We start from the raw sequence: 115,343 nt of genomic DNA, 5'->3' as shown, positions 1-115,343 counted from the left end.
GTACCCGCCTGCTGCCAGGCTTTAGCCAGGCGCGTCAGGCGGTAGCGGAAATCGGGGCGCTGGCCAGCGGCATCTCCGGTTCGGGACCGACGCTGTTCGCTTTGTGCGACAAGCCGGATACGGCACAGCGTGTAGCAGACTGGCTGGGTAAAAATTATCTGCAAAATCAGGAAGGCTTTGTTCATATTTGCCGGTTGGACACGGCGGGCGCACGGGTACTGGGATAATCAATGAAACTGTATAATCTGAAAGATCATAACGAACAGGTCAGCTTTGCACAGGCCGTCACGCAAGGGCTTGGCAAGAATCAGGGATTGTTTTTTCCGCACGATTTGCCGGAATTCAATCTGTCAGAAGTCGATGAGATGTTGAACCAGGATTTCGTTAGCCGCAGCGCGAAGATCCTTTCCGCATTTATCGGTGATGAAATCCCACAGGAGATTCTGGAACAGCGCGTGCGTGCGGCGTTTGCCTTCCCGGCGCCGGTTGCTCAGGTTGCCGCGGATATCGGCTGTCTGGAGCTGTTCCACGGCCCAACGCTTGCATTTAAAGACTTTGGCGGGCGCTTTATGGCGCAGATGCTGACGCATATCAGCGGTGACAAACCGGTTACCATTCTGACGGCGACCTCTGGAGACACTGGTGCGGCAGTCGCACATGCCTTTTATGGCCTGAAAAATGTGCGCGTGGTGATCCTTTATCCGAACGGCAAAATTAGCCCATTACAGGAAAAACTGTTCTGTACACTGGGTGGCAATATTGAAACCGTGGCGATTGATGGCGATTTTGATGCCTGTCAGGCGCTGGTGAAACAGGCGTTTGATGACGAAGAGCTGAAGGTCGCTTTGGGGCTGAATTCGGCTAACTCAATCAACATCAGCCGTCTGCTGGCGCAAATCTGTTACTACTTTGAGGCCGTGGCTCAACTGCCGCAAGAGGCGCGTAATCAGCTGGTTATTTCCGTTCCCAGCGGCAACTTTGGCGATCTGACCGCCGGGCTGCTGGCAAAATCACTGGGCTTGCCGGTGAAGCGTTTTATCGCGGCGACCAACGTCAACGATACGGTTCCACGCTTTCTTGCACAAGGTGAGTGGGCGCCGAAAGCGACTCAGGCGACGTTGTCGAATGCGATGGATGTCAGCCAGCCAAATAACTGGCCGCGGGTGGAGGAACTGTTCCGCCGTAAAATCTGGCGTCTGAATGAGCTGGGTTATGCCGCTGTTGATGATGCCACTACTCAGGACACGATGCGTGAGCTGCATGAGATGGGGTACACCTCAGAACCGCATGCGGCGGTGGCTTACCGTGCGCTGCGTGACCAACTGAACCCTGGCGAGTACGGCCTGTTCCTCGGTACTGCGCATCCGGCCAAGTTTAAAGAAAGCGTTGAAGAGATTCTTGACCTGACGCTGGCTCTGCCAAAAGCGCTGGCGGAACGCGCGGACCTGCCGCTGCTTTCTCATCACCTGCCTGCTGATTTTGCTGAACTGCGCAAGCTGATGATGACCCGCGGTTAACGGTTGTGCCCGCTGGCGCTTTGCTTAGCGGGCCTACAAAACCTGTCGGCCGGATCGGGCGTTTGCCGCCATCCGGCCTTTTTACTACTGCTCCTGGCGCTTAAACACCAGTTCGCCATTTCCTGACGCTTCTTCATCAAAGAAATAGCCTTCGCTGTTAAAGGCGGTCAGCTGTTCTGGCTGCGTTAAGCGGTTCTCAATAATGTAGCGACTCATCAGGCCGCGCGCTTTTTTGGCATAGAAGCTGATGACTTTGAACTTGCCGTTCTTCTCGTCGAGGAAGACCGGTTTGATAAGCTCCGCGTTGAGCTTTTTCGGCTTCACGGATTTAAAATACTCATCCGAGGCGAGGTTAATCACTACGCTGTCGCCTTGCGCTTCCAGCGCTTCGTTAAGTTTATCGGTGATGGTATCTCCCCAGAACTGGTAGAGATCTTTACCTTTCGCATTGGCCAGACGAATACCCATCTCCAGACGGTAAGGCTGCATCAAATCCAGCGGACGCAAAACGCCGTACAGCCCGGACAACATCCGTAAGTGTTGCTGAGCGAAGTCGAAATCCGCTTCGCTGAAGGTTTCAGCCTGCAGTCCGGTATACACGTCGCCTTTAAACGCCAGAATGGCCTGGCGCGCGTTTTCCGGCGTGAAGTCAGGCTGCCAGTCATGGAAACGCGTGGCGTTCAGATCCGCCAGCTTGTCGCTAATTCCCATCAGCTTGCCAATTTGCGGAGCAGAGAGTTGGCGCGCCACGTGAATAAGCTGCTGAGAGTGATCCAGCAGTTCGGGCAATGTATGACGTGTCGTTGCCAGCGGACTTTGGTAGTCGAGCGTTTTTGCAGGTGAAATCAGAATCAGCATATCCAGTCCTTGCAGGAAATTTACTGCGACTTTAGCAAAAAAAACGACAGAATTGATCGATGGTTGCGATTGCCGCGCTATCCGCGCGGCGTCTCATCCCAGCTTTCGGGCGCAAGTTGTTGTCTGATATCAGGATAACGGCGCGGATCGAATTCTGGGCGCACCCCGAGTTTGCGTTGGCGTAGATAGTCGCAGGCGATAGTCTGCACAACCGGTGAAAGCAGCAGAATCGCCGTCAGGTTAGTGATGGCCATACACGCCATAATGATGTCCGCCAACTGCCAGATCAGCGGAACGCTGACTAACGTTCCGCCGATAACGGTGCTAACGGTGGCGATCCTTAATAGCCAGATGACGCGGATATTGTCCAGCTTCAGGAAAACGAGGTTATTTTCCGCATAGATGTAGTTAGCTACGATAGAGCTAAAGGCAAACAGAATCACAATTAACGCCACGAATCCGGCACCCCATTCTCCCGTCACTGAAACCATCGCTTTCTGGAGTAACTGGATGCCTTCCATCGGTACATAGCTGGCGTCATTACCCGCCAACAGAACAATCATCGCGCTGGCCGTACAGAGAATTAGCGTATCAACTAATACTCCGATCATTTGCACAATGCCTTGTGCCGCAGGATGCGGAGGCCAGGATGCTGCCGACGCGGCCGCGTTCGGAGTTGATCCCATTCCGGCCTCATTAGAAAACATACCGCGTTGAAAGCCGCTGGCAATGGCCTGGCTTAGTGTATACCCGGCGGCACCGGCTGCGGCTTCCTGCCAGCCAAAGGCACTTTTTATAATGGTCATGATAATGCCGGGGAGCTGCCCGAAATGCCAAAGACAGATGACGATGCTGCAACCGACCCACAACAGCGCCATCATCGGAACGAACCATTGCATCAGGCGGGCAACGCCTTTAATGCCGCCAATGATTGCCAATAATGACACTATTGCCAGTGCGATACCGGTGAAGAGGGGAGGGATATCAAAAGCAAAGGTCAGCGCATGAGAGACCGAATTAGCCTGAACGCTGTTAAAAATCAGACCATAAGCAATGAGTAAAAAGATGGCAAAAAGAACGCCCATCCAGCGCATGCCCAGCCCACGCTCCATATACCACGCAGGACCGCCGCGAAACTGTCCCTTGCTGTCGCGCTCTTTATACAGTTGGGCAAGAGAGCTCTCGGCAAATGACGTCGCCATACCAATGATCGCCGAGACCCACATCCAGAACACGGCTCCCGCGCCGCCAGCGGCAATCGCCAACGCCACGCCCGCCAGATTTCCGCTACCGATACGTGCGGCAAGACTGGTGCATAAAGCCTGAAAGGAAGTTAAACCGCCCGGCTGCGGGCTGATGCTGTTTTTAAGACTTTTGCCAAACTGGCGAATATAGCGAAACTGAATAAACCCTGTACGCCAGGTGAACCAACATCCTGCGCCAAGCAGGAGGTAGATCATCACCGATCCCCAGAGTATTTCATTAATAAATGAGAAAAAATCAGGCATTAACATCCCTCTTGTTGATGCCGGCAAGCGCGAATATTCCCGTGTAAGCGCTACCAATAATCGACCAGTATATACCTTATAAGGTGATTGATTGCGGGAGTTTATCATAACAATCGTTATATCCCTTAATTGCGCATCACAGGCTTGGCGATGCGTAATCAGGGCTGAGCGGCTGGTCGGACAATCCAGGCGGTTGCGCTGAGAGTGCGTCGTGCTATCATCAGGGAAGATCGGTTACATCCCCCTAACAAGCTGTTTAAAGAGAATCGCTATCATGACGGACAAATTGACCTCCCTTCGTCAGTTCACCACAGTAGTGGCCGACACCGGAGACATCGCGGCAATGAAGCTGTATCAGCCTCAGGATGCCACAACTAACCCTTCTCTCATTCTTAACGCAGCGCAGATCCCGGAATACCGCAAGCTGATTGATGACGCTGTAGCCTGGGCTAAGCAGCAGAGCAACGACCGTGCGCAGCAGGTCGTCGACGCGACCGACAAGCTGGCAGTAAATATCGGTCTGGAGATCCTGAAACTGGTCCCAGGTCGTATCTCCACTGAAGTTGACGCTCGTCTGTCCTACGACACCGACGCGTCCATCGCTAAAGCAAAACGCCTGATCAAAATGTACAACGATGCTGGCATCAGCAACGATCGCATCCTGATTAAACTGGCTTCAACCTGGCAGGGCATCCGTGCCGCTGAGCAGCTGGAAAAAGAAGGCATCAACTGTAACCTGACTCTGCTGTTCTCCTTCGCGCAGGCGCGTGCATGTGCAGAAGCTGGCGTATATCTGATTTCTCCGTTCGTTGGCCGTATTCTTGACTGGTACAAAGCCAATACCGACAAGAAAGAGTATGCACCGGCAGAAGATCCGGGTGTGGTTTCCGTAACGGAAATCTACGAGTACTACAAACAGCACGGTTACGAAACCGTAGTTATGGGTGCGAGCTTCCGTAACATCGGCGAAATCATTGAGCTGGCAGGCTGCGATCGTCTGACGATTGCACCGGCACTGCTGAAAGAACTGGCGGAAAGCGAAGGTGCTATCGAACGTAAACTGTCTTTCTCCGGCGAAGTGAAAGCGCGCCCTGCACGCATCACCGAAGCTGAGTTTCTGTGGCAGCATAACCAGGATCCGATGGCTGTAGACAAACTGGCGGACGGTATCCGTAAGTTTGCTGTAGACCAGGGTAAACTGGAAAAAATGATCGGCGATCTGCTGTAATCGTTAGTGCGTGGCCCTGATATGGGTCACGCTACCTCTTCTGAAACCTGTCTGTCCTTCCCTTCGCAGTGTATCATTCTGTTTAACGAGACTGTTTAAACGGAATAATCATGAATACTTTACGCATTGGCTTGGTTTCCATTTCTGACCGTGCTTCCAGCGGCGTTTACCAGGATAAAGGTATCCCGGCCCTTGAAGAGTGGCTGGCGTCTGCCCTTACCACCCCTTTTGAGCTGCAAACGCGGTTGATCCCGGATGAACAGGCGATCATCGAACAGACCTTATGTGAGCTGGTAGATGAAATGAGCTGTCATCTGGTGCTGACTACCGGCGGAACGGGTCCGGCCCGTCGTGACGTAACGCCTGATGCAACGCTTGCCGTAGCCGACCGTCAGATGCCGGGCTTTGGTGAGCAGATGCGCCAGATAAGCCTGCACTTTGTGCCAACGGCGATTCTTTCCCGTCAGGTTGGCGTGATTCGCAAGCAGGCGTTGATCCTGAATCTGCCTGGGCAGCCAAAATCGATCAAAGAGACGCTGGAAGGCGTGAAAGATGCCGACGGTAAGGTTATCGTGCCGGGTATTTTTGCAAGTGTACCGTATTGTATACAGCTATTGGATGGGCCGTATGTGGAAACCGCAGCGACTGTTGTAGCATCTTTTCGTCCTAAAAGCGCAATACGCGAAACAAATACCTGAAAGTAGCCCGATCGTGGCATAAGTACCAATGACAGTGGAGTATTGAATTGTTTACGATATAGTAATTTTTGCTTTACATATATCAACGAACAGATTCAATTACTTCACTGACTCATGGTTTGCTATGTCACAACACACTCGACCGCTGAATCGCCAGGATTATAAAACCCTTACGCTTGCTGCCCTTGGTGGCGCGCTTGAGTTTTATGATTTCATTATCTTTGTCTTCTTTGCCGCTGTTGTTGGCGAGCTTTTCTTCCCCGCAGACATCCCTGAATGGCTACGTCAGGTGCAAACCTTCGGCATTTTTGCCGCCGGCTATCTGGCGCGTCCGCTGGGGGGCATCATCATGGCGCACTTTGGCGATCTGGTCGGGCGCAAGAAAATGTTCACCCTGAGCATTTTGCTGATGGCGATACCGACGCTGGCGATTGGTCTGTTGCCTACCTACGCCTCAATGGGGATCCTCGCGCCGCTGCTGTTACTTCTGATGCGTATTTTGCAAGGCGCTGCCATCGGCGGAGAAGTTCCGGGCGCGTGGGTGTTCGTGGCGGAGCATGTACCGGAGCGTCGCATCGGCATTGCCTGCGGAACGCTGACTGCCGGCCTGACGGTGGGAATTCTGCTGGGGTCGGTGGTTGCGACGCTGGTGAACACCAGCCTGACGCAGCAGGCGGTGCATGATTACGGCTGGCGTATTCCTTTCCTGCTGGGGGGCGTGTTTGGGCTGATGGCGATGTACCTGCGTCGCTGGCTGCAGGAGACACCCATATTTCTCGAAATGCAGCAGCGTAAAGCGTTGGCGCAAGAGCTACCGGTGAAGTCAGTGGTGAGCAAACATAAAAAAGCGGTGGTTATTTCAATGCTGCTGACCTGGCTGCTATCAGCGGGGATTGTGGTGGTGATCCTGATGTCACCAGTCTGGTTGCAGAAGCAGTATGGCTTTGCGCCGGCGCTAACGTTGCAAGCCAACAGTGTCGCTACCATTATGCTGTGCGTCGGTTGTCTGCTGGCCGGGTTTATTGTCGACCGGGTCGGCGCCAGCAAAACCTTTATTGTCGGCAGCCTGCTGCTGGCCTGTTCAAGCTGGTTTTTCTATCACCTGACCGGCAGCCATCCCCAGCATTTGTTCCTGTTATACGGGCTGGTGGGGTTATGCGTTGGCGTGGTGGGGGCTGTGCCTTATGTGATGGTGCGCGCGTTTCCGGCGGAAGTCCGCTTTACCGGAATATCCTTTTCTTACAACGTGTCGTACGCCATTTTTGGTGGTCTGACGCCAATCGCCGTCACGATGTTAATGAGCGTGTCGCCAATGGCTCCGGCCTGGTATGTGCTGGCGTTATCGCTGGTAGGGCTAGGTTTGGGGATTTGGCTGCGACAGGATCTTTATCATCGCGATTCGAGCGTACAGGCAGAGTTACAGCGCTTGTAAGGAATATCCCCCCGTCAGGGGGGATAGCATCAGATTAGTGCGCTTCACCAATCGGCAGGATGGTACGGCCAAACTGTTCGTTCAGCACTTCACCCATCGCCAGGTAAATGGCGCTTGCGCCACACACTAAGCCTACCCAGCCAGCAACGTGAATGATCGCTTCGTTACCCGCAATGTTGCCCACGGCCAGCAGGGCGAACAGCACTGTCAGGCTCAGGAACACGAACTGCAGCATGCGCGCCGCTTTCAGCGTACCGAAGAACATGAACAGAGTGAATACGCCCCACAGACCGAGGTAAGCGCCCAGGAACTGACTATTGGTTGCATCCGCCAGGCCCATTTTCGGCATCAGCAGGATCGCAACCAGCGTCAGCCAGAACGAACCGTAGGAGGTAAAGGCGGTTAAACCGAAGGTGTTGCCTTTTTTATATTCCAGCAGTCCGGCAAAAATTTGCGCGATACCGCCGTAGAAAATGCCCATCGCCAGAATAATAACGTCCAGAGCGAAGAAACCCGCGTTGTGCAGGTTAAGCAGAATGGTGGTCATGCCAAAGCCCATCAGGCCCAGCGGTGCCGGATTAGCCAACTTAGTGTTGCCCATAATTCCTCAAAATCATCATTGATTGAATGGTGAAATAGTTTCCCCGAATAACGATCGCTGTCTTCGGGGCGCGGCATGATAATCAGGGGAGAAGGCACTGTCTATGATCTAACGAAGGGAAAATGAATTATTTTCCCTGTGATGGGCATCACGCTTGCCAGTTACGGCGGTGCTGCTCAGCAGAAGGCCCATAAGCAGGCTGGTGGAAAGAGTTAACACAGATTTCATGGAGTTTCTCTTTGACGGCTGCAACAGTGTGTGACTTCAGACCAGATTACCGTCGTCATAAAAACGATTCATGCTCGTAATCTTTTCTTTTTATTGCAATTTTTATGTGAATAACTTTCCTGATTTAATTGGTTGTATGAATTAATTCTGGTTGGCGACTATTCATTTTTCTCTCTTTTTGCCTTTTTTCTGCGAATTTAATGCCACAAGGCTAAAAAAATTTTTCATGCCCCCCTTGATGACGTGGGTTACGACCCCATCTTGTAGACAACCGCAGTGGTGAGTCTGAAAAAAAACGATTCAGGGTAGTTGAAACCGCACGTTTCGCCCTTATTACAGATTCACAACCACATGATGACCGAATTTTTAGTGGAGACGTTTAGATGGGTAAAATTATTGGTATCGACCTGGGTACTACCAACTCTTGTGTAGCGATTATGGATGGCACTACTGCACGTGTGCTGGAGAACGCCGAGGGCGATCGCACCACGCCTTCTATCATTGCTTATACCCAGGATGGTGAAACTCTGGTTGGTCAGCCGGCTAAACGTCAGGCAGTGACAAACCCGCAAAACACCCTGTTTGCGATTAAACGCCTGATTGGCCGCCGCTTCCAGGACGAAGAAGTGCAGCGTGATGAAGCCATCATGCCGTACAAAATCATCGGTGCTGACAACGGTGATGCATGGATTGACGTAAAAGGTCAGAAAATGGCACCGCCGCAGATTTCTGCTGAAGTGCTGAAAAAAATGAAGAAAACGGCTGAAGATTACCTGGGTGAACCGGTAACTGAAGCAGTTATCACCGTACCTGCATATTTTAACGATGCTCAGCGTCAGGCAACCAAAGACGCCGGCCGTATCGCAGGTCTGGAAGTAAAACGTATCATCAACGAACCAACCGCAGCTGCACTGGCTTACGGTCTGGATAAAGAAGTCGGCAACCGTACTATCGCGGTTTATGACCTGGGTGGTGGTACTTTCGATATCTCTATTATCGAAATCGACGAAGTTGACGGTGAAAAAACCTTCGAAGTTCTGGCAACCAACGGTGATACCCACCTGGGTGGTGAAGACTTCGATAGCCGTATGATCAACTACCTGGTTGACGAATTTAAGAAAGATCAGGGTATCGACCTGCGTAACGACCCGCTGGCGATGCAGCGTCTGAAAGAAGCCGCTGAGAAAGCGAAGATCGAACTGTCTTCCGCTCAGCAGACCGACGTGAACCTGCCGTATATCACTGCAGACGCGACTGGTCCGAAACATATGAACATCAAGGTGACCCGTGCGAAACTGGAAAGCCTGGTTGAAGACCTGGTTAACCGTTCTATCGAGCCGCTGAAAGTTGCTCTGCAGGATGCTGGTCTGTCTGTTTCCGACGTTCAGGACGTTATCCTGGTCGGTGGTCAGACTCGTATGCCGATGGTACAGAAGAAAGTTGCTGAGTTCTTCGGTAAAGAGCCGCGTAAAGACGTTAACCCGGACGAAGCTGTGGCAATCGGTGCTGCCGTTCAGGGTGGTGTATTGACCGGTGATGTGAAAGACGTGCTGCTGCTGGACGTTACCCCGCTGTCTCTGGGTATCGAAACCATGGGTGGCGTGATGACTGCACTGATCGCGAAAAACACCACTATCCCGACCAAGCACAGCCAGGTGTTCTCTACCGCTGAAGACAACCAGTCTGCGGTAACCATCCACGTGCTGCAGGGTGAACGTAAACGTGCCGCTGATAACAAAGATCTGGGTCAATTTAACCTGGATGGCATCAGCCCGGCTCCGCGCGGTATGCCGCAGATCGAAGTTACTTTTGACATCGATGCCGACGGTATCCTGCACGTTTCCGCGAAAGACAAAAATAGCGGTAAAGAGCAGAAGATCACCATCAAGGCTTCTTCTGGTCTGAACGAAGAAGAAATTCAGAAAATGGTTCGTGAAGCAGAAGCGAACGCAGAATCTGACCGTAAGTTTGAAGAGCTGGTTCAGACCCGTAACCAGGGTGACCATCTGCTGCACAGCACTCGCAAGCAGGTTGAAGAAGCAGGCGACAAACTGCCGGCTGATGACAAAACTGCCATCGAGTCTGCACTGACCGCGTTGGAAACTTCTCTGAAAGGCGAAGACAAAGCGGATATCGAAGCGAAAATGCAGGCGCTGGCACAGGTTTCCCAGAAACTGATGGAAATCGCTCAGCAGCAGCACGCACAGCAGCAGGCTGGCGCAGCAGGTGCTGATGCTTCTGCAAACAACGCGAAAGATGACGACGTTGTCGACGCTGAGTTTGAAGAAGTGAAAGACAAAAAATAATCGCCCTTTGAACGGGTAATTACTGGCACGGGCGAAGAGGTTTCCTCTCCGCCCGTGCACGCATGTTAGGGGCAGATAAAAAGAGATGGCTAAGCAAGACTATTACGAGATTTTAGGCGTTTCCAAATCAGCGGAAGAGCGTGAAATCAAAAAGGCCTACAAGCGCCTGGCCATGAAATATCACCCGGACCGCAACCAGGGTGATAAAGAGGCCGAAGCCAAGTTTAAAGAGATCAAAGAAGCGTACGAGATCCTCACCGATGCGCAAAAACGTGCGGCTTATGATCAGTACGGCCATGCAGCGTTTGAGCAAGGCGGTATGGGCGGTGGCGGCGGTTTTGGCGGCGGGGCCGACTTCAGCGATATCTTTGGTGACGTGTTTGGCGATATCTTTGGCGGCGGTCGCGGTCGTCAGCGCGCCTCACGTGGTGCTGATTTACGTTACAACATGGATCTCACTCTGGAAGAAGCCGTGCGTGGCGTCACCAAAGAGATCCGTATTCCGACGCTGGAAGAGTGTGATGTTTGCCACGGCAGCGGTGCGAAGGCGGGCACGCAACCCCAGACCTGTCCAACCTGTCACGGTTCTGGTCAGGTGCAGATGCGTCAGGGCTTTTTTGCCGTACAGCAGACCTGTCCACACTGTCAGGGCCGCGGTACGTTGATTAAAGACCCGTGCAACAAATGCCATGGTCATGGTCGCGTTGAGAAGAGCAAAACGCTGTCCGTTAAGATCCCGGCTGGGGTTGATACTGGCGACCGTATTCGTTTAGCGGGTGAAGGTGAAGCCGGTGAACATGGCGCGCCAGCAGGCGATTTGTACGTTCAGGTGCAGGTAAAACAGCACCCAATTTTCGAACGTGAAGGCAATAACCTGTACTGCGAAGTGCCGATTAACTTTGCGATGGCAGCGCTGGGCGGCGAGATTGAAGTGCCGACGCTGGATGGTCGCGTGAAGTTAAAAATCCCGGGCGAAACGCAAACCGGCAAACTGTTCCGCATGCGTGGTAAAGGCGTTAAGTCAGTACGCGGCGGCGCACAGGGCGATCTGCTGTGCCGTGTTGTGGTTGAAACCCCGGTAGGCCTCAACGACAAGCAGAAGCAGTTGCTGAAAGATCTGCAGGACAGCTTTGGCGGCCCGACCGGCGAGCAAAACAGTCCGCGCTCTAAAAGCTTCTTCGACGGTGTGAAGAAATTTTTTGACGATTTGACGCGCTAATTCTCGACTCAATAATCTTTGATAAAAAGCCTGGGACTGAAAAGTTTCAGGCTTTTTTATTTCTGTTTTCCGTTCGGAAAATCCTGAACGACTTTATTTAAATGGCTCGTTAAAACCGATCTATTCATCATGAATAATCTAATTTTAACGAGCTTTCTGAAGGTGTAAGATAGTATTTACGAAGTATTCACCCAATAGAGAGAATAAAAGTGAAACATCTGCATCGTTTTTTTAGTAGTGACGCCTCAGGGGGCATCATTCTGATCATCGCTGCCGTGGTTGCTATGCTGATGGCAAATATCGGGGTTACCAGTGGATGGTACCACGCCTTTCTGGAAACGCCCGTTCAACTGCGGGTTGGCGCGCTTGAGATCAACAAAAATATGCTGCTGTGGATCAATGACGCGTTGATGGCGGTGTTCTTCCTGTTGATCGGTTTGGAAGTGAAGCGTGAGTTAATGCAAGGTTCGCTGGCCAGTCTGCGCCAGGCGGCGTTTCCGATCATTGCCGCTATCGGGGGCATGATTGTCCCGGCGCTGCTGTATCTGGCATTCAACTATGCTGACCCTATCACCCGTGAGGGTTGGGCGATCCCGGCGGCAACGGATATCGCTTTTGCATTAGGCGTGCTGGCGCTGTTGGGCAGCCGTGTCCCGCTGGCGTTGAAAATCTTCCTGATGGCGCTGGCGATAATCGATGACCTCGGCGCTATTGTGATCATCGCGTTGTTCTACACCAGCGATCTCTCGCTGTTGTCGCTGGGCGTTGCCGCGTGCGCGATCCTTATCCTGGCAGCATTGAATCTGTGCGGTGTAAGACGTACCGGTATTTATATTCTGGTTGGCGTAGTGCTGTGGACGGCCGTACTGAAGTCTGGCGTGCATGCAACCCTAGCGGGCGTGATCGTCGGTTTCTTCATCCCGTTGAAGGAAAAACACGGGCGTTCACCGGCGAAGCGTCTGGAGCATGTTCTGCACCCGTGGGTGGCATACCTGATCCTACCGTTGTTTGCCTTCGCTAACGCGGGTGTTTCACTGCAGGGCGTCACCATTGATGGACTGACTTCGGTGTTACCGCTGGGGATCATTGCTGGCCTGTTAATCGGGAAACCACTGGGTATCAGCCTCTTTTGCTGGCTGGCGTTACGCTTCAGGATGGCGCAATTGCCGGAGGGAACGAATTTCCAGCAAATTATGGCGGTCGGCATTCTGTGCGGCATTGGCTTTACGATGTCGATTTTCATCGCCAGCCTGGCGTTTGGGACCGTCGATCCTGAGCTGATTAACTGGGCGAAACTGGGGATCCTGATCGGTTCTTTGCTGTCGGCGGTAATAGGTTACTGCTGGTTACGCACCCGGTTGAACGCAGCAGCCTGACGGGATAACCCTTTCGTGACAATTTTCAGGGAGAGTGTATGTCTCATATAAACTACAACCACCTGTACTACTTTTGGCATGTATATAAAGAAGGATCGGTGGTTGGTGCAGCAGAGGCGCTTTATCTGACACCGCAAACCATTACCGGGCAGATTAAAGCGCTTGAGGAACGCTTACAGGGAAAGTTGTTCAAGCGGAAGGGGCGTGGACTGGAGCCCACCGAATTAGGCGAATTGGTTTTTCGTTATGCGGATAAGATGTTCACGTTAAGCCAGGAAATGCTGGATATCGTGAACTATCGCAAAGAGTCGAATTTACTGTTCGATGTCGGCGTAGCGGATGCGTTGTCCAAACAGCTGGTCAGCAGCGTGCTGAATGCCGCAGTCGTTGAAGATGAACAAATCCATCTGCGTTGTTTTGAATCAACGCACGAGATGCTGCTTGATCAGCTCAGCCAGCATAAACTGGATATGATTATCTCCGACTGCCCGATCGATTCTACGCAGCAGGAAGGGTTGTTCTCAGTGCGGATTGGCGAATGCAGCGTGAGCTTTTGGTGCACCCAGCCATTGCCTGAGAAACCATTTCCGGCCTGCCTCGAAGAGCGTCGATTGCTGATCCCTGGGCGCCGTTCGATGCTCGGGCGTAAGCTGCTGAACTGGATTAACTCACAAGGGCTGAACGTTGAAATCCTTGGCGAGTTTGATGACGCCGCGCTGATGAAAGCGTTCGGCGCAACGCATAATGCTATTTTTGTTGCGCCTACGCTTTATTCCCACAATTTCTATGCCGATGATTCTATTGTTGAAATTGGACGCGTAGAGAATGTGATGGAGGAGTATCACGCCATATTTGCAGAAAGAATGATACAGCATCCAGCGGTGCAGCGTATTTGCAATGCGGACTACTCGGCATTATTTAAGCTGCAATCAGCCTGATCGTCGTAATGCTTCCGGCTGCGGTGGTTGCCTACAGCCGGAAGGATTCTACAGCTTTAATAAATTCCGGTATTGACCACTTTCGCGGATAAATACCGGAATTCTGTTCAGTGGTGCGGCATAGCGCAGCGTTTGTCCTCCCGCATAACTCTCGCCGGTCACAAGTTCCGTCCATGTTTCCCCTTCTGGTAGCCAGATGTCACGTTCACGCATACCTTCGTGCATGACGGGCGCAATCAGTAGGTCGGGGCCAAAACAGTACTGATCGGTAATTTCCCAACTCCTTGTCTGCTCTGGGAATTCAAAAAACAGGGGGCGCATTACCGGCGCATTGCGTTCGTGCGTTTCCACCATCAGAGCTTTGATGTACGGCTTTAGCTTTTCACGCAACGTCAGACAGCCGGTCAAAACTTCACACACCTCCTCGCCATAGCTCCACACTTCGTTCGCCGCACCGGTCGGGCATTGGGCAATACCATCACGGTAAGCATGTTCCGGTAAAATCTGCGGATCGCGGTTACCGTGCAGACGCATCACCGGGCTAAAGACGCCCCACTGAAACCAGCGAATCAGCAACTCATGAAATTGCGGGTCGTGAATATTACCGCCATGAAAACCACCGATATCCGTCGTCCACCACGGTATCCCCGCGATTCCCATATTGAGTCCGGCGGCAAACTGATTGCGTAGCGATCGAAACGAAGAGTGGATATCTCCGGACCAGACCAGCGCGCCGTATTTCTGGCTCCCGGCCCAGGCGCAACGTAGCAGGTTGATAACCTTGTCTTCGCCATCGGCTTTCATGCCATCAAAAAAGGTTTGGGCGTACATTCGCGGGTAGATATTGCCCACTTCCAGCACTGGCCCGGCGTGATAGCGATAGTTGTCGTAATCGTAAACGCTGAACTCAGGTTCAGCTTCATCTAACCAGAAGAGCTTCACGCCTTTATCGTAATAGTTGCGCTTAGCTTTACCCCAGACGTAGTCACGAGCGCCTGGATGAGTGGCGTCAAAAAAAGTGGTATTGCCGAGGAAATCTATATTGATCGGTATTCCGCGTTCCGTTTGCACCAGCCAGCCGTTTTCATGCATCTCCCGATAGCTCTCGGTGCGGTTATCCACCGTCGGCCAGACAGAGACCATCAGCTCAATGCCCAGTGATTTTAGCTCGGCGATCATGGCGCCGGGATCGGGCCAGTCGCGCTGGTCGAACATCCAGTCACCCTGATTTGGCCAGTGGAAGAAATCGATAACGATAACCGAGATGGGCAAGTTGCGTCGTTTATACTCGCGGGCGACCGCCAGCAGCTCTTCCTGAGTACGATAGCGGAGTTTGCACTGCCAGAAACCCATGGCGTAATCCGGCATCATCGGCGGTGTGCCAGTAGCAAGCGCGTAAGCCTGGCTGATTTCTGCGGGGGTATCGCCAGCGGTGATCCAGTAGTCCAGTTGTTCGCTGACCTGAGCTTCCCATTCAGTGACGTTGTGGGCGAAGGTTACGCGACCAACTGCTGGATTGTTCCATAAAAATCCGTAGCCCAGACTTGAAAGCATAAATGGTACTGAGGCTTGGGAGTTACGCTGTGCCAGCTCCAGAACGCACCCTTTAAGATCCATATTGGCCTGCTGATACTGGCCCATGCCATAGATTTTTTCCCCTTCGGCGGCTTCGAAGCGGGCTTTAATCGAATATTTTCCTCCCGGAATAGGGCGGAATTCGCGCCCTTCAAGGTTTAGGGCGCTGACGTACTGACCGTGTGAAGACTCGTCCTCACCGATTTCGCCCCGCAGACGCCAGAACTCCTGCAACAGGGGCTTATGCGAATGGCGGTAAAAGGTGACTTGCCCTTTTTGATTGACGACAGCGATAATTTTACCGTTAGTCAGCGTCGCCTGGTGGTGCTCATAAACAATATGGCAGAGGCTTTCTGCGACGGGCTCATTCAATGCCCAGTCCTCATTTCTCATTACCGGTAGATGACGGCCGCTGCGCACGCGTAGGCTGTTCTCGCCCCAGGGTTCAATCCACAAATAGCGATCGTTTTGCTGCCAGACCAGGCGACGCGGGTCATGTTGCACAAATGGCATGGTGGTGCCTCCCGTATTTCGAGGGTGAAGGTAAGGTATGTTATTGATTGATAGTTACCAGATCGTGGCGAATCTTCTCTTCCATCGCTTCGTATTTACGGAAGAAAAGCAGCGGGATCGCCGCGAGCGTGAAGAGCAAGGCAGGCGTCCAGATAAAGGCCCAGGTAATTCCTTCCAGACCTGCAGCGTTCTGGGCGTGGTTCGGAACATAGCCAAAACTGTTCATGATCCAGGCGGCGAAAGCGGTACCTAGGCCACTGCCCATCTTGATGCAGAAAGTACTGCCGAAGGCGATAAGAATGCCGGTAGCCTTGATACCCGTTTTCCATGCGCCGAAGTCGACGGCGAAGCCCAGCATGGCAAACGGCATTGAGCAGGCGATTCCGCTGCCGATATTTCCGAGCACCCAGGCAGCGATGAGGAAAGGAATGTTGTCCGCCGCCAGCCACATCAGGACGCCGCCTAAGGTGGCGACCAGTAAGCCGCCTACCCATATCCAGGTTTTAGCCAGGTATTTGCTAAAGAAAGGAATGGCGATGATAAACAGGATCTGAATTGTCGCCAGGCTGTTAATCAGCGGAACCAGATCTTTGCGGTCAAGGTTGTAGGTTAGATAGTAGACAATCGTCGTGGAGCGCTGCTGCAGGGCGATCCAGAAGATCAGGTTTGCCAGCACCATCAGGATCCATGGCCAGTTACCTTTCATCGCCGTGAAACTTTTTTTCATCGGCAATCTTGGTTCTTGCTGTATTTTATCCGCATCCATTTCACGGATATTTTTAAAGGCGAAAAGCGTTAGTGAACAAGATATGACGGCAAACAGAATCGCCGTATAAATAAATCCTGTATGATCGTTTCCGTTACCTAAAAATGCAACAAGGGGCAATGCAGTGGCATTCATTAATAAAACCCCAATTTGCCCGCCGGTCATTCTCCAGGAATTTAATACCAGCCGCTCCTTGGGGGATAGGGTCATCAGGGGTAATATTGCGCTGAGTGGTGTATTAAGTCCGGTAAATAAAATGCTGGCAATCATGTAGGATATTGCTGCATAGATAGCTTTTCCTGTCATACTGATATCGGGAGACCAAAATGACAGCGCGCTGAATACACCAAAAGGCAGCGGTAACCATAAAAACCAAGGGCGGCATTTACCGTAACGCGAACGCGTCTTATCGATGATGATTCCCCAGATGGGGGCGTCTATACCATCTACAATACGCGCCAGTAGCAGGATAACCCCGGCTACGGCGAGGCTGATACCCGCAACGTCCGTGTAGAAATATAAGATGTAGGTTGAACCGAAACAGTACAGTAGATTACCTGCCACATCTAAAGAGCCGTAGCTAATACGCTGTAGTAAAGATAATGATGCTGACCCGCAAGACTGGGTATCCTCAATAACAGAACTCATAATGATAACTCCGATATTGGTGCGATACGCCCAGAAAAACAGCTTTTACTTTCTAAGCAATAGGGTGTTTTTTATTTTTTGTTTCCAGAAAACGTTAGCCTTTGGATTGAAATAGTGGTTAATTGGTTTTATGAAAAATAGTTAACTCTGGCATCGTGATCAATTATCAAATCTTACTTCAGGATTGCGTTTATTCGTTTTTGGATGAGTAATTATTTCATTTGTTATGGTGGTCACAATTTCATCTACAATGAAAATAAAAAAGTTAAAAAGTGAAAGAAAATAACTTTCATGTACCTGGTGAGGTGGCGGGCTGAAAGGAGGAGCGGGCAGGAGGAGTACTGATCAAGATCAGTGAATGACGGTTGCTGTCGAATCAGGCTGTAAACGACAGGCATAAAAAACCCGCTTACGCGCAAGGCCGCGCCGCTTAAGTGAACGGTATTGGGTTGTGAGAGGGGGGTTACTCGGCCAGTCGGTACACTGCGCCCTGCCACCTTGTGGCAGGGTCACTGGCGTGCGTTGAGCAAAGTGGATGTGCCGGAGAAAAAATTTTTAAGATCAAACAGAAAGTAATTTCCTGAGACCCTCCAGCCCGCTTCTTACCCTATCTCATAACCTGTTTTATACAGAAAATGAGATCTCATCAAATCGATATCTCATGGTTTCAAAGCGTTTGTGATTAGCACCCCTCGCATAATGGGAGCATTACATAGGTGTCCCACCGGACGTATGGGACACACTATTTCTTCTATGACTCATTAACGAGGTAAGCATTATGACTAACAGCAAACTGGTACAAAATGATTCGCTCAGTACAAAAGAGTACGAGCAGAACGGATTTGTGGCGGCCACGGAAACCAATGAGTTTAGCTATACATCGGCGCGTGTTGCGAAGGTAGCCTATAACGAGTACAAGCCCAACGAGTTTAAAGTGTCCGGTTACTGGACGGACTGGTCGCAATATGACGGCCGTCTCGATGGTGATTTCGCACCTTCCAGCTGTGGGCGCGGCGTTGACCTGGCGTTATTAGACCCCTTTGCTTACGATAAAATTACGCTGGGTTTCTGCGGGATCGTCGGCGATACCGGCGAGAAAGCGACGACCATCAACAATGCCGCAGTCGACTTCCAGCGTACGCAATGGCAACCCACTTTTGTCGATGCGTGGGGAGATGTTGCCTCCTACCGCAACTGCGGCTTTGCGGGCTGGGTAAGCAATGATTACATGGCGCTTTTCCATCAGTACGATGCACAGGGCGTTCTGGGGGGGTTACGCGATGTACAGAAAAAGAACCCGAATCTCCATCTTTCAATGAGTATCGGCGGCTGGACCATGAGCCAGGCGTTCCACTTTATGGCTAAGGATCCACATAAACGTGCGCTATTCTGCGACGGCCTGACCGATCTGTTCACCCGATTCCCGATGTTTAGCGAAATCGATCTGGATTGGGAATATCCGGGTGCCCCGGGAAATACCGGTAATACCTACGATGATACTGACGCACCAAATTTTGCTGCCTTGATTAAGGATGTGAAAGCCGCGCTGAATAAAATCAATCGCAGTGATGTGAAAATTAGCGTTGCCGCGGCGGGTGATATCGAGAAACTGAAAAAAGCCAATATTCCAGCGCTCATTGATGCGGGGGTCTGGGGCATTAATTTAATGACCTACGACTTCTTTGGTACGCCGTGGGCTACCGAGCTGGCGCATCATACCAATCTCTACCCGAATGGCAGCGCGAATAACTGGAGCGTAGAGACCGCCGTTAATTATCTGGAGTCGATTGGGGTGCCGCTTAAACAGGTCTTTATCGGTTATGCCGGTTATAGCCGTAATGCTCATGATGCGACGATCCAGAGCGTATCTCCGCTGAAAGGAACTTACACGCCAGGATACGGCACGACGGTCGGAACATTTGAATCCGGCTCAACGGAATGGTACGACCATATCGCAAATTATCTTGATCTGGAAAACCAGACCGGCCGCAATAATTTTATTGTTTACACCGATGAAGTGGCGGATGCGGATTTCCTGTATAACCCACAGTCTAAAGTCTTTATGTCGCTGGATACCCCGCGCACCGTGAAGGCCAAAGCCGAGTACGTAAAATCCCGCGGCCTGGGCGGCCTGTTTACCTGGACGGCGGATTTGGATCGCGGCCCGCTGGTGAATGCGGCTCGCGAAGGGCTGGGCTGCGAAATGACGCGGCAAACTGTTGATATGAGACCGTTCTATTTTAAAGGTATTACAAAGTAAGCGCTCATGTCCCCCTGTAATGGGGGACATTTTCGGCTGTCTCATCGTGTAAAAAACATAGATAAGTAAATAAATATTGTGTATCAGGTGAATTATTATTTTGGATTGAATAAGTAAATTTATATTACATTTTATGACATTGCCTTCTTATTTTTAGATTTTTTTATGGTTTTTTACATCAGGTTTGACAATTCTCTCAGTTAGATGATTATTTTTGGTACTAAAATAATGCATCTCAATAGTTAATGGATTTTCAAATGGTTACATCATTCATGATTGGAAATGATTTATTGTTTGATACAAGTGAAATGGTTCTTCATCATCTTAAGGATGGGGAAAGTATTCATTTATCCGGCGTGAAAGGTCGCTGTTTGAAGTGTCTCATCTCACATACCCAACAAGATATAACGACAAAAAAGCAAATTTGCGATGAGGTATGGGGACAATTTGGTTTATTCGCCAGCGATAGTACGTTATTGCAGACGATTTATGCCTTGCGGCGTGATTTGCGGGATATAGAGATGACGGATTTAATCGTGACCCATCCCCGACTGGGCTACCAGATCAATCCGGCCTATAGCGTTACACCGGTTGCTGAATTAGGCGCTGAAAAAAATGAACCTGCTGCCATTGAGGTATTTTCCTGTCCTTCTGACACTGATATTCTCAGTGCTCATTATGAAATTCAGAAAAAAACCGAAGGCAAAAAAACAGACGTTGCCGTTAATCTCTCCCTGCATAAGGCGAGGGTTATTTTAGCGTTCCTGACATTTGTATTGACTACCGTATTAGTACTCCTGACAGTGTTTTTCTACAGGGAAGAGTTACGTCTTCATAATGGCGGGAAAAACCTGTATTTAAATCCTGAAACGGGAAAAGATAGTCATGGACAAAAAGGATTTATCCTGTGCCAGTGCAATAAGTACGATACAAGCGAAAATTGCAAAAATCATGAATATATATGTAAAAAAGTGACTTCATGATATTTTTCGTTACGTAATGCAACTTAAGTTTATTATGCGTTTGGTGGATAAGGCGAGAGCGTCATCTTGCCACCGAAAAGCTCGGTTAACCGTCGTTCGGCAAGATGATGCGTCCAGTGATGAGTCGGTTAGATGAAATAATGCCTCAAGCGGTTCATCACGGAATTTCCAGCAGGTCTGATTAATAAAGTTGGCAGCCAGAGAGCCATCCAGAACAAGCTCGAGTTTTGTCACCGCATCGGTGATGTAGAGATCATAATGAAGCTCATTCCGATAATTAACCAGATAACAAGTTCCGCGGAGAGTTTATGCTTTCTGATACTGGCTTTATCTGTGGAGCGAAGGACCTGAGAGACATTCAGGAGGTATTGAGTGCCGAAAAGAGGAAAGAGATTCGGGTTCAGCCCAAATTGTATCGCATAGCGACAGGTTGAAAGTATGAAAAAGCCCCATCAAAAATGATGGGGCTTATTGTGCTACGCTTGCGTGATTTTTTTCACAAAGCGACAACAAGCAGGCGATTAAGCCAGTTTGTTGATCTGTGCAGTCAGGTTTGCTTTATGACGTGCAGCTTTGTTTTTGTGGATCAGACCTTTAGCAGCCTGACGGTCCACGATCGGTTGCATTTCGTTAAATGCTTTCAGTGCAGTAGCTTTGTCGCCAGCTTCGATAGCTGCGTATACTTTCTTGATGAAAGTACGCATCATAGAGCGACGGCTAGCGTTGTGCTTGCGGGCCTTTTCAGACTGAACGGCGCGCTTCTTAGCTGATTTGATATTAGCCAAGGTCCAACTCCCAAATGTGTTCTATATGGACAATTCAAAGGCCGAGGAATATGCCCTTTTAGCCTTCTTTTGTCAATGGATTTGTGCAAATAAGCGCCGTTTAAATTGCAGCACTCGTTGCGTAGTGATGGCGCAGGATTCTACCAGCTTGCGGGGCGTGAATACAGCCTTTCCACGAGAAAAATTGCATTGGTGTGCCCGTGAAGGGCGTCAATTTGTTTCATAACGATGAAAACCATCCTCTTTCTGTTTCGTAGAAACAATCGCCGGTTAACGTTGAACGCGGTACAGGGTATACTTTCACGATTTTCACTGTTTTGAGCCAGACATGAAGCTGATACGAGGCATACATAATCTCAGTCAGGCCCCGCATGGGTGTGTGCTGACTATTGGTAATTTCGACGGCGTGCACCGTGGCCATCGTGCGTTGCTGCAGGGCTTACGGGAAGAAGGGCGCAAACGCAATTTACCGGTGATGGTGATGATTTTCGAGCCGCAGCCGCTGGAGCTGTTTGCGACGGACAAGTCACCTGCGCGCCTCACCCGCCTGCGGGAAAAACTGCGTTATCTGGCCGAGTGCGGCGTTGATTACGTGCTGTGCGTGCGTTTTGACAGGCGCTTCGCGGCATTAACGGCGCAGACCTTCATCAGCGATCTGTTGGTGAAGCGCCTTGGTGTACAATTTCTTGCCGTTGGTGATGATTTCCGCTTTGGCGCTAGCCGTGCGGGCGATTTCTTGTTATTACAGGAAGCGGGCGCTGAGTATGGTTTTGATATCACCAGCACCCAAACCTTCTGTGAAGGCGGTGTGCGCATCAGCAGCACCGCGGTACGTCAGGCGCTGGCGGAAGATAACCTGCAACTGGCTGAAAGCCTGCTTGGGCATCCTTTTACTATCTCAGGACGCGTAGTTCACGGTGACGAGTTAGGGCGCACTATCGGTTTTCCGACGGCAAACTTACCGCTTCGTCGCCAGGTTTCTCCGGTGAAAGGGGTTTATGCGGTTGAAGTAATGGGGCTGGGTGACAAACCTTTACCCGGCGTCGCCAACATCGGCACACGCCCGACGGTAGCAGGCGTACGCCAACAGTTGGAAGTGCATCTATTGGACGTTGTAATGGACCTGTATGGTCGCCATATAGATGTAGTACTGCGTAAAAAAATACGCAGCGAACAGCGATTTGCCTCGCTGGATGAACTAAAAGCGCAGATTGCGCGTGATGAGTTGACTGCCCGTGAATTTTTTGGGCTAACAAAACCGGCTTAATGCCTATACGAGTTTTAAATACGGAACCGAGAATCTGATGAGTGACTATAAATCAACCCTGAATTTGCCGGAAACAGGGTTCCCGATGCGCGGCGATCTCGCCAAGCGTGAACCGGGAATGCTGGCGCGTTGGACTGATGATGACCTGTACGGCATCATTCGTGCGGCCAAAAAAGGCAAAAAAACCTTCATTCTGCATGATGGCCCTCCTTATGCGAATGGCAGCATTCATATTGGTCACTCGGTTAACAAGATTCTGAAAGACATTATCGTGAAGTCCAAAGGACTCACGGGATTCGACTCGCCTTACGTTCCGGGCTGGGACTGCCACGGTCTGCCAATCGAGCTGAAAGTAGAGCAGGAATACGGCAAGCCGGGCGAGAAGTTCACCGCCGCTGAGTTCCGCGCCAAATGCCGTGAATACGCAGCGACGCAGGTTGACGGTCAGCGTAAAGACTTTATCCGTCTTGGCGTGCTGGGCGACTGGTCGCATCCGTACCTGACCATGGACTTCAAAACTGAAGCCAACATCATTCGTGCGCTGGGTAAAATCATCGGTAACGGTCACCTGCACAAAGGTGCGAAGCCGGTGCACTGGTGCGTTGATTGCCGTTCCGCGCTGGCGGAAGCGGAAGTTGAGTATTATGACAAAACCTCCCCGTCCATCGACGTTGCGTTCCACGCCGTCGATCAGGACGCGGTAAAAGCGAAATTTGGCGTTTCTGACGTCAATGGCCCGATCTCACTGGTTATCTGGACTACCACCCCGTGGACGTTACCTGCGAACCGCGCAATCTCTCTGGCGCCTGATTTTGACTATGCGCTGGTGCAGATTGACGGGCAGGCTGTGATTCTGGCGAAGGATCTGGTTGAAAGCGTCATGCAGCGTATTGGTGCGGCTGAATACACTATTCTGGGCACCGTAAAAGGCGCCGAGCTGGAACTGCTGCGCTTTACCCATCCGTTTATGGGCTTTGACGTGCCGGCTATTCTTGGCGATCACGTTACGCTGGATGCGGGTACCGGTGCGGTCCATACCGCCGGCGGCCACGGTCCGGATGACTACGTCATTAGCCAGAAATACGGTCTGGAAATCGCTAACCCGGTTGGCCCAGACGGCGCATATCTGGCGGGTACCTATCCGGATCTGGACGGTGTGAACGTCTTTAAAGCCAACGACAAAATCGTTGCGCTGCTGAGCGATAAAGGCGCTCTGCTGCACGTTGAGAAGATGCAGCACAGCTACCCGTGCTGCTGGCGCCACAAATCGCCGATCATCTTCCGTGCGACTCCGCAGTGGTTCGTCAGCATGGATCAGAAAGGTCTGCGCGCGCAGTCGCTAAAAGAGATCAAAGGCGTGCAATGGATCCCGGATTGGGGTCAGGCACGTATTGAATCGATGGTTGCCAACCGTCCTGACTGGTGTATCTCCCGTCAGCGTACGTGGGGTGTGCCGATGTCTCTGTTTGTTCACAAAGACACCGAAGAGCTGCATCCGCGTGCTATCGAACTGATGGAAGAAGTGGCCAAACGCGTTGAAGTTGACGGCATCCAGGCGTGGTGGGATCTCGATCCGAAAGATATCCTCGGCGATGAAGCTGACCAGTATGTCAAAGTCCCGGATACGCTGGACGTGTGGTTCGACTCCGGTTCAACCCACTCCTCCGTTGTGGACGTGCGTCCTGAGTTTGCAGGCCATGCGGCAGATATGTATCTGGAAGGTTCTGACCAGCACCGCGGCTGGTTCATGTCTTCTCTGATGATCTCCACTGCAATGAAGGGCAAAGCGCCATACCGTCAGGTACTGACCCACGGTTTCACCGTTGATGGTCAGGGTCGCAAAATGTCCAAGTCTATCGGTAATACCGTAAGCCCGCAGGACGTAATGAACAAACTGGGCGCGGATATTCTGCGTCTGTGGGTCGCTTCTACCGACTATACCGGCGAAATGGCCGTTTCTGACGAAATCCTGAAACGTGCTGCCGACAGCTATCGTCGTATCCGTAACACCGCACGCTTCCTGCTGGCGAACTTGAATGGGTTCGATCCGGTAAAAGATATGGTGAAACCGGAAGAGATGGTGGTGCTGGATCGCTGGGCGGTAGGTTGTGCGCAAGCGGCGCAGGAAGAGATCCTGAAAGCTTATGAAGCCTATGACTTCCACGAAGTAGTACAGCGCCTGATGCGCTTCTGCTCTGTAGAAATGGGGTCGTTCTACCTCGACATCATCAAAGACCGTCAGTACACCGCGAAAGCGGACAGCGTGGCGCGTCGTAGTTGCCAGACTGCGCTGTTCCATATTGCAGAAGCACTGGTACGCTGGATGGCGCCGATCATGTCCTTCACCGCCGATGAAATCTGGGGTTACCTGCCGGGCGATCGTGAGAAGTACGTCTTTACCGGTGAATGGTACGAAGGTCTGTTTGGCTTAGGCGAAACCGAAGCGATGAATGACGCCTACTGGGACGAGTTGCTGAAAGTGCGCGGCGAAGTGAACAAGGTCATCGAGCAGGCGCGTGCGGATAAGAAAGTCGGTGGTTCGCTGGAAGCGGCGGTTACCCTGTACTCTGAACCAGAGCTGGCGGCGAAACTGACCGCGCTGGGCGAAGAGTTGCGCTTTGTTCTGCTGACCTCCGGTGCGACGGTTGCGGATTATGCAGCGGCTCCTGCTGACGCTCAGCAGAGCGAACTGCTTAAAGGTCTGAAAATCGTACTGAGCAAAGCCGAAGGAGAGAAATGTCCGCGCTGCTGGCATTACACTACCGATATCGGCCAGGTGGCGGAACATGCAGATATCTGCGGACGCTGTGTCAGCAACATCGCCGGTGATGGCGAACAACGTAAGTTTGCCTGATGAGTAAGCCTCTCTGTTCAACAGGACTACGCTGGCTGTGGCTGGTGGTAGTCGTGCTGATTATCGATTTAGGCAGCAAATACCTGATCCTCCAGAACTTTGCTCTGGGGGATACGGTGTCGCTGTTCCCGTCGCTTAATCTGCACTATGCGCGTAACTATGGTGCGGCGTTTAGCTTCTTAGCCGACAGCGGTGGCTGGCAACGTTGGTTCTTTGCCGGTATCGCCATTGGTATCTGCGTTATCCTGATGGTGATGATGTATCGCTCGAAGGCGACGCAGAAGCTAAACAACATCGCGTATGCGTTAATCATTGGCGGTGCGCTGGGCAACCTGTTCGACCGCCTGTGGCACGGCTTCGTGGTTGATATGATTGACTTTTACGTCGGTGACTGGCATTTCGCGACATTCAACCTTGCCGATACGGCGATCTGTATCGGTGCGGCATTGATTGTCCTCGAAGGCTTCTTACCGTCGAAAGAGAAAAAAGCCGCATAAAAAAATGCCGGATGGCGCTATGCTAATCCGGCCTACAATATACTGCGATTCTTGTGGGCCCGGTAAGCGTAGCGCTATCGGGCAAACAGGCGGCAGCAATTTTAAAGAGCAACCTGCATGTCTAAATCAGTACAGAGTAACAGTGCGGTGCTGGTGCACTTCACCCTTAAGCTCGACGATGGCTCCACCGCAGAGTCAACCCGCAATAACGGCAAGCCTGCGCTGTTTCGCCTGGGCGACGGTTCTCTGTCTGAAGGACTGGAACAACACCTGCTGGGGTTAAAAGAAGGTGATAAAACCACTTTTGCTCTGGAGCCGGATGCCGCCTTCGGCGTGTCCAGCCCGGACTTAATTCAGTATTTCTCGCGTCGGGAATTTATGGACGCGGGCGAGCCAGAAATTGGCGCTATCATGCTCTTTACCGCAATGGACGGCAGTGAGATGCCTGGTGTGATCCGCGAAATCAACGGTGACTCGATCACGGTTGATTTCAACCATCCGCTGGCCGGGCATACCGTTCATTTTGATATTGAAGTGCTGGAAGTCGAACCGGCACTGGAGGCGTAAAATGCAGATCCTGTTGGCCAACCCGCGCGGTTTTTGCGCTGGCGTAGACCGCGCTATCAGCATTGTGGAAAACGCGCTGGCTATTTACGGCGCACCGATTTATGTCCGTCATGAAGTGGTGCATAACCGCTATGTGGTGGATAGCCTGCGCGAGCGCGGCGCTATTTTTATTGAGCAAATCAGCGAAGTACCGGATGGCGCGATCCTGATTTTCTCCGCTCATGGCGTGTCTCAGGCGGTGCGTAACGAAGCCAAAGGCCGCGACCTCACGGTTTTTGATGCGACCTGCCCGCTGGTAACGAAAGTGCATATGGAAGTCGCCCGCGCCAGCCGTCGCGGTGAAGAGTCAATTTTAATTGGTCACGCCGGGCATCCAGAAGTTGAAGGCACGATGGGCCAGTACAGTAACCCGCAGGGGGGAATGTATCTGGTCGAATCACCTGAAGATGTGCTGAAACTGAATGTAAAAAATGAAGGCAAATTGTCCTTCATGACGCAGACTACTCTCTCCGTTGATGACACCTCTGACGTCATTGACGCGCTGCGAAGCCGTTTCCCGAAAATTGTCGGGCCGCGCAAAGACGATATTTGTTATGCCACGACCAACCGCCAGGAAGCGGTCCGTGCGCTGGCAGAGCAGGCCGATGTTGTGCTGGTGGTCGGCTCGAAAAACTCTTCTAACTCCAACCGTCTGGCTGAACTGGCCCAACGAATGGGGAAAGCGGCGTATCTGATTGACGATGCGACCGATATCCAGGAAGCGTGGGTGAAAGAAGCCAGGTGCGTGGGCGTGACGGCCGGTGCCTCGGCGCCTGATATCCTGGTGCAAAACGTGATTGCTCGCCTGCAGGAGCTTGGCGGTGGGGAAGCTATTCCGCTGGAAGGGCGTGAAGAAAACATCGTTTTCGAAGTACCGAAAGAGCTGCGTGTGGATGTTCGTGAAGTAGAGTAAGTCTTTCCGGTTACGATTATGAGAAGATGCCAGACTTAACGTCTGGCATTTTTTTATGGAGAAACCATGCGCTTACCGATCATTCTTGATACCGATCCCGGCATTGATGATGCTGCCGCTATTGCCGCCGCGCTGTTTGCCCCTGAGCTGGATCTGCAACTGATGACCACGGTAGCAGGTAATGTATCGGTGGAAAAAACCACCCGTAATGCATTGCAACTGCTGCACTTCTGGAATGCGGATATTCCACTGGCGCAGGGGGCATCGATGCCGCTGGTGAGAACGCTGCGAGATGCCGCTTCCGTACACGGTGAATCAGGTATGGAAGGGTATGAATTTGTCGAACACGACCGCCAGGTGATGGCAAAACCTGCCTTCCAGGCCATTCGCGATGCGTTGATGCATGCCCCGCAGCCTGTGACGCTGGTGGCAATTGGCCCCCTGACCAACATTGCGCTGCTGCTGACTCATTATCCTGAATGCATATTCAACATTCACCGTCTGGTGATTATGGGCGGTTCTGCCGGGCGCGGGAACTTCACGCCAAACGCCGAGTTTAATATTGCTATCGATCCCGAGGCCGCCGCAAAAGTCTTCCAGAGCGGGCTGGAGATTGTGATGTGCGGGCTGGATGTCACTAATCAGGCCATGCTCACCCCTGACTATCTGGCGACGTTGCCGCAGCTTAACCAGACGGGAAAAATGCTGCACGCGCTGTTTAGCCATTACCGTAGCGGCAGTATGAATACGGGGCTACGAATGCACGACCTGTGCGCTATTGCCTGGCTGGTGCGCCCGGAACTGTTTACCCTGCAGCCGTGCTTCGTGGCGGTTGAAACCCAGGGTGAATATACCTCGGGTACGACGGTGGTGGACATTGAAGGACGTTTAGGGCATCCGGCAAATGCCCTGGTCGCGCTGGGGCTGGACGTTGAGGGGTTCCAGCAGTGGGTGGCAGAGGTACTGACGCTGGCACCTTGAGGCTGTGATCCGGCCCGCAATATGCAGATAGCGATAGCAGGTTAATCGATTAATCTGCTAATCTGATCCTGTTGTTCTCCTCGGGCCGGAGACACATATGAACCTTTCTTTTATCCAGCCACCGCAGGTGGCGTGGGCAAGCGGCGCTTTAGCTGATGGCCTGTTATTGCGTAAATCCACCCGTATTGAGGATCTTCCAGACGTTTTTGCCGATGAACACGCCCGTCAACAGCTGGCTGGCGAGCAGGTCGTGTATGACGTCGAGATGCTGAATACCTCTCCCGCTGAAGGTGAACTCTACACCGGCGTTACCCATCTTTACCCTGGCCGGGTCGGCTGTGAGTATTTTATGACTCGCGGGCATTTCCATGCGCGCCGCGAACAGGGGGAAGTCTATTTTGGTCTGCGTGGCACCGGTTTGCTGCTGTTGCAAACTGAGCAGGGCGATGCGAGGCTGGAAAAAGTATTCGCGGGATCTGTCCACATTATCCCCGGCTTTACCGCGCATCGGTTAATCAACACCGGGGAAGAGGTTCTGTCGGCGCTCGCCGTATGGCCAGGGATTGCGGGTCATGATTATGCAGCGCTCGCCAGCGGCTTCAGAATAAGGGTCTTTGAGGAAAATAAGACGGTTCAGGCGAAGGAGGTACAGAATGGGTGACTTAGCGCATTCTTACGGCCTGGATATGACGGTCCATCATCATCCGCTTGGTTTTAGCTATGGGGATGAGGTTACCGGGCCGATGCCGGAGATTCGTCAACTTGACCAGATTCGCGCCTCGCTGCGCGATCCGCACTGTGAAGGGCCGCAAGAGGTGTATGCCATAGCGATGGATGTGGCGCGAATGCAGGATCGCGAAGAGTTGAAAAAGCGGATGCTGTTGTTTGGCGTGGTGACCTATGCGGCGGGACGGCTGGGAGAAGAGCCGGTGCGTAGTCAGGGACATATTCATCGTATTAGTCAGCACAGCGGCTGGTCTCCGCCGGAGCTTTATGAAATCTGGCAGGGAAAAGCGATCATTTATATGCAGGAATATGTTGAGGACGACCCAGGCCGCTGTTTTGCTGTAATTGCCGGACCCGGTGAGAAAGTGTTGGTACCACCCGGTTGGGGGCATGCGACTATATCCGCAGACCCGGATGTACCGTTAACCTTTGGCGCGTGGTGCGATCGTGAATATGGTTTTGAGTACGACGCCGTGCGTGCGCATAAAGGACTGGCATGGTATCCGCTGCTGCAGGGCAACAACGTTATCTGGCAGCATAATCCGCGTTACATCCCTGGACGACTGCAGGCCGTTACGCCCAGACAATATACGGAATTCTCGATTACCTCCGCACCTGTTTATCAACAATTCATCGAGGACCCGGCACGTTTCCAATTTATCTCACGCCCGGACAAGCACCCCGAGCTGTGGCAAAACTTTCATCCATAAAAAAACCGGGGCATAGCCCCGGTTGTACCGTTTTCTGTGTGTTATCCCGCAAACAGGCCCGTGGCGACGCCGAGGGCGGCCAGTATCAACAGTAAAATCATCGCTTTCACTGGTGACACACCGCGCTTGGCCATCAGATACCAGGTACCAAGCACCACAATCAGCGGCAGTAACTGCGGGAAGATACCGTCCAGCATCTGTTGAACATGGATATTCACCCCATCTTTGGTAATAAACTCCAGTCCGGTGCCAAGTTTTACGTAGCTGGCCGCTACGCCCCCCATGACAAACACACCCAGCAGCGATAACGCTTCACGCAGACGGGCAGACTTGCTGCTCACCAGCATTTCCACCGAGCCAGAACCCATTTTGTAGCCTTTCAGGAACAAGAACCACGAACCGGGAATGATGATGGCCAGCCAGGCAACGGTATAAAACAGCGGCCCCAGAATGTTACCGCCGGCCGCCAGGGCCATACCGATGCTGAGCAGGATAGGGATCAGCATGCCTGGGATCATTGAATCGCCGATTCCGGCAATAGGGCCCATCAGGCCAACCTTCAGGGTATTGATGGTCTCCCCATCGATCGGCTCACCGTTCGCTTTTTTCTCCTCCAGCCCCAGCACCATGCCGTTTACGATCGCGCCTATCTGGGGTTCCGTATTATAGAATGAGGCATGACGGCGCAGCATTTCAGTACGTTGGGCTGCGTCGGGATAGAGCTTTTTCGCCACCGGAAGCATACTCAGACAAAAGCCAAAAGATTCCAGACGTTCAAAACTCATCGATGATAAGTTGTGCATCATCCATGCGCGCCAGCAGCGGCGAAGATCTTTACGCGTAAGTGTACGTTCTTCCATCAGAATTCATCCTCATCATCATCGGCTACCGACTTTGCATTCGCGGCCTGCGGCGGTTCCGGTTTATAGTTGTAATGGATCAACGCCAACAGCGAACCGACGATCACCAGCGCGACCATGTTGAGTTTTAAAAATACGATGCAGACAAAACCGACGAGGAAGTAGATCAGCATGGTGTAGTTTTTGATGATCTGCTTCAGCAAAATCGCGATCCCGACGGCGGGTAAAATGCCGCCCAGTACGTTCATCGTTGACAGAACTATTTTCGGCAAGCTGTCCATAAAACCGCTGATATATTGCGCGCCGAAGTAAACCGCAATAAAAGTTGGCACAAAACGCAGGACAAAGTTTGTCACCTGTGGCCAGATGGCGCTGTTCAGGTAAATACCGCGTTCGTCGCCCCGTTCCAGCGCCACATCTGCCCGGTGATTCCAGAAAGAGTTCAGTACCATCATCGCGTTAAACAAAATGGTTCCGGCGATACCGATGGTCGCCGCCAGCGCGACCGCGACCTCGGGGCCTTTTCCTGAAAGGATCCCTAAGGCGATTGCGGGGTAAGCAACAAAGTTGAGATCGGCCGGCATCGAACCGCCAGGCGTTACCATCGCGATATACACCGCCTGAACCGCGACGCCAATCATGATCCCGGTTTTAATGTCGCCGAGAATAATCCCGACCAGCATTCCGGAAATCAGCGGGCGGGTGATCAGATACCAGCCGCCGGTCAGCCCCAGAAGCTAGGGACTGCTGAGGGCGCCGAGATAGCAAAGTATGCCAATCAACGTAGCTTCGATAATCATCGTGCGCTCCTTATTTCAGCTTCTGACGTGCGTCCTGCCAGCTGTAGCAACTGGCATCAGGAACCAGGCGAAACTCAACCAGGTGTCCATGTTGCGTCAGCCAGTCAAAGGCGGCAATTTCATCCCCGTTGACCGACTGATTCGGGCCGATGGTGGTGGTATCAGCACGCGCGCTCATCGGACCTACATTAATCTTGCCGTTGGCATTTTTCAGGCTGATACCTGCTTCTTCAATGCGTTTGAGCGTGACGGGGGATTTGCCAATGACGAAATAACGTTTCTCGCTGGCAATGACTTTTGGCAATTTTTCAATCGCGGTGGCGGTATCAAACAACCAAACTTTGGTGTCCTGTACGGCGCCTTTCATCACCGAAGAGAGCAAAGGGTCGGCCGCGACGGCGTCGTCTATAGCGACGATCCCATCACAGGGCAGCTCTTTGGCCCAACGTGTCACGAGCTGCCCATGGATTACGCGGTCATCGATACGTACAAAAGAAATACTCATAGTGGTTTCCTTTAAAAATCGTCGGACTGAACGGATAAAACCGGGGCGGCTTTAATCAGCGTGGGTATCGTCAGCGCCAACAGCTCGACGGCTGCGGCGTGAACATCCGTTAAATGGCAAATCTCCTCGCTTTGTAACAGCATCGGGAAATTGACCCCCGCTACGACGGCAACGGGAGGAACCGTTTGTGAAGAAAAAGCATGATGGCAGGCGACATTCCACGGCGTACCGCTTTGCATGTCACACAGCACCAGTACGCCGTCAGCGTCTTTTCCGGCACTGGTGAGAACCTGAGAGAACGTCTCTTTAAACCCTTCGATACCTGCCTGTTCACTCAGCGTGACGGGGTAAACATGCGGTAATTCTCCATAAACCATACGACCGCTGGCGAGAAGCGCGTCTGCCAGGGGACCATGGGTGGCAACAATTACGTTAATCATGCGCTTATCCTCTAACCCAGGCTTTAATCGTGGCGAGCTGTTGACCGACGCCTTTGCCAAACGGTGAAATACGATATTCTCCGACGGCGGCAGGGATGATAAAGGTCTCTGCATAGTTGACGACAAACGGGGGAAACGCACCGCTCGGGCTTTCAACAACGGCCTGCGCACCTTCGACCAGGTTCAGGACGTTGACGCCGCCATGGGTATGGTGAGTGACCGGTGCCGTAAACCAATGGCGACGCGTTTCGATAAATTCGCGTTCGTGCATTCCGGTTCTTTCTTCCCGCCAACCCTCTCCTTCAGCCAGGGGTTCAATACGGTTGACGAGATTGTCGTGCACCCATTGCGTGTCGCGCTGCCAGTCAATAACCTGCTGACCGTGATCCAGATGCACCGGACGCGGTAAGCCGTCTAACCCTAAGCGGCCCCAATCCCACAGCTTGAAGGTGAAGATATAGGGCGTTGCGCTGATCTCCAGCACCATGGTTCCTGCACCCGAGCAGTGTACGGTTCCGGCGGGGATCAGGAAGTGATCGTGTTTATGTGCAGGGATCTGGTTAACGAATCGTTCATCATCAAAGGTTTTTTCGCCACGACCCGCGGCCCGGAGGTCGTCGAGCATATCCTGTGGTGCGATCCCGGTTTTGGTCCCGAGATACACCACGGCGTCCGGCTCGGCTTCGAGAATGTAATAGCTCTCATCCTGTGTATAGTGCATACCAAACTGCTGTTGAATGTACTCCGTGAGCGGATGAACCTGAAAACTCAAATTCTGGCCGCCAATAGTGTCGAGGAAGTCAAAACGGATCGGGAATTCCGCGCCAAAGCGCGCGTGAACTTTTTCACCCAGCAGGGGGCGGGGACAGGTCAGTACCAGATCCTGAGAGGGGATCTCGATCCGCACGTTGCCAAAACGCAGTAACAGGCTGTTTTCCTCGGGCACGCAATCAAAACACCACGCGTAATTGGGGGCTGAGGGATCGAGATCGAAGCGTTGTTTCATCCATTGCCCGCCCCAGACGCCTGGGTCAAAGAAAGGGGCAACGCGAAACGGTTGTTCGGTGGTTTGTTGCAGACCGGCGCGTAACGCGTCGCCGCTGACCATCGCGGGACTATTTTCTACCGTGGTATCGAGCAAATAATCGGCGCGTTTGAGTAACGGCGTTTTATGTTTGTCGAATACCCGCCATTCAATGAAAAAAGCACGTTTGTAACGACGAAGAATATCTTCATCCTGGTTTTCTGCACCCCAGTTACCCAGCCCGTTATGACGCATACGCTGTTGAATTTCCCAGCGCGGAAGATCGGCATAAACCAGTACGTCACCAGGGTGTGCCAGCGCAGCGCCTGAGCCGTACACGACAACCAGCCCTGAGGTAACGGCATCAATCTGTTGGCGGAGTTGGCTGAGTTTGTCGCTATCAAAAAATTCATCCAGGTGATGACAGGAGAGAACGCCGAATACGCGATCGTCGGTAAGGTTACGCGCCAGTAAATCATGCAGGGCCTGCTCATCGCGGCGGGCGGATTCAATATTCAGCACCAGTGCGGTATCTAATGTCGTAACAAGCTGTTGCTCCAGCTCGTCAAGCCGCACGCCCGGATAGCAATCCACGATCAATACGGTTTTGGCGGCGGTAGAAACCCTGGTGTTAAGCACTGAATGAATTGACGACCAACCCTGCCAGGCGTGGTTGTCATAGCCCTGAACGTTAACCTCAGGGAATTTATTATAGGTTGTACGCATATTCTGTCTCCGTGTTGGCTTATTTAAGATTAATCGATTAACCTTATTTTCATAGTGTGGTTAACGCGATTAACCCGCCATAATCAGAATCCAGTGCGGTGAAATGCACGTTAGCGTGATGTGAATCACACGTAAAAAGGCAATGTTTCGGTTATTCGATTAACCTTCGAAATAAACAGGAGAGGTCATGACTACAGTCACGCTGGCGCAGGTTGCTGAACGCGCGGGAGTCTCCACGGCAACCGTTTCAATGGTGTTGCGTAACCGGGGGCGCATTTCTCAGGCCACACGTGACAGGGTGCTCAAAGCGCTGGACGATGCCGGCTACGTTTATAATCAAACCGCCGCCAACCTGCGTAACCGGAGCAGTAATCAGGTCGGATTGTTGTTACACGATATCACTAACCCTTTTTACGGTGAGATGACTGCAGGGCTAAGCCATGAGATGGAGCGGCATGACCTGCTTCTGTTTCTGGCAAACAGTGAAGAGTCAGGAGAAAGGCAGCAAAAATTTGTCGACTCGTTGATGCGCAATAATGCCTGCGGCATGGTGCTCTGCGCGGCGCGCGAAACACCGACCTCCTTCTTCGAGGCGCTGAAAAGGCGCAATATTCCCGCCATCATGGTGGTTCGCCCTCTTAGCGATCCTGATTTTGATTTTGTGGGAACCGATAACTTTCTCGGTACGCAAATGGCCACCACCCATTTAGTCAAAATGGGGCATAAGAATATTGCGTTTATCGGTGGTAGCCCAAGTTCCGGGAGCCGGGCACAGCGTATCGGTGGATTCACCAGCACGTTGCTGGAGCAGGGAATATCGCCGAATCCGCAATGGATAGTGGCGACGCAGGCCAGCCAGATTGACGGCGCAAAAGTGGCAGAGTCGCTTCTTATGCGGTTCCCGGAAATTACCGCCGCCGTTTGTTATCAGGATATTGTGGCGCTTGGGGTTATGCAGGCATTACGCAAAATGGGGCGTGAACCAGGGCGCGATTTTGCGCTGGTGGGGTTCGATGACATCACCGAAGCGGCGCTGGTACAACCTGCGCTCACCACCGTGTCGGTGGCCGCAAAAGAGATAGGTCGCAAGGCTGGGGAGCTACTTTATAGTCGCATTCAGGGAAATGACGAACCTCCGAAACGCATTATTCTGCCACCTGCGCTGGTGGTCAGAGAATCATGTGGTTTTCGCTGATCGTCATGCCTTTTACTGATATCTCTGCCTGTTTATCATTAAATTCTAATTATCGACGTTTTCGGCTGGCGGCGCAGCGATGTGCTGGTTAATCTGAAAACGATTTACGTAAAATTAACAAAAGAGAATAGCTATGCATGATGCACAAATCCGCGTTGCCATCGCGGGAGCCGGAGGGCGCATGGGGCGTCAGTTGATTCAGGCCACTCTTGGCATGGATGGCGTACAGCTCGGCGCGGCGCTGGAGCGCGAAGGTTCTTCTTTGCTGGGAAGCGATGCCGGAGAATTAGCGGGAGCCGGTAAAACGGGCGTTACCGTGCAAAGTAGTCTTGAGGCGGTGAAAGATGATTTTGATGTTTTCATCGATTTTACTCGCCCGGAAGGCACGCTGGCGCATCTGGCGTTTTGCCGCCAGCACGGTAAAGGGATGGTGATTGGCACCACTGGCTTTGATGACGCGGGCAAACAGGCTATTCGTGATGCTGCGCAGGACATTGCTATCGTTTTCGCCGCGAACTTTAGCGTTGGCGTTAACCTCATGCTTAAGCTGCTGGAGAAGGCGGCGAAAGTGATGGGTGATTACACCGATATTGAGATTATTGAAGCCCATCACCGTCATAAAGTGGATGCGCCGTCAGGCACTGCGCTGGCGATGGGGGAGGCGATTGCCGGGGCGCTGGATAAAGATTTAAAAGAGTGTGCCGTCTATTCGCGTGAAGGTTACACCGGTGAGCGCGTACCCGGTACGATCGGTTTTGCCACGGTGCGGGCGGGAGATATCGTTGGTGAGCATACCGCGATGTTTGCCGATATTGGCGAGCGCATTGAGATCACGCATAAAGCCTCCAGCCGCATGACCTTTGCCAATGGCGCAGTACGATCGGCAATTTGGCTGAAATCAAAGTCAAACGGTCTTTTTGATATGAAAGATGTGCTTGATTTACGCAGTTTATAACTTTTATTACCCTTCGTGATGTGGTTATTGTAATCATAACTATTTGATTACATGGGGCAATATTTTATTGCCCTTTTATTTTTCGCTTTTTAATTTGATTTTTTATTTAATGGCCTGTTTATTGGTGTTTTACTGGATTATTTTGTTATCTCAATGTAAATTTTGACCAAATGGTCCACTTTTATCTATCGCGCTTCCTGTTTTTACACTCTTTATCTTCCGCAAGCGTTTTCCACCCCAAGTTAGCTGATCTTTTTGCCTGTTAAATCGTGTGTTTTATCCCAGTGGCGTAAAATAATAATAAAAAATGCCCTTTTGGGTAGACTTTTACGTGGGCTATCTCTAGAATGCCGCCGTTTGCCAGAAATCCATAGGTAAGCAAATTTGCATTGATTCATGAGGTGTTAATGAATTAATATGCAGATAAAGTGAGTGAATATTCTCTGGAGGGTGTTTTGATTAAGTCAGCGCTATTGGTTCTGGAAGACGGAACCCAGTTTCACGGTCGGGCCATAGGGGCAACAGGTTCGGCGGTTGGGGAAGTCGTTTTCAATACTTCAATGACCGGTTATCAAGAAATCCTCACTGATCCTTCCTATTCCCGCCAAATCGTCACTCTTACTTATCCTCATATCGGTAATGTCGGCACCAATGAAGCCGATGCAGAATCTTCTCAAGTACATGCGCAAGGCCTGGTCATCCGCGACCTGCCGCTGATTGCCAGCAACTTCCGCGATACCGAAGACCTCTCTTCTTACCTCAAACGCCATAATATTGTGGCAATTGCCGATATCGATACCCGTAAGCTGACGCGTTTGCTGCGTGAAAAGGGCGCACAGAACGGCTGCATTATCGCGGGTGATAACCCGGATGCGGCGCTGGCGCTGGAAAAAGCGAAAGCCTTCCCGGGGCTGAACGGCATGGATCTGGCGAAAGAAGTGACCACCGCGGAGCCTTATAGCTGGACGCAAGGTAGCTGGACGCTGGCCGGTGACCTGCCGGAAGCTAAATCCGCCGATGAACTGCCGTTCCACGTAGTGGCCTACGATTTCGGCGCTAAACGTAACATTCTGCGTATGTTAGCGGATCGCGGCTGCCGCCTGACGGTTGTGCCGGCGAAAACCTCTGCTGAAGATGTTCTGAAGATGAATCCGGACGGTATCTTCCTGTCCAACGGTCCTGGCGATCCGGCGCCGTGCGACTACGCGATTACCGCGATTCAGAAATTCCTCGAAACCGATATTCCGGTATTTGGCATCTGCCTCGGCCATCAACTGCTGGCGCTGGCAAGCGGTGCGAAGACCATTAAGATGAAGTTTGGCCACCACGGCGGCAACCATCCGGTAAAAGATATTGATAACAACACCGTGATGATCACCGCTCAGAACCACGGTTTTGCGGTCGATGAGGCCTCCATGCCTGCCAACCTGCGCGTGACCCACAAGTCGCTGTTTGACGGCACCCTGCAGGGGATTCATCGTACCGACAAACCGGCGTTCAGCTTCCAGGGGCACCCTGAAGCAAGCCCGGGTCCACACGACGCTGCGCCGCTGTTCGACCACTTTATCGAGTTAATTGAGCAATACCGTCAGTCCGCGAAATAATCAGGAGTAAAAGAGCCATGCCAAAACGTACAGACATAAAAAGTATCCTGATTCTGGGCGCGGGTCCGATCGTTATCGGTCAGGCGTGTGAGTTTGACTATTCCGGCGCGCAGGCGTGTAAAGCCCTGCGTGAAGAGGGTTACCGCGTTATTCTGGTGAACTCCAACCCGGCGACCATCATGACCGACCCGGAAATGGCCGATGCCACCTACATCGAGCCGATTCACTGGGAAGTGGTACGCAAAATCATTGAGAAAGAGCGCCCGGATGCGGTGCTGCCAACCATGGGCGGTCAGACGGCGCTGAACTGTGCGCTGGAGCTGGAACGTCAGGGCGTACTGGCTGAGTTCGGCGTGACCATGATTGGCGCGACGGCGGATGCTATTGATAAAGCGGAAGACCGTCGTCGCTTCGACATCGCGATGAAAAAAATCGGTCTCGATACCGCACGTTCAGGCATCGCTCACACCATGGAAGAAGCGCTGGCGGTTGCCGCTGACGTCGGCTTCCCGTGCATTATCCGTCCGTCTTTCACCATGGGTGGCACCGGCGGCGGTATCGCCTACAACCGCGAAGAGTTTGAAGAAATTTGCGAACGCGGTCTGGATCTTTCCCCAACTAACGAACTGCTGATTGATGAATCGCTGATTGGCTGGAAAGAGTACGAGATGGAAGTGGTGCGTGATAAAAACGACAACTGCATCATCGTCTGCTCCATCGAAAACTTCGACGCGATGGGCATCCATACCGGTGACTCCATCACCGTTGCGCCAGCCCAGACGCTGACCGACAAAGAATATCAAATCATGCGAAACGCCTCGATGGCGGTACTGCGTGAAATCGGCGTTGAAACCGGTGGTTCTAACGTCCAGTTTGCAGTAAACCCGAAAAACGGCCGTCTGATTGTTATCGAGATGAACCCGCGCGTCTCCCGCTCCTCGGCGCTGGCGTCCAAAGCAACCGGCTTCCCGATTGCTAAAGTCGCAGCCAAGCTTGCGGTAGGTTACACCCTCGACGAACTGATGAACGACATCACCGGCGGGCGGACTCCGGCTTCGTTTGAGCCGTCCATCGACTACGTTGTGACGAAAATTCCACGCTTCAACTTCGAGAAATTTGTTGGCGCTAACGACCGTCTGACCACCCAGATGAAATCTGTCGGTGAAGTGATGGCGATTGGCCGCACCCAGCAAGAGTCTCTGCAAAAAGCGCTGCGCGGTCTGGAAGTGGGCGCGACCGGCTTCGACCCGAAAGTAAGTCTGGATGACCCGGAAGCGCTGACCAAAATCCGCCGCGAGCTGAAAGACGCGGGCGCCGAGCGTATCTGGTACATCGCCGATGCTTTCCGTGCTGGCCTGTCCGTCGATGGCGTGTTCAACCTGACCAACATCGACCGTTGGTTCCTGGTGCAGATTGAAGAACTGGTGCGCCTGGAAGAAAAAGTCACAGACCTTGGCATCAACGGCCTCGACGCTGACTTCTTGCGCGTACTGAAGCGCAAAGGTTTCGCCGATGCGCGTCTGGCGAAACTGGCCGGCGTACGCGAAGCGGAAATCCGCAAGCTGCGTGACCAATATAACCTGCACCCGGTCTACAAGCGCGTGGATACCTGCGCGGCAGAATTTGCCACCGACACCGCTTACATGTACTCCACTTATGAAGACGAGTGCGAAGCGAATCCAACTCAGGATCGTGACAAGATTATGGTGCTGGGCGGTGGTCCAAACCGTATCGGTCAGGGCATTGAATTCGACTACTGCTGCGTACACGCCTCGCTGGCGCTGCGCGAAGACGGTTACGAGACCATCATGGTCAACTGTAACCCAGAAACCGTTTCTACCGACTACGATACCTCCGACCGTCTGTACTTCGAGCCGGTAACGCTGGAAGACGTGCTGGAAATCGTGCGCATCGAGAAGCCGAAAGGCGTTATCGTGCAGTACGGCGGCCAGACTCCGCTGAAGCTGGCGCGCGCGCTGGAAGCGGCAGGCGTGCCGGTTATCGGTACCAGCCCGGATGCTATCGACCGTGCGGAAGACCGTGAACGCTTCCAGCAGGCGGTTGACCGTCTGAAGCTGAAACAACCGGCGAACGCCACCGTGACCGCCATTGAAATGGCGGTTGAGAAGGCGAAAGAGATTGGTTACCCGCTGGTGGTGCGTCCGTCCTACGTTCTCGGCGGCCGCGCGATGGAAATCGTCTACGACGAAGCCGACCTGCGTCGCTACTTCCAGACCGCGGTCAGCGTTTCTAACGATGCGCCGGTACTGCTGGACCGTTTCCTTGATGACGCGGTGGAAGTGGACGTGGACGCCATCTGCGACGGCGAGATGGTGCTGATTGGCGGTATTATGGAGCACATCGAACAGGCGGGCGTGCACTCCGGTGACTCCGCATGTTCTCTGCCTGCGTATACCCTGAGCCAGGAAATTCAGGATGTGATGCGCCAGCAGGTGCAGAAACTGGCCTTCGAACTGCAGGTTCGCGGTCTGATGAACGTCCAGTTTGCGGTGAAGAATAACGAAGTTTACCTGATTGAAGTGAACCCGCGTGCGGCGCGTACCGTTCCGTTCGTCTCCAAGGCAACGGGCGTACCGCTGGCGAAAGTTGCAGCGCGCGTGATGGCCGGGAAAACGCTGGCACAGCAGGGCGTCACCAAAGAAGTTATCCCGCCGTACTACTCGGTAAAAGAAGTGGTGCTGCCGTTCAACAAGTTCCCGGGCGTTGATCCGCTGTTAGGGCCAGAAATGCGCTCTACTGGTGAGGTGATGGGCGTGGGCCGTACCTTCGCGGAAGCGTTCGCCAAGGCACAGCTCGGCAGCAGCTCCACCATGAAAAAACAGGGTCGTGCGCTGCTCTCCGTTCGCGAAGGCGATAAAGAGCGCGTGGTTGACCTGGCGGCGAAGCTGCTGAAGTTTGGTTTCGAGTTGGATGCGACGCACGGCACCGCGATTGTGCTGGGCGAAGCGGGTATCAATCCACGTCTGGTGAACAAGGTGCATGAAGGCCGTCCGCACATTCAGGACCGTATCAAGAATGGCGAGTACACTTACATCATCAACACTACCGAAGGCCGTCAGGCGATTGAAGACTCCAAGCTGATTCGCCGCAGCGCACTGCAGTACAAAGTGCATTATGACACCACCCTGAACGGCGGTTTCGCAACGGCGATGGCGCTGAATGCCGATGCTACCGAGAAGGTGACCTCGGTTCAGGAAATGCACGCGCAGATCAAAAAGTCATAAAAAAAAGGCCCGGTGATAATTGCGCTAACCGGGCCTGCAATATAATTGGGAAAGGGTTTCTGTAAAGAAACCCTTTTTTTATCTCTCATAAGGTCATTCCTGGCCAACCGCGCTTTCATAACCACATTTTCAATGTAATAAGCACGATGTTGCTCACACTAATCAACATTCAAGTCGCATATTATCCCTTATATCCACAATTTTAATATGGCTTAGTTTTTATTAATTTGGACAGGCCGTAGCCAGATTTTTAATTTGTGAAATGGTGTGCTTATGTGTGAAAAATATGTTGAAAGACCGCTTTATTTGTTAATTGCTGACTGGATGATGGCTGAAGATCGTTGGATCACAGCAAAGGAAATTTCCCGCCATTTTGATATTGAACACTGCAAAGCAATTAATACGCTCTCTTATATTCTGTCGGAAGTGGGAGAAATTGTTTGTGAAGTTAAGATGATCCCTAATCAAATTGCAGGCCGCGGCTGCCAGTGCCAGCGTTTGGTGAAAGTCATCAGTATTGATTCTCATCTCTACAGACGATTGAATCACAATTTGCAGGAAAAAAAGGTGAGTGTGGCGAAAACGCCGCGACTGCCAGCGGTTCCCCCAACAGAGCTTAACCGTGAGCAGAAATGGCAGATGATGCTCTCCAAGAGCATGCGTCGATAATGGTGATTTGCCGGATCGGCGTGAGCGCTTCTCCGGCATAAATTACCGTGCTGATTTTGGCTTTACGTCCGTCGTGCCTTTCAGGCGCGGCCGGTTTTTTTCGACCTGCGTTAATGGCAAGGTTTCGTGTAGTCCTGTTTGGCAGCGGATTGCAAGGTCCTGATACTCTTTGGTGTTCAGCCGTTTCCAGTCCAGCTCCTGGTCCGTGACTTCACGCAGTACGCGAACCGGTGAACCAACCAGCATCTGCCTTGCCTCTCCCTGAAATCCGGCTTTGACAAAGCTCATGGCAGCGACAATGCTCTCTTCGCCAATCACCGCGCCGTCCATAATCACGCTGTTCATGCCAATCAGCGCATCTCTGCCCACCACGCAGCCGTGCAGAATTGCGCCATGGCCGATGTGTCCATTCTCATGCACGATAGTGTCGGTGTCGCAGTAGCCGTGCATGATGCAGCCATCCTGCAGGTTAGAACCGGCTTCCAGAATCAGGCGACCATAGTCACCGCGCAATGAGGCGTGTGGACCAATATAAACCCCGGCCCCCACAATGACATCGCCAATCAGCACAGCGCTGGGATGGACATAGGCATCCGGATGTACCACCGGAATCAGGCCCTCAAAGGCGTAATAGCTCATTGTCTTATCTCGGTTTTATTGCCGGATTGCGGCGTAAATACCTTATCCGGCATAGGCACATTAACGACCTTTCCATACCGGATCGCGTTTTTCCGCAAATGCCTGTGGTCCTTCGAGTGCATCTTCCGAGTGCAGCACCGATGGATAGTGCTTAAGCACACCGCTGCGGATGTACCGGTAGCCTTCTTCCACTGGCATTTCGCTGGTCGCACGGTAAATTTCTTTCAGCGCGGCGATAGCCAGCGGGGCGCTATTTACCAGCTGCTGCGCCAGTTCGCGCGCGCTATCCATCAGGTCGCTCTGGCTGACAACGCGGTTGACGATGCCCCAGCGCAGTGCTTCTTCGGCGCTCATTCGTCTGCCGGTCATCACCATTTCGTTGACGATAGCCGGTGGCAGCAGTTTAGGTAGACGCAGTACGCCGCCGCTGTCAGGCACGATCCCGAGTTTTGCTTCCGGCAGCGCGAAGCTGGCATTTTCCGCACAGACGATAAAATCCGCCGCCAGCGCCAGCTCAAAACCGCCGCCAAACGCGTAGCCGTTTACCGCGGCGATGACCGGCTTATCGAGGTCGAAAATTTCGGTTAAACCGGCGAAGCCGCCTGGGCCAAAATCGGCATCCGGCGCTTCACCTTCGGCCGCCGCTTTTAAGTCCCAGCCCGCAGAAAAGAATTTCTCTCCGCCGCCGGTGATAATTGCTACGCGTAATTCCGGGTCATCACGAAAATTAAGAAAAGCTTCCCCCATTGCAAAGCTGGTTTTAGCGTCAATGGCATTGGCTTTAGGCCGGTCAAGGGTAATTTCCAGGATCGGGCCGTTACGGGTCAGATGTAATGATTCACTCATAGTTCATCTCCAGATAATTAGGTTTCCCGGCCGGAGGAATTCCGACCGGAAGGGTTATTTCAGATTTTTTTTGATTATTTTTCCTGAACAATTGCGCGGCAGGTCGGTTCTTATCTCCATAAAAGAAGGAACCTTGAATTTCGCCATATTGTTTTCGCAGAAGCTGAAGAACTCAGCTTCGCTTAATGTTTCACCCTCATTAAGGACGATAAAAGCTTTAATGGCTTCATCACGGATCGAGTCTTTAATACCGACAACCACAATGTCCTGAATTTTCGGATGCGCAGAAATAATATTTTCCAGCTCGACGCAGGAGACATTTTCCCCACCGCGTTTAATCATGTTGCAGCGTCTGTCGACGAAATAAAAAAAACCGTCCGCATCCTGGTAACCCGAATCACCGGTATGTAACCACCCTTCAGGTTCCAGCGCTTTGGCAGTAGCGTCGGGTTGCGCGTAGTACTCTTTGAAGATTGTTTTTCCCGGCTCGCCTTTAATGCAGATTTCGCCAATTTCTCCGGCGGGCAGGGGACGGTTGTGATCGTCACGGATTTCGGCTTCATAGCTAAAACCCACGCGACCAATAGAAGGCCAGCGCCGTTTGTCTCCAGGGCGATCGCCAATAATGCCCACGATGGTTTCGGTCATGCCGTAGGAGGTCAGCAGTCTGACGCCAAAGCGGTCGATAAAGGCATCTTTTTCCTGTTCGGATAAATTGAGATAGAACATCACTTCGCGCAGGTGATGCTGTCTGTCCGTTGGGGCTGCGGGTTGGACCATCAGCGTTCTGATCATCATCGGGATGCATTCGGTGACCGTCGCCTGATATCTACGCACCTGATCCCAGAACGCCCTGGCGCTGTACTTCTCCACCAGCACAAAGGTGCTGCCTGCGGAGAATGCGGCCATGGCAGCCGTACACTGACAGTCGATATGAAAAGCGGGCATCACCGTCATATAGACGTCATCATCGCGCAGAGCGATTTGCCAGGAGGTGTAGTAGCCCGCAAAGCGCAGGTTGTAGTGGGTAATCACCACCCCTTTAGGCCGTGAGGTGGTGCCTGAGGTGAACAGAATTTCCGCCGTATCGTCAGTGGATAACGCAGGCGTATAGCACAGATTAGTCGACTGGCGGGCTTGCAGTTGGGTAAAGTGGCTCACGCCGTCGTCAACCGGAAGCTGTTCGCCAATCAGACAGATATGATTAAGCGGAGTGGTATTTTCCAGCCGTATCTGGCGGTACATAGGATAAAACTCGGCACTGGTGACCAGCAGGCTCACCTGGCTGTTTTGCAGGATCCAGGCGCTCTCTTCGCCCAGCAAGCGGGCATTAATCGGCACCATAATGGCGCCAATTTTTGCCAGTCCAAACCAGCAAAAGATAAATTCCGGACAGTTATCCAGATGCAATGCGACCTTGTCGCCCTTGCGGATCCCTAAGGAATGGAAAAGGTTCGCCGTGCGGTTTATCTCTTCATTGAGCGAGGCATAGCTATACTGCCGAACGATTCCTTCGCAGGATTCGAAAATTAACGCCGTTTTATCTCCGTACACCCCGGCCAGGTCGTCCCACATCTGACGTAAGTTTTGTCCGCCAACGATATCCATAATGCTTTATCCACTGAAATCAGGCGTGAGCGCTAACCAACCAGCGGGTCAGCGCGTCGCGTTTATTCCTCAACTCTGGCCAGGCCTTTGCCGACCAGCTCATTTATGTCTGCTTCGCTATAACCAATGTTTTTCAGAATGGCGGCGGTATCCATGCCGTGTGACGGCATGCCACGCCAGATTTTCCCTGGGTTGTTTTTAAATTTCGGCATGATGTTCGGCCCTTTGCAGGTGCGGCCGTCCATCGTTTGCCACTGAGTAATGGATTCACGGGCAACGTACTGCGGGTTGCCTTCCAGTTCAGGAATGGTCAGTACCTTCGCGCAGGCGATATTCAGCTCAGCAAAGCGCGCCTGGACTTCGGCGATGGTGTGTGTTGCCAGCCAGGCGTCCAGTTTCTCTTCCACGAGCGGGCCGTAAGGGCATTCCACGCGATGGATAAGCTGGGTACCTTCCGGGACTTCCGGTGTGCCAAGAATGTGGGCGAGGCCAATATCATTGAAGCACTCGTTGATTTGCGTGATGCCGACCAGCTCCATGACGATATAGCCATCGGCGCATTTATAGAGACCGCAGCCAGCGTAATACGGGTCTTTGCCTTTGGTCATGCGTGGACAAATTTCGCCGCCGTTGAAGTAGTCCATCATGAAGTACTGACCCATACGCAGCATCACTTCGTACATGGCGATATCAATGCTTTCACCCTTACCCGTTTCGCGTACTTTGTGCAGGGCTGCCAGCGCTGCTGTCGTTGCGGTCATCCCGGAGAAGTAATCGGCGGTGTACGGGAAGGCCGGCATCGGCTGATCAACATCACCGTTTTGGATCAAATAGCCGCTGAACGCCTGCGCGATGGTGTTATATGCCGGAAGATTGGTGTACTCCTCGGTACCAAACTGGCCGAAGCCGGAAAGGTGGGCGATAACCAGTTTCGGGTTATGTTCCCACAGCACGTCATCGGTAATGCCGCGGCGAGCAAAGGCCGGGCCTTTACTGGCTTCAATGAAAATATCGGTAGTTTCCATGAGCTTCAGAAACGCTTCTCGGCCTTCATCTTTGAAAATATTCAGCGACAGGGCGTGCAGGTTGCGGCGTGAGAGCTGTGGATAGTTAGGTTGCACGCGGATGGTATCGGCCCATGCGACGTTTTCAATCCAGATAACCTCAGCACCCCATTCGGCGAACATTTGTCCGGCAAACGGGCCGGCAATTTCGATCCCTGAAAAAACCACGCGTACCCCGGCAAGTGGGCCAAAGGTTGGCATTGGTAAATGATTCATAATTTTGCTCCTGGCATTTTTTGTAGGCCCGGTAGGCGCAGCGCCACCGGGCATGTTGCCGGATGGCGGCGTAAACGCCTTATCCGGCCTACGAATCGTGCTGAATTAGCGGTATTGCTTGAGTACCGCACGACCCAACGTCAGGATCTGCATTTCATCAGAGCCACCAGAAACACGGTCAACGCGCAGATCGCGCCAGAAACGCGTGATGCGATGGTTACCCGCGATACCTACACCCCCCAGCACCTGCATGGCGGTATCGACCACTTCAAACGCGGCGTTGGCGCAGAAGTATTTGCACATTGCCGCATCGCCCGAAGTAATGGTGCCGTTATCCGCTTTCCATGCCGCTTCAAGCAGCATGTTTTTCATGGAATTCAGTTTGATCGCCATATGCGCGAACTTCTCCTGAATCAGCTGGAAACGGCCGATCGTTTCGCCAAACTGCACGCGCTGATTGGCGTAGCGCGCGGCGTCTTCAAAAGCGCACATTGCCGTACCGTAGTTGGTCAGCGCGACGAGGAAACGTTCATGATCGAACTCTTCTTTCACGCGGTTGAAACCATTACCTTCCCGACCGAACATGTCTTTCTCGTCCAGTTCAACGTCGTCAAAGGTGATTTCACAGCAGCTATCCATGCGCAGACCGAGTTTCTCCAGCTTGTTGACCTTGATACCCGCTTTGCTCATGTCAACGAACCACTCGGTGTAAACAGGTTTATCCGGCGATGCACCATCTCTCGCCATAACCACGATGTACGGGGTATAGGCGCTACTGGTGATAAAGCACTTACTGCCATTAAGATAAACCTTACCATTTTTACGTGTATAAGTGGTTTTCAGGCTGCCAACATCCGATCCCGCTCCCGGTTCGGTGATGGCAGAGTTCCACATCTGCTTACCGGTGCCCTGGAACGCCATGATTTTATCGATTTGCTCCTGAGTCCCTTCACGCAGGAAAGTGTTAAAACCGCCCGGTAACTGGTACAGCACGTAGGTTGGTGCGCCCAGGCGTCCGAGTTCCATCCAGACTGCAGCGACGGTAACAAAACCCGCTTCCAGTCCACCGTGTTCTTCAGGAATCAACAGGCTATCGATGCCCATATCCGCCAGCGCTTTAACAAAACGCTCAGGGTAGACGCTGTCACGATCGCACTCGGCAAAATAAGCTTCCCAGTTCTCACTGGCCATCAATTCACGAATACCGGCGACAAACAGCTCCTGCTCGTCATTTAAGTTGAAATCCATCTTTCAGCCTCTTGATCAATTGGGTTAATAAGAATTACTTGTCTTTCCAGTGCACTTTGGCGTCTTTAATAAAGGACAGCGTCACCATGATGTTGACGAAGAACAGCGGACATCCTCCGGCGATAATCGCGGTCTGAATCGGCTTCAGCCCACCCAGCGCCAACAGAACGATACCGATGATGCCGACCAGAACGGACCAGCCGATACGCACTAACAGCGGCGGTTCTTCACCATCGCGGACTTCACGACAGGTGGACATCGCCAGGGTGTAAGAGCAGGCGTTAATCAGAGTCACGGTGGCAATAAAGCAGAGGATGAAGAAGCCCCACATGGTGGCGGTGCTGAGCGGTAGAGCAGCCCAGGTTTCGATAATGGCGCGCGCCACACCGTGTTGTTCAATCAGCTGCGGGATATTGAGAACGTTTTTATCCATCAGCAGCAGCGTGTTGCTGCCAAGGACTGTCCACAGGATCCAGGTCGACGCGGTCAGGCCCAGCACCATCCCGAAGCACAGTTCACGGACGGTACGACCACGCGAAATACGGGCCAGGAAGATACTCATCTGGATGGCGTAAATGACCCACCACGCCCAGTAGAAGACGGTCCAGCCCTGTGGGAAGCCGCCTTTACCGATGGCATCGGTATAGAACAGCATGCGCGGCAGATACATCAACAGCATGCCGACGGAGTCGGTGAAGTAGTTCATGATGAAGCTGGCGCCGCTGACGATAAACACCCAGCCCAGCATCAGGAAGCTCAGATAGCTACGCACGTCGCTGGCGATCTTGACCCCTTTTTGCAGGCCGCAGGCCACGCAAATGGCGTTCAATATGATCCAGCAGGTAATGATGATTGCGTCGAGTTGCAGCGTATGCGGAATACCGAACAGATACTGCATGCACTCGGTTACCAGCGGAGTGGCCAGACCGAGGCTGGTACCCATCGCGAAGATCAGCGCTACCAGATAGAAGTTATCGACGATGGTGCCGAACAGCCCTTTCGCATGCTTCTCGCCCACTAACGGTACCAGCGTGGAGCTGGGACGGATGACGTCCATCTTGCGCACAAAGAAGAAGTAGGCGAAAGCCACAGAAAGGAAACTGTAGGTTGCCCACGGCAACGGTCCCCAGTGGAACAGGCTGTACGCCAGGCCCAGCTCTTTCGCAGCCGTAGAGTTAGGCGCGAGAGCAAACGGCGGGGTGGAGATGTAGTAGTAGATCTCGATGGAACCCCAGAACAGCACCGCGGCGGATGTACAGGAAGCGAACATCATAAAAATCCAGCTGGTGGTACTAAACTCTGGTTTTTCGTCGCCTAATTTCTTTTTGGCATACGGGCCAAAGACCAACCAGAACCAGCCGAAGAGCATGACGACCATATACCATTCAAATGCCCAGCCCCAGACATTGGTGACATAACTGAATACCGCATTAATAACGACGTTAGCGGCATCGAGATCTCTTACAGTTAGCCAGCAAAGTATCCCAACTATTATTAATGGCGGAAAAAAAACCTTCGGTTCAATTCCCGATTTTCTCTTTTCATTTTTCATAAGTGAATTCCAGTGTGAAAACGAAACTTATTTAGCGTGCCCGTGCATGATCGTTTGTTTATTTATTATTAATGATTTGTTGATAACTTTTTAACCTCTGGGAGCGCCTCAGTGAGTAACCCATAATGAGTATTCATATCGGGTGGTTCTGTTATCTTTGTCACACTTTTTTATGCTGAGTAATTCGCTTAAAAATTTGATGTTTTTTGTTTTTAATCAATTAGTTGGCTGTGGTTTTTTAACTTTTTTAAGTGACTGGCGTTCAATATTGTTGAACCCGCAGACAATATTGAAAATTTTCATATTTGACGTGATTCTTTCAATATTGGTGAGGTGCATAACACTATTGAAAGTTACGAATTTCAATGTGTGACATTTTCAATATTGGTGATTAAGGTTTTATTTCCGAATTAAAGAGCGTGATATCTGTATTTAACACTGCCGATATAAATACGTTTCCTTCATGATTTCTGGAGATGCAATGAAGATAATTACTTGCTACAAATGCGTACCTGATGAACAGGATATTGCGATTAATAATGCTGACGGTTCACTCGATTTCAGCAAAGCGGATGGCAAAATAAGCCAGTATGATCTGAATGCGATCGAAGCGGCTTGTCAGTTGAAACAACAGTCAGGAGAGGCCCAGGTTGTGGCCATGAGCGTCGGCGGCAAAGCGCTGACCAATGCAAAAGGGCGAAAAGATGTGCTTTCCCGTGGCCCAGATGAACTGATTGTTGTTATTGACGATCAATTTGAACAGGCGCTGCCGCAACAAACTGCCAGCGCGCTGGCTGCCGCCGCGCAAAAAGCAGGTTTCGATCTGCTTATTTGCGGTGACGGTTCTTCCGATCTTTATGCTCAGCAGGTTGGTCTGCTGGTGGGCGAAGCGCTGAATATTCCGGCGATTAACGGCGTGAGTAAAATCCTCTCTCTTACCGACAGCACTCTGACGGTAGAGCGTGAACTGGAAGATGAAGTCGAAACTCTGAGCATTCCGCTTCCGGCGGTGATCGCGGTCTCAACGGACATCAACACCCCACAAATCCCTTCCATGAAAGCCATTCTTGGCGCAGCGAAAAAACCTGTTCAGGTCTGGTCGCCGGCAGATATTGGCCTTAACAGCGCGCAGGCATATTCCGAACAACACGTTGCTGCACCGAAGCAGCGCGAGCGTCAGCGCGTTGTAATTGAAGGTGACGGTGAAGAACAGATTGCCGCGTTTGTCGAGAATCTTCGCAAAATCATTTAATTATCAGGGGATGTTATGAACAAATTTTCCAGTATCTGGGTATTCAGCGATACCCCTTCTCGTCTGCCGGAACTGATGAATGGTGCGCAGGCTTTAGGTGAAAAAGTTAACACGTTTGTGCTGAGTGAAGCGGACTGCGCGACGGCATGCCATTTAGGCGCAGATGATGTCTGGTTACTCAGCGGTAAACCAGAAGACCGTATGGTCGAAGACTACGCTGATGTGATGGCCGAAACTATTCGTCAGCACAGCGAGGGCGGGGCGGTGCTGCTGCCGAATACGCGTCGCGGCAAGCTGTTAGCGGCAAAACTGGGTTTTCGCTTGTCGGCAGCGGTCTCCAACGACGCCAGTGCAGTCGCCGTGCAGGATGGAAAAGCGGCGGTAAAACATATGGTCTACGGCGGCCTGGCGATGGGGGCAGAAACAATCGCTTCACCGTTCGCCGTGATAACGCTCAGCAGTGGAACGTTTGACGCGCAGCAACCGGATACCGCCCGCAGCGGCGAGGTGCACAGTGTGTCATGGCAGGCTCCGGCTGTAGCCGTTACTCGTACGGCAACTCAGGCACGTCAGAGCAACAGCGTCGACCTCGACAAAGCCCGTCTGGTGGTTAGCGTGGGACGCGGGATCGGCAGCAAAGAAAATATCTCGCTGGCGGAGGCGCTGTGCCAGACGATTGGTGCCGAGCTGGCGTGCTCCCGTCCGGTGGCGGAAAACGAGAAGTGGATGGAGCACGAACGCTACGTCGGCATCTCCAACCTGATGCTCAAGCCGGAACTGTATCTGGCCGTGGGGATCTCCGGGCAGATCCAACATATGGTCGGCGCCAACGGCGCGCAGACGATTTTCGCCATCAACAAAGATAAAAATGCGCCGATCTTCCAGTATGCGGATTTTGGCATCGTTGGCGATGCGCTGAAGATCCTGCCTGCGCTGACGGCTGCTTTAGCGCGTTAAACCATTTCGGGCAGGATGCGAAGGTGTCCTGCCGCTGACAGGAGTACGTATGTCCGAAGATATCTTTGATGCCATCATCGTGGGTGCAGGTCTGGCGGGTTCGGTTGCGGCGCTGGTGCTGGCTCGGGAGGGCGCACAGGTGCTGGTTATCGAGCGCGGCAATTCTGCTGGCGCGAAGAATGTCACCGGTGGGCGCATGTATGCGCATAGCCTGGAGAACATCATTCCCGGTTTTGCTGAGCAGGCCCCCATTGAACGCATCATCACCCACGAAAAACTCGCCTTTATGACCGACAAAGGGGCGATGACCATCGACTATTGCAACGGCGAAGACGCCAAATCGTCGCAGGTTTCTTACTCTGTCTTACGCAGTAAATTTGACGCCTGGCTGATGGAACAGGCCGAAGAGGCGGGCGCTCAGCTCATCACCGGTATCCGCGTGGATAACGTTGTGCAGCGCGAGGGCAAAGTCGTGGGCGTGGAAGCCGATGGCGATATTCTGGAAGCCAAAGTGGTGATCCTTGCCGACGGAGTGAATTCTCTGTTGGCTGAAAAGTTGGGTATGGCAAAGCGCGTCGAGGCATCACATGTTGCCGTCGGCGTAAAAGAGCTGATCGAGTTGCCGAAATCGGTAATTGAAGATCGTTTCCAGTTACAAGGGAACGAAGGGGCTGCCTGTCTGTTTGCCGGATCGCCCACCGATGGGTTGATGGGCGGTGGCTTTCTCTATACGAATGAAACGACCCTTTCTCTGGGACTGGTCTGCGGCCTTCATCATCTGAAAGATGCGAAAAAATCGGTTCCGCAAATGCTGGAAGATTTCAAACAGCATCCGGCGGTTGCCCCGCTGATCGCCGGTGGCAAGCTGGTGGAATATGCCGCGCACGTCGTACCGGAAGCCGGTATCAACATGCAGCCAGAACTGGTGGGGGACGGCGTATTGATTGCTGGTGACGCTGCTGGAATGTGTATGAACCTCGGCTTTACCATTCGCGGTATGGATCTCGCCATATCCGCAGGTGAAGCGGCGGCGAAAACGGTACTTTCCGCAATGAAGCGCGACGATTTTAGTAAGCAGTCGCTGGAGGAATACCGTCAGCATCTGGACGAAGGCCCGATGCGCGATATGCGCATGTATCAAAAGCTACCCGCTTTTCTTGATAACCCACGCATGTTTACCGCTTATCCGGAAATGGCGGTCAGTATTGCGCGCGACCTGTTCACCGTGGATGGTTCGGCACCGGTGCCAATGCGTAAAAAAATCCTGCGCCATGCGAAGAAAGTGGGCTTCATCAACCTGATGAAAGATGGCCTGAAAGGAGTGACCGTATTATGACATCTCCCGTCAACGTGGACGTCAAACTGGGCGTCAATAAGTTCAATGTGGATGAAGACAGTCCGCATATCATTCTCAAAACCGATCCTGATAAACAGGCGCTGGAGGTGCTGATTAAGGCCTGTCCGGCTGGCCTGTATAAAAAGCAGGATGACGGTAGCGTACGTTTTGATTATGCCGGATGCCTGGAATGCGGAACGTGCCGCATTCTCGGACTGGATACAGCGCTGGAAAAATGGGAATACCCGCGTGGGACGTTTGGCGTGGAGTTCCGCTACGGCTAAACCTGGTGCCGGATGGCGGCTTCGCCTTATCCGGCCTACAGGAACAATGCGTAGGCCTGATAAGCGTAACGTCATCAGGCATTAAGTTAAAATAAAACAGGACATAACCATGCAGCAGCCCAGGAACTTTGATGACATCAAATTCACCTCTATTCACCGCCGGATAATGCTGTGGGGAAGCGGTGGGCCGTTTCTGGATGGTTATGTGCTGGTGATGATTGGCGTGGCACTGGAACAGCTCACGCCAGCATTGAAACTGGATGCGCAGTGGATTGGTCTGCTGGGCGCCGGTACGCTCGCGGGTCTGTTTGTGGGGACGTCGCTGTTTGGCTACATTTCCGACAAGGTCGGGCGGCGCAAAATGTTCATTATCGATATTATCGCCATTGGCGTGATATCGGCGGCAACCATGTTTGTCTCCTCGCCCGTTGAGCTGTTGGTAATGCGCGTGCTGATCGGTATTGTAATTGGTGCCGACTACCCGATCGCCACCTCGATGATTACCGAGTTCTCCAATACCCGCCAGCGCGCTTTCTCCATCGGTTTTATCGCCGCTATGTGGTATGTCGGCGCCACCTGTGCCGATCTGGTCGGCTACTGGTTGTATGATGTTGAGGGCGGATGGCGCTGGATGTTGGGCAGCGCGGTGATCCCCTGCATTTTGATCCTGATTGGGCGTTTCGATCTTCCTGAATCGCCGCGCTGGCTGCTGCGTAAAGGTCGGGTGAAAGAGTGTGAGGAGATGATGATCAAACTGTTCGGCGAACCGGTGGTGTTCGACGAAGAAGCGCCGCAGGAGACGCGCTTTCTTCAGCTATTTAATCGCCGTCATTTCCCGTTTGTACTGTTTGTCGCCGCTATCTGGACTTGTCAGGTGATCCCGATGTTTGCCATTTATACCTTTGGTCCGCAGATTGTGGGGCTGCTGGGGCTTGGTGCCGGGAAAAGCGCCGCGTTAGGAAATGTGGTAATCAGCTTATGCTTTATGTTGGGGTGCATTCCTCCCATGTTCTGGCTTAATAGCGCGGGCCGACGACCGCTGTTAATTGGCAGCTTCATTATGATGACGCTGGCGCTGGCCGTGCTGGGGTTAATCCCTGATATGGGCGCGTGGCTGGTGGTGCTGGCGTTTGCCGTATACGCGTTTTTCTCTGGGGGACCAGGAAACCTGCAATGGCTATACCCTAACGAACTGTTTCCCACCGATATTCGTGCGTCTGCCGTCGGGGTGATTATGTCCTTAAGCCGTATCGGCACCATTGTTTCAACCTGGGCGCTGCCGGTGTTCATCACCAAATACGGGATCAGTAATGTCATGCTGATGGGGGCGGGCATTTCGCTGATTGGCCTGCTCGTGTCCATCGCTTTCGCCCCGGAAACGCGAGGTCTGACGCTGGCGCAAACCAGCCAAATGACGATCCGCAGTAAGCCCGTGACCAAGGCGGGTTATTAGGAGTGTTCTGTATTTTCCCTGCAACTCAGTCAGTTAGCCTACAGTTAACGGGTATATCACTGAAAACGACTGAAAAGCAGGGAGAACACCATGCAAAAACATATTCTGATCACCTCTATTTTTACCGCAGCAGCACTGTTCACCGTAGCCGGTTGCTCCTCGAACCAGGCGGTTAAAACGACCGATGGCAAAACAATCGTGACCGACGGCAAACCGCAAGTTGATGATGATACAGGCCTGGTGTCGTACAAAAATGCGCAAACGGGTAAGACGGAACAAATTAACCGCGATCAGGTTAAAGATATGAGCGAACTGGATAACTAGTTCAGTTTTCTCCATTCAACCACTCAATAATATTGACTGTTAGCCTGCGGATTAACTGACTAAACTCACTGTTATTACAATAATGCAGTGAAACAGGCTAATCATGATCCTCATCATTTATGCGCATCCCTATCCGCAGCACTCGCATGCGAATAAGCGGATGCTTGAACAGGCAAGGACGCTGGAGGGCGTGGAGATCCGCTCGCTCTACCAGCTTTACCCCGACTTCAATATCGATATTGCCGCTGAACAGGATGCGCTGGCGCGCGCTGATTTGATTATCTGGCAGCATCCTATGCAATGGTATAGCACACCTCCCTTACTCAAGCTGTGGATGGACAAGGTCCTTTCGCACGGTTGGGCATATGGCCACGGCGGGACTGCGCTCCACGGTAAACATCTGCTGTGGGCAGTGACGACCGGCGGCGGCGAAAACCACTTTGATATTGGCTCCCACCCCGGATTTGATGTGCTTTCCCAGCCCTTACAGGCAACGGCGCTCTACTGTGGGCTCAAATGGCTGCCGCCGTTTGCGATGCACTGTACGTTTATCTGTGATGATGAAACTCTGCAGGCGCAGGCGCGTCATTACAAACAGCGTCTGTTGGAGTGGCAGGAGGTTCATCATGGATAACCATACGCTAATACAGGCGCTGATTTATCTCGGATCGGCGGCGCTGATTGTCCCCATTGCCGTGCGACTGGGGCTAGGGTCAGTGCTGGGGTATCTCATCGCAGGGTGCATTATTGGACCATGGGGCCTGAGGATGGTGACCGACGCTGAATCAATCCTGCATTTTGCCGAGATCGGCGTGGTGCTGATGCTGTTTGTCATCGGTCTGGAGCTGGATCCGCAACGTTTGTGGAAACTGCGGGCCTCGGTGTTCGGTGGTGGTGCGCTGCAGATGGTGGTATGCGGCGGTCTGATTGGTTTGTTCTGTATGTTCCTCGGCCTGCGCTGGCAGGTAGCGGAACTGATCGGCATGACGCTGGCGCTTTCCTCCACGGCTATTGCTATGCAGGCGATGAATGAACGGAACCTGATGGTTTCGCAAATGGGACGCAGCGCGTTTGCCGTGCTGCTGTTCCAGGATATCGCCGCTATTCCTCTGGTGGCGATGATCCCATTACTTGCGGCGAGCGGCGCATCGACAACGCTTGGGGCGTTTGCGCTCTCCGCCCTTAAGGTGGCGAGCGCCCTGGTGCTGGTGGTGTTGCTGGGGCGTTATGTGACGCGTCCAGCCTTGCGTTTTGTCGCTCGTTCTGGCCTGCGGGAAGTATTCAGTGCCGTTGCGCTGTTCCTCGTTTTTGGCTTCGGTCTGTTGTTGGAAGAGGTTGGACTGTCGATGGCGATGGGGGCGTTCCTGGCCGGTGTGCTGCTGGCAAGCTCTGAGTATCGTCACGCGCTGGAAAGCGATATTGAGCCATTTAAAGGGCTGCTGCTGGGACTGTTTTTCATCGGTGTCGGGATGTCTATCGACTTTGGTACGCTGATTGATAATCCCTTGCGCATTATCATTCTGTTGGTCGGTTTCCTGGTTATCAAAACCGTCATGCTGTGGCTGATAGCGAAACCCTTACAGGTGCCGAACAAGCAGCGCAGATGGTTTGCCGTGTTATTAGGGCAGGGCAGTGAGTTTGCCTTCGTGGTGTTTGGCGCGGCGCAAATGGCAAACGTGCTTGATCCTGATTGGGCGAAATCTCTGACGCTGGCGGTGGCGCTGTCGATGGCGGCGACGCCGATTTTACTGGTAATTCTGACGCGTCTGGAAAAATCGGCGACCGGTGAAGAGCGGGAAGCAGATGAAATCGACGAGGAACAACCTCGGGTGATCATCGCCGGGTTTGGGCGATTTGGTCAGATAACCGGTCGTCTGTTGTTGTCGAGCGGGGTCAAAATGGTGGTTCTTGATCATGACCCGGACCATATCGAAACGCTGCGTAAATTCGGCATGAAGGTTTTCTATGGCGATGCGACGCGGATGGATCTGCTGGAGTCTGCCGGGGCGGCTAAAGCTGAAGTTATTATTAACGCCATTGACGATCCGCAAACCAGCCTGCAACTGACCGAAATGGTGAAACAGTATTTCCCGCATCTGCAAATTATTGCCCGTGCGCGCGACGTGGATCATTACATCCGCTTGCGCCAGGCTGGCGTGGAGATGCCGGAACGTGAAACCTTTGAGGGCGCGCTGAAGACCGGACGTTTGGCACTGGAAGGTCTTGGGCTTGGACGCTATGAAGCGCGTGAGCGGGCCGATGTATTCCGCCGCTTCAACACGCTGATGGTTGAGGAGATGGTGAAAGGGGAAAATGACGCAACGTCCCGCGCGGCGGTATATAAACGCACCAGCGAAATGCTGAGTGAAATTATTGCGGAAGATCGTCAGCACTTATCATTAATTCAACGCCATGGCTGGCAAGGCACGGATGAAGGTAAGCATACGGGCGACGTCGCCGATGAGCCGGAAGTGAAACCGTCAGCATAGGGTAAAAAATGTGATGTTCTGCAAACTTTACTGCTAATTGGCTGTTTTTGAACTACTGTAATGCTGGCGTACCACCTTAAATAGGTCGGTTCGCCAGCAGAACGGAAAATTTTCATGCTCATCCTCTTTCCGCCAGTTGACGAAAGATTGCGCTTTCCGTATAGTGGCGACAATTTTTTTGTATCCGGGAAACATTCAATGATCAGTCTGATTGCGGCGTTAGCGGTAGATCGCGTCATCGGTATGGAAAATGCCATGCCATGGAACCTACCTGCCGATCTCGCCTGGTTTAAACGTAATACCTTAAACAAGCCGGTTGTCATGGGACGCCACACGTGGGAATCCATCGGGCGACCGTTGCCAGGGCGTAAAAATATCGTCATCAGCAGCAAGCCTGGCACCGACGATCGCGTGCAGTGGGTGAAGTCTGTTGAGGAAGCGATCGCGGCCTGTGGCGATGAACCTGAAATCATGGTTATTGGCGGTGGGCGTGTGTATGAGCAGTTCCTGCCGAAAGCGCAGAAACTGTATCTGACACACATTGATGCGGAAGTTGAAGGGGATACGCATTTCCCGGACTACGAACCGGATGACTGGGAATCGGTGTTCAGTGAATTCCACGATGCTGACGCGCAAAACTCCCACAGCTACTGCTTCGAGATTTTGGAACGTCGTTAATGTGGATGCCTGATGGCGTTGCGCTAATCAGGCCTACAGATTGCACATTCGTTTGCCGGATAAGGTGTAAGCACCGCCATCCGGCAGACGACTATCAGGCGTTGACGGCCTCGCCGGGATCCAGATTCAGATGGCGATTTGATGGCTGTACAAAGTACTGTTTGTCTTCCCAGCGCAGACAGGTGAGATCCCCGCCCCAGCAACACCCCGTATCTAACGCGTAAATACCTTCTGGCGTGCCTTTGCCCTCCAGCGATGCCCAGTGCCCGAATGCAATGCTATAGGCTTCACTGACCGGTCCAGGAATGGCAAACCACGGCTTCAGCGGGGCAGGCGCATCTTCTGGCGACTCTTTGCTGTACATGTCCAACTGACCGTTGGGGAAGCAGTAACGCATGCGGGTAAACGCGTTGGTAATAAAACGCAGGCGCGCCAGCCCCGTCAGCTCCGGGGTCCAGTTATTTGGCATGTCGCCGTACATGGCATCAAGAAAGAATGGATAAGAGTCGCTCGACAGCACGGCTTCAACATCGCGAGCACAGTCCTTCGCCGTCTGCAGATCCCACTGTGGGGTAATCCCTGCATGCGCCATGACCAGTTTCTTCTCTTCATCAACCTGCAACAGCGGCTGACGACGTAGCCAGTTAAGCAGCGTGTCAGCATCCGGTGCCTCAAGCAGCGGCGTGAGCCGGTCTTTCGGTTTATTACGGCTGATGCCAGCAAACACGGCCAGCAGGTGTAAATCGTGATTACCGAGGACTAACCGCACGCTGTCGCCCAGCGATTTAACGTAGCGCAAAACGTCTAACGACCCTGGCCCACGCGCGACCAGATCGCCGGTGAGCCATAAGGTGTCTTGTTCTGGATTAAAGTCAACCTGGTGCAGCAAGGCTACCAGTTCATCGTAACAACCGTGAACGTCGCCAATGAGGTATGTTGCCATAGCTATTGTTTTAATGAATGAGTGTAGGAACGGCGAGTCGGAACACGGGAATGTCGATGGTAAAGGCGATCCCTTGCTCATCGATCATTTCGTAATGACCCTGCATGGTGCCCAGCGGTGTTTCAATCACCGCACCGCTGGTGTACTGGTACTCTTCGCCAGGTTCGATGTGGGGCTGAACGCCAACCACGCCTTCGCCCTGAACTTCGGTTTCACGGCCATGACCATTGGTGATCAACCAATAACGCCCCAACAGCTGCACAGGCGCTCGCCCCAAATTGCGGATAGTCACGGTATAAGCAAAAACGTAACGTTCATCATCAGGTGAGGATTGCGCCTCAATGTAGACGCTTTGTACCTGAATGCACACTCGGGGCGAATTGATCATGTTTAACTCTCCTTCGATGGCGCGTTTTCTGACAGATAGTTAGCCATCCGGCAGTATTGCGCGACAGAGATATTTTCCGCTCGCATCGCCGGATCAACGCCCAGCTCTGTCAGTACTTCAACGCTAAACAGGTTGCCGAGACTATTACGTACCGTTTTGCGACGCTGATTAAACGCTTCAGTGGTAATACGGCTCAGCACACGAACATCTTTAACGGGGTACGGCATTGTCGCGTGAGGGACCAGACGCACCACGGCGGAATCGACTTTAGGCGCAGGCGTAAATGCGGATGGCGGCACTTCAAGTACCGGGATCACATTGCAGTAATACTGCGCCATGACGCTTAATCGACCATACGCTTTACTGTTTGGCCCTGCAACCAGACGGTTAACCACCTCTTTTTGCAACATGAAATGCATGTCGGCGATGGCATCAGTATAGGAAAAAAGATGGAACATGAGCGGCGTGGAGATGTTATACGGCAGGTTGCCGAATACGCGCAGCGGCTGACCCATCGTTTGTGCGAGTTCGCCGAAGTTCATGGTCATGGCATCTTGCTGATAAATCGTCAGCTTCGGCCCTAAAAACGGGTGTGTTTGCAGGCGGGCGGCGAGATCGCGGTCCAGCTCAATGACCGTGAGCTTGTCCAGGCGTTCGCCTACAGGTTCGGTCAACGCTGCCAGGCCCGGGCCGATTTCGACCATAGCCTGACCTTTCTGCGGGTTGATAGCAGAGACAATACTTTCGATCACAAACTGATCGTTGAGGAAGTTTTGCCCGAAACGTTTACGGGCTAAGTGGCCCTGATGGACTCGATTATTCATTGGTATTAACAATCATTTTGATGGCGAGATTAAGCGCCGTAATAAAACTGCCGACATCTGCTTGCCCACGACCCGCAAGTTCAAGCGCGGTGCCGTGATCGACGGATGTGCGAATAAAGGGCAGGCCCAGCGTGATATTCACACCGCGACCAAATCCCTGGTATTTTAGCACGGGGAGACCCTGATCGTGGTACATTGCCAGCACGGCATCCGCGTGGTCGAGATATTTGGGCTGAAACAGCGTATCTGCGGGCAGCGGGCCGTTTAATTTCATCCCCTGCGCACGCAGTTCATCCAGGACCGGAATGAGGGTGTCTATCTCTTCCGTTCCCATATGACCACCTTCACCGGCATGCGGGTTAAGACCGCACACCAGAATATGCGGATCGGCAATGCCAAACTTGGTGCGCAAATCATGATGCAAAATACCGATCACTTCCTTAAGCAGAGCAGGCGTAATGGCGTCGGCAACGGCTCTGAGCGGCAAATGAGTGGTTGCCAGGGCAACGCGCAGCGCTTCAGTCGCCAGCATCATGACGACTTTCTTCGCCTGTGAGCGCTCTTCAAAAAACTCGGTATGTCCGGTAAACGGGACGCCTGCGTCATTGATTACGCCCTTGTGTACCGGACCGGTAATCAGCGCCGCAAACTCACCTTGCAGACAACCATCGCAGGCGCGAGCCAGCGTATCCACCACATATTGTCCGTTCTCTACCGCCAACTGACCCGCGATAACAGGCGCCCGCAGAGCAATCGGCAACAGCGTCAACGTACCTGCTGATTGCGTTCTGGCTGGGGTATCTGGAGAGTATGGGTGGAGTGAAAGCGGTAAACCGAGCATTGCTGCCCGGTCATTGAGGAGTGCGGCATCCGCACAGACAACGAGTTCTACAGGCCACTCACGCTGGGCGAGCTGAACCACCAGGTCCGGGCCAATCCCGGCGGGTTCGCCGGGAGTGATCACAACGCGTTGAATACGAGTCATTAGTTGCTCAGAACTTTAACGTAGGCGCTGGCGCGCTGTTCCTGCATCCAGGTCGCAGCTTCTTCCGAGAATTTACGGTTCATCAGCATACGATAAGCTCTGTCTTTCTGCGCCGCGTCAGTTTTATCAACGTTACGCGTGTCCAGCAGCTCGATCAGATGCCACCCGAAAGAGGAGTGCACCGGGGTACTCATCTGGCCTTTGTGAAGTTTGGTCAGCGCATCGCGGAAGGCGGGATCGAAAATATCCGCTGCAGCCCAGCCCAGATCGCCGCCCTGGTTGGCAGAACCCGGATCCTGAGAAAACTCTTTAGCCGCTGCCGCGAAGGTTGTTTTACCGCTCTTAATATCAGCTGCGATTTGTTCCAGCTTCAGACGCGCCTGTTGATCGGTCATGATCGGCGATGGCTTGAGCAGAATATGGCGGGCATGAACTTCAGTCACGGAGATGCTCTGGCTTTGACCACGCATATCGTTAACTTTCAGGATGTGGAAGCCGACACCAGAACGAATTGGGCCGATGATATCGCCTTTTTTCGCGGTGCTTAGCGCCTGGGCAAAGATGCCCGGCAGCTCCTGAATACGTCCCCAACCCATCTGGCCGCCTTTCAGCGCCTGCTGGTCAGCGGAATAGGTGATAGCCAGTTTGCCGAAATCGCTACCGTTACGCGCTTCATCAACAACAGAGCGCGCCTGACTTTCAGCCGCGTTAACCTGGTCAGAAGTTGGGTTTTCCGGTAATGGGATCAAGATGTGGCTCAGGTTCAGCTCGGTGCTGGCATCGTTTTGGTTGCCGACCTGCTGCGCCAGGGCATCCACTTCCTGAGGCAGGATAGTAACGCGACGGCGAACTTCGTTGTTACGCACTTCAGAGATGGTCATCTCTTTGCGGATCTGGTTACGATAGGTCGAATAGCTTAAGCCATCCTGTGCCAGACGGCTGCGCATCTGATCCAGCGTCATGTTGTTTTGCTTGGCGATGTTGGCAATTGCCTGATCCAGTTGCTCGTCAGAGATTTTAACACCCATCTTCTGACCCATCTGCAGGAGGATTTGATCCATGATCAAACGTTCCAGGATCTGATGACGCAGCGTGGCGTCGTCCGGTAATTGTTGACCAGCCTGACCCGCATTAAGTTTTACTGACTGCATTAAGCCATCGACGTCGCTTTCCAGAACGACGCCGTTATTGACGACGGCTGCGACTTTATCGACTACCTGTGGGGCAGCGAAACTGGTATTCGCGATCATGGCGATACCGAGAAGCAGCGTTTTCCAGTTCTTCATACTTTTTCCATTTCAATTAACCGCAAAGCGGATTACGTTGTAAATCAATCAGATCATAAAGAGCTTTGATACGGTAAAATGTTCGAACGCAACATTTGGTTGGTGCCGAGACCGTAGTTGGAACTCAGGCCGCGTAGTTCGATATTAAAGCCGATCGTGTTGTCATAAACTGCATGTTTCTGAGTGTCATCCCAGCCGTTCAGCTTACGTTCGTAGCCGAAGCGAATGGCGTAACAGCAGGAGTTGTACTGCAGACCCAGCATGGAATCCGCTTCTTTATTCACGTTGGTATCAAAGTAGTAAGCCCCGACAATCGACCAGCGGTCGGCGATCGGGAAGCTTGCTACCGCACCCACCTGTGAAATCCCGTTTTTATACTGCTCTGCTGTAGAGTAGTAAGACGGCAGGGTTGCCTGGATATATTCAGAGCTGGCATAACGGTAGTTCAGCTGCAGCATACGGTTTTCGTCGCGGCGGTATTCGATACTGCTGCTGCTGGTTGCAACGCTGTCCAGACGCGTGTCGTACTGGATCCCACTGCGTAAACCCCAGCGATCGGAGATGCGCCAGTAGGTGTCGCCAGCCCATACCAGTGAGCCCGTTTTGTCGTCATTCTCCCATTTAATGTTGTCATCGCCAGTGCGAGACTCGGTGAAATAGTAGATTTGACCCACAGAAATATTAAAACGTTCAACGGCCGCGTCATCATAAACGCGAGATGTGACCCCGGTCGTGACCTGGTTGGCAGACGCGATGCGGTCCAGACCGCCATAGGTACGATCGCGGAACAGGCCGCTGTAGTCAGATTGCAGCAGGGACGAGTCATAGTTATAGATATGACTTTGGTCGCGATACGGTACATACAGGTACTGAGCACGGGGCTCCAGCGTTTGGGTATAGCCCGGCGCTAACATGTTCATGTCGCGCTCGAAGATCATCTTGCCGTCAACTTTAAACTGCGGCATGACGCGGTTGGCGGAATCATCGAGCTTGTTAACGTTACTCGGGTTGTTGTTGTACCAATCCAGGTTAGTCTGCTGATAGTGCGTTGCCAGCAGCTTCGCTTCGGTATTGATACTTCCCCAGTTATTCGACAATGGCAGGTTGATGGTCGGTTCGAGGTGAACACGCGTTGCTTCCGGCATGTTGTCGTTGGTATTAACGAAATGGACTGCCTGACCATAGATACGGGTATCAAACGGACCGACATCATTCTGGTAGTAGTTGACGTCTAACTGTGGCTGAGCGGAATAGCTACTGTTGTTCTGATCGTCAAAGACCTGGAACTGCTTGGTCGAAACCGTCGCATCAAAGTTTTGTACTGCATAGCCGACGCTGAATTTTTGCGTGGCGTAGCCGTCAGTACTGGAACCGTATTTATTATCAAAATCGTTAAAGTAGCTGGAATCGCTGACCTTGGTGTAGTCGACGTTAAAACGCCACACCTGATCCATTACACCGGCGTGCTGCCAGTAGAACAGCCAGCGGCGGGAATTGTCATCCTTCGGATGTTCATCCTCGTACACTTTATCGGAATTCAGATAGTCGAACTCCATCAGACCTGCGCCCGCCTGGGTGAGGTAGCGGAATTCGTTCTCCCACATGATACCGCCACGACGGTGTATATAATGCGGCGTGATGGTGGCGTCCATATTGGGCGCAATGTTCCAATAATACGGGAGATAGAACTCAAAATAGTTATTGGTAGAGTATTTTGCGTTCGGGATCAGGAAACCAGAGCGACGCTTATCGCCGACGGGTAACTGTAAATAAGGACTGTAAAAGACCGGAACCGGACCCAGTTTAAAACGGGCGTTCCAGATCTCTGCGACCTGTTCTTCACGGTCGTGAATGACTTCGCTACCGACGACGCTCCAGGTATTGGAACCTGGCAGACAGGAGGTGAAGCTACCGTTTTCCAGAATGGTATAGCGGTTTTCCCCACGCTGCTTCATCAGATCGGCTTTTCCGCGCCCCTGACGACCTACCATCTGATAATCACCTTCCCAGATGTTGGTATCTTTGGTATTCAGATTAGACCAGCCCTTCGGCCCCTTCAGAATAACCTGATTGTCATCATAATGGACATTGCCCAGCGCATCGACGGTACGAACTGGCTCCGGCTGGCCTTCTGCCTGCTTCTGATGAAGCTGCACTTCGTCGGCCTGCAGGCGGCTGTTACCCTGTGCGATGTCCACATTGCCGGTAAACACCGCGTCATCCGGGTAATTCCCTTTCGCGTTGTCAGCAGTGATGGTGACGGGTAATTCATTAGTCTCGCCCTGTACCAGAGGACGGTCATAGCTTGGCACGCCCAGCATACACTGTGAGGCGAGATCGGCTGCCAGACCCTGATGGCTATAGAGGGCGCTGGCAATCATGGTGGCCAGAAGAGTGGGAATACGTTTTTTCATACGTTGTATTTATTGTTCCATCATCAGTAGCGTCGCGCGTGACAAACGGTCACAGCCTAACTTATCTCATCTTCACTTCGCTAGTATTAATCCTGCCCATTTTATCCCGCCACCTTTCAAGCTGCATCTTCGTTCCAGATGAATTGGTCACTGCGTTGCCGCCTTGTTGCAACTCGAAATCCAACGGGTATAGCGTTTGTGGTGTTAGGCACGGCATAGAATGACAGGTATGATAATGCAAATTATAGGCGATGTCCCACAATTGACCGCAGCCGTAAATCGGTAAAAGCACCTTATATTGTGGGACATATCCTGGCTGAGAGCAGAAAGATTTGGGGAGTCTATGCAGTATTGGGGAAAGATAATTGGTGTCGCCGTGGCCTTAATGATGGGCGGCGGCTTCTGGGGTGTGGTTCTGGGCCTGTTAGTTGGCCACATGTTCGACAAAGCCCGCATGCGCAAAATGGCGTGGTTTGCCAACCAGCGTGAACGCCAGGCGCTGTTTTTTGCCACCACTTTTGAGGTGATGGGGCATCTGACCAAATCCAAAGGTCGCGTCACGGAAGCCGATATCCATATCGCCAGTCAATTGATGGATCGAATGAATTTGCACGGCGACTCGCGTACCGCTGCGCAACATGCCTTCCGGGTGGGAAAATCGGACAATTACCCATTACGTGAAAAAATGCGTCAGTTTCGCAGCGTCTGTTTTGGTCGCTTCGATCTGATCCGCATGTTTCTGGAGATTCAGATCCAGGCGGCTTTTGCCGATGGGTCGTTACATCCGAACGAGCGTGAAGTGCTGTATGTGATTGCTGAAGAGTTGGGGATCTCACGTACCCAGTTTGATCAGTTTCTGCGCATGATGCAGGGCGGCGCCCAGTTTGGCGGCGGATATCAGCAGCAGTCCGGCGGCGGTGGCTGGCAGCAGACGCAACGCGGTCCGACGCTAGAAGACGCCTGCAATGTGCTGGGTGTGAAAGCGACCGATGATGCAACCACCATTAAGCGCGCATACCGTAAGCTGATGAGCGAGCACCATCCGGACAAACTGGTGGCGAAAGGTCTGCCGCCAGAAATGATGGAAATGGCGAAGCAAAAAGCGCAGGAAATTCAAAAAGCTTACGAGCTAATTAAAGAACAGAAAGGTTTTAAATAATTGTTATGCCGGGTGGCAGCTAGCGCCTTATCCGGCCTACGTTAATGAATGTAGGCCGGGCAAGCGAAGCACCCGGCCTAAATGGGGCCTGCGTTTAAAAATCTGCTGGAACTTTAAACGTCATACTGTTGCCGTATTCGGGATGCGTGATAGTTAACATCTCTGCATGCAGCAGCAGGCGCGGCGCTAACGCCAGGGCCTGTGGCGGGGCGTAGAAGCGGTCGCCCAGAATCGGATGCCCTAATGCCAGCATATGCACACGCAACTGGTGGGAGCGTCCGGTAATGGGTTTGAGCACGACCCGGGCGGTGTTATCTTCCGCGAACTCCACCACTTCATACTCGGTCTGCGCCGATTTTCCGGTCTCATAACACACTTTCTGCTTTGGCCGATTCGGCCAGTCGCAAATCAGCGGTAAATCAACCAGCCCCTCGGCCGGAGCGGGATGTCCCCAGACGCGTGCGACATACTGTTTCTTCGGCTCGCGTTCGCGAAACTGGCGCTTTAGCTCGCGCTCTGCCGCTTTAGTTAGCGCCACTACAATCACGCCGCTGGTTGCCATATCCAGACGATGTACGGATTCAGCCTGCGGATAATCGCGCTGAATACGCGTCATCACGCTGTCTTTGTGTTCATCCAGACGACCCGGCACGGACAACAAGCCGCTCGGCTTGTTGACCACCATAATGTGCTCATCCTGATACAGGATAACCAGCCAGGGTTCCTGCGGCGGATTATAGTTTTCCATCCCCATGTCAGGCTCCGTTACTGATGCGTCACGACAATCAGGCGCAGGGCATCCAGACGCCATCCCGCCTGATCCAGGCTTTCCATCACCAGCTGACGATTGCTTTCAATGGCGCTGAGTTCGTCATCACGGATGTTCGGGTTAACGGCACGCAGCGCTTCCAGACGGGAGAGTTCAGCCGTCAGCTTCTCGTCCGCTTCTTTGCGCGCCGCGTCGATCAGCGCGCGGGCCGATTTTTCTACCTGCGCTTCACCGAGTTGCAGAATGGCATGCACATCCTGCTGTACGGCGTTGACCAGTTTACTGCCGGTGTGGCGGTTAACGGCGCTAAGCTGACGGTTAAAGGTTTCGAATTCAACCTGCGCGGCAAGGTTGTTGCCGTTTTTGTCCAGCAGCATGCGTACCGGAGTTGGCGGCAGGAAGCGGTTTAACTGCAGCTGTTTTGGCGCTTGCGCTTCAACGACGTAGACCAGTTCAACCAGCAGAGTACCGACCGGTAATGCTTTGTTTTTCAGCAAAGAAATGGTGCTGCTTCCGGTGTCGCCGGAGAGGATCAGATCCAGACCATTACGGATCAGCGGATGCTCCCAGGTAATAAACTGCGCGTCTTCACGCGACAGGGCAACATCACGCTCAAACGTAATGGTGCAGCCATCTTCCGGCAGCCCAGGGAAATCCGGCACCAGCATATGATCGGACGGTGTCAGTACGATCAAATTGTCGCCACGGTCATCCTGATTAATACCAACGATATCAAACAGGTTCATGGCGAAGGCGATCAGGCTGGTATCGTCGTCCTGTTCTTCAATACTCTCAGCCAGCGCCAGCGCTTTTTCGCCGCCGTTAGAGTGGATCTCCAGCAGGCGATCGCGACCTTGCTCCAGCTGTGCTTTCAGCGCGTCATGCTGTTCGCGACAGGTTTTGATCAGATCGTCAAAGCCATTGGTGTTTTCTGGCTCAGCCAGGTAGCCGATCAGATTGTTATATACCGTGTCATAGATGGTACGTCCGGTCGGGCAAGTGTGTTCGAACGCATCCAGACCTTCGTGGTACCAACGCACCAGCACGGATTGCGCGGTTTTTTCCAGGTATGGAACGTGGATCTGGATATCATGCACCTGACCAATACGGTCCAGACGGCCAATACGCTGTTCCAGCAGGTCCGGATTGAACGGCAGATCAAACATCACCAGATGGCTGGCGAACTGGAAGTTACGCCCTTCGGAGCCGATTTCAGAGCACAGCATCACCTGGGCGCCGCTATCTTCTTCGCTAAACCAGGCCGCAGCGCGGTCACGTTCAATGATCGACATCCCTTCATGGAACACGGCGGCGCGGATACCTTCGCGCTCGCGCAGAACCTGCTCCAGCTGAAGCGCAGTAGTGGCTTTCGCGCAGATAACCAGAACTTTTTGCGAGCGGTGGCTGGTCAGGTAGCCCATCAGCCATTCCACGCGCGGGTCAAAGTTCCACCAGGTGCCGGTGTCGCCTTCGAATTCCTGATAAATCTGCTCCGGGTAGAGCATGTCGCGCGCGCGGTCTTCCGCACTCTTACGCGCGCCCATAATGCCGGAGACTTTAATGGCCGTCTGGTATTGGGTTGGCAACGGCAATTTGATGGTATGCAGCTCGCGTTTAGGGAAGCCTTTCACACCGTTACGGGTATTTCGGAACAGCACGCGGCTGGTGCCGTGGCGGTCCATCAGCATCGAAACCAGCTCCTGACGCGCGCTCTGGGCGTCTTCGCTGTCGCTGTTTGCCGCTTGCAGTAACGGCTCAATGTCCTGTTCGCCAATCATGTCACCTAACATGTTCAGCTCATTGTTACTGAGCTTGTTGCCAGCCAGTAACATGGCAACGGCATCGGCGACCGGACGGTAATTTTTCTGTTCTTCAACAAACAGGGCGAAATCGTGGAAGCGGCTTGGATCCAGTAGACGCAGGCGCGCAAAGTGGCTTTCCAGGCCCAACTGTTCCGGCGTTGCGGTCAGCAGTAGGATGCCTGGTACGCGCTCTGCCAGCTGTTCAACGGCCATATATTCACGGCTGGGCGCGTCTTCGCTCCACACCAGGTGATGGGCTTCATCGACAATCAGCAGATCCCACTCGGCATCACACAGGTGCTCCAGACGCTGTTTACTGCGACGGGCAAAGTCCAGCGAACAGATAACCAACTGTTCGGTTTCAAACGGGTTGTAGGCATCGTGCTGCGCTTCGGCATAACGCTCATCATCAAACAGCGCAAAGCGCAGGTTGAAACGACGCAGCATTTCGACCAGCCACTGGTGCTGTAACGTCTCCGGGACGATGATCAGCACGCGCTCCGCGGCGCCTGACAGCAGCTGTTGATGCAGGATCATCCCAGCTTCAATGGTTTTACCTAAACCCACTTCGTCTGCCAGCAGCACGCGAGGGGCATGACGACGGCCGACATCATGGGCAATGTTGAGCTGGTGGGGGATCAGGCTGGTACGTTGACCACGCAAGCCACTCCACGGCATACGGTACTGCTCGCTCTGAAATTTACGTGCGCGATAGCGCAGCGCAAAGCGGTCCATACGATCAATCTGGCCGGCAAACAGGCGATCCTGGGGTTTACTGAAAACCAGTTTGCTGTCGAGCAGCACTTCACGCAGCGTTACACCGGTTTCTTCGGTATCAAGGCGGGTTCCGATATAGGCAAGCAGGCCGTTTTCTTCTTTTACTTCATCGACATGCAGTTGCCAGCCTTCATGGCTCGTAATCGTGTCACCAGGATTGAACATCACGCGGGTCACGGGGGAATCACTGCGCGCATACAGACGGTTTTCACCCGTCGATGAGAAAAGTAAAGTGACGGTTCGCGCATCCATGGCGACAACAGTACCAAGTCCCAATTCGCTTTCTGTATCGCTGATCCAGCGTTGACCAAGTGTAAAAGGCATATATGTTCGGCTCTATATCTTTAATTGCAGGCAATACTCGTCATTTTCCGGGCTAGTCCCCGTTATTGAGAGCATACGACCCCGCTACCAGGCTAATAAATCAGTGGTAGGGGTGTTAAATGGGTCCAGGAATGGAAAGGGCGCTATGGTACTGGATGGCGGCGGTTTCGTCACGCGTCAAAATAACCCCAGTTGTCCTGTGAGTAGTGTAGCAAAATTATCATCAATAAAGGGAAGAATTCCCTCGGCAACCGGCTGGATCTGGCGGGTCAGATAATGCTCGTAATCAAGTGCAGATAGCTGATAATCAACAGGTTCAGGTCCATTTATCGTCCAGACATATTTAATCGTGCCACGATTCTGATACTGCTGCGGACGCCCCAGTTTGACGTTCTGCTCATCGGCGAGCCGCGCGGCGCGAACGTGCGGCGGAACATTCCGCTGGTATTCGCTCAACGGGCGGCGCAGGCGTTTGCGGTACACCAGGTGTTCATCCAGTTCACCCGCCATTAGACGGTCGATAGTCTCGCGAACAAACTCTTGATAAGGCTCGTTACGAAAAATTCGCAGGTACAGCTCCTGCTGAAACTGCTGGGCCAGCGGCGTCCAGTCGGTGCGTACCGTTTCCAGACCTTTAAATACCATGCGTTGCTCAGCACCTGACTGAATCATTCCGGCGTAGCGTTTTTTGCTGCCGGTATCTGCACCGCGAATGGTCGGCATCAGAAAGCGACAAAAGTGGGTTTCAAATTCCAGCTCCAGCGCGCTGGTCAGGTTTTGCTGCTTCAGCGATTGCGCCCACCAGTTGTTGACATAGCTCACCAGCTCCCGACCAATCCGGGCCGCATCGTCTTCCGAGTGCGCCTTTTTAAGCCAGACAAAGGTGGAGTCGGTGTCGCCATAGATGACGTCGTAACCCTGAGCCTCAATCAGCGCTTTGGTCTGACGCATGATCGCGTGACCGCGCATGGTGATAGACGAAGCCAGCCTCGGGTCGAAAAAGCGGCAGGCGGTGGTGCCAAGCACGCCGTAAAACGCGTTCATGATGATTTTCAGCGCCTGTGAGAGCGGCTTATTGCCGCGGCGTTTGGCTTCATCACGCCCATGCCAGATCTGGGTAACAATTTCCGGCAGACAGTGCTTTTCGCGTGAGAACCAGGCGTCAAGGAACCCCTCGGTACTGTGTTCCTGATCCGGCTGTGCCATCCCTTCGATAAGTCCCACTGGATCGATCAAAAAAGTACGAATAATTGACGGGTACAGGCTTTTGTAATCCAGCACCAGCACGGAGTCGTACAAACCCGGGCGCGAGTCCATCACGTAGCCACCGGGGCTGGCGTGCGCGGGAACTTCCCCCAGATTCGGTGCCACATAGCCCGCCCGGTGCATTCGCGGTAGGTAGAGATGGCCGAAGGCGGCAACGGAACCGCCGTGCCGGTCGACCGGCAGGCCGTTTACCGTCGATCGTTCCAGCAAAAATGGCATGATCTCGGTTTTATGAAAAATACGCGTGACCAGCTCACAGTCTTTGAGATTGTAGGTGGCGAGTGCGGGCTTATCCTGGGCAAACCGGCGATCTATTTCGTCCATCCTGTCCCAGGGATTATCTATCGACTTCCCTTCGCCCAGCAGCTCCTGTGACACCGTTTCCAGCGAAAAGGATGAGAAATTCCAGAATGCGGATTTAAGCGCCTCAATGCCGTCGATAATCAGGCGACCTTTAGCCTGCGCGAAGAATACGCCGTTTTTGAAGCCATGTTCGCGCCACTCCAGCTCGCTATTGTCACGGCCAAAACGCAGGGGAATGTGGTAACGTTCAGCATGCTTTTGCAGGACGCGTAAATCGAATTGCACGACGTTCCAGCCGATTACCACATCAGGATCGTGACGGGCAATCCAGTCGTTGAGCTTTTCCAGTAACTGCGGGCGGCTTGCGACGTATTCAAGTTCAAAATCCAGCGCTGAGGCATCGCCGTTTGCCGGACCGAGCATGTAGACAATACGCTGCCCACAGCCTTCAAGGCCGATACAGTAGAGTTCGCCGTGGCGCGTGGTTTCGATATCCAGCGAGACCCATTTCAGCGGCGGTCGATAGTCAGGGTTCGGCTTCAACCGGGCATTAACCAGCGTACCGTTATGTCTGTCGCCTTCAACCCAAACAGGCGAGGTGATAAAACGCTCCATCAGATACCGTTCCGGCGGACGCACGTCGGCCTCGTAGACGGTAATTGCGTTTTCACGCAGCAGCTTTTCAAGCCGCATGAGCTGGCGATGTGAGCGGCAATACAGGCCGGAAACGGGCTGGCGGTGGAAGTCTTGCAATTGCAGCGGCGTCAGACGATAGCCGTTTTCATTGCGTAATAATGACGCTACGCGAGGAACCTGACTGACAGGAATAAACGCGACCGACTCCTGAGGCGCGAGCGTGACCTGTAGCGGCCCGTCGTCCGTAGCCAGCCAGAATGTGACCTCAGTTCCCTGCGGGGTGTCCCGCCAGTGCCGGGTTAAAATAAAGCCTGCCTGCGCCACGCTGCGTACCCATTAAAAAACCAGGCATTATTATAGCCTGGTTTACACGATTGTACTGTTATTTTGTACAGTTAAAAATGAGAGATGCGGGCAGTTATTGTGACAGTAACAGTAAAATGCCCTCCGCAGTAAAAGTGTTACAGGATAGAGTTTGGTATTTAATAAATGAATGCCTTAATTGAAAGCTCTTCCTTGAATTATTTTATTGGCCTGTCATGGCTATTTATATCTATTATTGTTTTGTAATTATGTTTGTTTCATTAATTGGAAGTCCGTTTCAGGATTTTTATGTCATTTTCGGAATCGTGCTCGTACGGTTTTGTTACTCATCCCTCGGTTCAGGAAAAATGGTTATTTTTTTTATTTGTTTTTATTCATGGTTAGTGTAACTATTTTAATCAAACACTCGGGTTACCCGGTTGAATATAATATATTTTTATGGCTTGCTATTGTCTGGATAAAAACGGATTTTCGGTTCGATTTCGTCGGGAATATCTCTCTGTATAATTTGATTTTTATCGCTGAATATAATTTTATTCATCAGATAGCTCGGGTGTTTTATATCAATAGCTTGGGTGCGTAGTGTTATGGAGGCCTATTATGGATATTTATACTCAGGCGTTACAGGTAGGATATGATCACTATTTATTTGTTAATACTCAGTTATCTAACCCTACAATTAAATCAGTAAGTCAATATATTGAGTATAGAACATGGTCAGGTCAAATTTGGCGTACTGAGATTATTGAACGTGGGAATGCTTTCTTTCACTGGCAAGGGCATGACAGAATAAATGGTCATCGTGATACGGTGATTAATTATCTGTTGAATGGACAGCGCTGGCAGTCAACGATTACAGATTACATTTTCTTTCATTCACTGGATGGTGAAGAGGCGCAGGGACATTATGACAACGTGATTAAATACGTTTGTGCTAATAACTGTGTGTATCGAAGTGCGTTTGCGGAATATATAAAGGAATAACCAGAGAGCGCGCCACCGAGATTCCGGGCGCGCTCAGATTGTTTTCACTGGCCGTAGTAGGCTTTTGCGCCGTGTTTACGTAGGTAATGTTTATCTAACAGGGTTTGCTGCATATCCGGCAATTGCGGCGCGAGCTGGCGACAGAAGATCCCCATGTAGGCGACTTCTTCCAGCACGATGGCGTTGTGTACCGCATCTTCGGCGTTTTTTCCCCAGGCAAACGGACCGTGAGAGTGCACCAGCACGCCAGGCATCTGCGAAGCGTCAATGCCTTGTTTCTCAAAGGTTTCAACGATCACGTTACCGGTTTCCCACTCATATTCGCCGTTGATTTCTTCCTCGGTCATTTTCCGTGTGCAGGGAATCGATCCGTAGAAATAGTCCGCATGGGTGGTACCCGTGGCTGGAATCGACTGGCCCGCCTGCGCCCAGATGGTTGCATGACGCGAATGGGTATGAACAATGCCGCCAATGGTCGGGAATGCCTGATACAGCAGACGGTGCGTTGGGGTATCGGAGGAGGGTTTCTTCGTACCTTCTACAACCTCACCGGTGGCGATACTGACTACGACCATATCTTCTGCGGTCATAACGCTGTAATCGACCCCGGAAGGTTTTATCACAAACACGCCGCGCTCGCGATCGACGGCACTCACGTTCCCCCAGGTCAAGGTGACCAGGTGGTGCTTAGGCAACGCCAGATTGGCTTCCAGCACCTGACGTTTGAGATCTTCTAACATGTTGATTCCTCTGTGCCGGATGGCGGGCAAACGCAGAGCCATCCGGCAACAACATAATTAACGTTTAAAACCGTAATAGACGTCGTTCCAGCGCAGCGCGTCCTTAAAGGCCGGCAGGCGGGTATCGTTGTCGATCACGGCGATCTCGATATCGTGCATTTCAGCGAACTGGCGCATATCGTTCAGATCCAGCGCGTGGCTGAAGACGGTGTGGTGCGCGCCACCGGCCAGGATCCAGGCTTCAGATGCGGTTGGCAGATCAGGCTGGGCCTTCCACAATGCGTTAGCCACCGGCAGTTTCGGCAGGGAGTGCGGTGTTTGAACCGTGTCGATGCAGTTAACCAACAGGCGATAGCGATCGCCAAGATCGATCAGGCTGGCAACGATTGCCGGACCAGTTTTGGTGTTGAAGATCAGACGAGCGGGATCGTCTTTACCACCAATGCCGAGATGCTGAACGTCGAGGATCGGTTTATCTTCCACCGCGATAGACGGGCACACTTCCAGCATGTGCGAGCCGAGCACCAGATCGTTGCCTTTCTCGAAGTGGTAGGTGTAATCCTCCATAAATGAGGTGCCGCCCTGCAGACCGGTTGACATCACCTTCATGATGCGAAGCAGAGCGGCGGTTTTCCAGTCGCCTTCGCCCGCAAAGCCGTAGCCTTGCTGCATCAGACGCTGTACGGCCAGACCCGGGAGCTGTTTCAGGCCGTGTAAATCTTCAAATGTCGTGGTAAAGGCGTGGAATCCGCCCTGTTCCAGGAAACGCTTCATCCCCAGTTCAATACGGGCCGCTTCCAGTACGTTCTGACGTTTCTCACCGTGGACTTGCGTTGCCGCCGTCATGGTGTAGGTGCTTTCATACTCATCGATTAGCGCGTTGATTTCGCCGTCGCTAATGGAGTTCACTACCTGCACCAGATCGCCTACGGCCCAGGTATTTACCGAGAAGCCGAATTTGATCTGCGCAGCGACTTTATCGCCATCGGTGACCGCGACTTCACGCATGTTGTCGCCAAAACGGCAGACTTTCAGATGGCGGGTATCCTGTTTGGACACGGCCTGGCGCATCCAGGAGCCGATGCGTTCGTGCGCTTGTTTGTCCTGCCAGTGACCGGTGACCACGGCGTGCTGCTGACGCATACGTGCGCCGATGAAGCCGAATTCACGGCCGCCGTGCGCGGTCTGGTTCAGGTTCATAAAGTCCATATCAATGCTGTCCCACGGCAGGGCGGCGTTGAACTGGGTATGGAATTGCATCAGCGGCTTGTTGAGGATAGTCAGACCGTTAATCCACATTTTGGCCGGAGAGAAAGTGTGCAGCCAGACCACCAGACCTGCGCAGCGATCGTCGTAGTTAGCGTCACGACAAATAGCGGTAATCTCGTCAGGTGAAGTACCCAGAGGTTTTAAAACCAGTTTGCAGGGCAGTTTAGCTTCAGTATTCAGCGCGTTAACGACGTGCTCGGCATGTTGGGTTACCTGACGCAGGGTTTCAGGGCCATACAGATGCTGGCTACCAATCACAAACCACACTTCATAGTTATCAAAAATCGTCATTGTCGTGTCCTTAATGTGTCAGGGTTGCCTGGTCTACCGGGGTTTGTTGCGCCGGAGCGGCAGTCGGAAGATATTGTTGTTCAGCGCTAACCGCCCACTGCTGGTAGCGGCGGTAAAGCTGTTCAAAACGTTGAGCCTGCTCTGGTCGAGGTTGCAGCGTGTTTTCCACGGCGCTTGCCATCTGTTGCTGAGCGGCTGGGATATCGGTGTGTACTTTCGCGGCAACGGCGGCAAAGATAGCCGCACCGAGTGCGCAGCACTGGTCTGAAGCGACAATCTGTAGCGGACGGTTGAGCACGTCACAACAGGCCTGCATGATGACCGGATTTTTACGGGCGATGCCGCCTAGCGCCATTACGTTGTTAACCGCAATGCCTTGTTCGGTGAAGCATTCCATGATAGCGCGTGCACCAAAGGCGGTGGCGGCAATCAGACCGCCGAACAGCGCTGGCGCGTCGGTTGCCAGATTCAGATCGGTAATCACTCCTTTCAGACGCTGATTGGCATTGGGCGTACGGCGACCGTTGAACCAGTCGAGCACCACCGGCAAATGATCCAGCGACGGATTTCTCGCCCAGGCTTCGGTTAGCGCTGGTAGCAGCTGTTTTTGGCTGGCTTTAATCTGGGTCTTCAGCTCCGGGTGCTGCGTGGCAAGCTGCTCCAGCGGCCAGCTCAGCACACGGCTAAACCAGGCATAGATATCGCCGAACGCGGACTGGCCTGCCTCGAGGCCAATAAAATGCGGCACCACGCTGCCATCAACCTGGCCGCAAATGCCTTTCACCGCGCGCTCGCCGACGCTGTGTTTGTCAGCAATCAGAATGTCGCAGGTCGACGTGCCAATGACTTTCACCAGCGTATTGGGCTGTGCGCCCGCGCCGACCGCGCCCATATGGCAGTCAAAAGCGCCGCCTGCAATCACCACGCTTTCAGGTAGCCCCAGACGCTGCGCCCACTCGGCGCACAGGGTGCCAACCGGCAGGTCGGCTGTGAAGGTATCGGTAAACATCGGGTATTGCAGATGGCGGTTGAGGATGGGGTCGAGTTCGTCAAAGAAACTGGCTGGCGGTAGACCACCCCAGCTTTCATGCCACAGGGATTTATGCCCGGCGCTGCAGCGACCGCGACGAATATCCTGTGGACGTACGGTATTAGAGAGCAGGGCCGGAACCCAGTCGCACAGTTCAATCCACGAAACCGCGGCCTCGGCAACCGCGTGGTCCTGACGGGTCACATGCAGGATTTTGGCCCAGAACCATTCGCTGGAATAAATACCGCCGATATAGCGGGAGTAATCGATCTTGCCCGATGTGTGGCACAGACGGGTAATTTCTTCAGCTTCTTCTACTGAGGTGTGATCTTTCCACAGGACAAACATTGCATTTGGGTTTTCAGCGAACTCCGGACGCAACGCCAGTACGTTGCCGTCGGCATCGATGGGGGCCGGGGTTGAACCGGTGCTGTCAACGCCAATCCCGACCACTTCCGCACGCTGTTTAACGCTCAGTTCGGCCAGCACGGTTTTCAGCGCCGCTTCCATTGATTCAATGTAGTCGCGTGGATGATGGCGAAACTGGTTGTTTGGGCCATCGCAATACTGTCCTTCCTGCCAACGTGGGTACCACTCTACGCTGGTGGCGATTTCTTCACCGGTGGCACATTCCACTGCCAAAGCGCGTACTGAATCACTGCCAAAATCGAGGCCAATTGCAATCGCCATCGTCTTACTCCATCCAAAAATACGGGTATGGATAAACAGTAGTTAGTAGGGATAAAAACCGTCAGGCAGGATTCGCTAATCTTATGGACTAAAATGCTGTGGCATCACAAAGTGTGACGCCGTGCAAATAATCAATGTGGACATTTCTGCCGTAGTTATAGACACTTTTGTTAGCCGATTTTAACGTTGGCGCAGTACATATTTTTTACAAAGTGCTTTTCACAAGCGGGGTTGATGGTCCATTACCGCAAACACAGCGGCCCGCAGGGGCGACGGCAATGATGTCTGGCGTAATATGGACAAATTGTTTCTTAGCAGAACATAGGGAGTATTGAAATTATGGCTGAAACGCAAAACGATCCCCTGCTGCCAGGCTATTCGTTTAACGCGCATTTGGTGGCCGGATTAACCCCCATCGAGGCGAACGGATACCTGGATTTTTTTATCGACAGGCCGCTGGGTATGAAGGGCTATATCCTCAATCTCACTATCCGTGGCGAAGGGGTTATCAATAATCAGGGCAAACAATTTGTCTGTCGGCCTGGCGATATTTTGCTGTTTCCGCCCGGAGAAATTCACCACTACGGACGCCATCCAGATGCCAGCGAGTGGTATCACCAGTGGGTTTACTTTCGCCCACGCGCCTACTGGCAGGAGTGGCTGACCTGGCCGGCCATTTTTGCCCAGACTGGATTCTTTCGTCCGGATGAAGCACATCAGCCGCATTTTAACGAACTGTTTGGGCAGATAATCAACGCCGGGCAGGGAGAAGGTCGCTATTCCGAACTGCTGGCGATTAATTTACTGGAACAGTTATTGCTCCGCCGTATGGAAGCCATTAATGAATCGCTGCATCCCCCCATGGACAACCGCGTGCGCGACGCCTGCCAGTACATCAGCGATCACCTGGCGGACAGTAATTTTGATATTGCCAGCGTCGCACAGCACGTCTGCCTGTCGCCTTCCCGTTTGTCGCATCTGTTCCGTCAACAGTTGGGTATCAGCGTATTAAGCTGGCGCGAGGATCAGCGTATCAGCCAGGCCAAGCTATTGCTGAGTACCACTCGTATGCCCATTGCTACGGTGGGGCGCAATGTTGGCTTTGACGATCAGCTCTATTTTTCTCGCGTTTTCAAAAAATGTACCGGTGCCAGTCCGAGCGAGTTTCGCGCCGGATGTGAATAAAAAGTGAATGATGTGTCCTGAAAGTTGTCATAACTCGCAATCTATTCAGACAATTGATGGCTTGACGAAGTTGAGACGGGTTATCAAAATCCCTGCTTCGTAAATCTGACGGACACATTATGCAAGCATTGCTGGAACACTTTATTCTTCAGTCCGCCCTGTACTCCCTGATCGCCGTACTGCTGGTGGCCTTTCTGGAGTCACTGGCGCTGGTTGGCCTGATTCTGCCCGGTACCGTGATGATGGCGGGACTGGGGGCGCTGATTGGCAGTGGCGAACTGAACTTCTGGCATGCCTGGCTTGCGGGCATCATTGGTTGCCTGTTAGGGGACTGGATCTCTTTCTGGTTGGGCTGGCGCTTTAAAAAGCCGCTGCACCGTTGGTCGTTCATGAAAAAGAACAAGGCGTTGCTGGATAAAACCGAGCACGCGCTGCATCAGCACAGCATGTTTACCATTCTGGTGGGGCGTTTTGTGGGACCGACGCGTCCGCTGGTGCCAATGGTGGCGGGCATGCTGGATCTGCCTGTCGCTAAATTTATCGTCCCGAATATTATTGGTTGCATACTGTGGCCGCCGTTCTACTTCCTGCCGGGGATCCTGGCGGGGGCGGCAATTGATATTCCTTCTGAGATGCAGAGCGGGGATTTCAAATGGTTGCTGCTGGCGACGGCGCTGTTGCTATGGGTAGGGGGCTGGTTTTGCTGGCGACTGTGGCGTAGCGGCAAAGCGGCAGTCGATCGCTTAACCGCGTATTTCCCCCGCAGCCGTTTACTGTATCTGGCGCCGTTGACGCTTGGGATCGGCGTGGTTGCGCTGGTGGCGTTACTGCGCCATCCGCTGATGCCGGTGTATATTGATATTCTGCGTAAAGTCGTGGGTTTCTGACGATTCTTTTGCCGGATGGCGCTGACGCTTATCCGGCCTGGGAAATCAATCACTCGGCTTTGATGCCCAAGAGCGTCGAGGCGCTGGCCTGACCGCTTAATAACTCATCCGTTTTGCCCTGCCAGGCGATGCGCCCGTCGGCGACCACAATCGAACGGGACGCAATTCGCGCCGCATCTTCTACGCTGTGGGATACCATCAGCAACGTAAGCTGTTTATCGCGACAGAGCTCGGCAACCAGCGTTAACATCTCCTGGCGCAGGGCGGGATCGAGCGCAGAGAACGGTTCATCAAGCAGCAAAATGGGTTGTTCCCGCACCAGGCAACGCGCCAGCGCTACGCGCTGTCGCTGACCGCCGGAAAGCTCACCGGGGAGGCGCTCCAGCAGTGAGTCGATCCCCATTTGCTGGGCGATGTGATGCATTTTCTCCCGCTGCGATGCATTCAGCTTCAATCCCGGGTTAAGGCCCAGGCCGATGTTTTGCTGCACGCTCAGGTGGCTGAACAGGTTATTTTCCTGAAACAGCATCGAAACGGGGCGACGTGAGGGAGGTGTGGCGGTGTGATCTTCACCTTCAATCAACATGGTACCGCTGGCAGGCGTGAGAAAGCCGGCGATCAGATTCAGCAGCGTACTTTTCCCGGCGCCGCTGGGCCCGAGGATCGCGACCTGCTCACCGCGTGCGATCGACAGCGTAAAGCGCATCGGCAAATGGTGATAAAGCCATGTGATATCAATCAGTTTTAACATTTCGACCCGGCAATTTCTCAATAACGGTAAACAGCGTAAAGCACAGGATCAGCAGCAATAACGCCGTAACTGCGCCATCCTGACTGCGATAAGAGCCAATCTGCTGATATAAATAAAACGGCAGGGTGCGGAAATCCTCATTACCAAATAGCGCGACCACGCCAAAATCGCCAATCGACAGCACGCAGGCAAAAGCCATCGCCTGCGCCAGCGGGCGCTTCAGGGCACGCAGTTCAACCACTTTCAGGCGCGACCATCCCTCAATTCCCAACGACTGGCACAACATACTGTAGCGGGCGGTGACGTCCCGCATTGGGTTTTCCAGCACCTTCAGCGCGTAAGGGATCGCCATCAGCGCATTGGTAAAAATGACAATGCCGTCGGCTGATTCGGGGAGTCCAATGGTGTTATTGAGCAGCAGAAAGAAGCCGGTTGCCAGCACGATGCCCGGCATGGCGAGGATCAACATGCCGCTAAGTTCCAGCATCTGACCTGCCAGCACCTGCTGTCGGGCACGCAGTTCACGACTGCTCCATAACAGCATCATGGTGAGAACTACGCACAACGCACCTGCCGCCAGCGCAATGCGCAGCGAGGTTCCCAGCGCGTGCCACAGTACAGGTTGCTTAAGAACATCCAGCATATGGCGGTTAAAACCATCGACAATTACCGCCAGCAGCGGCGGCAGCAGTAGCAGCAGGGCCAGAATAATCAGCAGTGCGTCTGCCAGGCGGCTGTGCAGACGATCGTCGGGATCGCGCCAGCCCTGAACCAGCGTGGTACCGGGGGCGATGGCGCGGCTCAGACGTTGGCTGAAGAGCACCAGCGCTAAACAACAAACCATCTGGATCAACGCCAGCATGGCGGCGCGGGCGGGATCGTAATCAAAGTTCAGCGCCTGATAAATCGCCAGCTCAATGGTAGTGGCCTGCGGTCCGCCGCCCAGCGACAAAACGGTGGCGAAGCTGGCGAAACAGAGCATAAAGATGAGCGCCGCGACGGGAAGGATTTGCCGACGCAGCCACGGCCATTCAACAAAGCGGAAGAAATGCCAGCCGCGCAGACCCAACTGAGCGGCTAACTGCCGCTGTTCGCCGGGAATATTCTCCAGCGACTGCAACAGCAGACGACTGGCCATCGGCAGATTGAAAAAGACGTGCGCCAGCAGAATGCCCTGCAGACCGTACGGCGAAAACGTCCATTCCAGCCCGAATGTATGCCAGATCGAGGCCAACCAGCCCTGACGACCGTACACGCTAAGAATACCGAAGACCGCGACCAGCACTGGCAGGATTAACGTCATCGCGCACAGGCGCAGCAGCGCCAGTCGTCCTGGAAAACGGCGGCGATAGAGCGCTCTGGCAAGGAAAATCGCCGGGATGACCGACAGCACTGCGGATAAAAAAGCCTGCCAGAAAGAAAAACGCACCACGTGCCACAGGTAGTCGTCTTGCCACAGTGAGCGCCACTCCCCCCGTGGGGCGTTAAACCATAGCGCCAGAAACGCGGCCAGGGCAACGGCCACCATCAGCGTGGCGGCGGTAAGCCCTGGAACCAGCCAGCCGGGAATTAACGGCTGACGGCGCGTTGCCATTCGCTAATCCATGCCTGGCGTTGAGCCGCAACCTGCTGCGGCGTAAATTCCAGCGCGGTGGCTGGCTTATTCAGTTGCTCGAATCCAGACGGCAGGGCGACCTGGGTTACCGGATACATCCAGTTACCGGTCGGAATCGCATTCTGGAAGGCCGGAGACACCATAAACTTGAGGAATTTCTCGGCCAGTTCCGGCTGTTTGCTGGCCGCAGTACGGGCGGCGACTTCTACCTGCAAATAGTGGCCTTCGCTAAAGTTGGCTGCGGCGTAGTTGTCTTTTTTCTCGGTGATGATGTGATAGGCCGGAGAGGTGGTGTAGCTGAGTACCAGGTCGCTTTCGCCTTTCAGGAACAGGCCGTAGGCTTCACTCCAGCCCTTGGTGACCGTGACGGTTTTTGCCGAAAGCGCGCGCCAGGCCTCCGGCGCCTTATCGCCATAGACTTTCTGCATCCATAGCAGCAGGCCCAGCCCCGGCGTGCTGGTACGCGGGTCCTGATAAATGACGCGCCATTTTTGATCGCTCTCTACCAGTTCTTTCAGGCTTTTGGGCGGATTCTTCAGCTTGTTCTTATCATAAACGAAGGCGAAATAGCCGTAATCAAACGGAACGAAGGTATCGTTTTTCCAGCCGCCGGGCACGTTTACGGCTTCACTTGCTACACCGCTTTTGGCAAACAGTTTGGTTTGGGTGGCGGCTTCCAGAAGGTTGTTATCGAGGCCCAGTACAACGTCAGCTTTACTGTTTTTTCCTTCCATGCGCAGGCGGTTAAGCAGCGAGACGCCATCTTCCAGCGCGACCAGTTTCAGTTCACAGTTGCAGTCAGCTTCAAAGGCTTTTTTTATTGTCGGGCCCGGGCCCCAGTCAGCTGCGAACGAGTCGTAGGTATATACGGTCAGTACAGGTTTGGCGAAAGCAGGCGCTGCGCACAGCAGTAAAAGCGGAAGACATTTTTTAAACACTTTGCACCTCATAAAGTTGGGTGGCAAAGGACTTGAGTTGCAGCCTCAAATCCCTTCGCCGGCATTATCCGGATCAGGTTCGACGGGTATCTCTCAGCCCATACACTTCATCATTCACGCTGCCTCTGTGTTGGCTGCGTTACTCGGCCCATCTCCGGGCCTCGCCCCTTCGGGGCCGCTGCAAGCAGCGTTCAAATCTGCTCCCGGCAGATTTGTCGCTCACCCCAGTCACATAGTTATCTATGCTCCTGGGGACTCACTCGCTTGCCGCCTTGATGCAGCGTGAATGATTTTGTGTATGTTTTTATTTAGCACCCCGTTGAGAACGGCGTTAGTGTAATGATTTTGTTGCTATGCGGCAATCAAGAGCCGGATCTAAGGATCCGGTGGTGCAAACCACGCCGATTTAAAATCAAACCAGCCGAGGGTGTTCATGCGTAATCCGCGCATACTGCGCTGTCCTTGAATGATGAGCCAGTGGTGGATCAGCGGCACAATGGCCTTTGTGGCGAGCAGCTGTTGGCACCATGCCGCCAGGCTCATTTCGCCCGTTCGCCAGCGGGCCGCATCGTTTTCCCAGTCCCGCGAGATACAGTTTTGCAGCAACGGGACTTCGCACAAATGGGCGAACAGCGAGAAATCCAGCGGTAGGGTAAAGTTGGCGCTGTTGAGCCAGATATCGCTGACGATTTCACCCGCATGCCATTGATCGTAGTCGATCTCCTGAATATTTAACTGTACCTGATGCTCTGCCAGCAACGTCTTCATGATCTGCGCGATAATCCGATGTTCGATGTGATCGCGATAGTAGGTGATCGTCAGCGTTTCCAGTCCGGCGGGTTTTTCACCATGGCCGGGTTTGGCATGGTGCCAGCGGGGGAGCAAACCGTAGGCGGGAAACCACAGTCGCTGGAACTGTTCGTCGGCGTGGCAGATGAGATGGGTTGGCGAAAGAACGCGGCTAACCCAATCGCGAACCTCCTGATTAGCGCCACGGTGGGTGCGCGCATCAAACAGCAGGTAGTAGCAACCTTCTTCGAGGCGGCTTTCGATCGCCTTTTCATCCTCCGTGGGGCCTTTTAGCGTCAACCCACCGCCAGGCTCTTCGCCGATATCGGGTAACACCCAAACGTTAACTTCGTCGATCAGCGCCCGGTAGCCAAAGTAATCATCAAATGCATGAATTTTCAGTTGGTTATTGGTATTGCGCATCACCGCATAGGGACCAGTGCCAATCGGGTGGCTGGAGAAGTTGCTGAGCGTCTCCCATTCTCGCGGCAGGATCATGGCGGGGACTTGCCCCAATAGCCAGGGAAGCCAGCGGTCGGGTTGGACGAGATGGATATCCAGCGTCCAGGCCGTGGGAGAAACGATCTGCGTGATGTGCGAGTACAGCGGCAGGGCGTTAATGCGTATCAGCGAGGTGATGACATCTTCCATTTCCAGTTCGCGGCCATGATGAAAATGAATCCCCGGACGCAGGAAGAATCGCCAGTGTAAAGGTGAAATCTGCTGCCAGTGATGGGCGATGTCCGCTTCCAGTTCCCCATTTTCCTCATTTACCCGAATTAAGGCGCTGAAGATTTGCCGGGCGATATGAGTTTCTGAACGGCGTAGCGCCGTACCGGGAAGCAGGTTGTGCATGGGACGATAATAGAGAACGCGCATGATGTGCCGCCCCTGGCGAAAACTGCGCCCCAGGTGAGAAACCAGCATCTGTCGTACGGCCGTTTTGTCACCGACCAACTGCACCAGTTGATCGATGCGATCCTGTTCCAGCAGGTCTTCTGCCCGCTGCTGCTGGAGTGCCAGCCCGGTATAGAGGAAAGTCAGGCGCGAGCGTTTACCTCGCCCAACTTCGGCTTCCCACGTTAACCAGCCGCGTTCTTGCATGGTATTGAGCAGGGTACGCATATGGCGGCGCGAACAACTCAGCAGCTCCGCCAGCTCGTTCAGCGTCGTGTCTTGCGTTTTGCCGTCACAGCATTGCCACAGACGGATGAACTGTTGTTGCAGACGACCAGAAGACATAAAAGGGGAACTCCTGCGAAAAACTCAGCAATTTTATTATCCCTATATTAAGCCAATAATAGATTCCGATGAAGCGATGAGACAACGAAGGGGTCATCTATGCGTCAGTTCTGGTTGAAATACTTTACCGCGACAGAAACATCGTCCTGGTTGGCTTGCCTGAGCGCACCGCAGCGCTTAAAGATGCTCGAAGAACTGATGCAGTGGGAGGTGACAACCTGACTCCTGAATTGGGAATTGCAGACATCATGTGTGACTGAGTATTGGTGTTAATCGCCGCGCCAGCAGATAATCACTGCTGGCTTTTTTTGTTTCTGCTGCGCTAAAAGGAACTGTAATGCTCTGGATTATGACCATGGGACGGCGCCTCAACGGCGTTTACGCGGCATTTATGCTGGTTGCTTTTATGATGGGCGTAGCAGGGGCGTTGCAGGCACCCACGCTGAGCTTGTTCCTGAGCCGTGAAGTCGGGGCGCAGCCGTTTTGGGTCGGGCTGTTTTATACCGTCAATGCGATTGTCGGGATCGTTGTCAGCCTTGGCCTCGCGAAACGATCCGACAGCCAGGGCGACAGGCGCAAGCTGATCATGTTCTGCTGCCTGATGGCAATTGGAAACGCGCTGCTGTTTGCGTTTAATCGCCACTATCTTACGCTTATCACCTGCGGTGTGCTGCTGGCCTCGCTGGCGAATACCGCCATGCCGCAGCTGTTTGCGCTGGCGCGGGAATACGCTGATAACTCCGCGCGTGAAGTGGTGATGTTTAGCTCGGTGATGCGTGCGCAGCTTTCGCTGGCCTGGGTAATTGGACCGCCGCTGGCCTTCATGCTGGCGCTGAATTACGGCTTTACGGCGATGTTTTCCATTGCCGCAGGGATTTTCGCCATTAGCCTGGTGCTGATTGCGCTGATACTGCCGTCTGTCGCGCGGGTGGAGCAACCTGTTGACGTACCGCTGGAACAGACTGGCGGTTGGCAGGACAAAAATGTGCGTATGTTGTTTATTGCCTCCACGCTGATGTGGACCTGCAATACCATGTACATCATCGATATGCCGCTGTGGATAAGCCTTGAGCTGGGGTTACCGGACAAGCTGGCCGGGCTCCTGATGGGGACGGCGGCTGGGCTGGAAATTCCGGCGATGATCCTGGCGGGCTACTATGTGAAGCGCTTTGGCAAACGGCGAATGATGATCGCGGCCGTCGCGGCGGGCGTACTGTTTTATCTTGGTTTGATCTTCTTTCACAGCCGCACGGCGCTGCTGGTGCTGCAATTATTTAATGCAGTATTTATCGGTATCATCGCCGGGATAGGAATGCTGTGGTTTCAGGATCTTATGCCCGGGCGTGCGGGGTCAGCGACCACATTATTTACCAACAGTATTTCAACGGGGGTCATTCTCGCGGGAGTGATTCAGGGGGCTATTGCGCAAAGCTACGGTCACTTTGCCGTCTATTGGGTGATTGCGGCGATTTCTGTGGTCACGCTGGTGATGACCGGGCGGGTAAAGGACGTTTGATTTTTGGAGTGCCGGATGCGCTGCGCTTATCCGGCACCACAAGGACTAGCGCATAAACGCTGGCTGCTTGTCTTCGTACTCGGTGATGGCCGCTTCATGCTGCAGCGTCAGCCCGATGCTGTCCAGACCGTTCAGCATGCAGTGGCGGCGGAAGTCGTCGATTTTAAAGCTGTAGGACTTATCGCCCGCTTTCACCACCTGCGCTTCCAGATCCACTTCAAATTTAATGCCCGGATTGGCTTTCACCAGGGCGAACATTTCATCTACCTGCGCATCGCTCAGGGTCACCGGCAGCAGTTGGTTATTGAAGCTGTTGCCGTAGAAGATGTCGGCGAAGCTTGGCGCGATCACCACTTTAAAGCCGTAATCGGTCAGCGCCCATGGCGCATGTTCACGGGAAGAGCCGCAGCCAAAGTTTTCCCGCGCCAGCAGAATTGACGCGCCTTTATATTCCGGGAAGTTCAGTACGAACTCTGGGTTAGGCTGTTGCCCTTTTTCATCCAGAAAACGCCAGTCGTTAAACAGATGAGCGCCAAAACCGGTGCGCGTAACCTTCTGCAAAAACTGTTTGGGAATAATCGCGTCGGTATCCACGTTGGCGGCATCCAGTGGGACAACCAGGCCGGTATGTTGGGTAAATTTCTCTGCCATGGTAGTTTCCTTATTTGATGCTGCGAATGTCGGCAAAATGACCGGTAACGGCGGCAGCGGCGGCCATGGCCGGGCTGACCAAATGCGTGCGACCACCGCGGCCCTGGCGGCCTTCAAAGTTACGGTTGCTGGTGGATGCACAGCGCTCGCCTGGGTTCAGGCGGTCATTGTTCATGGCCAGACACATGGAACAGCCCGGTAAACGCCATTCAAACCCGGCTTCGATGAAGATCTTGTCCAGACCTTCCGCTTCAGCCTGCGCTTTCACCGGACCAGAACCCGGCACAACCAGCGCCTGTACGCCTGGCGCAACTTTGCGTCCTTTGGCGATTTGGGCCGCAGCGCGTAAATCTTCAATACGCGAGTTGGTACAGGAACCGATAAACACTTTATCAATAGCCACTTCTGTTAACGGAATACCCGGTTTCAGCCCCATATATGCCAGCGCTTTTTCAGCCGATGCGCGCTCAACGGGATCGGAAAATGACGCCGGGTCGGGAATATTATCGTTCACCGAGATGACCTGACCCGGGTTCGTACCCCAAGTGACCTGCGGTGCGATTTCTTCTGCCTGCAGGGTAACGACGGTATCAAACGTCGCGTTGTCGTCGGTTTTCAGCGTTTTCCAGTACGCAACCGCGTTGGTAAAATCCTCACCCTTCGGTGCGTGTAAACGCCCCTGCACATAGTTAAAGGTGGTTTCATCCGGTGCGACCAGACCCGCTTTGGCGCCCATTTCAATGGCCATGTTGCACAGGGTCATACGGCCTTCCATGCTCAGCGCACGGATGGCTTCGCCACAAAATTCAACGACGTGTCCAGTACCGCCTGCACTACCGGTTTTACCGATAATCGCCAGCACGATATCTTTGGCGGTAATGCCAGGTGCTGCTGTGCCGCTAACTTCAATCTTCATGGTTTTGGCACGCCCCTGTTTCAGGGTCTGCGTCGCCAGAACGTGTTCAACTTCAGAGGTGCCAATACCAAAGGCCAGCGCGCCAAACGCGCCGTGTGTGGCGGTGTGGGAGTCGCCGCAAACGATGGTCATACCCGGCAACGTTACGCCTTGCTCAGGTCCCATCACGTGAACGATCCCCTGGTACGGGTGGTTCAGGTCGTACAGTTCGACGCCAAACTCATTGCAGTTTTTGATCAATTCCTGCATCTGAATGCGCGCCATTTCGCCGGAAGCGTTAATGTCTTTGGTCTGCGTGGAGACGTTATGGTCCATGGTGGCAAAGGTTTTACCCGGCTGGCGCACCTGACGGCCATGCGCACGCAGGCCATCAAACGCCTGCGGAGAGGTCACTTCATGCACCAGATGTCTGTCGATATACAACAGCGGGGTTTCGTTTTGCGCTTCGTAGACGACGTGCGCATCGAACAATTTTTCGTATAACGTTTTGGCCATGATTACACCCCTTCTGCGACGTAACGGGCAATAATGTCACCCATTTCATCGGTACCGACTGCGGCAGCGCCACGGGCTAAGTCACCGGTGCGAATGCCTTCTTCTAATGCGCGGTTGATGGCGCTCTCAATTGCGGTTGCCGCATCATTGGCGTCCAGGCTGTAGCGCAGCAGCAGCGCCAGCGAAAGGATTTGGGCGATAGGGTTAGCAATGTTTTTCCCGGCGATATCCGGAGCGGACCCGCCAGCGGGCTCGTACAGACCAAAGCCCTGCTCATTCAGGCTGGCGGACGGTAACATCCCCATTGATCCGGTGATCATGGCGCATTCGTCAGACAGAATGTCGCCAAACAAGTTGGAGCACAGCAGCACGTCGAACTGGGATGGATCTTTGATCAACTGCATCGTCGCGTTGTCGATGTACATATGCGCCAGCTCAACGTCCGGATATTCATTAGCAATTTCATTGACGATTTGGCGCCACAGAATAGACGTTTGCAGTACGTTGGCTTTATCAATCGACGTGACTTTGCGGCGACGCTGGCGAGCAGATTCAAACGCGATACGTGCGATACGCTCGATCTCGAAACGGTGATAAACCTCGGTATCAAAGGCTTTTTCATGTTGTCCGCTGCCTTCGCGGCCTTTTGGCTGACCGAAGTAGATACCGCCGGTCAGTTCGCGCACGCACAGGATGTCGAAACCGTTCGCGGCAATATCTGCGCGCAGAGGGCAAAATGCTTCCAGCCCCTGGTACAGCTTAGCCGGGCGCAGGTTGCTGAATAATTTGAAGTGTTTACGCAACGGCAGCAGCGCGCCGCGTTCAGGCTGCTGATTGGGTGGCAGATTTTCCCATTTCGGACCGCCAACGGAGCCAAACAGAATGGCGTCAGCTTGCTCACAGCCTTCAACCGTCGCTGGCGGCAGCGGCTGACCATGGTTATCGATAGCGGCACCCCCCACGTCGTAGTGGCTGGTGGTAATGCGCATGTTAAAACGGTTGCGGATTGCGTCCAGTACCTTCAGGGCTTGCGCCATCACTTCCGGGCCAATACCGTCGCCCGGCAAAACAGCAATATGATAATTCTTCGACATCACACGGTTTCCTTGTTGTTCTCGTTGTTCTGAGCTTTGCGTTGCAATTCTTTTTCGACTTCTTCGGCGCGCCAAATGTTGTTCAGCACATGAACCATCGCTTTCGCGGACGATTCGACGATATCTGTTGCCAGACCGACGCCGTGGAAGCGGCGACCGTTATAATTAGCAACGATATCCACCTGGCCCAGCGCATCTTTACCGTGCCCTTTGGCGGTCAGGCTGTATTTCACCAGTTCGATGTTGTACTCGGTCACACGGTTGATGGCCTGATAAATGGCATCGACCGGACCGTTACCGTTCGCCGCTTCGGCTTTGACTTCTTCACCGCAGGCCAGCTTGACGGAGGCGGTGGCGATGTCATTTGAGCCGGACTGCACGCTGAAGTAATCCAGACGGAAATGCTCCGGCTCTTCCTGCTGTTTATTAATAAAGGCCAGCGCTTCCAGGTCGTAATCAAATACCTGACCCTTTTTATCCGCCAGCTTCAGGAATGCGTCGTACAGGTTGTCCAGGTTGTATTCGTTCTCTTTATATCCCATCTCGTCCATACGGTGTTTCACCGCGGCGCGTCCGGAACGGGAAGTCAGGTTCAACTGCACCTGGTTCAGACCGATGGATTCAGGCGTCATGATTTCGTAGTTTTCACGATTTTTCAGTACGCCGTCCTGATGGATGCCAGAGGAGTGGGCAAAGGCGCCGCTACCGACAATGGCTTTGTTGGCCGGAATGGGCATGTTGCAGATTTGGCTGACTAACTGACTGGTACGCCAGATTTCCTGGTGATTAATGCGGGTCTGTACGTTCAGGATATCTTTGCGCACTTTGATCGCCATGATCACTTCTTCCAGTGAGCAGTTACCGGCGCGTTCGCCGATACCGTTCATCGCGCCTTCCACCTGGCGAGCACCGGCGTGGACGGCCGCCAACGCGTTGCCAACGCCCAGACCTAAATCATCATGGGTGTGCACGGAGATGATGGCTTTATCGATATTCGGTACGCGTTCATACAGACCAGAAATGATTGCTCCGAATTCGAAAGGCATGGTGTAGCCAACGGTATCGGGGATATTGATGGTTTTGGCACCCGCATTAATCGCGGCTTCGACCACGCGGGCCAGATCGGCAATAGGGGTACGGCCAGCATCCTCGCATGAGAACTCCACGTCATCCGTATAATTACGCGCACGCTTCACCATGTAGACTGCTCGCTCGATCACTTCATCCAACGTGCTGCGCAATTTCGTCGCGATATGCATCGGCGAGGTGGCGATGAACGTATGAATGCGGAAGGCCTCAGCGACCTTCAGAGATTCTGCGGCAACGTCGATATCTTTTTCTACGCAGCGGGCTAAGGCGCAAACGCGGCTGTTCTTCACCTGACGAGCGATGGTTTGTACGGACTCAAAGTCACCCGGTGAAGAGACCGGAAAACCGACCTCCATCACGTCAACGCCCATACGCTCGAGGGCCAGCGCAATCTGCAGTTTTTCTTTCACACTCAGGCTCGCCTGTAACGCCTGTTCACCGTCACGTAAGGTGGTATCGAAAATAATGACTTGCTGGCTCATGGTTTAGGTCCTTGGTCTTTAGGGCGCCTTGCTTCGAGCATAAAAAAACCCGCGCAACGGCGCGGGTTTTTTGTCTTAACTGGAGCTGACTTAATGCTGAATGTCGTCCACCAGTCTACCGCGCAATGAGAATGCGTTTAGTAGTAGTAGACCGATAAAACGAGCAATGTAAGTCATCAATCAAGCTCCAGGCGAATGCGATATGCTTTTAGTGGTACTGGATATGAAGACTGATGTCAACCCCATTCCCTGTAAATGCTCCCGTTAAGGGGGGAAGTTTATGATAAACTTAAGCGAATTGTGCTGAATTTCTCAGGGTATATTAAATTAATCATCTGATCGTTGAACATGTTTTTCACGGTTTGACATATTTAAGCATATTTATTTGCATTTATGGTCACGAAGAACTGAAGATAACGCCTCGTTTGGGATTCCATATCTTTATGATTTATCAGAATTTATAGCTATTCTGAATGGATTGAATCAATGTGCCACCCTATAATTGATAAATTAATGTTAACTTTTAATGTGTTAATAATAGAAATGTTTAATTAAAACTTAAAAACGTATTCACTGTGCGCATGATTGTGTATTCGCCACGCTTATGGTTATATTGTTTTCGAAATTTAAACATATGAATCATCGCGCAGTGACATCTGCCACACTACGTTTGTAGTGTTTTTTTGTACATTTAGATTTGTGCCTTTATGTTTTCCTAATTTTAATGTTTTTCCTTTTTCTTATTTTATATGCATGGTAAATCATATTAACGGAGATTATTTCTGCACTCCGTCTGGGAAAAGGGAGTTTAGAGTGACAGTGGAGTTAAATATGCCAGAAGTAAAAATAATAGATAAATCTAATCTCATAGAGATGGGGAAGCCACAGCTTCGCATGGTTGATCTTAATTTATTAACTGTTTTTGATGCGGTGATGCAGGAACAAAATATTACGCGTGCTGCACATACGCTGGGGATGTCGCAACCCGCTGTCAGTAATGCGGTCGCACGCCTGAAAGTCATGTTTAACGATGAGCTTTTTGTTCGTTATGGCCGTGGAATCCAGCCGACAGCAAGAGCCTTCCAGCTGTTTGGCTCCGTTCGTCAGGCTTTACAATTAGTGCAGAATGAACTGCCTGGTTCCGGCTTTGAACCTACCAGCAGCGAGCGTGTATTCAATCTTTGCGTATGCAGTCCATTGGATAATATTCTTACTTCGTTGATTTATAATCGGGTTGAGCAAGTCGCACCGAACATCAATGTCGTTTTTAAATCCTCACTAAATCTAAATACCGAGCACCAATTACGTTATCAGGAAACTGAGTTTGTTATTAGCTATGAAGAATTCCGTCGTCCGGAATTTACCAGTGTTCCGTTATTCAATGACGAAATGGTGTTAGTGGCAAGTAAAAAACATCCGCGCATTAGTGGCCCATTGCTGGAAAGCAATCTCTATCATGAACAGCATGCCGTGGTTTCGCTTGATCGCTTCGCCTCATTCAGCCAGCCGTGGTATGACACACCAGATAAACAATCCTGCGTGGCTTATCAGGGAATGGCATTAATCAGCGTGCTTAATATTGTGTCGCAAACGCACCTGGTCTCTATTGCGCCGCGTTGGTTGGCGGAAGAGTTCGCCGATTCTTTAGAACTGCAGATATTGCCTTTACCTTTAAAATTGAATAGCCGCACATGTTATCTTTCCTGGCATGAGGCTGCGGGGCGCGATAAAGGACATCAATGGATGGAAGAACTGTTGGTCTCCGTCTGTAAGAAGTAGCCGCTGGCAGAATAAATCGGGGAATACATCTGGTTTATTCTGCTTTTATCTTTATATCTAAAATTTTGTGCTGAACTCGACTTTTTACGTATGTCCGAAAGTGTAAAAAAATAGACTAATTGCTGTAAATCCCCCTTTTTAAGCGATTATTTATCATATCAATTGCTTATGCTGGTTTAATTCTCCATTTATTCAATTCTTACCTCCGTTTTATTCTTATTTACTCCAGTGCCACCCCTTCGGAGTCAATTGCCATGCGTCATCGTCAGCGGTTAATGTGTTGTTAAACCGTAATTCATTATAAGAGTGAGGCAAGCCATGGAGATGTTGTCTGGAGCCGAGATGGTCGTCCGATCGCTTATCGATCAGGGTGTGAAGCAGGTATTCGGTTATCCCGGGGGGGCCGTCCTCGATATTTATGATGCATTGCATACGGTCGGCGGTATTGATCATGTGTTAGTCCGTCATGAGCAAGCTGCGGTACATATGGCTGATGGCCTGGCGCGTGCCACAGGAGAAGTGGGCGTCGTTTTGGTCACTTCCGGACCAGGAGCAACCAATGCGATCACCGGGATTGCAACGGCATATATGGATTCCATTCCGCTGGTGATCCTCTCCGGCCAGGTCGCCACCTCCCTGATTGGCTACGATGCCTTTCAGGAGTGCGACATGGTGGGTATATCCCGCCCGGTGGTAAAACACAGTTTTCTGGTTAAACAAACGGAAGATATCCCGCAGGTGCTGAAAAAAGCCTTCTGGCTGGCGGCAAGCGGTCGTCCGGGGCCGGTGGTGGTGGATTTGCCGAAAGATATTCTGAATCCGGCGAAAAAACTGCCTTATAGCTGGCCGGAGTCGGTGAGTATGCGTTCGTATAACCCGACAACGACCGGGCACAAAGGACAGATAAAACGTGCTTTGCAGACGCTGGTCGCGGCGAAGAAACCGGTTGTCTATGTTGGTGGTGGCGCGGTGAATGCCGCCTGTCACGAACAACTGGGGCAAATTGCCGAAGCACTTAATCTGCCGGTTGTCTCCTCGCTGATGGGGTTAGGCGCGTTTCCGGCCACGCATCGCCAGGCGCTGGGAATGTTGGGCATGCATGGTACTTACGAAGCGAATATGACCATGCATCATTCTGATGTGATCTTTGCCGTCGGTGTTCGTTTTGACGATCGAACGACCAATAACCTGGCAAAATATTGCCCGAATGCGACCGTGCTGCATATCGACATCGATCCGACCTCTATTTCAAAAACCGTCACTGCGGATATTCCGATTGTGGGCGATGCTCGCCTGGTGCTGGATCAGATGCTTGAACTGCTGCCGCAGGAGAAATCGCAGCAGCCGCTGGATGATAACCGTGACTGGTGGCAACAGATCGAACACTGGCGCGCTCGTCAGTGCCTGAAATACGACACGCAAAGTGAAAGTATTAAACCGCAGGCGGTGATTGAAACCATCTGGCGTCTGACGAAAGGGGATGCATACGTGACCTCTGACGTTGGCCAGCATCAAATGTTTGCCGCACTTTACTATCCGTTCGATAAACCACGCCGCTGGATTAACTCAGGCGGCCTCGGCACCATGGGATTCGGTTTACCCGCGGCGTTAGGGGTGAAAATGGCGCTGCCGGATGAAACAGTGGTGTGCGTTACCGGGGATGGCAGCATTCAGATGAACATCCAGGAACTGTCGACGGCGCTGCAATATGAGCTACCGGTACTGGTGCTCAACCTTAACAACCGCTATCTCGGCATGGTCAAACAGTGGCAGGACATGATTTACTCCGGGCGTCACTCCCAGTCTTACATGCAGTCGCTACCTGATTTTGTGCGCCTTGCTGAAGCTTATGGGCATATCGGTATCCAGATTAATCATCCAGGCGAACTGGAGAGCAAGCTGGGCGAAGCGCTGGAACATGTGCGTAACCATCGCCTGGTGTTTGTTGATGTCACCGTCGACGGCAGTGAGCATGTCTATCCGATGCAGATTCGTGGGGGCGGGATGGACGAAATGTGGTTAAGTAAAACGGAGAGGACCTGATTATGCGCCGGATATTATCAGTATTGCTGGAAAACGAGTCGGGTGCATTGTCACGTGTGATTGGCCTCTTCGCCCAGCGCGGATACAACATTGAAAGCCTGACCGTCGCGCCGACTGACGACCCGACCTTATCGCGAATGACGATTCAAACGGTAGGGGATGAGAAAGTCCTGGAGCAGATCGAAAAGCAGCTACACAAACTGGTGGATGTTTTGCGCGTCAGCGAACTGGGGCAGGGCGCCCACGTTGAACGAGAAATCATGCTGGTGAAAATCCAGGCCAGCGGCTATGGCCGGGAAGAGGTGAAACGCAACACGGAGATATTCCGTGGGCAAATCATCGATGTTACGCCGTCGATCTACACCGTACAGCTGGCGGGCACCAGCGATAAGCTGGATGCGTTTCTGGCAACGCTACGGGAAGTCGCCAAAATCGTGGAAGTAGCCCGTTCCGGCGTGGTGGGGCTTTCCCGCGGCGATAAAATTATGCGCTAACGCTTACCTGACCTACGCGAGATGCCTTGGCTATCGGTTGCTTTTTTTTGCGAAATCAGCAGTAACCAGAGACAAAAGCGGTTGCCGCAGTCATTATTCTGCGCTTAGATGTTAAGAAGTTTAACCCATGCCATCTTAAAGGTTATGGTTTGTACATTTTACGCAAGGGGCAATTGTGAAACTGGATGAAATCGCTCGGTTGGCCGGCGTTTCGCGAACGACTGCAAGCTACGTTATTAACGGCAAAGCAAAGCAATACCGCGTAAGCGACAAAACGGTTGAGAAAGTCATGGCGGTGGTGCGTGAGCATAATTACCACCCGAATGCCGTGGCGGCCGGGCTGCGTGCTGGACGCACACGTTCTATCGGGCTGGTGATCCCGGATCTCGAGAACACGAGCTATACCCGGATCGCAAACTATCTGGAGCGCCAGGCGCGTCAGCGCGGGTATCAACTACTGATTGCCTGCTCTGAAGATCAGCCGGATAACGAAATGCGCTGTATTGAGCATCTTTTACAACGTCAGGTTGATGCCATTATCGTTTCGACTTCCTTGCCGCCTGAACATCCGTTTTATCAGCGCTGGGCGAACAGTTCATTCCCGATTGTGGCGCTGGATCGCGCGCTGGATCGTGAACATTTCACCAGCGTGGTGGGCGCAGACCAGGATGATGCGCAGATGCTGGCGGAGGAGTTACGTAAATTCCCTGCTGAAACCGTGCTCTATCTGGGGGCGCTTCCTGAATTGTCCGTCAGTTTCCTGCGCGAACAGGGTTTCCGTACCGCGTGGAAGGACGATCCGCGTGAAGTGCATTTTCTCTATGCCAACAGCTATGAGCGGGAGGCGGCCGCGCAGTTATTTGATAAATGGCTGGAAACGCATCCAATGCCTCAGGCGCTGTTTACCACGTCGTTTGCCCTGTTGCAGGGGGTGATGGATGTGACCCTGCGCCGCGACGGGCAGTTACCGTCTGATTTAGCGATTGCGACTTTTGGCGACCACGAGCTGCTCGACTTCCTGCAGTGCCCGGTTCTGGCGGTGGCGCAGCGCCATCGAGATGTCGCGGAACGCGTGCTGGAGATTGTGTTGGCAAGCCTGGATGAGCCGCGTAAACCCAAACCAGGTTTAACGCGTATACGGCGTAATCTGTACCGTCGCGGTATTCTAAGCCGTAACTAAGTTGCCTCAATTGATGATGTCGGCGGATAAGCCTCTGACATCATCAATTATCCCGTTCTCGGAAATAACCGCATTATAATTAAGAATATTCTTTAGAATTATCTGAAATTGATTCTTCTATTATGCCGAATTAAAACTGCAACTATCCATTTTTGGGTTATTGAGACGTAACGATGCGTTACGGTTGTATTATTTTGTTACAAGCATGTAGGGATTTGCCGAATTAACAAACACTTTACTGGTGTGTTGCGGCAATCTCGCCCTTATCTCGCTCCTGTGCGGCGTACAGACTGATTAACTGGTACTGTTATCTCGCTGCATATTGTCCTAAAATGCCGCTCGCGTCGCAAACTGACACTTTATATTTTTCTTTTGATGATATTCAGTTGTTTTAAACAATCATGAGTTGTTGGATTTTTTTCTTACAAATATTCATGACGTTAATTTGCTTCGTTTGCTGTACGGAATTTGTTCAACGCTGATATTAGCCGTAAACAATGGGTTTTTTGCTCCGCTAAGCGCCGTGACTTGCTTGACAAGGTTTTCCTCCGCTCCGTAAACTCCTTTAAGTGGGAATTTGTGGGATAAAGTGGTAATCGGGGGTGAGGCTGGCATGTTCCGGGGAGCAACGTTAGTTAATCTCGACAGTAAAGGGCGCTTATCTGTGCCTACCCGTTATCGGGATCAACTGCTCGAGAGCGCTACCGGTCAAATGGTTTGTACCATTGACATCCATCACCCGTGCCTGCTGCTGTACCCCCTGCCTGAATGGGAAATTATCGAGCAGAAGTTATCGCGTCTGTCGAGCATGAATCCAGTTGAGCGTCGCGTACAGCGCCTGTTGTTGGGTCATGCTAGCGAATGTCAGATGGATAGCGCTGGTCGATTATTGATAGCGCCCATTCTGCGGCAACACGCAGGGCTAACGAAAGAAGTGATGCTGGTTGGGCAGTTCAATAAGTTTGAGCTGTGGGATGAAACGACCTGGTATCAACAGGTCAAGGAAGATATCGACGCTGAGCAGTCTGTTACCGGCGCGCTGTCGGAACGATTGCAGGATTTGTCTCTATAAAATGATGGAAAATTATAAACATACAACGGTGTTGCTGGATGAAGCCGTAAACGGCCTGAATATTCGTCCAGACGGCATCTACATTGACGGGACATTTGGTCGCGGTGGTCACTCACGTCTGATCCTCTCGCAACTTGGCGAAGAGGGGCGTTTACTGGCCATCGATCGCGATCCGCAGGCGATTGCCGTTGCAAAGACGATTACCGATCCCCGTTTTTCCATCGTCCATGGTCCTTTTTCTGCGCTGGCTGATTATGTCGCCGAGCGCGGACTTACCGGTAAGATCGACGGGATTCTTCTCGATCTTGGGGTGTCTTCTCCACAGCTTGATGATGCTGAGCGCGGATTCTCATTTATGCGTGACGGTCCGTTAGATATGCGTATGGACCCAACACGCGGTCAGTCAGCGGCCGAATGGCTGCAAACCGCCGATGAAGCAGACATTGCCTGGGTGATTAAAACCTTTGGCGAAGAGCGCTTCGGCAAACGTATTGCTCGCGCCATCGTAGAGCGCAACCGCATCGAACCGATGACCCGCACTAAAGAGCTGGCGGAAGTGATTGCGGCGGCAATGCCGGTGAAAGACAAATTCAAACATCCCGCGACCCGTACCTTCCAGGCGGTGCGCATTTGGGTGAACAGTGAACTGGAGGAGATAGAGCAGGCGCTAAAAAGCTCGCTCAGCGTGCTGGCACCAGGTGGTCGCCTTTCGGTAATCAGTTTCCATTCGCTTGAAGATCGCATTGTGAAACGCTTTATGCGCGAACAAAGCCGTGGTCCTCAGGTTCCGGCTGGAATACCGATGACCGAAGCGCAGATCAAAAAGCTGGGCGGCCGTGAGTTAAGAGCACTAGGCAAGATGATGCCGGGTGAAGAAGAGGTAGCTGAAAATCCTCGTGCCCGTAGTTCAGTTCTGCGTATTGCAGAGAGGACGAACGCATGATCAGCAGAGTGACAGAAGCCCTCAGCAAAGTTAAAGGATCGATAGGAAGCAACGAGCGCCATGCCTTGCCTGGCGTGATCGGTGACGATCTTTTGCGGTATGGGAAGCTGCCACTCTGCCTGTTCATTTGCATTATTTTGACGGCGGTTACCGTCGTGACAACAGCACACCATACGCGGTTACTGACCGCGCAGCGTGAGCAGCTGGTTCTGGAGCGAGATGCGCTGGATATCGAATGGCGCAACTTGATCCTTGAGGAGAACGCGCTCGGCGACCATAGCCGTGTTGAACGGATCGCAACGGAAAAGCTGCAAATGCAGCATGTTGATCCCTCACAAGAAAATATCGTAGTACAAAAATAAGGATAAACGCGACGCATGAAAGCAGCGGCAAAAACGCACAAGCCAAAACGCCAGGAAGAACAAGCCAACTTTATCAGTTGGCGTTTTGCGTTACTGTGCGGCTGTATTTTGCTGGCACTGGGTTTTCTGCTGGGGCGCGTTGCCTGGCTGCAAATCATCGCGCCGGACATGCTGGTGCGTCAGGGCGACATGCGCTCTCTGCGCGTACAGGAAGTGTCCACATCGCGCGGGATGATTACTGACCGTTCAGGTCGTCCGCTGGCGGTGAGCGTTCCGGTTAAGGCGATTTGGGCCGACCCAAAAGAGGTGCATGACGCAGGCGGCGTAAGCGTTGGTGAACGCTGGAGAGCGCTGTCGACCGCGCTGAATCTCCCGCTCGATCAACTGGCTTCCCGCATTAACGCCAACCCGAAAGGGCGCTTTATCTATCTGGCGCGTCAGGTAAACCCTGACATGGCTGACTACATCAAAAAACTGAAGCTGCCAGGCATTCACCTGCGCGAAGAATCCCGCCGTTACTATCCTTCCGGAGAAGTGACCGCTCACCTTATCGGTTTTACTAACGTCGACAGCCAGGGGATTGAAGGCGTTGAGAAGAGCTTCGATAAATGGCTCACCGGGCAACCGGGCGAACGCATTGTACGTAAAGACCGTTATGGCCGCGTCATTGAGGATATTTCCTCTACCGACAGCCAGGCGGCGCATAACCTTGCGCTGAGTATCGATGAGCGTTTACAGGCGCTGGTCTACCGTGAACTGAATAACGCCGTGGCGTTTAACAAGGCGGAGTCAGGCAGTGCGGTACTGGTGGATGTGAACACCGGTGAAGTGCTGGCGATGGCCAACAGCCCGTCCTACAACCCGAACAATCTCACCGGTACGCCGAAGGATGCGATGCGTAACCGTACGATTACCGACGTGTTTGAACCGGGTTCCACCGTTAAACCGATGGTGGTGATGACGGCGCTGCAGCGTGGCGTGGTTCGCGAAAATACCGTACTTAACACTATCCCTTACCGAATTAATGGCCATGAAATCAAAGACGTGGCGCGTTATAGCGAATTGACCCTCACCGGGGTTTTGCAGAAGTCGAGTAACGTCGGTGTTTCCAAGCTGGCGTTAGCGATGCCGTCCTCAGCGTTAGTAGACACTTACTCACGTTTTGGGCTGGGAAAAGCGACCAATTTGGGGTTGGTCGGAGAACGCAGTGGCTTATATCCTCAAAAACAACGGTGGTCTGACATAGAGAGGGCCACCTTCTCTTTCGGCTATGGGCTAATGGTAACGCCGTTACAGTTAGCGCGAGTCTATGCAACGATCGGCAGCTATGGCGTTTATCGGCCACTGTCGATCACCAAAGTTGACCCTCCTGTTCCGGGCGAGCGTATCTTCCCGGAATCAACCGTGCGTACCGTGGTGCACATGATGGAAAGCGTGGCGCTGCCCGGCGGCGGCGGCGTGAAGGCGGCGATTAAAGGCTATCGTATCGCCATTAAAACCGGTACGGCGAAGAAAGTAGGGCCGGATGGCCGCTACATCAACAAATACATTGCTTATACCGCAGGCGTTGCGCCTGCGAGTCAGCCGCGCTTCGCGCTGGTTGTTGTTATCAACGATCCGCAGGCGGGTAAATACTACGGTGGCGCCGTTTCCGCGCCGGTCTTTGGTGCCATCATGGGCGGCGTACTGCGCACCATGAACATCGAACCGGATGCGCTGACAACGGGCGATAAAAATGAATTTGTGAATAATCAAGGCGAGGCAACAGGTGGCAGATCGTAATTTGCGCGACCTTCTTGCTCCATGGGTGCCGGGTGCACCGGAGCGAGCACTGCGGGAGATGACGCTCGACAGCCGTATGGCTGCATCGGGCGATCTCTTTGTCGCAGTATTGGGTCATCAGGCGGACGGGCGTCGGTATATCCCGCAGGCGATAGCGCAAGGTGTGGCTGCCATTATTGCAGAAGCAAAAGATGAAGCTACTGACGGTGAAATCCGTGAAATGCACGGCGTTCCAGTTATCTATCTCAGTCAGCTTAACGAACGTTTATCTGCACTGGCGGGCCGCTTTTACCACGAGCCTTCTGAAAAAATGCGACTGGTCGGCGTGACCGGGACCAACGGTAAAACCACCACTACCCAATTGCTGGCACAGTGGAGCCAACTGCTTGGCGAAACCAGCGCGGTGATGGGAACAGTCGGCAATGGCCTGCTGGGCAAAGTGATCCCGACGGAAAATACCACCGGCTCAGCCGTTGATGTCCAGCATGTGCTGGCAGGGCTGGTTGCACAAGGCGCAACGGTTGGCGCGATGGAAGTGTCTTCACACGGTCTGGTTCAGCATCGCGTGGCGGCGCTGAAGTTTGCCGCATCAGTATTTACCAACTTAAGCCGTGACCATCTTGATTACCACGGCGACATGGAACATTACGAAGCCGCGAAATGGCTGCTGTATTCCACGCACCATTGCGGCCAGGCCATCGTTAATGCGGATGATGAAGTCGGTCGTCGCTGGTTGGCCAAACTTCCGGATGCGGTTGCCGTATCGATGGAAGATCACATCAACCCGAACTGTCACGGTCGTTGGTTAAAGGCGATTGACGTGAATTATCACGACAGCGGGGCAACGATTCGTTTTACCTCCTCATGGGGTGACGGCGAAATTGAAAGTCGCCTGATGGGCGCGTTTAACGTCAGCAATCTGCTGTTGGCGCTGGCAACGCTGCTGGCGTTGGGATATCCGTTAGCTGATTTACTGAAAACGGCGACACAATTACAGCCGGTTTGTGGGCGCATGGAAGTGTTCAGCGCGCCGGGTAAAACCACCGTTGTGGTTGATTATGCCCATACGCCAGATGCGCTGGAAAAAGCGCTGCAGGCGGCACGTCTGCACTGTACTGGCAAACTGTGGTGCGTCTTTGGTTGCGGCGGCGATCGCGACAAAGGCAAACGTCCGTTGATGGGCGCGATTGCCGAGCAGTTTGCTGATGTTGTCGTGGTGACCGATGACAACCCGCGTACCGAAGAGCCGCGCGCCATTATTAACGACATTCTGGCGGGTATGCTGGATGCCGGACAGGCGAAAGTGATGGAAGGTCGCGCAGAGGCTGTGACAAACGCCATTATGCAGGCGAAAGAAAACGACGTGGTGCTGGTGGCCGGGAAAGGTCACGAAGACTACCAGATCGTTGGCTCGCAGCGCCTCGACTATTCTGACCGCGTTACGGCAGCGCGTCTGCTGGGAGTAATCGCATGATTAGCGTAACGCTCAGCCAACTGGCGGAGATCCTCCGCGGCGAACTGAAAGGAGCCGATCTGACTCTTGATGCAGTGACAACCGATACGCGTAAAGTTACGCCGGGCTGCCTGTTTGTTGCGCTGAAAGGCGAACGCTTTGATGCCCACGATTTCGCAGACAAGGCGCAAGAGAGCGGGGCGGGTGCGCTGCTGGTCAGCCGTCCGCTGGATATCGATCTGCCGCAACTGATTGTGAAAGATACACGCCTCGCGTTTGGCGAGCTGGCGGCGTGGGTTCGCGCTCAGGTTCCGGCGCGCGTTGTCGCGCTGACCGGCTCTTCCGGTAAAACGTCCGTCAAAGAGATGACCGCATCCATTCTGAGTCAGTGTGGCAACACCTTATATACCGCGGGCAACCTGAATAACGACATCGGCGTACCGATGACGCTGTTGCGCTTAAACAACGATTACGACTATGCCGTGATTGAGCTTGGCGCTAATCATCAGGGCGAAATCGCCTGGACCGTTGGTCTGACGCGTCCGGAAGCGGCGCTGGTGAATAACCTGGCGGCCGCGCATCTGGAAGGCTTTGGTTCACTGGCGGGCGTTGCGAAGGCAAAAGGTGAGATTTTTACCGGCCTGCCAGCGAACGGAATCGCCATTATGAATGCCGACAATAACGACTGGCTGAACTGGCAGAGCATTATCGGCGATCGCAAAGTCTGGCGCTTCTCCCCGAATGCGGCCAACAGCGACTTTTCGGCGGCCAATGTTCATGTGACTTCACACGGCACAGAGTTTTCTCTGCAAACGCCAACCGGAAGCATTGATGTTCTGCTGCCGTTGCCGGGTCGTCACAATATTGCTAACGCCCTGGCGGCGGCTGCGCTCTCTATGGCGGTAGGCGCGACGCACGAAGCGATTAAAGCGGGTCTGAAGGAACTGCAAGCGGTACCGGGGCGTCTGTTCCCGATTCAACTGGCAGAAAATCAGCTACTGCTGGATGACTCCTATAACGCAAATGTCGGGTCAATGACCGCAGCGGTAAACGTGCTGTCCGAAATGCCGGGCTACCGCGTGCTGGTCGTTGGCGATATGGCAGAGCTTGGTGCGGAAAGCGAAGCATGCCACGTACAGGTGGGTGAAGCTGCGAAGGCTGCAGGTATCGACCGTGTGCTGAGTACAGGGAAACTGAGTCAGGCAATTAGCCATGCCAGCGGTGTGGGTGAGCATTTTGCGGATAAAACCGCGTTGACCGCGCATCTTAAGGCGCTGATTGCAGAACATCAGATTATGACGATTTTAGTGAAGGGTTCACGTAGTGCCGCCATGGAAGAGGTAGTACGCGCATTACAGGAGAATGGGACATGTTAGTTTGGCTGGCCGAACATTTGGTCAAATATTATTCCGGCTTTAACGTCTTTTCCTATCTGACGTTTCGCGCCATCGTCAGCCTGCTGACCGCGCTGTTCATCTCTTTGTGGATGGGCCCGCGCATGATCGCCCGCTTGCAAAAAATGTCCTTTGGACAGGTCGTGCGTAACGACGGTCCTGAATCACACTTCAGTAAACGCGGTACGCCGACCATGGGCGGGATTATGATCCTCACCGCGATTGTTATCTCCGTACTGCTGTGGGCATACCCGTCGAACCCGTACGTATGGTGCGTGCTGGTGGTATTGGTCGGTTACGGCATTATCGGTTTTGTCGATGACTACCGCAAAGTGGTACGCAAAGACACCAAGGGCCTGATCGCGCGCTGGAAATACTTCTGGATGTCGGTGATTGCGCTGGGCGTGGCCTTTGCCCTGTATCTGGCTGGTAAAGATACCCCGGCCACTGAGCTGGTGGTGCCGTTCTTTAAAGACGTGATGCCGCAGTTGGGGCTGTTCTACGTGCTGCTGGCGTACTTCGTGATTGTGGGTACTGGCAACGCGGTCAACCTCACCGATGGTCTGGATGGTCTGGCGATTATGCCGACCGTGTTTGTGGCCGCAGGTTTTGCGTTGGTAGCGTGGGCGACCGGTAACATGAACTTCGCCAACTATCTGCATATTCCCTATTTACGTCATGCCGGCGAATTGGTGATCGTCTGTACGGCAATTGTCGGTGCGGGGTTAGGCTTCTTGTGGTTTAACACCTATCCGGCGCAGGTCTTTATGGGCGACGTCGGATCGCTGGCGCTGGGCGGCGCGCTGGGCATTATTGCCGTGCTGCTGCGTCAGGAGTTCCTGCTGGTGATCATGGGCGGTGTATTCGTCGTAGAAACACTGTCGGTCATTTTGCAGGTTGGCTCCTTTAAGCTGCGCGGACAGCGCATCTTCCGTATGGCGCCGATCCACCATCACTATGAACTGAAAGGCTGGCCGGAACCGCGCGTAATTGTGCGCTTCTGGATTATTTCGCTGATGCTGGTGCTGATTGGCCTGGCAACGCTGAAGGTACGTTAATCATGGCTGATTACCAGGGTAAAAAAGTCGTCATTATCGGTCTGGGTTTGACCGGGCTGTCCTGCGTGGATTTCTTCCTGGCGCGTGGCGTGACGCCGCGCGTAATGGATACCCGCGCGACGCCGCCGGGCCTGGACAAATTACCGGAAGCGGTTGAGCGTCATGTTGGCAGCCTGAATGATGACTGGCTGCTGGCCGCTGATCTTATTGTCGCCAGCCCTGGTATTGCCCTGGCGCATCCTTCGTTGAGCGCCGCCGCCGATGCGGGAATTGAAATTGTCGGCGACATTGAGCTGTTCTGTCGCGAAGCACAGGCACCGATCGTCGCGATCACCGGTTCCAACGGGAAAAGCACAGTCACTACGCTGGTAGGTGAGATGGCGAAAGCGGCCGGTGTGAACGTGGGGGTTGGCGGTAATATTGGCCTGCCCGCGCTGATGCTGCTGGATGACGAACGTGAGCTGTATGTTCTGGAACTGTCGAGCTTCCAACTGGAAACGACCTCCAGCTTACAAGCCGTAGCCGCTACCATTTTGAACGTCACCGAAGACCATATGGACAGATATCCGTTTGGCTTGCAGCAGTACCGTGCGGCCAAACTGCGCGTCTATGAAAACGCGAAAGTGTGTGTGGTCAACGCTGATGATGCGCTGACCATGCCGGTTCGCGGGGCGGATGAGCGTTGCGTGAGCTTTGGCATCAACATGGGTGACTATCACCTGAACCGTCAGCAGGGCGAAACCTGGCTGCGAGTGAAGGGTGAAAAAGTCCTTAACGTAAAAGAGATGACGCTTTCCGGTCAGCATAACTATACCAACGCCCTGGCTGCGCTGGCGCTGGCGGATGCTGCGGGTCTGCCGCGGGCGTCGAGCCTGAAAGCGCTCACCACGTTTACCGGTCTGGCGCACCGTTTTCAGACTGTGCTTGAGCACAACGGCGTGCGCTGGATTAACGATTCTAAAGCCACCAACGTCGGCAGCACTGAAGCCGCGCTGAATGGCCTGCACGTTGACGGTACGTTGCACCTGTTGCTGGGGGGAGACGGGAAATCCGCTGACTTTACGCCGCTGCAACGATACCTGACCGGCGACAACGTTCGTCTGTATTGCTTTGGTCGCGATGGCGCGCAGCTTGCCGCTCTGCGACCTGACGTTACGGAACAAACTGAAACCATGGAGCAGGCAATGCGTCTGCTCGCACCGCGCGTGAAGCCGGGCGATATGGTGCTGTTGTCGCCCGCCTGTGCCAGCCTCGACCAGTTCAAGAACTTTGAGCAACGCGGTGACGTCTTTACCCGCCTGGCGAAGGAGTTGGGTTGATGCGCTTATCTCTCCCTCGTCTGAGAATGCCGCGCTTACCGGGACTGGGTATCCTGGCGTGGGTCTTCGCGGCACTTAAAGGCTGGGTGATGGCTTCGCGTGATAAAGACGCGGATAGCCTGATCATGTATGACCGCATGCTGCTGTGGTTGACCTTTGGTCTGGCAGCGATCGGTTTTGTGATGGTGACATCGGCATCGATGCCCGTAGGGCAACGCCTGGCGGGCGATCCTTTCCTGTTTGCTAAGCGTGATGCACTGTACATCTTCCTCGCCTTCTGCCTGGCGATGGTGACGCTGCGTCTGCCGATGGAGTTCTGGCAAAAGTACAGTACGACGATGCTGATAGCCTCGATCATCATGCTGCTGATTGTGCTGGTGGTGGGTAGCTCCGTTAACGGGGCGTCGCGCTGGATTGCGCTGGGGCCGCTGCGTATTCAGCCTGCGGAATTTACCAAGCTGTCGCTGTTCTGTTACCTCGCCAACTACCTGGTGCGTAAAGTTGATGAAGTGCGTAACAACCTGCGCGGTTTCTTAAAACCGATGGGCGTGATCCTGGTACTGGCTATTTTACTGCTGGCACAGCCTGACCTTGGTACGGTGGTGGTGCTGTTCGTCACTACTCTGGCGATGCTGTTTCTCGCCGGAGCGAAACTGTGGCAGTTCATTGCCATTATCGGCATGGGGATTTCAGCGGTCGTGCTGCTGATCCTTGCCGAACCGTATCGTATTCGCCGCGTAACCTCTTTCTGGAACCCATGGGAAGATCCGTTCGGCAGTGGCTACCAGCTGACGCAATCCCTGATGGCCTTTGGTCGCGGTGAGGTTTGGGGGCAGGGCTTAGGTAATTCAGTCCAAAAACTGGAGTATTTACCAGAAGCGCACACCGACTTCATCTTCGCCATCATTGGGGAAGAGCTGGGTTATATCGGTGTGGTATTGGCACTTTTAATGGTATTCTTCGTCGCTTTTCGCGCGATGTCGATTGGCCGTAAGGCGTTGGAAATTGACCACCGTTTTTCAGGCTTTTTAGCCTGCTCTATCGGGATCTGGTTTAGCTTCCAGGCACTGGTAAACGTCGGTGCGGCTGCGGGTATGCTGCCAACCAAAGGTCTGACGCTGCCGCTGATCAGTTATGGTGGTTCAAGTTTGTTGATTATGTCGACGGCCATCATGTTTTTGTTACGTATTGATTATGAAACGCGTCTGGAAAAAGCCCAGGCGTTTACACGAGGTGCACGATGAGTGGTCAACCGAAGCGGTTAATGGTGATGGCAGGCGGTACCGGCGGGCATGTGTTCCCGGGGCTGGCGGTCGCGCACCATTTAATGGCCCAGGGCTGGCAGGTTCGTTGGCTGGGCACCGCCGATCGTATGGAAGCGGACTTAGTGCCAAAACACGGCATTGAAATTGACTTTATTCGCATCTCCGGTTTGCGTGGCAAAGGCGTCAATGCGCTGCTGGCTGCACCTGTGCGTATTTTTAATGCCTGGCGTCAGGCGCGCGCCATCATGAAGCAGTTTAAACCCGATGTGGTGCTGGGTATGGGCGGCTACGTGTCTGGCCCTGGCGGTCTGGCGGCCTGGTCATTAGGTATTCCGGTTGTACTGCATGAGCAGAACGGCATTGCGGGATTAACTAACAAATGGCTGGCGAAGATTGCCACTACGGTGATGCAGGCTTTTCCTGGCGCTTTCCCGAATGCGGAAGTGGTGGGCAACCCGGTGCGCACTGACGTGCTGGCGCTGCCGTTGCCAAAAGTGCGCCTGGCCGGGCGTGAAGGTCCGGTTCGTGTATTGGTCGTCGGGGGATCTCAGGGCGCACGCGTACTGAACCAGACGATGCCGCAGGTTGCCGCAAAGCTTGGCGACGCGGTGACTATCTGGCATCAGAGCGGCAAAGGCGCGCAGCAGACCGTTGAACAGGCGTATGCCGACGCGGGACAACCGCAGCACAAGGTCACTGAGTTTATTGATGATATGGCAGCGGCCTACGCGTGGGCTGATGTCGTGGTTTGTCGCTCAGGCGCGCTGACGGTGAGCGAAATTGCCGCCGCGGGTTTGCCTGCGCTGTTTGTGCCGTTCCAGCACAAAGACAGACAGCAGTATTGGAATGCGCTGCCGCTGGAGAAAGCGGGCGCCGCCAAAATTCTGGAGCAGCCGCAGTTTACTGTGGATGCCGTCGCCAGCACCCTTGCCGGGTGGTCGCGAGAAACGTTATTAACCATGGCAGAACGTGCGCGCGCCGCATCCATACCGGATGCCACAGAGCGCGTTGCAAATGAAGTGAGCCGGGCTGCCCGGGCGTAATTGTGGTGATGCCTTTTGCATCGCATGAACTAAGAAGTTAATGGCTAAAGAATGAATACACAACAACTGGCAAAACTGCGTTCCATCGTGCCCGAAATGCGTCGCGTTCGGCACATTCACTTTGTCGGCATCGGTGGTGCTGGTATGGGCGGTATTGCCGAAGTTTTGGCCAATGAAGGTTATCAGATCAGCGGTTCTGACTTAGCGCCGAATCCTGTGACGCAGCAGTTGACGAATCTGGGGGCCACGATTTTCTTCAACCATCGCCCGGAAAACGTGCGCGATGCGAGCGTGGTGGTGGTATCCAGCGCTATTTCTGCGGATAACCCGGAAATTGTTGCAGCGCATGAAGCACGTATTCCGGTGATTCGTCGTGCTGAAATGCTGGCGGAGTTAATGCGTTTTCGTCACGGTATTGCTATTGCCGGGACGCACGGTAAAACCACGACTACGGCAATGGTCTCCAGCATCTACGCGGAAGCGGGTCTGGATCCCACTTTTGTCAACGGCGGTCTGGTGAAGGCTGCAGGCGTGCATGCGCGCCTGGGTCATAGCCGTTATTTGATTGCTGAAGCGGATGAGAGCGACGCGTCGTTCCTACATTTGCAGCCGATGGTGGCGATTGTCACCAATATCGAAGCTGACCACATGGATACCTACCATGGCGACTTCGAAAATTTAAAGCAGACGTTTATTAATTTCCTGCATAACTTGCCGTTTTATGGTCGTGCGGTGATGTGCGTTGACGATCCGGTGATCCGCGAACTGTTACCGCGAGTTGGGCGTCAAACCACAACCTATGGTTTCAGTGATGATGCCGATGTGCGCGTTGAAGATTACCAGCAGATTGGTCCACAAGGACACTTCACGCTGGTGCGTCAGGGGATGGCCGATTTACGAGTTACGTTAAACGCGCCGGGTCGTCACAATGCACTGAACGCGGCGGCGGCAGTGGCGGTCGCGACGGAAGAAGGTATTGAAGACGACGCTATTCTGCGCGCGCTGGAAAGTTTCCAGGGTACCGGACGTCGTTTTGACTTCCTCGGCGAATTCCCGCTTGAGCCGGTGAACGGTAAAGCCGGGACCGCGATGCTGGTTGATGATTATGGCCACCACCCAACGGAAGTGGACGCTACGATTAAAGCCGCGCGCGCGGGTTGGCCGGACAAAAACCTGGTGATGCTGTTCCAGCCGCACCGTTTTACGCGTACTCGCGATCTGTACGACGACTTTGCCAACGTGCTGACCCAGGTCGATGCGCTGTTGATGCTGGATGTGTATGCCGCGGGCGAAGCCGCGATTCCGGGTGCCGACAGCCGCTCGTTGTGCCGTACGATTCGTGGCCGCGGTAAGATCGATCCGATTCTGGTATCCGATCCGGCCCAGGTGGCAGAAATGCTGGCACCCGTATTAACCGGCAACGATCTGATTTTGGTGCAGGGCGCTGGAAATATCGGCAAAATCGCGCGTTCCTTAGCTGAAATCAAACTGAAGCCGCAAAACCCGGAGGAAGAACAACATGGCTGATAAAATCGCGGTCCTGTTAGGGGGAACCTCCGCTGAGCGTGAAGTATCGCTGAATTCAGGCGCGGCCGTATTGGCAGGGTTACGCGAAGGTGGTGTAGATGCCCATCCGGTTGACCCTAAAGAGGTCGATGTCACTCTTCTGAAATCTATGGGGTTTCAGAAGGTGTTTATTGCGCTGCACGGTCGTGGCGGTGAAGATGGCACATTGCAGGGCATGCTGGAGCTGATTGGCCTGCCGTATACCGGCAGCGGCGTCATGGCTTCCGCGATTTCAATGGACAAACTGCGCAGCAAGTTGCTGTGGCAGGGCGCAGGTTTACCCGTCGCCCCATGGGTTGCGCTGACCCGCGCTGAGTTCGAAAAAGGTCTTAGCGATGAAGCAGTTACAAAAATTTCTGCGTTAGGCTTGCCGTTGATTGTAAAGCCAAGCCGTGAAGGTTCCAGCGTAGGGATGTCAAAAGTTGAAGAAGAAAATGCTTTGCAGGGTGCATTAGCATTGGCTTTTCAGCATGATGAAGAAGTACTGATTGAAAAATGGCTCAGTGGCCCGGAATTTACAGTTGCGATACTTGGCGAAGAAATTTTACCGTCAATACGTATCCAACCCGCGGGAACCTTCTATGATTATGAGGCGAAGTATCTCTCTGATGAGACACAATATTTCTGCCCTGCTGGTCTGGAAGTCGAACAAGAGGCCCTTTTACAGGAATTAGTCCTGAAAGCGTGGACTGCATTGGGCTGTAAAGGTTGGGGTCGCATTGACGTCATGCTGGACAGCGATGGCCAGTTTTATCTGCTGGAAGCGAATACCTCTCCGGGTATGACCAGCCACAGCCTGGTGCCGATGGCGGCGCGTCAGGCGGGCCTGAGCTTCTCGCAGTTGGTGGTAAGAATTCTGGAGTTGGCGGACTGATATGTCGCAGGCTGCGCTGAACACGCGAAACGGTGATGAAGAAGAAGTAAACTCCTCACGCCGCAATAATGGAACGCGTCTTGCAGGAATACTGTTCCTGCTGACAGTGCTGTGCACCGTGTTTGTCAGCGGCTGGGTAGTGTTGGGATGGATGGAAGATGCGCAGCGCCTGCCATTGTCAAAACTGGTGTTAACCGGTGAACGGCATTACACGCGCAATGATGATATCCGTCAGTCCATCCTGGCGCTGGGCGCTCCGGGAACATTTATGACTCAGGATGTGAACATCATCCAGAGTCAGATTGAACGCCTCCCCTGGATCAAACAGGCGAGCGTCAGAAAGCAATGGCCTGATGAATTGAAGATTCATCTGGTTGAATATGTGCCAATAGCGCGTTGGAATGACCAACATATGGTGGATGCCGAAGGAAATACCTTCAGTGTCCCAACCGGTCGGGCCAATAAGCAGGTATTACCTATGTTGTACGGACCGGAAGGCAGCGCAAGTGAAGTGCTGCAAGGGTTCCGCGATATGGGGCAGGTGCTGGCTAAGGACAGATTCACCCTGAAGGAAGCGGCAATGACCGCTCGTCGTTCCTGGCAGTTGACGCTGAATAACGATATTAAGCTGAATCTGGGCAGGGGCGATACGATAAAACGTTTGGCTCGCTTTGTGGAACTCTACCCGGTTTTACAGCAGCAGGCGCAAACCGATGGCAAACGGATTAGCTACGTTGATTTGCGTTATGACTCAGGAGCGGCAGTAGGCTGGGTTCCCTTGCCTCCTGAGGAATCTAATCAGCAACAGAATCAGGCACAGGCAGAACAACAATGATCAAGGCGACGGACAGAAAACTGGTAGTTGGACTGGAGATTGGCACCGCGAAGGTAGCCGCTTTAGTAGGGGAAGTTCTGCCCGACGGTATGGTCAATATCATTGGCGTGGGCAGTTGCCCATCGCGAGGTATGGATAAAGGCGGGGTGAATGACCTTGAGTCAGTGGTGAAGTGCGTACAGCGCGCCATTGACCAGGCTGAACTGATGGCAGATTGCCAGATCTCTTCAGTGTATCTGGCGCTTTCCGGTAAACATATTAGCTGTCAGAATGAAATTGGTATGGTGCCCATTTCCGAAGAGGAAGTGACGCAGGAAGATGTGGAAAACGTGGTACATACGGCAAAATCCGTACGCGTTCGCGATGAACATCGTGTTCTGCACGTCATCCCGCAGGAATACGCCATCGACTACCAGGAAGGTATCAAAAATCCGGTCGGTCTTTCCGGTGTGCGTATGCAGGCAAAAGTCCATCTTATTACCTGCCACAACGACATGGCGAAGAATATTGTCAAAGCCGTTGAACGTTGTGGTCTGAAAGTTGACCAACTGATTTTTGCCGGGTTGGCAGCCAGTTATTCCGTATTGACGGAAGATGAACGTGAACTGGGTGTCTGCGTGGTGGATATTGGTGGTGGTACAATGGACATCGCCGTTTATACTGGCGGGGCGTTGCGCCACACTAAAGTTATCCCTTATGCAGGGAATGTCGTGACCAGCGATATCGCGTATGCCTTTGGTACGCCGCCGAGCGATGCTGAAGCCATCAAAGTGCGTCATGGCTGCGCACTGGGTTCCATCGTGGGTAAAGACGAGAGCGTTGAAGTGCCAAGCGTTGGTGGTCGTCCGCCGCGTAGCCTGCAACGTCAGACTCTGGCAGAGGTCATTGAGCCGCGTTATACCGAGCTGCTCAACCTGGTCAACGAAGAAATTTTGCAATTACAAGAACAGCTTCGCCAGCAGGGTGTGAAACATCATCTGGCGGCGGGGATTGTGTTAACCGGCGGCGCTGCGCAAATTGAAGGTCTTGCGGCCTGCGCACAGCGTGTGTTCCATACACAAGTACGTATTGGCGCACCGCTGAATATTACCGGTCTGACGGATTATGCCCAAGAGCCGTATTATTCAACGGCGGTAGGGCTGCTGCACTACGGGAAAGAATCCCATTTAAGTGGTGAGGCTGAAGTAGAAAAGCGCGTAACTGCCTCGGTCGGATCGTGGATCAAGCGACTGAATAGCTGGTTACGTAAAGAGTTTTAATTTTTAAAGAGACCGACGCAAATTAACGGTCTCAGGCGACAGGCACTACACAAAGTCATTCAAGTTGCATCGCGGCGGCAACTGAGCGAATCTCCTGGAGCATAGTTTACTATGTCACGGGAGTGAGTGAAGGCAGCCAACAACGAGGCGGCTTGAAGGATGAAGTGTAAAACGGAGAGAGAAACTATGTTTGAACCTATGGAACTAACCAACGACGCGGTGATTAAAGTCATCGGCGTCGGTGGCGGCGGCGGTAATGCCGTTGAACACATGGTGCGTGAGCGCATCGAAGGTGTTGAATTCTTCGCGGTGAATACCGACGCTCAGGCGTTGCGTAAAACGGCGGTTGGACAGACCATTCAGATTGGTAGCGGCATCACCAAAGGTCTGGGCGCGGGTGCAAACCCGGAAGTCGGTCGTAATGCGGCAGACGAAGATCGCGAAGCTCTGCGCGCAGCGCTTGACGGCGCAGACATGGTGTTTATCGCAGCTGGCATGGGCGGCGGTACCGGTACCGGTGCAGCGCCAGTGGTAGCTGAAGTCGCAAAAGATTTAGGTATCCTGACCGTTGCTGTCGTGACTAAGCCTTTCAACTTTGAAGGCAAGAAGCGTATGGCATTCGCGGAGCAGGGTATCACCGAGCTGTCCAAACACGTGGACTCTCTGATCACTATCCCGAACGACAAGCTGCTGAAAGTACTGGGCCGTGGTATCTCCCTGCTGGATGCATTTGGCGCAGCGAACGACGTGCTGAAAGGCGCAGTCCAGGGTATCGCTGAACTGATTACTCGTCCAGGCCTGATGAACGTCGACTTTGCAGACGTGCGCACCGTGATGTCCGAAATGGGCTACGCGATGATGGGTTCTGGCGTGGCGAGCGGTGAAGACCGTGCAGAAGAAGCGGCTGAAATGGCTATCTCTTCTCCGCTGCTGGAAGATATCGATCTGTCCGGCGCACGCGGCGTGCTGGTTAACATTACTGCGGGCTTCGACCTGCGTCTGGATGAGTTCGAAACCGTGGGTAACACGATTCGTGCCTTTGCATCGGATAACGCAACTGTGGTTATCGGTACCTCTCTGGACCCGGATATGAACGACGAACTGCGCGTGACCGTTGTTGCGACTGGAATTGGTATGGACAAGCGTCCTGAAATCACTCTGGTGACCAACAAACAGGTACAGCAGCCGGTAATGGATCGTTACCAGCAGCACGGTATGGCGCCGTTGACGCAAGAGCAGAAACCGGTAGCGAAAGTGGTTAACGACAATACGCCGCAAACCACGAAAGAGCCGGATTATCTGGATATCCCTGCATTCCTGCGTAAGCAAGCTGATTAAGAATTAGCTGGAATTTGGGAATTGTGGCTCTTTGTGCTAAACTGGCCCACCGAATGTATAGTACACTTCGGTTGGATAGGTAATTTGGCGAGATTATACGATGATCAAACAAAGGACTCTTAAACGTATCGTTCAGGCGACTGGCGTCGGTTTGCATACCGGCAAAAAAGTCACCCTGACATTACGCCCTGCGCCGGCCAACACCGGGGTCATCTATCGTCGCACCGACTTGAATCCTCCGGTAGATTTCCCGGCCGATGCCAAATCTGTGCGTGATACCATGCTCTGTACGTGTCTGGTCAATGAGCATGATGTGCGGATTTCAACCGTAGAGCACCTTAATGCTGCTCTGGCGGGCTTAGGTATCGATAACATCGTTATTGAAGTTAACGCCCCGGAAATCCCGATTATGGATGGCAGTGCCGCTCCGTTCGTTTACCTGCTGCTTGATGCAGGTATTGAAGAACTGAGCAGCGCCAAAAAATTTGTTCGCATCAAAGAGACCGTTCGTGTCGAAGATGGCGATAAGTGGGCTGAGTTTAAGCCGTATAATGGTTTTACGTTGGATTTCACCATCGACTTTAACCATCCGGCGATCGACTCCAGTACGCAGCGCTACGCGATGAACTTCTCTGCGGATGCGTTCATGCGCCAGATCAGCCGCGCGCGTACTTTCGGCTTCATGCGTGATATCGAATATCTGCAGTCCCGCGGCCTGTGCCTGGGCGGCAGCTTCGATTGTGCCATCGTTGTTGACGATTATCGCGTATTGAACGAAGACGGCCTGCGTTTTGAAGACGAATTCGTTCGTCACAAAATGCTCGACGCGATTGGTGACTTGTTCATGTGTGGTCACAACATTATTGGTGCATTCACCGCGTATAAATCCGGTCATGCACTGAATAACAAACTATTGCAGGCAGTCCTGGCAAAACAGGAAGCCTGGGAATATGTGACCTTCCAGGACGATGCAGAACTGCCGTTGGCGTTCAAAGCACCTTCGACTGTACTGGCATAACGACATACGCTGTCGCATAAATTCGACTGGTAAATCTGGCACTCTCTCCGGCCAGGTGAGCCAGTCGTTTTTTTATCTTCCGATTGCAAAACCACCTTATCTGAAGCGACTTTTTCCCCACCGACAGATTAAAACACCGTTCGATCGCTGCTTTCTTAAGCATATTTACCCGCGACTTGCTGTCATTACTGCTGTGGAGCGTACGCTTTAATGGTAATATTTATGCGCAAAAAAATGGTTTTGCATTTGTAACCCCAAACGCAGGGTATATCAGGTGGCAATAACGTGAGTGGAATACTGACGCGTTGGCGACAGTTAGGCAGACGGTACTTCTGGCCGCATCTCCTGTTGGGGATGGTCGCGGCTAGTTTTGGCCTGCCTGCGCTCGGTAATGCTGCTGAACCTAATACTCCCGCGAAGGCGACCGCCAGCAATCACGATCAATCTGCC

General features: G+C 53.0%; 97 protein-coding genes and 3 pseudogenes (2 of these 100 running past the window's edge). 61 read left to right on the top strand and 39 right to left on the bottom strand.

Annotated elements, in window-relative coordinates:
* Together thrB and thrC are read left to right on the top strand one after the other, a co-directional pair.
* Positions 1-227, top strand: the final stretch of a protein-coding gene (gene thrB / locus OGV52_RS12440) for a homoserine kinase (protein WP_259687835.1). Its footprint begins 703 nt before the window's first position; 227 of the gene's 930 nt are visible here — the last part of the coding sequence; its start codon lies beyond the left edge, outside the window; it ends in the stop codon at positions 225-227.
* Between the two features lie 3 nt (positions 228-230).
* Entirely contained in the window at positions 231-1,517 is a 1,287-nt protein-coding gene (thrC, locus tag OGV52_RS12435) for a threonine synthase (protein WP_019078326.1), read from the top strand.
* Between the two features lie 84 nt (positions 1,518-1,601).
* Here thrC and yaaA read toward each other — a convergent pair whose 3' ends face one another.
* Complete coding sequence (gene yaaA, locus OGV52_RS12430) at positions 1,602-2,375, bottom strand: peroxide stress protein YaaA (RefSeq protein WP_016155647.1); 774 nt, start codon at positions 2,373-2,375, stop codon at positions 1,602-1,604.
* 77 nt (positions 2,376-2,452) lie between these two features.
* Positions 2,453-3,883, bottom strand: a complete 1,431-nt coding sequence (locus OGV52_RS12425; protein WP_016155648.1) for an alanine/glycine:cation symporter family protein — start codon at positions 3,881-3,883, stop codon at positions 2,453-2,455.
* A 274-nt stretch (positions 3,884-4,157) separates the two neighbouring features.
* On the opposite strand from OGV52_RS12425, the gene tal reads away from it, so the two are divergent.
* From tal to OGV52_RS12410, 3 genes are all read left to right on the top strand, one after another.
* Positions 4,158-5,111, top strand: a complete 954-nt coding sequence (gene tal / locus OGV52_RS12420; RefSeq protein ID WP_016151631.1) for a transaldolase — start codon at positions 4,158-4,160, stop codon at positions 5,109-5,111.
* Positions 5,112-5,221: 110 nt separating this feature from the next.
* Positions 5,222-5,809 (top strand): molybdopterin adenylyltransferase, encoded by a 588-nt coding sequence (gene mog, locus OGV52_RS12415; RefSeq protein WP_049281593.1) that lies wholly within the window; start codon positions 5,222-5,224, stop codon positions 5,807-5,809.
* Between the two features lie 124 nt (positions 5,810-5,933).
* Positions 5,934-7,241: an MFS transporter gene (locus tag OGV52_RS12410; protein WP_287108580.1), complete on the top strand. Its 1,308-nt coding sequence runs from the start codon at positions 5,934-5,936 to the stop codon at positions 7,239-7,241.
* Positions 7,242-7,275: 34 nt separating this feature from the next.
* Here OGV52_RS12410 and satP read toward each other — a convergent pair whose 3' ends face one another.
* Positions 7,276-7,842 carry an acetate uptake transporter gene (gene satP, locus OGV52_RS12405; RefSeq protein WP_047358362.1) on the bottom strand — a complete coding sequence of 189 codons (567 nt, stop codon included), beginning with the start codon at positions 7,840-7,842 and terminating at the stop codon, positions 7,276-7,278.
* Between the two features lie 611 nt (positions 7,843-8,453).
* Here satP and dnaK point away from each other — a divergent pair.
* From dnaK to nhaR, 4 genes are all read left to right on the top strand, one after another.
* Positions 8,454-10,376, top strand: a complete 1,923-nt coding sequence (gene dnaK / locus OGV52_RS12400; RefSeq protein ID WP_016151634.1) for a molecular chaperone DnaK — start codon at positions 8,454-8,456, stop codon at positions 10,374-10,376.
* A gap of 85 nt (positions 10,377-10,461) precedes the next feature.
* Complete coding sequence (gene dnaJ / locus OGV52_RS12395; protein ID WP_008786151.1) at positions 10,462-11,595, top strand: molecular chaperone DnaJ; 1,134 nt, start codon at positions 10,462-10,464, stop codon at positions 11,593-11,595.
* Between the two features lie 209 nt (positions 11,596-11,804).
* Positions 11,805-12,971: a Na+/H+ antiporter NhaA gene (gene nhaA, locus OGV52_RS12390; RefSeq protein ID WP_049042495.1), complete on the top strand. Its 1,167-nt coding sequence runs from the start codon at positions 11,805-11,807 to the stop codon at positions 12,969-12,971.
* A gap of 38 nt (positions 12,972-13,009) precedes the next feature.
* Entirely contained in the window at positions 13,010-13,909 is a 900-nt protein-coding gene (gene nhaR, locus OGV52_RS12385; protein ID WP_047500146.1) for a transcriptional activator NhaR, read from the top strand.
* 48 nt (positions 13,910-13,957) lie between these two features.
* Here the strand turns inward: nhaR and OGV52_RS12380 are convergent, their stop codons facing one another.
* Entirely contained in the window at positions 13,958-15,997 is a 2,040-nt protein-coding gene (locus OGV52_RS12380; RefSeq protein WP_287108578.1) for a glycoside hydrolase family 31 protein, read from the bottom strand.
* A gap of 40 nt (positions 15,998-16,037) precedes the next feature.
* Positions 16,038-17,411, bottom strand: a complete 1,374-nt coding sequence (locus OGV52_RS12375; protein WP_103766848.1) for an MFS transporter — start codon at positions 17,409-17,411, stop codon at positions 16,038-16,040.
* 778 nt (positions 17,412-18,189) lie between these two features.
* Here OGV52_RS12375 and OGV52_RS12370 point away from each other — a divergent pair.
* Positions 18,190-19,671 (top strand): glycoside hydrolase family 18 protein, encoded by a 1,482-nt coding sequence (locus OGV52_RS12370; protein WP_019078334.1) that lies wholly within the window; start codon positions 18,190-18,192, stop codon positions 19,669-19,671.
* Between the two features lie 257 nt (positions 19,672-19,928).
* Positions 19,929-20,654: a winged helix-turn-helix domain-containing protein gene (locus OGV52_RS12365; RefSeq protein ID WP_103766847.1), complete on the top strand. Its 726-nt coding sequence runs from the start codon at positions 19,929-19,931 to the stop codon at positions 20,652-20,654.
* A 110-nt stretch (positions 20,655-20,764) separates the two neighbouring features.
* On the opposite strand, the pseudogene OGV52_RS23560 reads toward OGV52_RS12365, so the two are convergent.
* Positions 20,765-21,107, bottom strand: a pseudogene (locus OGV52_RS23560) (transposase domain-containing protein); the annotation flags it as partial.
* Positions 21,108-21,175: 68 nt separating this feature from the next.
* The gene (gene rpsT / locus OGV52_RS12360) at positions 21,176-21,439 is read right to left on the bottom strand and encodes a 30S ribosomal protein S20 (protein WP_003018940.1); all 264 of its coding nucleotides are present in this window, start codon (positions 21,437-21,439) and stop codon (positions 21,176-21,178) included.
* A gap of 105 nt (positions 21,440-21,544) precedes the next feature.
* Here rpsT and OGV52_RS12355 point away from each other — a divergent pair.
* The 9 genes and pseudogenes from OGV52_RS12355 (at position 21,545) to OGV52_RS12315 (ending at position 29,993) form a co-directional block, all read left to right on the top strand.
* A pseudogene (locus OGV52_RS12355) lies at positions 21,545-21,760 on the top strand (DUF2575 domain-containing protein).
* Positions 21,761-21,767: 7 nt separating this feature from the next.
* The gene (ribF, locus tag OGV52_RS12350; protein WP_003829725.1) at positions 21,768-22,706 is read left to right on the top strand and encodes a bifunctional riboflavin kinase/FAD synthetase; all 939 of its coding nucleotides are present in this window, start codon (positions 21,768-21,770) and stop codon (positions 22,704-22,706) included.
* Positions 22,707-22,743: 37 nt separating this feature from the next.
* Positions 22,744-25,560: an isoleucine--tRNA ligase gene (gene ileS, locus OGV52_RS12345; protein ID WP_287108575.1), complete on the top strand. Its 2,817-nt coding sequence runs from the start codon at positions 22,744-22,746 to the stop codon at positions 25,558-25,560.
* Complete coding sequence (gene lspA / locus OGV52_RS12340; protein ID WP_003018932.1) at positions 25,560-26,057, top strand: signal peptidase II; 498 nt, start codon at positions 25,560-25,562, stop codon at positions 26,055-26,057. Before ileS ends, lspA begins: the two co-directional genes overlap by 1 nt.
* A gap of 117 nt (positions 26,058-26,174) precedes the next feature.
* Entirely contained in the window at positions 26,175-26,624 is a 450-nt protein-coding gene (gene fkpB / locus OGV52_RS12335) for an FKBP-type peptidyl-prolyl cis-trans isomerase (protein WP_003018929.1), read from the top strand.
* A gap of 1 nt (position 26,625) precedes the next feature.
* Complete coding sequence (ispH, locus tag OGV52_RS12330; RefSeq protein WP_047500149.1) at positions 26,626-27,576, top strand: 4-hydroxy-3-methylbut-2-enyl diphosphate reductase; 951 nt, start codon at positions 26,626-26,628, stop codon at positions 27,574-27,576.
* A gap of 66 nt (positions 27,577-27,642) precedes the next feature.
* Positions 27,643-28,557, top strand: a complete 915-nt coding sequence (rihC, locus tag OGV52_RS12325; RefSeq protein WP_287108574.1) for a ribonucleoside hydrolase RihC — start codon at positions 27,643-27,645, stop codon at positions 28,555-28,557.
* Between the two features lie 97 nt (positions 28,558-28,654).
* On the top strand, positions 28,655-29,218 hold the full coding sequence (locus OGV52_RS12320) for a glucose-6-phosphate isomerase family protein (RefSeq protein WP_287108573.1): 564 nt from the start codon (positions 28,655-28,657) through the stop codon (positions 29,216-29,218).
* Positions 29,211-29,993, top strand: coding sequence for a glucose-6-phosphate isomerase family protein (locus OGV52_RS12315; protein ID WP_047414458.1), 783 nt, complete (start codon positions 29,211-29,213; stop codon positions 29,991-29,993). The genes OGV52_RS12320 and OGV52_RS12315 overlap by 8 nt, the downstream gene beginning before the upstream one ends.
* Positions 29,994-30,034: 41 nt before the next feature.
* Here the strand turns inward: OGV52_RS12315 and OGV52_RS12310 are convergent, their stop codons facing one another.
* The 5 genes and pseudogenes from OGV52_RS12310 to OGV52_RS12290 form a co-directional block, all read right to left on the bottom strand.
* A complete protein-coding gene (locus tag OGV52_RS12310; RefSeq protein WP_016151643.1) occupies positions 30,035-30,853 on the bottom strand; it encodes a PTS system mannose/fructose/sorbose family transporter subunit IID in 819 nt (272 codons plus the stop codon).
* Positions 30,853-31,653, bottom strand: a pseudogene (locus OGV52_RS12305) (PTS mannose/fructose/sorbose/N-acetylgalactosamine transporter subunit IIC). The gene OGV52_RS12310 and the pseudogene OGV52_RS12305 overlap by 1 nt, the downstream one beginning before the upstream one ends.
* 10 nt (positions 31,654-31,663) lie before the next feature.
* Positions 31,664-32,158: a PTS sugar transporter subunit IIB gene (locus OGV52_RS12300; RefSeq protein ID WP_003837349.1), complete on the bottom strand. Its 495-nt coding sequence runs from the start codon at positions 32,156-32,158 to the stop codon at positions 31,664-31,666.
* Between the two features lie 11 nt (positions 32,159-32,169).
* Positions 32,170-32,598 carry a PTS sugar transporter subunit IIA gene (locus OGV52_RS12295; RefSeq protein ID WP_016151645.1) on the bottom strand — a complete coding sequence of 143 codons (429 nt, stop codon included), beginning with the start codon at positions 32,596-32,598 and terminating at the stop codon, positions 32,170-32,172.
* Positions 32,599-32,602: 4 nt separating this feature from the next.
* Positions 32,603-34,348 carry a class I mannose-6-phosphate isomerase gene (locus OGV52_RS12290; protein WP_047417256.1) on the bottom strand — a complete coding sequence of 582 codons (1,746 nt, stop codon included), beginning with the start codon at positions 34,346-34,348 and terminating at the stop codon, positions 32,603-32,605.
* Positions 34,349-34,535: 187 nt separating this feature from the next.
* On the opposite strand from OGV52_RS12290, the gene OGV52_RS12285 reads away from it, so the two are divergent.
* From OGV52_RS12285 to caiF, 5 genes are all read left to right on the top strand, one after another.
* Positions 34,536-35,543 carry a LacI family DNA-binding transcriptional regulator gene (locus OGV52_RS12285; protein WP_016151647.1) on the top strand — a complete coding sequence of 336 codons (1,008 nt, stop codon included), beginning with the start codon at positions 34,536-34,538 and terminating at the stop codon, positions 35,541-35,543.
* A 133-nt stretch (positions 35,544-35,676) separates the two neighbouring features.
* The gene (gene dapB / locus OGV52_RS12280) at positions 35,677-36,498 is read left to right on the top strand and encodes a 4-hydroxy-tetrahydrodipicolinate reductase (RefSeq protein WP_259687839.1); all 822 of its coding nucleotides are present in this window, start codon (positions 35,677-35,679) and stop codon (positions 36,496-36,498) included.
* Between the two features lie 455 nt (positions 36,499-36,953).
* A complete protein-coding gene (gene carA / locus OGV52_RS12275) occupies positions 36,954-38,102 on the top strand; it encodes a glutamine-hydrolyzing carbamoyl-phosphate synthase small subunit (RefSeq protein WP_003018918.1) in 1,149 nt (382 codons plus the stop codon).
* Positions 38,103-38,119: 17 nt separating this feature from the next.
* On the top strand, positions 38,120-41,347 hold the full coding sequence (gene carB / locus OGV52_RS12270; protein WP_047498316.1) for a carbamoyl-phosphate synthase large subunit: 3,228 nt from the start codon (positions 38,120-38,122) through the stop codon (positions 41,345-41,347).
* A 273-nt stretch (positions 41,348-41,620) separates the two neighbouring features.
* Positions 41,621-42,016, top strand: a complete 396-nt coding sequence (gene caiF / locus OGV52_RS12265; RefSeq protein ID WP_016151651.1) for a carnitine metabolism transcriptional regulator CaiF — start codon at positions 41,621-41,623, stop codon at positions 42,014-42,016.
* A gap of 42 nt (positions 42,017-42,058) precedes the next feature.
* Here caiF and caiE read toward each other — a convergent pair whose 3' ends face one another.
* The 6 genes from caiE to caiT form a co-directional block, all read right to left on the bottom strand.
* Positions 42,059-42,655 (bottom strand): carnitine operon protein CaiE, encoded by a 597-nt coding sequence (gene caiE, locus OGV52_RS12260; protein WP_094760786.1) that lies wholly within the window; start codon positions 42,653-42,655, stop codon positions 42,059-42,061.
* A gap of 60 nt (positions 42,656-42,715) precedes the next feature.
* Positions 42,716-43,501, bottom strand: a complete 786-nt coding sequence (caiD, locus tag OGV52_RS12255) for a crotonobetainyl-CoA hydratase (protein ID WP_046276037.1) — start codon at positions 43,499-43,501, stop codon at positions 42,716-42,718.
* 54 nt (positions 43,502-43,555) lie between these two features.
* Positions 43,556-45,109, bottom strand: a complete 1,554-nt coding sequence (gene caiC / locus OGV52_RS12250) for a crotonobetaine/carnitine-CoA ligase (protein WP_287108570.1) — start codon at positions 45,107-45,109, stop codon at positions 43,556-43,558.
* A 62-nt stretch (positions 45,110-45,171) separates the two neighbouring features.
* A complete protein-coding gene (gene caiB, locus OGV52_RS12245; RefSeq protein ID WP_016155668.1) occupies positions 45,172-46,389 on the bottom strand; it encodes an L-carnitine CoA-transferase in 1,218 nt (405 codons plus the stop codon).
* Positions 46,390-46,494: 105 nt separating this feature from the next.
* Entirely contained in the window at positions 46,495-47,637 is a 1,143-nt protein-coding gene (gene caiA / locus OGV52_RS12240) for a crotonobetainyl-CoA dehydrogenase (RefSeq protein ID WP_003018898.1), read from the bottom strand.
* A gap of 34 nt (positions 47,638-47,671) precedes the next feature.
* Complete coding sequence (gene caiT / locus OGV52_RS12235) at positions 47,672-49,189, bottom strand: L-carnitine/gamma-butyrobetaine antiporter (protein WP_047498325.1); 1,518 nt, start codon at positions 49,187-49,189, stop codon at positions 47,672-47,674.
* 481 nt (positions 49,190-49,670) lie between these two features.
* On the opposite strand from caiT, the gene OGV52_RS12230 reads away from it, so the two are divergent.
* The 9 genes from OGV52_RS12230 (at position 49,671) to folA (ending at position 57,962) form a co-directional block, all read left to right on the top strand.
* Positions 49,671-50,441 carry an electron transfer flavoprotein FixA gene (locus tag OGV52_RS12230; protein WP_047498327.1) on the top strand — a complete coding sequence of 257 codons (771 nt, stop codon included), beginning with the start codon at positions 49,671-49,673 and terminating at the stop codon, positions 50,439-50,441.
* A gap of 15 nt (positions 50,442-50,456) precedes the next feature.
* Entirely contained in the window at positions 50,457-51,398 is a 942-nt protein-coding gene (locus OGV52_RS12225) for an electron transfer flavoprotein subunit alpha/FixB family protein (protein ID WP_016155671.1), read from the top strand.
* 49 nt (positions 51,399-51,447) lie between these two features.
* Complete coding sequence (locus tag OGV52_RS12220) at positions 51,448-52,734, top strand: FAD-dependent oxidoreductase (RefSeq protein WP_016151658.1); 1,287 nt, start codon at positions 51,448-51,450, stop codon at positions 52,732-52,734.
* On the top strand, positions 52,731-53,018 hold the full coding sequence (gene fixX, locus OGV52_RS12215) for a ferredoxin-like protein FixX (RefSeq protein ID WP_000203736.1): 288 nt from the start codon (positions 52,731-52,733) through the stop codon (positions 53,016-53,018). The genes OGV52_RS12220 and fixX overlap by 4 nt, the downstream gene beginning before the upstream one ends.
* 109 nt (positions 53,019-53,127) lie before the next feature.
* Positions 53,128-54,471: an MFS transporter gene (locus OGV52_RS12210; RefSeq protein WP_103848062.1), complete on the top strand. Its 1,344-nt coding sequence runs from the start codon at positions 53,128-53,130 to the stop codon at positions 54,469-54,471.
* Between the two features lie 90 nt (positions 54,472-54,561).
* Positions 54,562-54,795, top strand: a complete 234-nt coding sequence (locus tag OGV52_RS12205; protein WP_003018880.1) for a YgdI/YgdR family lipoprotein — start codon at positions 54,562-54,564, stop codon at positions 54,793-54,795.
* Positions 54,796-54,898: 103 nt separating this feature from the next.
* Positions 54,899-55,429, top strand: a complete 531-nt coding sequence (kefF, locus tag OGV52_RS12200; RefSeq protein WP_006686662.1) for a glutathione-regulated potassium-efflux system oxidoreductase KefF — start codon at positions 54,899-54,901, stop codon at positions 55,427-55,429.
* Positions 55,422-57,284 carry a glutathione-regulated potassium-efflux system protein KefC gene (gene kefC, locus OGV52_RS12195; protein WP_016151661.1) on the top strand — a complete coding sequence of 621 codons (1,863 nt, stop codon included), beginning with the start codon at positions 55,422-55,424 and terminating at the stop codon, positions 57,282-57,284. Before kefF ends, kefC begins: the two co-directional genes overlap by 8 nt.
* A gap of 198 nt (positions 57,285-57,482) precedes the next feature.
* The gene (gene folA / locus OGV52_RS12190; protein WP_016151662.1) at positions 57,483-57,962 is read left to right on the top strand and encodes a type 3 dihydrofolate reductase; all 480 of its coding nucleotides are present in this window, start codon (positions 57,483-57,485) and stop codon (positions 57,960-57,962) included.
* Between the two features lie 94 nt (positions 57,963-58,056).
* Here the strand turns inward: folA and apaH are convergent, their stop codons facing one another.
* The 6 genes from apaH to lptD are packed head-to-tail and all read right to left on the bottom strand — an operon-like array spanning position 58,057 to position 64,802.
* Complete coding sequence (apaH, locus tag OGV52_RS12185) at positions 58,057-58,905, bottom strand: bis(5'-nucleosyl)-tetraphosphatase (symmetrical) ApaH (RefSeq protein WP_016151663.1); 849 nt, start codon at positions 58,903-58,905, stop codon at positions 58,057-58,059.
* Positions 58,906-58,915: 10 nt separating this feature from the next.
* The gene (gene apaG, locus OGV52_RS12180) at positions 58,916-59,293 is read right to left on the bottom strand and encodes a Co2+/Mg2+ efflux facilitator ApaG/CorD (protein WP_003018867.1); all 378 of its coding nucleotides are present in this window, start codon (positions 59,291-59,293) and stop codon (positions 58,916-58,918) included.
* A 2-nt stretch (positions 59,294-59,295) separates the two neighbouring features.
* A complete protein-coding gene (gene rsmA, locus OGV52_RS12175) occupies positions 59,296-60,117 on the bottom strand; it encodes a 16S rRNA (adenine(1518)-N(6)/adenine(1519)-N(6))-dimethyltransferase RsmA (protein ID WP_003018865.1) in 822 nt (273 codons plus the stop codon).
* Complete coding sequence (gene pdxA, locus OGV52_RS12170; RefSeq protein WP_287108569.1) at positions 60,110-61,102, bottom strand: 4-hydroxythreonine-4-phosphate dehydrogenase PdxA; 993 nt, start codon at positions 61,100-61,102, stop codon at positions 60,110-60,112. Before pdxA ends, rsmA begins: the two co-directional genes overlap by 8 nt.
* Positions 61,102-62,388, bottom strand: a complete 1,287-nt coding sequence (surA, locus tag OGV52_RS12165; RefSeq protein ID WP_016151665.1) for a peptidylprolyl isomerase SurA — start codon at positions 62,386-62,388, stop codon at positions 61,102-61,104. The genes pdxA and surA overlap by 1 nt, the downstream gene beginning before the upstream one ends.
* A gap of 53 nt (positions 62,389-62,441) precedes the next feature.
* On the bottom strand, positions 62,442-64,802 hold the full coding sequence (lptD, locus tag OGV52_RS12160) for an LPS assembly protein LptD (RefSeq protein ID WP_049042515.1): 2,361 nt from the start codon (positions 64,800-64,802) through the stop codon (positions 62,442-62,444).
* 343 nt (positions 64,803-65,145) lie between these two features.
* On the opposite strand from lptD, the gene djlA reads away from it, so the two are divergent.
* On the top strand, positions 65,146-65,961 hold the full coding sequence (djlA, locus tag OGV52_RS12155) for a co-chaperone DjlA (protein ID WP_046276044.1): 816 nt from the start codon (positions 65,146-65,148) through the stop codon (positions 65,959-65,961).
* Between the two features lie 94 nt (positions 65,962-66,055).
* On the opposite strand, the gene rluA is transcribed toward djlA, so the two are convergent.
* From rluA to polB, 3 genes are all read right to left on the bottom strand, one after another.
* On the bottom strand, positions 66,056-66,715 hold the full coding sequence (rluA, locus tag OGV52_RS12150) for a bifunctional tRNA pseudouridine(32) synthase/23S rRNA pseudouridine(746) synthase RluA (RefSeq protein ID WP_016151668.1): 660 nt from the start codon (positions 66,713-66,715) through the stop codon (positions 66,056-66,058).
* 11 nt (positions 66,716-66,726) lie between these two features.
* On the bottom strand, positions 66,727-69,633 hold the full coding sequence (gene rapA / locus OGV52_RS12145) for an RNA polymerase-associated protein RapA (RefSeq protein WP_287108567.1): 2,907 nt from the start codon (positions 69,631-69,633) through the stop codon (positions 66,727-66,729).
* Between the two features lie 177 nt (positions 69,634-69,810).
* Complete coding sequence (gene polB / locus OGV52_RS12140) at positions 69,811-72,162, bottom strand: DNA polymerase II (RefSeq protein ID WP_287108566.1); 2,352 nt, start codon at positions 72,160-72,162, stop codon at positions 69,811-69,813.
* A gap of 600 nt (positions 72,163-72,762) precedes the next feature.
* Between polB and OGV52_RS12135 the strand changes: the two genes are divergently transcribed.
* Positions 72,763-73,146, top strand: a complete 384-nt coding sequence (locus tag OGV52_RS12135; protein WP_181221194.1) for a DUF4751 family protein — start codon at positions 72,763-72,765, stop codon at positions 73,144-73,146.
* Positions 73,147-73,190: 44 nt separating this feature from the next.
* Here the strand turns inward: OGV52_RS12135 and araD are convergent, their stop codons facing one another.
* The 3 genes from araD to araB are packed head-to-tail and all read right to left on the bottom strand — an operon-like array spanning position 73,191 to position 77,166.
* Positions 73,191-73,886, bottom strand: coding sequence for an L-ribulose-5-phosphate 4-epimerase (gene araD / locus OGV52_RS12130; RefSeq protein WP_016151673.1), 696 nt, complete (start codon positions 73,884-73,886; stop codon positions 73,191-73,193).
* A 57-nt stretch (positions 73,887-73,943) separates the two neighbouring features.
* The gene (gene araA / locus OGV52_RS12125; RefSeq protein ID WP_019078359.1) at positions 73,944-75,446 is read right to left on the bottom strand and encodes an L-arabinose isomerase; all 1,503 of its coding nucleotides are present in this window, start codon (positions 75,444-75,446) and stop codon (positions 73,944-73,946) included.
* 10 nt (positions 75,447-75,456) lie between these two features.
* A complete protein-coding gene (araB, locus tag OGV52_RS12120) occupies positions 75,457-77,166 on the bottom strand; it encodes a ribulokinase (RefSeq protein WP_200080193.1) in 1,710 nt (569 codons plus the stop codon).
* Positions 77,167-77,505: 339 nt separating this feature from the next.
* Here araB and araC point away from each other — a divergent pair, with 339 nt between their 5' ends.
* Positions 77,506-78,351, top strand: a complete 846-nt coding sequence (araC, locus tag OGV52_RS12115; protein WP_003018834.1) for an arabinose operon transcriptional regulator AraC — start codon at positions 77,506-77,508, stop codon at positions 78,349-78,351.
* 119 nt (positions 78,352-78,470) lie between these two features.
* A complete protein-coding gene (locus tag OGV52_RS12110) occupies positions 78,471-79,238 on the top strand; it encodes a DedA family protein (protein ID WP_016155679.1) in 768 nt (255 codons plus the stop codon).
* 49 nt (positions 79,239-79,287) lie between these two features.
* On the opposite strand, the gene thiQ is transcribed toward OGV52_RS12110, so the two are convergent.
* The 4 genes from thiQ to sgrR form a co-directional block, all read right to left on the bottom strand.
* A complete protein-coding gene (gene thiQ, locus OGV52_RS12105; protein WP_287108564.1) occupies positions 79,288-79,989 on the bottom strand; it encodes a thiamine ABC transporter ATP-binding protein ThiQ in 702 nt (233 codons plus the stop codon).
* Positions 79,973-81,583 (bottom strand): thiamine/thiamine pyrophosphate ABC transporter permease ThiP, encoded by a 1,611-nt coding sequence (thiP, locus tag OGV52_RS12100; protein WP_287108563.1) that lies wholly within the window; start codon positions 81,581-81,583, stop codon positions 79,973-79,975. Before thiP ends, thiQ begins: the two co-directional genes overlap by 17 nt.
* Entirely contained in the window at positions 81,559-82,542 is a 984-nt protein-coding gene (thiB, locus tag OGV52_RS12095; protein ID WP_047498368.1) for a thiamine ABC transporter substrate binding subunit, read from the bottom strand. Before thiB ends, thiP begins: the two co-directional genes overlap by 25 nt.
* Before the next feature lie 375 nt (positions 82,543-82,917).
* On the bottom strand, positions 82,918-84,573 hold the full coding sequence (gene sgrR, locus OGV52_RS12090; RefSeq protein ID WP_287108561.1) for an HTH-type transcriptional regulator SgrR: 1,656 nt from the start codon (positions 84,571-84,573) through the stop codon (positions 82,918-82,920).
* A 99-nt stretch (positions 84,574-84,672) separates the two neighbouring features.
* On the opposite strand from sgrR, the gene sgrT reads away from it, so the two are divergent.
* Together sgrT and OGV52_RS12080 are read left to right on the top strand one after the other, a co-directional pair.
* Positions 84,673-84,795 (top strand): glucose uptake inhibitor SgrT, encoded by a 123-nt coding sequence (gene sgrT, locus OGV52_RS12085; RefSeq protein WP_047498374.1) that lies wholly within the window; start codon positions 84,673-84,675, stop codon positions 84,793-84,795.
* Between the two features lie 115 nt (positions 84,796-84,910).
* On the top strand, positions 84,911-86,089 hold the full coding sequence (locus OGV52_RS12080) for a sugar efflux transporter (RefSeq protein WP_279265275.1): 1,179 nt from the start codon (positions 84,911-84,913) through the stop codon (positions 86,087-86,089).
* A gap of 45 nt (positions 86,090-86,134) precedes the next feature.
* Here OGV52_RS12080 and leuD read toward each other — a convergent pair whose 3' ends face one another.
* The 5 genes from leuD to leuL all read right to left on the bottom strand — a co-directional run bounded on the left by leuD (position 86,135) and on the right by leuL (position 90,993).
* The gene (gene leuD, locus OGV52_RS12075; protein ID WP_016151683.1) at positions 86,135-86,740 is read right to left on the bottom strand and encodes a 3-isopropylmalate dehydratase small subunit; all 606 of its coding nucleotides are present in this window, start codon (positions 86,738-86,740) and stop codon (positions 86,135-86,137) included.
* Positions 86,741-86,750: 10 nt separating this feature from the next.
* A complete protein-coding gene (leuC, locus tag OGV52_RS12070; RefSeq protein WP_049281567.1) occupies positions 86,751-88,151 on the bottom strand; it encodes a 3-isopropylmalate dehydratase large subunit in 1,401 nt (466 codons plus the stop codon).
* 2 nt (positions 88,152-88,153) lie between these two features.
* Positions 88,154-89,245, bottom strand: a complete 1,092-nt coding sequence (gene leuB / locus OGV52_RS12065) for a 3-isopropylmalate dehydrogenase (RefSeq protein WP_016155686.1) — start codon at positions 89,243-89,245, stop codon at positions 88,154-88,156.
* Positions 89,245-90,816: a 2-isopropylmalate synthase gene (gene leuA / locus OGV52_RS12060; protein WP_016151686.1), complete on the bottom strand. Its 1,572-nt coding sequence runs from the start codon at positions 90,814-90,816 to the stop codon at positions 89,245-89,247. The genes leuB and leuA overlap by 1 nt, the downstream gene beginning before the upstream one ends.
* A 90-nt stretch (positions 90,817-90,906) precedes the next feature.
* Entirely contained in the window at positions 90,907-90,993 is an 87-nt protein-coding gene (gene leuL, locus OGV52_RS23445; RefSeq protein ID WP_049269161.1) for a leu operon leader peptide, read from the bottom strand.
* Positions 90,994-91,647: 654 nt separating this feature from the next.
* Here leuL and leuO point away from each other — a divergent pair.
* The 21 genes from leuO to secM form a co-directional block, all read left to right on the top strand.
* A complete protein-coding gene (leuO, locus tag OGV52_RS12055; protein WP_016151687.1) occupies positions 91,648-92,595 on the top strand; it encodes a transcriptional regulator LeuO in 948 nt (315 codons plus the stop codon).
* 318 nt (positions 92,596-92,913) lie between these two features.
* Complete coding sequence (ilvI, locus tag OGV52_RS12050; protein ID WP_016151688.1) at positions 92,914-94,638, top strand: acetolactate synthase 3 large subunit; 1,725 nt, start codon at positions 92,914-92,916, stop codon at positions 94,636-94,638.
* A gap of 2 nt (positions 94,639-94,640) precedes the next feature.
* A complete protein-coding gene (ilvN, locus tag OGV52_RS12045; protein ID WP_003829566.1) occupies positions 94,641-95,132 on the top strand; it encodes an acetolactate synthase small subunit in 492 nt (163 codons plus the stop codon).
* 175 nt (positions 95,133-95,307) lie between these two features.
* Positions 95,308-96,312: a catabolite repressor/activator gene (cra, locus tag OGV52_RS12040; protein WP_016151689.1), complete on the top strand. Its 1,005-nt coding sequence runs from the start codon at positions 95,308-95,310 to the stop codon at positions 96,310-96,312.
* A 613-nt stretch (positions 96,313-96,925) separates the two neighbouring features.
* Positions 96,926-97,384, top strand: a complete 459-nt coding sequence (mraZ, locus tag OGV52_RS12035) for a division/cell wall cluster transcriptional repressor MraZ (protein ID WP_005124560.1) — start codon at positions 96,926-96,928, stop codon at positions 97,382-97,384.
* A gap of 1 nt (position 97,385) precedes the next feature.
* Positions 97,386-98,327 carry a 16S rRNA (cytosine(1402)-N(4))-methyltransferase RsmH gene (rsmH, locus tag OGV52_RS12030; protein WP_016151690.1) on the top strand — a complete coding sequence of 314 codons (942 nt, stop codon included), beginning with the start codon at positions 97,386-97,388 and terminating at the stop codon, positions 98,325-98,327.
* Positions 98,324-98,689, top strand: coding sequence for a cell division protein FtsL (gene ftsL, locus OGV52_RS12025; protein WP_006686695.1), 366 nt, complete (start codon positions 98,324-98,326; stop codon positions 98,687-98,689). The genes rsmH and ftsL overlap by 4 nt, the downstream gene beginning before the upstream one ends.
* 15 nt (positions 98,690-98,704) lie before the next feature.
* A complete protein-coding gene (gene ftsI / locus OGV52_RS12020) occupies positions 98,705-100,471 on the top strand; it encodes a peptidoglycan glycosyltransferase FtsI (RefSeq protein ID WP_016151691.1) in 1,767 nt (588 codons plus the stop codon).
* A complete protein-coding gene (murE, locus tag OGV52_RS12015; RefSeq protein WP_016151692.1) occupies positions 100,458-101,945 on the top strand; it encodes a UDP-N-acetylmuramoyl-L-alanyl-D-glutamate--2,6-diaminopimelate ligase in 1,488 nt (495 codons plus the stop codon). Before ftsI ends, murE begins: the two co-directional genes overlap by 14 nt.
* Entirely contained in the window at positions 101,942-103,300 is a 1,359-nt protein-coding gene (murF, locus tag OGV52_RS12010) for a UDP-N-acetylmuramoyl-tripeptide--D-alanyl-D-alanine ligase (protein ID WP_287108560.1), read from the top strand. The genes murE and murF overlap by 4 nt, the downstream gene beginning before the upstream one ends.
* A complete protein-coding gene (mraY, locus tag OGV52_RS12005; protein ID WP_016151694.1) occupies positions 103,294-104,376 on the top strand; it encodes a phospho-N-acetylmuramoyl-pentapeptide-transferase in 1,083 nt (360 codons plus the stop codon). Before murF ends, mraY begins: the two co-directional genes overlap by 7 nt.
* Before the next feature lie 2 nt (positions 104,377-104,378).
* Positions 104,379-105,695 (top strand): UDP-N-acetylmuramoyl-L-alanine--D-glutamate ligase, encoded by a 1,317-nt coding sequence (murD, locus tag OGV52_RS12000; RefSeq protein ID WP_200080189.1) that lies wholly within the window; start codon positions 104,379-104,381, stop codon positions 105,693-105,695.
* Positions 105,695-106,939 (top strand): cell division protein FtsW, encoded by a 1,245-nt coding sequence (gene ftsW, locus OGV52_RS11995; protein WP_016151696.1) that lies wholly within the window; start codon positions 105,695-105,697, stop codon positions 106,937-106,939. The genes murD and ftsW overlap by 1 nt, the downstream gene beginning before the upstream one ends.
* Positions 106,936-108,003: an undecaprenyldiphospho-muramoylpentapeptide beta-N-acetylglucosaminyltransferase gene (murG, locus tag OGV52_RS11990; RefSeq protein ID WP_049281563.1), complete on the top strand. Its 1,068-nt coding sequence runs from the start codon at positions 106,936-106,938 to the stop codon at positions 108,001-108,003. Before ftsW ends, murG begins: the two co-directional genes overlap by 4 nt.
* Before the next feature lie 51 nt (positions 108,004-108,054).
* The gene (gene murC, locus OGV52_RS11985; RefSeq protein WP_016151698.1) at positions 108,055-109,530 is read left to right on the top strand and encodes a UDP-N-acetylmuramate--L-alanine ligase; all 1,476 of its coding nucleotides are present in this window, start codon (positions 108,055-108,057) and stop codon (positions 109,528-109,530) included.
* Entirely contained in the window at positions 109,523-110,443 is a 921-nt protein-coding gene (locus OGV52_RS11980) for a D-alanine--D-alanine ligase (protein WP_103766831.1), read from the top strand. Before murC ends, OGV52_RS11980 begins: the two co-directional genes overlap by 8 nt.
* Before the next feature lies 1 nt (position 110,444).
* Positions 110,445-111,278 (top strand): cell division protein FtsQ, encoded by an 834-nt coding sequence (ftsQ, locus tag OGV52_RS11975; RefSeq protein WP_003018758.1) that lies wholly within the window; start codon positions 110,445-110,447, stop codon positions 111,276-111,278.
* The gene (gene ftsA, locus OGV52_RS11970; RefSeq protein WP_003018755.1) at positions 111,275-112,537 is read left to right on the top strand and encodes a cell division protein FtsA; all 1,263 of its coding nucleotides are present in this window, start codon (positions 111,275-111,277) and stop codon (positions 112,535-112,537) included. Before ftsQ ends, ftsA begins: the two co-directional genes overlap by 4 nt.
* A 186-nt stretch (positions 112,538-112,723) precedes the next feature.
* Positions 112,724-113,875, top strand: a complete 1,152-nt coding sequence (gene ftsZ, locus OGV52_RS11965) for a cell division protein FtsZ (protein WP_003018753.1) — start codon at positions 112,724-112,726, stop codon at positions 113,873-113,875.
* 100 nt (positions 113,876-113,975) lie between these two features.
* Positions 113,976-114,893: a UDP-3-O-acyl-N-acetylglucosamine deacetylase gene (lpxC, locus tag OGV52_RS11960; protein WP_006686706.1), complete on the top strand. Its 918-nt coding sequence runs from the start codon at positions 113,976-113,978 to the stop codon at positions 114,891-114,893.
* A 285-nt stretch (positions 114,894-115,178) separates the two neighbouring features.
* Positions 115,179-115,343 carry the 5' portion of a secA translation cis-regulator SecM gene (secM, locus tag OGV52_RS11955; RefSeq protein WP_029139762.1) on the top strand. 342 nt of this gene lie beyond the right edge of the window, so only the first 165 of its 507 coding nucleotides appear in the window; it begins with the start codon at positions 115,179-115,181; the stop codon falls past the right edge of the window.

It is taken from the genome of Citrobacter sp. Cb041 (assembly GCF_030336655.1).
Taxonomy (GTDB): domain Bacteria; phylum Pseudomonadota; class Gammaproteobacteria; order Enterobacterales; family Enterobacteriaceae; genus Citrobacter; species Citrobacter braakii.
The sequence above is the reverse complement of the archived record's forward strand: the minus strand, read 5'-3'. Positions and strand labels throughout refer to the sequence as shown.

What these genes read in the sequence shown, in the direction of transcription:
- OGV52_RS12365 (WP_103766847.1), top strand. Translation starts at nt 19,929, where the DNA reads ATGGTTACATCATTCATGATTGGAAATGATTTATTGTTTGATACAAGT.
- apaG (WP_003018867.1), bottom strand. Translation starts at nt 59,293, where the DNA reads ATGATCAATTCGCCCCGAGTGTGCATTCAGGTACAAAGCGTCTACATT.
- ribF (WP_003829725.1), top strand. Translation starts at nt 21,768, where the DNA reads ATGAAGCTGATACGAGGCATACATAATCTCAGTCAGGCCCCGCATGGG.
- fixX (WP_000203736.1), top strand. Translation starts at nt 52,731, where the DNA reads ATGACATCTCCCGTCAACGTGGACGTCAAACTGGGCGTCAATAAGTTC.
- thiP (WP_287108563.1), bottom strand. Translation starts at nt 81,583, where the DNA reads ATGGCAACGCGCCGTCAGCCGTTAATTCCCGGCTGGCTGGTTCCAGGG.
- sgrR (WP_287108561.1), bottom strand. Translation starts at nt 84,573, where the DNA reads ATGTCTTCTGGTCGTCTGCAACAACAGTTCATCCGTCTGTGGCAATGC.
- folA (WP_016151662.1), top strand. Translation starts at nt 57,483, where the DNA reads ATGATCAGTCTGATTGCGGCGTTAGCGGTAGATCGCGTCATCGGTATG.
- murC (WP_016151698.1), top strand. Translation starts at nt 108,055, where the DNA reads ATGAATACACAACAACTGGCAAAACTGCGTTCCATCGTGCCCGAAATG.
- rsmH (WP_016151690.1), top strand. Translation starts at nt 97,386, where the DNA reads ATGATGGAAAATTATAAACATACAACGGTGTTGCTGGATGAAGCCGTA.
- kefC (WP_016151661.1), top strand. Translation starts at nt 55,422, where the DNA reads ATGGATAACCATACGCTAATACAGGCGCTGATTTATCTCGGATCGGCG.
- OGV52_RS12110 (WP_016155679.1), top strand. Translation starts at nt 78,471, where the DNA reads ATGCAAGCATTGCTGGAACACTTTATTCTTCAGTCCGCCCTGTACTCC.
- thrC (WP_019078326.1), top strand. Translation starts at nt 231, where the DNA reads ATGAAACTGTATAATCTGAAAGATCATAACGAACAGGTCAGCTTTGCA.
- mog (WP_049281593.1), top strand. Translation starts at nt 5,222, where the DNA reads ATGAATACTTTACGCATTGGCTTGGTTTCCATTTCTGACCGTGCTTCC.
- mraZ (WP_005124560.1), top strand. Translation starts at nt 96,926, where the DNA reads ATGTTCCGGGGAGCAACGTTAGTTAATCTCGACAGTAAAGGGCGCTTA.
- kefF (WP_006686662.1), top strand. Translation starts at nt 54,899, where the DNA reads ATGATCCTCATCATTTATGCGCATCCCTATCCGCAGCACTCGCATGCG.
- carB (WP_047498316.1), top strand. Translation starts at nt 38,120, where the DNA reads ATGCCAAAACGTACAGACATAAAAAGTATCCTGATTCTGGGCGCGGGT.
- leuA (WP_016151686.1), bottom strand. Translation starts at nt 90,816, where the DNA reads ATGAGCCAGCAAGTCATTATTTTCGATACCACCTTACGTGACGGTGAA.
- ftsZ (WP_003018753.1), top strand. Translation starts at nt 112,724, where the DNA reads ATGTTTGAACCTATGGAACTAACCAACGACGCGGTGATTAAAGTCATC.
- ftsL (WP_006686695.1), top strand. Translation starts at nt 98,324, where the DNA reads ATGATCAGCAGAGTGACAGAAGCCCTCAGCAAAGTTAAAGGATCGATA.
- yaaA (WP_016155647.1), bottom strand. Translation starts at nt 2,375, where the DNA reads ATGCTGATTCTGATTTCACCTGCAAAAACGCTCGACTACCAAAGTCCG.
- OGV52_RS12135 (WP_181221194.1), top strand. Translation starts at nt 72,763, where the DNA reads ATGGATATTTATACTCAGGCGTTACAGGTAGGATATGATCACTATTTA.
- araB (WP_200080193.1), bottom strand. Translation starts at nt 77,166, where the DNA reads ATGGCGATTGCAATTGGCCTCGATTTTGGCAGTGATTCAGTACGCGCT.
- OGV52_RS12425 (WP_016155648.1), bottom strand. Translation starts at nt 3,883, where the DNA reads ATGCCTGATTTTTTCTCATTTATTAATGAAATACTCTGGGGATCGGTG.
- araA (WP_019078359.1), bottom strand. Translation starts at nt 75,446, where the DNA reads ATGACGATTTTTGATAACTATGAAGTGTGGTTTGTGATTGGTAGCCAG.
- ftsA (WP_003018755.1), top strand. Translation starts at nt 111,275, where the DNA reads ATGATCAAGGCGACGGACAGAAAACTGGTAGTTGGACTGGAGATTGGC.
- ileS (WP_287108575.1), top strand. Translation starts at nt 22,744, where the DNA reads ATGAGTGACTATAAATCAACCCTGAATTTGCCGGAAACAGGGTTCCCG.
- OGV52_RS11980 (WP_103766831.1), top strand. Translation starts at nt 109,523, where the DNA reads ATGGCTGATAAAATCGCGGTCCTGTTAGGGGGAACCTCCGCTGAGCGT.
- OGV52_RS12410 (WP_287108580.1), top strand. Translation starts at nt 5,934, where the DNA reads ATGTCACAACACACTCGACCGCTGAATCGCCAGGATTATAAAACCCTT.
- OGV52_RS12205 (WP_003018880.1), top strand. Translation starts at nt 54,562, where the DNA reads ATGCAAAAACATATTCTGATCACCTCTATTTTTACCGCAGCAGCACTG.
- caiA (WP_003018898.1), bottom strand. Translation starts at nt 47,637, where the DNA reads ATGGATTTCAACTTAAATGACGAGCAGGAGCTGTTTGTCGCCGGTATT.
- rapA (WP_287108567.1), bottom strand. Translation starts at nt 69,633, where the DNA reads ATGCCTTTTACACTTGGTCAACGCTGGATCAGCGATACAGAAAGCGAA.
- leuD (WP_016151683.1), bottom strand. Translation starts at nt 86,740, where the DNA reads ATGGCAGAGAAATTTACCCAACATACCGGCCTGGTTGTCCCACTGGAT.
- caiC (WP_287108570.1), bottom strand. Translation starts at nt 45,109, where the DNA reads ATGGATATCGTTGGCGGACAAAACTTACGTCAGATGTGGGACGACCTG.
- dnaJ (WP_008786151.1), top strand. Translation starts at nt 10,462, where the DNA reads ATGGCTAAGCAAGACTATTACGAGATTTTAGGCGTTTCCAAATCAGCG.
- leuB (WP_016155686.1), bottom strand. Translation starts at nt 89,245, where the DNA reads ATGTCGAAGAATTATCATATTGCTGTTTTGCCGGGCGACGGTATTGGC.
- ispH (WP_047500149.1), top strand. Translation starts at nt 26,626, where the DNA reads ATGCAGATCCTGTTGGCCAACCCGCGCGGTTTTTGCGCTGGCGTAGAC.
- rihC (WP_287108574.1), top strand. Translation starts at nt 27,643, where the DNA reads ATGCGCTTACCGATCATTCTTGATACCGATCCCGGCATTGATGATGCT.
- OGV52_RS12310 (WP_016151643.1), bottom strand. Translation starts at nt 30,853, where the DNA reads ATGGAAGAACGTACACTTACGCGTAAAGATCTTCGCCGCTGCTGGCGC.
- ilvN (WP_003829566.1), top strand. Translation starts at nt 94,641, where the DNA reads ATGCGCCGGATATTATCAGTATTGCTGGAAAACGAGTCGGGTGCATTG.
- OGV52_RS12295 (WP_016151645.1), bottom strand. Translation starts at nt 32,598, where the DNA reads ATGATTAACGTAATTGTTGCCACCCATGGTCCCCTGGCAGACGCGCTT.
- OGV52_RS12320 (WP_287108573.1), top strand. Translation starts at nt 28,655, where the DNA reads ATGAACCTTTCTTTTATCCAGCCACCGCAGGTGGCGTGGGCAAGCGGC.
- fkpB (WP_003018929.1), top strand. Translation starts at nt 26,175, where the DNA reads ATGTCTAAATCAGTACAGAGTAACAGTGCGGTGCTGGTGCACTTCACC.
- tal (WP_016151631.1), top strand. Translation starts at nt 4,158, where the DNA reads ATGACGGACAAATTGACCTCCCTTCGTCAGTTCACCACAGTAGTGGCC.
- murF (WP_287108560.1), top strand. Translation starts at nt 101,942, where the DNA reads ATGATTAGCGTAACGCTCAGCCAACTGGCGGAGATCCTCCGCGGCGAA.
- lptD (WP_049042515.1), bottom strand. Translation starts at nt 64,802, where the DNA reads ATGAAAAAACGTATTCCCACTCTTCTGGCCACCATGATTGCCAGCGCC.
- pdxA (WP_287108569.1), bottom strand. Translation starts at nt 61,102, where the DNA reads ATGACTCGTATTCAACGCGTTGTGATCACTCCCGGCGAACCCGCCGGG.
- ftsI (WP_016151691.1), top strand. Translation starts at nt 98,705, where the DNA reads ATGAAAGCAGCGGCAAAAACGCACAAGCCAAAACGCCAGGAAGAACAA.
- leuO (WP_016151687.1), top strand. Translation starts at nt 91,648, where the DNA reads ATGCCAGAAGTAAAAATAATAGATAAATCTAATCTCATAGAGATGGGG.
- OGV52_RS12230 (WP_047498327.1), top strand. Translation starts at nt 49,671, where the DNA reads ATGAAGATAATTACTTGCTACAAATGCGTACCTGATGAACAGGATATT.
- leuC (WP_049281567.1), bottom strand. Translation starts at nt 88,151, where the DNA reads ATGGCCAAAACGTTATACGAAAAATTGTTCGATGCGCACGTCGTCTAC.
- caiE (WP_094760786.1), bottom strand. Translation starts at nt 42,655, where the DNA reads ATGAGCTATTACGCCTTTGAGGGCCTGATTCCGGTGGTACATCCGGAT.
- araD (WP_016151673.1), bottom strand. Translation starts at nt 73,886, where the DNA reads ATGTTAGAAGATCTCAAACGTCAGGTGCTGGAAGCCAATCTGGCGTTG.
- thiQ (WP_287108564.1), bottom strand. Translation starts at nt 79,989, where the DNA reads ATGTTAAAACTGATTGATATCACATGGCTTTATCACCATTTGCCGATG.
- dnaK (WP_016151634.1), top strand. Translation starts at nt 8,454, where the DNA reads ATGGGTAAAATTATTGGTATCGACCTGGGTACTACCAACTCTTGTGTA.
- surA (WP_016151665.1), bottom strand. Translation starts at nt 62,388, where the DNA reads ATGAAGAACTGGAAAACGCTGCTTCTCGGTATCGCCATGATCGCGAAT.
- lspA (WP_003018932.1), top strand. Translation starts at nt 25,560, where the DNA reads ATGAGTAAGCCTCTCTGTTCAACAGGACTACGCTGGCTGTGGCTGGTG.
- murD (WP_200080189.1), top strand. Translation starts at nt 104,379, where the DNA reads ATGGCTGATTACCAGGGTAAAAAAGTCGTCATTATCGGTCTGGGTTTG.
- lpxC (WP_006686706.1), top strand. Translation starts at nt 113,976, where the DNA reads ATGATCAAACAAAGGACTCTTAAACGTATCGTTCAGGCGACTGGCGTC.
- OGV52_RS12220 (WP_016151658.1), top strand. Translation starts at nt 51,448, where the DNA reads ATGTCCGAAGATATCTTTGATGCCATCATCGTGGGTGCAGGTCTGGCG.
- caiB (WP_016155668.1), bottom strand. Translation starts at nt 46,389, where the DNA reads ATGAATCATTTACCAATGCCAACCTTTGGCCCACTTGCCGGGGTACGC.
- OGV52_RS12370 (WP_019078334.1), top strand. Translation starts at nt 18,190, where the DNA reads ATGACTAACAGCAAACTGGTACAAAATGATTCGCTCAGTACAAAAGAG.
- OGV52_RS12380 (WP_287108578.1), bottom strand. Translation starts at nt 15,997, where the DNA reads ATGCCATTTGTGCAACATGACCCGCGTCGCCTGGTCTGGCAGCAAAAC.
- araC (WP_003018834.1), top strand. Translation starts at nt 77,506, where the DNA reads ATGGCTGAAACGCAAAACGATCCCCTGCTGCCAGGCTATTCGTTTAAC.
- OGV52_RS12080 (WP_279265275.1), top strand. Translation starts at nt 84,911, where the DNA reads ATGCTCTGGATTATGACCATGGGACGGCGCCTCAACGGCGTTTACGCG.
- ftsW (WP_016151696.1), top strand. Translation starts at nt 105,695, where the DNA reads ATGCGCTTATCTCTCCCTCGTCTGAGAATGCCGCGCTTACCGGGACTG.
- apaH (WP_016151663.1), bottom strand. Translation starts at nt 58,905, where the DNA reads ATGGCAACATACCTCATTGGCGACGTTCACGGTTGTTACGATGAACTG.
- OGV52_RS12290 (WP_047417256.1), bottom strand. Translation starts at nt 34,348, where the DNA reads ATGCGTACAACCTATAATAAATTCCCTGAGGTTAACGTTCAGGGCTAT.
- OGV52_RS12225 (WP_016155671.1), top strand. Translation starts at nt 50,457, where the DNA reads ATGAACAAATTTTCCAGTATCTGGGTATTCAGCGATACCCCTTCTCGT.
- djlA (WP_046276044.1), top strand. Translation starts at nt 65,146, where the DNA reads ATGCAGTATTGGGGAAAGATAATTGGTGTCGCCGTGGCCTTAATGATG.
- OGV52_RS12210 (WP_103848062.1), top strand. Translation starts at nt 53,128, where the DNA reads ATGCAGCAGCCCAGGAACTTTGATGACATCAAATTCACCTCTATTCAC.
- ilvI (WP_016151688.1), top strand. Translation starts at nt 92,914, where the DNA reads ATGGAGATGTTGTCTGGAGCCGAGATGGTCGTCCGATCGCTTATCGAT.
- OGV52_RS12285 (WP_016151647.1), top strand. Translation starts at nt 34,536, where the DNA reads ATGACTACAGTCACGCTGGCGCAGGTTGCTGAACGCGCGGGAGTCTCC.
- ftsQ (WP_003018758.1), top strand. Translation starts at nt 110,445, where the DNA reads ATGTCGCAGGCTGCGCTGAACACGCGAAACGGTGATGAAGAAGAAGTA.
- OGV52_RS12300 (WP_003837349.1), bottom strand. Translation starts at nt 32,158, where the DNA reads ATGAGTATTTCTTTTGTACGTATCGATGACCGCGTAATCCATGGGCAG.
- OGV52_RS12375 (WP_103766848.1), bottom strand. Translation starts at nt 17,411, where the DNA reads ATGAGTTCTGTTATTGAGGATACCCAGTCTTGCGGGTCAGCATCATTA.
- caiF (WP_016151651.1), top strand. Translation starts at nt 41,621, where the DNA reads ATGTGTGAAAAATATGTTGAAAGACCGCTTTATTTGTTAATTGCTGAC.
- OGV52_RS12315 (WP_047414458.1), top strand. Translation starts at nt 29,211, where the DNA reads ATGGGTGACTTAGCGCATTCTTACGGCCTGGATATGACGGTCCATCAT.
- satP (WP_047358362.1), bottom strand. Translation starts at nt 7,842, where the DNA reads ATGGGCAACACTAAGTTGGCTAATCCGGCACCGCTGGGCCTGATGGGC.
- rluA (WP_016151668.1), bottom strand. Translation starts at nt 66,715, where the DNA reads ATGGGGATGGAAAACTATAATCCGCCGCAGGAACCCTGGCTGGTTATC.
- sgrT (WP_047498374.1), top strand. Translation starts at nt 84,673, where the DNA reads ATGCGTCAGTTCTGGTTGAAATACTTTACCGCGACAGAAACATCGTCC.
- murG (WP_049281563.1), top strand. Translation starts at nt 106,936, where the DNA reads ATGAGTGGTCAACCGAAGCGGTTAATGGTGATGGCAGGCGGTACCGGC.
- dapB (WP_259687839.1), top strand. Translation starts at nt 35,677, where the DNA reads ATGCATGATGCACAAATCCGCGTTGCCATCGCGGGAGCCGGAGGGCGC.
- leuL (WP_049269161.1), bottom strand. Translation starts at nt 90,993, where the DNA reads ATGACTTACATTGCTCGTTTTATCGGTCTACTACTACTAAACGCATTC.
- mraY (WP_016151694.1), top strand. Translation starts at nt 103,294, where the DNA reads ATGTTAGTTTGGCTGGCCGAACATTTGGTCAAATATTATTCCGGCTTT.
- nhaR (WP_047500146.1), top strand. Translation starts at nt 13,010, where the DNA reads ATGTCTCATATAAACTACAACCACCTGTACTACTTTTGGCATGTATAT.
- rsmA (WP_003018865.1), bottom strand. Translation starts at nt 60,117, where the DNA reads ATGAATAATCGAGTCCATCAGGGCCACTTAGCCCGTAAACGTTTCGGG.
- caiT (WP_047498325.1), bottom strand. Translation starts at nt 49,189, where the DNA reads ATGAAAAATGAAAAGAGAAAATCGGGAATTGAACCGAAGGTTTTTTTT.
- caiD (WP_046276037.1), bottom strand. Translation starts at nt 43,501, where the DNA reads ATGAGTGAATCATTACATCTGACCCGTAACGGCCCGATCCTGGAAATT.